Source organism: Rhodococcus sp. MurmanLake-1 (assembly GCF_056945715.1).
Genome location: NZ_JBWZNF010000007.1, coordinates 276,936 through 376,252 on the forward strand (window position 1 = coordinate 276,936; position 99,317 = coordinate 376,252).

Below are 99,317 nucleotides of genomic sequence, written 5' to 3' on the forward strand. Positions count from 1 at the left end.
CCATGAGCGGCGTCAATGTCGTCTTCGTCGTTCTGAACAACGGTGGCTGGGAAGCAATCAAGGACCTTCAGATCAATCTCTTCGGCGCGGAACGGGAAATCATCTCAGGGTGGAAGTTGCCGGATGGATCCCCGTACTTCGCCGATATCACTGCGTTCGCCCAGTCCCTCGGATGCAAGTCCGAGCGTGTCGAGGATCCGGCAAAGCTCGGCGCCGCTGTTCAGCGCGCATTCGAGACCGAGGGCCCCGTAGTCATCGAGGCGATCAGTGCTCGCGAGCTGCCCTGGACCGAGATGCATGCAATGGGTTGGTGGGATATCACCGTACCGGCGTACCACGGCGAAGTTCGAGACGACTACGTGAACCAGCGCGGCTTCTGACCCACCCCTCACCGGAAAGTAGTTGTAAGTCATGGGCAACATCAAACTCGGACTTAATCTGGAGTTCGCGCGATACGAGAACGGCTCTTTCGATTGGGCCATGGACCAAGCTGCTGAGATCGGCTACAAGTACGTCGAGCCGATGGTGCACTGGGGTCGTGAACTGCTTAGTGCAGCAGGATATTTCCACAGTCGTTCCATGCTCGACGATCCGTTGATCCTACGGAATGCGGCCGAAGATCGCGGTCTCAGCATCTCGTCGCTGTCGAGCCACGCGCCACTCGCCAAGCCGGAGGTGGCAGTGGAGTACTTCCGCCAGGCCATCCGTTACGCCGCGGAGGCAGGTTCTCCGATGATCATGGTCGACGATGGACCCACCCCGTCTTGGACCACGGAGGAAGAGAACTACACGCTCATGCGGTACACCCTGAAGGAGGCAGCGCTGGTCGCGGAACCCCGGGGTATCAAGATCGCAATCGAGACCCACGGGCCGTACACCGCGACTCCGGAGCGCCTCGACAAGATCATGAATTTGGTCGACAGTCCTGCCCTGACGATCAACCTCGATACCGGAAACAGCTACCTGAGTGAGAACGATCCACACGAGTGGCTCGAAGCCATCATCGGTCAGGTCACGCACCTGCACGCCAAGGACATCGCGTTAGACGACGCGAAACGTCTACGCGGAAAAGTGCGAGGCATGCTGGGATGCGCATGCGGTGAAGGCGTCATCGACTGGAAGCGCATCGTCGACACACTCGCCGCGGCCGACCACGACGTCGTTTTGTCGGTGGAGTGCGGCACGCTCGACGCCGCGAAGAAGAGCTACACCCACCTCAGCGCATTGATCGAAGCAGTCGGTCAGTAGCCGTGTTCGGTTTGGAGACGCATCCGGGAAACATGAATACAGTCGTGATCATGAACCCGTCCGTGATGAAGCCGAGGATTCCGAACGGTGAAGTGCCGACCGTCGAGGAGTTCGTGACAGCCCCGCCTGCCGTACGCGCACTGCCGATCCCGCGGATCGAAGCCGTCGACGGCCGAATACAGATCAACTAACCGAACACCGAAAGTGCTCGGGCCCAACCTCATCAGGTTGGGCCCGAGCACTTTTCGTCTCGGCGGCTGTAGTGCTGCCTCGTCTGGGGCGGTGGGGGCCAGGTGGGTGATGGAAAGGGTCTCGGATGTCCGACGCCGACGGTGACGGTGAGACAGTGAGTCTCGGATCCGCGACACGAACAGGCCCGTCGACAGTCGTGGTGACTTCAGACGGGCCTGTACGTCGATCTGCTTGCAGCTACAGCTGCTTACGCGACGGCTTCTGCTGGTCGGGCGCCGGTGATCATCGAGACGATCTCGTCGGCGGTGGTTTCCTTGGTGTTTCGGCACCCGACGACCTGGCCTCGCCGGAAAACGTACACCCGGTCGGTCAGTTCCAGCACCTGTTGCATGTTGTGGCTGACGATGATGACCGCGACTCCGCGTTGTTTGAGGCGTTTGATGATGTCGTGGACGTGGGCGGTCTCCTGCAGGCCCAATGCCGCTGTGGGTTCGTCCATGATGATGAGCTTCGATCCCCAACCGGATGCGCGGGCGATGGCGATACCCTGGCGCTGGCCACCGGAGAGACCCCGAACGGTCCGGTGTACCTCGGGCACGTTCACTCCGATCTCCGTGAGCAATTCGGTTGCACGCTTGGCCATCTTGTGTCTGTTGAGCACGCTCAAGCCGCCCAGGTTGATCAGCTTCTCTTCACGCCCGAGGAACAGGTTGGTCAGGACGTCGAGGTCGTCTGCGAGTGAAAGATCCTGATAGACGGTTTCGATCCCGGCTTCGCGTGTATCGATTGGGCTTTGGAACTCACAGTCCGCACCGTCGAATCGGATGGTGCCATCACTCGACGGTTGCGCGCCGGAAAGGATCTTGACGAAGGTGGACTTGCCTGCGCCGTTGTCGCCCATGATGGCGATGTGCTCACCGTGTCCGACGCTGATGGAGGCGCCTTGCAAAGCTTTGACGCCGCCGTAGAACTTGGAGAGGTTCGTAGTCTGGAGAAGAGGCTCGGTGGTGTTGGTGATAGTACTCATTGAGGTGGTTCCGATCTGGGGGGGTCGTCTCGAATCAGTACGCTGCGGGAGAGTCGGCGACATTGGCGGATGTTACGGGCGGGATCGGGACGAAGATCTTGGGTTGCACCGTGCCACCGTCCAGCAGGGTCAGCATGGCGGCGACAGCTTCTCGCGCCATCTCCTTGGGATCGCCGTTGATGGTTCCGTACGTGTCTCCCGCGAGGATGCTCTCGCGCATCTCTTCCGGATAGTCGTTGCCGACGAAGACGATTTCGCTTCGGCCCATCGACTTGGCCAGGCGGGCGCCCGCAGCCAATTCGGGTCCTTGCGCGACGACGGCGTTGATCTGCCCTGCCGGATACTTCGCGAGCCAGTCCTGGGTCAGGCTGATGGTCTTGTCGTTCGCCCAGTTGTTCGGCTGCTCTTCGACGAGTTTGACGTCGGGGAAGTTCTCCTGCAGTTCGGCACGGAACCCTTCCGACCGACCGATCTGCGGCCCACTGCCGAGGATGCCGGTCATCAAGGCGACGTTGCCCCGATTGCCAATTGCTCCTGCGACCATCTTCGCCTGCTCGCGTCCGACCTGAACGTCGTCGGTCCCGACGAACGAGGAGACCGGGGCGTCTTCTGACAGCGCCAGGGAGAATGCGATGACCGGGATTCCTGCTGCTTCGGCTCGTTTGATTGACGGAGTCATGCTGTCCTGGTCGCTGGGGGCGAGGAGAATTGCGTCGACCTTCTGCGTGACCAGCTGGTCCATTCCGCTACTCATCTGAGCGATGTCGTTGTGCCCGTTGACAACACTGAGCTTGTATCCCGCAGCTTCAGCTTCTTCTTGCACAGTCGAGATGGCTACGTTCATCCACGGGTCGACTCCGACGTCGTACACCACGAAGCCCAGCGTCTTGTTCGCACCCGAGGAAGGTGCGGTTCCGCAGGCCGTGAGTGCGACGGCGACGAACGCGGCCAGGCAAAGGGCAAATGCGGTTTTGATTGTTCGGGACGTTCTTCTTGCGGTCATATGTTGTCACTCCTGGAATGTGGTTGGCTGCGACTGGAATCGGACGTATCAGCGTTTGCGGGCGCTGCGGAACGCTTCGAAGCCGACTGCGAGCAGAACGGCCGTACCCGTCAGCGCCGGCTGCCAGTAAGCGGAAACGCTGTACAGGTTCAGTGCGTTTGTGAGGACGGTGAGCGACAGGATGCCGATCACCGCGGAGCTGATGCCGCCGACTCCGCCAGTGAGTGGTGTGCCGCCGATGATGACGGCGGCGATGGCGAGAAGTGCCCACTGTGTACCTGTTGCCGGACTCCCGATTCCCGAGATCGAGACGAGAAGAATTCCTGCGATGGCAGCGCACAGTCCGCCGATCGCATAGACGGCAATCAGAACCCGATCGACATGGATTCCGGCACGACGCGAGCCTTCCTTGTTGCTCCCGACGGCGTAGATGTGCTGGCCGAAGAGCGTGCATCGTAAGACGAACAACAGAATCAGGATGACCACGACGAATGTGAGACTGGCAAAGGAGATTCCAGCGATGTTCCTCAAGCCAAGATCGGTCCATCCGGAAGGAAGAGGAGCGATCGGGGTGGCGCCGGTTGCGGCGTACAGCAGTCCGGTGACGACGGCTTGTGTACCGAACGTGGCCACAAATGGGTTGATGCCGATCTTGGCTACGAGGATGCCGTTCACGAAGCCGGCGAGTAGACCGGCGACCAATCCGACGAGAATTCCGATGGCTATACCGTGCTGGAGACTGACGTACGCTGCCGCGCATCCGGCTGCCGCTGCCACGATTCCGACCGAGAGATCGAAGCCACCTGAGATAATCATCAGCTGCATACCGCCGGCAATGATTCCGACCATCGCCGCCTGTTGCAGCACGTTCAGCAGGTTGTCCGACTGCCGAAAGATCGGGTTGGCGATGCACAGAATCACCACCGATGCGGCCAGTACAGTCAGCATCACCCGCTGAACGACCTGCGACGGTGTGCTTGGCAGAATGCGTTTGAGCAGAGCAGGTAGCCATTCCTGCGAGGATGCGTGGGGCGGCTGGGGTGCCGCGGAACGAGTGGAACGGCCGACGTCATCGACAGAGATTCGCGCGCTTGGCGGCCGTTTCTGCTGGTCTTCGGTCAGGGGCATTGAGGACTCCTCGAAAGGGTGTGTCGGTGTTCGGTCGAAAGAGCGAAATCAGGTCACCCGGCGGCACGGCGTTGTGCGTGTCGAGATTTGGATCGGTGCCATGCAGTTCGCGTTCGGTTCGTGAACCGGTAGCGATTACTCGGACGGTGGGCCGGGTCTATATGGGCGCTGAAACAAATCTTCGGACAGGTAGGAAGCGGGTTCGCCATGTGTCTCAACTCTGTTTGGCGCCCCCCGGTGAAGCCCTGGGGTTGTAGAAATACTGTCCTGTGACTGCATTCACAGCTAGACGCAAGGCGGGAAAGATGTCTCGGCTGAGCGACACGTTTTGTGTAGTGTCTTTGACATGTCTTTCACGGTTGCGGACGCTCTGGAACTCTCACTGATCCGCGCGGCCGGTCCTCACGTACTCACCAACGGAACGGATCTGGATCAACGCGAAGTCCGATGGGTTCACTCGTCCGAGATCCCCGATATCGCACGATTTCTCAGCGGCGGCGAATTGTTGCTGACGGCGGGCCTCGGTATAGGGGAAACAGAAGCCGAGCAGCGTGCTTACGTGAAGGCGATTTCTCGAGCGGGTGCGGCAGCTCTGGTGATCGAAGAATCCGGTCGCATGTTCGATCGAGTTCCTGAAGCTGTTGTACAGGAAGCCCAACAAATGCTGCTTCCGGTGATCGCGTTGACCCACGAAGTGTCGTTCGCCGGAGTCTCCGCCCAGGTGCACGAAATTCTGACCGAAATGCGACTTCGGAGCCTGACTCGTGAGCGTGAGGTCGAAGCAACATTCTCGGGATTGCTGCTTGACGGCGCAGACCATCTCGGAATAGTGGAGACTCTGGCGGCGCTCACCGACAGCACGGTGGTTCTGGAAAACATCGCGCACCGGGTGACGGTCTATTTTTCAGTGGACGGTGTCGAATTCGATGACGACGAGTGGAATCGTCACGCCAGAGTATCGCACGACAATGAAACTGATTGTGTCCGAAGGCCCGTCGTCATGCGTGGTCAACCGTGGGGGTGGATCCACGTGCTCCAGGGACAATCGCCGACCGCGCCGTTCTCGGCTGAATTCGCGGCGGAGCGGGCAGCAGCAGCGATCGCGATCTCGCTTCTCACCGATCGTAGCCGCGAGGCGCGTGACGATCAGCGCAGTACCGCTTTGATGACACACTTGCTGCTGGGAGAAATTTCCGGCGATGAGTTCGTGAAGCAGGCCAGTCGTCTGGGGTATCGGCTCGGATCTGGCCTGATGCGAGTGTTCGTGGCCAACAAGAATACTCGTGACGATTCTGGTGGAATCCGGCCCAAGCGCAGGAGCAGTCCCAATGCGATCAGTGCCGACATGGGTGATTACATCGTCACGGTGGCGCCGGAAGTGAGTGGCCGTCCGCCGGAGATCGAGGATCTTGTCGGTTTCGTCGGAGCGGGTGTCGGTGTGAGCCGCGCTATTTCACGTGACATGGTTGCTGTCGCGCTCACTCAAGCGCGCAGTGCTGCAGCGGTCGCCCGAGCTTCTGGTGGTGTCCTCCACTTCGACGAACTGGGGGTCGAGCGGATTTTGGTGACCCTGGCGCAGGGCCCGGAACTGGCGAGCTTCGTCGAAGACGAATTGGGTCCGTTGTTGACGAAGGATGCGCACTCGGCCAGTCCGCTGCTGCCGACACTGCGTGCGTTTCTCAGCGTCGACGGGCGCAAGACTGAAGCGGCGGACAAACTCTACGTGCAGCGCAGAACTCTGTACAACAGGTTGGAGCGGATCTCCACGATTCTCGGAAAATCCCTTGATGCCCCGGAAACACGGCAGCGCTTGCTGTTGGCAGTCAAAGGTCTTGAGCTGCTGGAGGGTTCGGCGATCAGTTCGTCGCGACGTTCCGGAAGGAACTAGCGTTCCGACTTCGATGAGGGGGACGGCGGTTCCTGCCGTGGCTAAACCTATACTGATCGCCCTGCGAGCTCCGCGCGCGGCAATGAGACGGCCTGTTGCCAGCAATCCGCACAGGGAACCACCGGGCAGTCCCAAGATGACTAAACCGAGTCCGCTGGTGGTGAGCTCGAGTGCATTCTTGACGTCGGGTGTCACTGTCACCCAAGAGGCTTGGCAAGCTCCGAGAAGTGCGAAGATGACAAGCTGTGCCCATTTCGTGCGGCCGAGCACGAAGGGCAACTTCGGGTAGAGCATTTCGTTGATTCGCTTCGTGGAGAGTTAAGTGAATCGTATCACCCGGTGATACGATTCACTCGTGTCTGTGGTGGTGAAACAAGGTGAGGTTGAGATGTGGCGCGACAGGCGGAAGTATCGCAAACCACGGTGTCGCGCCTACCGTCTCCCGAAGTGTTCGGTCGGGGTAATCGCCGCTGCCGACAGTACCTCTCACGGACGTCATCGTTCGTACATTCGCGGGACCTTCAGTGCAGAAACATCTTTGAAACTATCGAGGCAACGGCAGGAGTGGGGCGACGAACATGGCTAGTCACCGTATGGAGGAAGAAGTGGGGTACGTCTGTGTCACGTGTCGCCATATCGGTTCGTCGTTGCCTATGCCCAAGCCGTCTGTGCCGCTGGCCGTGCGAGCTCGATGCAACCTCTGTGGCGAGATCGACACGGCGATGTCGGGGCGGAAAGACGATGTGCCATACCGTGTCGAGCTCTTCGGGGGCTTTCGTAGAGCTTGGACGCATGCAGTCCGGTGTGGGCGAATGTGTGAACACCATCTACTGTGACGACAGGTCAACCGAAGCCAGCACTCGGTTGAAACGAGACCACGATAGAATTCGTGAGATCGTCAAGGGTTACGGCGGATGATTCGTCCGGAGCAAGGGGAGTCGCTTCAGTGGTTACGATGAAGGACGTGGCGCGGGCAGCAGGCGTCTCCCAAGCCGCTGTCTCATACGCGTTCAGTAACTCTCCGAAAGTTTCTGCATCGCAGCGCGATCACATCTACGCAGTCGCTCAGTCTCTGTCCTACGCCGGGCCGAACATCGTCGGCAGTAGCCTGCGCTCCGGCCGAGTTGGAGCGGTAGGCATCATGGTGATGGAGTCGTTGGGGCACGCACTGGAAGACCCGTCGACCATGCTGTTGATGAAGGGGGTAGTCGAAGTCAACGAACTCGCCGACGTTGCCCTCACTTTGTTGCCGTTGGTCTCCAGTAGGGAAGAAGGATTCAATTCTCCCGCGGTCAGAGGTTTGGTCGACGGAGTAGTCCTGCACAATGTAACTCCTACCCACCCGATCATTGCGGCCCTGATTCACTCAGGAACGCCGGCAGTTGCGATCGATTCACCCGCGGACTGCGGCTTGCCGTTCATCGGAATCGATGATCGCGCTGCGGGATTCAAGCAGATGGCCCATCTCTTGGATCTCGGGCACCGAAGAATCGGTGTGGTCTGCGAACGTTTGAACATCGGTGGCACCGACGGGCCGATCTCCAAGGCAGTTGTCGAACACTCTTCCGAGCGGGTCCAGCGAGATCGGATCCTCGGGTACTTCGATGCTGCAACTGCACGGGGAGATGCCGGTATCTCGATTGAGGTTTACGAGGCTTCAGGTATCGATCGTGACAGCGGCGTCCGTGCTGTTCGCTCGATGGTCGAGAAACTGAATCCGACCGCAATAGCCACGACATCAGATGTCTTTGCCGTCGCTGCCTTGAGCGTGCTTCGTAGCATGAATATCTCAGTACCTGAGGTTGTTTCGGTTGTCGGATTCGACGATGCGCCAATCGCCGAACTCATGGATCTGACCACTGTGCGTCAACCGCTGGTGGAGAAGGGGCGCGCCGCAGCCTCCATGCTGCTCGACAATATCGACGGCGCCAAGCGGAGGCAGAAAATCTTCAAAACCAAGCTGATCGTCCGAAACTCGACAGGCCCGGTCAGCACAGTCTGAACGAGACCATGCTGACCGGGCCGAAGTGGTCAGGATCGATAGACTTTCCGGTACAGTTCGGCGATTTCCTGTGCGCTGGGCACCACCGGGTTGTTCGACGGAGAACCCGACGCCAAGGCCTGTTCCGCCATCAGTGGAATGAGCTCCTCCCAGCGGGACTCGTCGATGCCGAATGTGCGCGGACTGGGTACCTCTACGTCGACGCACAAAGCATCGATGAAGTCGACCAGCTTGTGCGAGGCCGCCTCGTCTGAATCGCCGCGATCGGCCGCGCCCAGCTGCCTGGCGCAATCGGCGTATCGATCACGCGCCCCGGGTATGGAGAACGCGGTGATCGCCGGAAGTAGCATTGCATTGGAAAGTCCATGCGCCACATGGAAATGTGCGCCGATCGGACGACTCATCCCGTGTACCAGGCACACGCTCGCATTGGAGAATGCCATACCCGCCTGAGTGGAAGCATGCATCATCTGTTCACGTGCTTCTCGATCTGAGCCGTCACGGTACGCGCGCAAGAGGTACGCCCCGATTGTCTTCATCGCAGACAGTGCGAGCCCGTCCGAGATGGGGTTTGCCTTCTTACTGACGTAGGCCTCGATCGCGTGTGTGAGTGCGTCGACACCTGTGTCGGCCGTCAGTCTCGGCGGCATCGACATCGTGAGGTCGGAATCGACGATCGAGGCGATCGGAAGAAAAGAAAGCCCAGGGCATAGCATCTTCTCGTCGGTGGCAACATCCGTGATGATCGTGAATTGTGTTGCTTCCGAGCCACTTCCTGCCGTCGTCGGGATGGCGATGATCGGAAGCGCCGGCCCCGCGTACACCCGAGGGGCTTTGAAATCGCGCATGACGCCGTCCTGCTTGAACAAGACGGCAAGTGCTTTTGCCGTGTCCATCGGGCTGCCGCCGCCGAAGCCGATGATCGAGTCGGCATCGTGGGCGGTCAGAGCGTCGAGACCAGCCTGTAGAGAATCGGTAGTGGGGTCGGGAACCGTCTCGGAGAAGAGTGCGGCCTTCTTTCCTGCTGCTGCAACGATCTTCAGCAATCGATCGGCAGAACCATTGCTGACCATGAACGCGTCGGTGACAAGAAGCGGACGCTCGATGTTCAGATCCGTCAGCACTTCGCCGAGACTCTCGACGGACCCAGGACCAAGTTTCAAGAACCGGGGAAATGAAATGTTGGCAACCATGCCGATCCCTTCGAATGTTGTGAATGTATTTCCCGGCCCGTCGTATTCGGACGGGACAAGAACTCAGTTGTTTTCGGGGAAGCCGAGGTTGATGCCGCCGTGGCTGGGATCGAGCCAGCGGGTAGTGACGACCTTCCCACGGGTGAAGAAGTGGACTCCTTCGGTACCGTGAGCGTGCGTGTCGCCGAACAGGCTGTTCTTCCAACCGCCAAAGCTGTAGTAGGCCATGGGGACGGGAATGGGGACGTTGATCCCGACCATGCCGACCTCGATCTCGTTCTGGAAGCGACGTGCTGCGCCACCGTCATTGGTGAAGATCGCGGTGCCATTCCCGAATGCACTCGAATTCACCAGGTCGAGTGCTTCGTCGTAGGAGTTCACTCGCACGACCGAGAGCACAGGGCCGAAGATTTCGTCTGTGTAGATGCTCATGTCGGTGGTGACGTGGTCGATCAGGGTCGGGCCGAGCCAGAATCCGCCCTCACCACCGTTCGCCTGCACGTGCCTGCCATCGACGACGAGCGTCGCGCCGGCCGCCTCACCGGCGTCGACGTAGGAGGCGACCTTGTCGCGGTGGGCCTTGGTCACCAGAGGACCCATGTCTGAGTTCTTCGTGCCGTCACCGGTTTTCAGGGTGCGGGTTCGCTCGGCGATCTTGCCAACGAGTTCATCGGCGATGTCGCCGACGGCGACCAGTGCCGAGATCGCCATGCAGCGCTCGCCGGCCGAGCCGAATCCGGCGTTGACCATTGCGTCGGCGGCCAGATCGAGGTCTGCGTCAGGCAAGACGATCGCGTGGTTCTTCGCTCCTCCGAGAGCCTGAACGCGCTTTCCGTGGCTGGTGCCGGTGCTGTACACGTACTGGGCGATGGGGGTTGAACCGACAAACGAAACGGCCTTGATCGCAGGGTTGGTCAGAAGTTCGTCGACAGCTGTCTTGTCGCCTTGCAGGACGTTGAACACGCCCGCTGGAAGTCCTGCCTCGGCCCAGAGCGCCGCGATCCACAGCGAAGCAGATGGAACTTTTTCGGACGGCTTGAGTACTACCGTGTTTCCGGTGGCGATCGCGATGGGGAAGAACCACATCGGGACCATCGCGGGGAAATTGAACGGCGAGATTATCGCGACCGGGCCGAGCGGTTGACGGATCGAGGTGACGTCGACGTTCGTCGAGGCATTCTCGGTCATACCGCCCTTGAGCAGGTGCGCGATGCCACAAGCGAATTCGACGACCTCCTGGCCTCTTGACACCTCGCCGAGTGCGTCGGAGAGGACTTTGCCGTGCTCGGCGGTGATTATCTCTGCGAGTTCGTGCTTGCGGTCATTGAGCAGTTCGCGGAACGCGAAGAGGATTGCGGTGCGCTTGGCGAGCGAACTGTCGCGCCAATCGGGAAACGCAGCAGCAGCTGCGTCGATAACGGCGCGTGCGTCTTGCACGCTGGCGAGCGCGACACTGCCAGTGACGGCGCCGGTCGCAGGGTTCGTGACCGGAGCGGAGTTTCCGCTCGAACCGGGGGCGATCTTGTTGTCGATCCAATGTGCGATGACAGTCATGACTATTCACTCCTGAGGCTGGGGTTGATTCGAGTCTGTGCCGCAGAATTGCCGTCGTCAACAAGTAAGATCGCAGTACTCAATGCAAAATTGCAGCCAAGGACGGGAATGGCGATGTTCACTTCTGACAACCTGCGCTTTCTGCTGGAACTGTCACGCACGGGGCGTATTTCGGATACGTCGAAGCGACTGGGGGTCGATCAGACCACGGTCTCCAGGAGAATCTCTAGGCTTGAAAAAGACATGGGAGCAAGGCTTTTCGATCGCGGCGTCTCGGGCTGGCAGCTGACCGAGGCGGGCAGGCGATTGGTTCCCTACGCGGAGAGTATCGAGTCGACGCTACTTTCTGCGCTCGGTGAGACGACCGCCTCGGCGTCGCCGAGCCTCAACGGGACGGTCCGGATCCTGACCCCAGACGGCTTCGGTGCCTTCGTATTGGTTCCGGGCCTGCGCTCTGTACGTGCCCGGCACCCGGATTTGTACACCGAAGTGCTGACTTCGACTACCCACGATGTGTTGACCGGGCGTGACTTCGACGTCGCCGTCACATTGGAGCGTCCCTCTCCCCGATCTGTGGTCGTCAGCAAACTTGCGGACTACAACTTGCGGCTTTACGCCTCGCGTCGGTATCTGGAGACGCACGAGTCGATCTCGTCGGTGGACGACCTACGTCATCACACGCTCGTCTGGTATGTGGACGCGTTCTTGGATGTCGAACCTCTGCGTATCCTCGACCGGATACTGCCCACCGGGCGAGCGCAGATCCAGACCAATAACATCGCTGGTCACTACGAGGCAGTCAGGCACGGTGTGGGAATCGCGCCCTTGCCGACGTACATCGGCGCGACCGACGATGACCTCGTGCCGGTGCTGCGTGACGAGTTCGTAATTCGGAGGTCGTATTGGCTCGTTGTCCCGCGCGAGCTGATCAGATTGGCCCGCGTGCGGGCGATAACCGATGCCTTGCATGAGATTGTCGACAGGAACCCCGACCTCCGTGCGCGGTGATGTGCGGGTTTCCTGTATTCGTCGGGCGAGGCGATGGTTGACGGTCAGTTTGTGGCGCCTATGAGGAATGATCTCGATTTCAGGTGTGGACTCTGTCGAAGGGTCTTCTGGAATGTGTGGAGAGGGGTGGATCACCCGGAATGCTTCAGCATTTCGAGGGCCACATCCCGGCCGACGTCGAAGGGGTCGGTGCCGATACCGATACCGTCTGCGACGAGGGCGCCTTCGTGAAGCAGCATGATTGCCTCGACGAGACGTTCGTCGGCTTGCCCGTCCGTCGCCAGAATGCGCCGAAAGACGTCCAACATTTCCTGCTTCTGTTCGGCGATGACAGCGAACACCGGATGTGACCGATCGCTGAACTCGGCGTGAGCGTTGACCATGCTGCAACCCTTGCCTCCGCTCGCCTTGGACCAGGAGGCGGAAGCGTCGAATGCCGCACTCAACTGCTCGGCGCGGCTGTGCCCGGCTGATGCGAGCTTCTTGTCGCGAAAGGCTCGCCACCGCCGATCTCGATCCTTCAAATATTCCACGACGAGGCCGTCTTTCGAGCCGAACCGCTCGTACAGAGTCTTCTTCGTGACCCCGGCGTCCAGTGCGACGGTATCCACGCCTACGGCGTGAATTCCCTTTTCGTAGAACAGCTTCGATGCCGACTCCAGAATGCGACGTGCTTTCGGAGTCAATTCGGGTACGGATTCGTCTGCCATGGACAAAAGTATACCGATCTGTATAGTCGACTCCATGAGTAAACAGATCGGTATACCTCGGATCGTGACCTCGAGATCTGCCGTGACGACGACCTTGTCGATCCTGTTCGTCGCGTGCTGGAGTTCGGGATTCATCGGAGCCAAACTCGGCGCCGGCAGTGCCGAGGTCCCCACGCTGCTGATGTGGCGTTTTCTCCCGCTTGCGGCGGTACTGGTCCCGATTGTCTGGCTGTCCGCCCGGCGCCGGAAAACGATGCCGACACCGCGGGCTCTCGGCAGGCAGGTGGTGATCGGAATACTCTCCCAGAGCGGCTATCTGTTGTCCGTGTACTGGGCAGTCGATCTCGGCGTGAACACCGGAACCACAGCGCTGATCGACGGTATTCAGCCGCTGGTGGCAGCCGCGCTGCTCGGTCCGGTCCTCGGCGTCGCGGTCCCGCGGATGCAGTGGATCGGATTGGCGATCGGACTGGCCGGCGTCGCGATGGTCACGGCAGCCGACGCCGGGGCGGGTACATCGGCCCCGTGGTGGGCGTACGCGATTCCGTTCCTGGGAATGCTCAGCCTCGTTGCATCCACCTTCGTCCAGCAACGCGCTCCCGCGTCCACACCGCCACTGCAGGCCTTGGCCATCCACTGCTCAACCAGCGCAATAGTTTTCACAACTCTGGCGATCGCCTCGGGTGCTGCCGTACCGCCGAGTGTCAGCATATTCTGGATCGCATTGCTCTGGTTGATCGTGTTGTCGACCTTTGGCGGATACGGGCTGTACTGGTTGTTGCTCCGTCGCATCGGCATCACGTCCGTCAACACCTTGATGTTCTTGATCGCCCCCGTCACCGCAGTCTGGGGCGCACTGATGTTCGGAGAATCCTTCACTCCGTTCACCGCTCTCGGCTTGGCGGTGGGCATCGTCGCCGTCGTCGTGGTCACCCGGGTGGACAATCGACCGAAGAAGCAGGACGAGAGCACGGATTCCTGCCCGGTAAGAGCTCCGATCATGTCGCGCTGACGAAGCCCGATCGTGATGTGAACCGCTCGCGGAGCGCGGTGATTTGTTCTGCGGTGAGCTTGAGTCCGTTGATTGCGTAGTCCTCGACTGCGCCGAATTGCGTGCGCATTTCGTCGAGCGCGGCGTCGAAGTAGCTGTCGCGGACTCCGAGGAGCGGCCGGAGCAGTTCTCCGTCAACGCCTTTGCTTGCGGCGAAGTCGAGGATCGGTTCCGTCATAGGTGCCAGATCGGTGTTCGTCTCCAGGTAGTCGGCGCGTACATCGGCTTCGTCGGCGCCGAGGAGGAGCAAGAAAGAGGTCGCGGCCCACCCGGTGCGATCCTTGCCGGTGGTGCAGTGGAAAAGTGCTGCACCGGTGCGTTTTTCGTCGATGAGGTCGAGATAGAACGCGCGGTAGGCGTCGAGGGCGGACGGCAGGCTGACGAAGTTGCGGTTCGCTTCCTCCATCTGTGCGATCCCACGTCCATCGCTGATGGTCTCGGCGTACGCGACCGGGTCCGTCATGAGTAGTCCGGTGGCCGCGGCGTTTTGGGCATTGTCGGCGAGAACGTCGAGCCAGACCGTCCGCGTCGAGTCAGGGAGATTGTCGAGCGCGCCGTCGCGCTCGGCAGCGGTCCTCAGGTCGTAGACCGTCCGGACGTCCAAGTCGGCGACCGCGGCAACGTCGTCGCCGTCGAGTTTCGCGAGCGTCGCCGAACGGTAGAGCGCGCCGGCGCGGACGGTGCCATCAGCAACGGGAATGCCACCGAGATCCCGGAAGTTCGGAGCGGTCTTCAGGAGAACGCGACGATCGAGCGGGTGAGTTGGCATGGCTGACTCCTTGTGGGTTCCGTTTCCGAACTGATCATTCATGCCTTCTGCACACTGCGCACGAGCTTTTCGGCATTGCGTCTCTTGATCCACTTGTCGATGACGAGAGCCATGAAGATCCATCCTCCCAACGCGGTGATCACCCACACGATGATCGGGGCGAGGATCCAGGACCCGACGCCGCTGATCGCAATGCCGTCGGGGACCAGGGTCGCAACCCAGAGCGCGAGCAGCGTGGCGACCAAGCCGACACCGCCCGCGAGCGGAGCCGCATAGTGCAGTGCCACGCTGAGCACGAATGGGCCGAGAATCATGTGGGCGAGGGTGAATACACCGATAGCGGCCAAGAAACCGTTGACGCTCAGGCTGACCCCGGGCAGCGCAAAATGCACGACGATCAGCGCGATCGCGCCGAGTACACATTGCGAAACGAGCTGAAATAACAGACGCATGGCTTGTACCTCCGTGATCAGGTCGAGTCACCCGAGAGTGGTGTGTGCGTGGGGAACGCTTTGCTGGAGGGCCTCGGGACGAGGCGCCGTCCAGGTGCCGTCGAGCACGCAGGGGCGGGGGCGGTACAGGCGCAGTACGTAGTTCCAGCCCGGCATGATGGGCAGTGCGTTCGCGACGCCGTCGAGATTGACGCCGAACCGGATGGTGGTGCTGCCGTCGGAGTCGGGGGTGGCTGTGAGGCTGTTGATGCTGTTGACGCCCAAGGCGTTCTCTTCGAAGTATCCGGCTGCGTTGTACAGCGAGACCGACCAGAACGCATCCACGGGAACATCGTTCAGGCGGAGACGGTATTCCCCGATCGGGAGACGTTCGTCGAAGTTGACGTAGGTGGCCTCGTACTCGGGAAGGCCACCCCAGCCGGATGCGGTACCGAGCAGGTGCCTGATCGGGTCGACTTCCGCCGCGGTGCCGAATGAATGGTCGTAGGTGGTGATGCCACGCGCGAGTGCGAGGAGCGCGTCGCGGGTCTCGGTCTGCAACTGTTCGTCGTAGTCGGGCAACGGGAACTCGCCCGTCCCGCCGCCGTCGATGGTGAGGGCGTCTTGCAACCGGTTCACCTCGGCGACGTCTTCGGGGCTGTTCGGATCGACGAGGATACGCACGATCAGTGCGGCGTAGTCGGTCCCGACCAATTCGCGTGTGAGCAGGTGCTCTCCCGGATCGCGCAGGATGACGGGACCGAAATGATCTTGACTGACCACCCAGACGGAGATGTAGCGCTTGCCGGTATCGGGCACCGTGATCGTGACGTTTTCGCGCACGTCGATGATCGCGCTGCTGTACAGGGTGTCGCGGTTCTGGCGGATGATCGGCTGGTTGTCGAGTGACCCGAGCTCGCGAGTGTGGTTCCACGTGCCCAGGCCGACGCCCGCGGCCAGGCGAGCGAACATGAGATCGGATTCTGCCCGATTGAAGTTCAGGACGTTGACGGCGATCGTGGACATAGCGGATTCCAATCGGTGTCGGGGTACGGAAGCGGGCGCGGTAATCCATGGCCCGTCGGGGTGAATCAGCCCAGCAGTCGTGCTTTCGCGGCTTGGAACTCGGCGTCGCTCAGTAGGCCTTGTGATTTGAGATCGCCGAGTTTCTGCAACTCGGCGACGAGATCGACCGGGGGTGCGGGTGTGGGTGTGGGTATCGGGAGTACGGCCTGCTGCTGGGCGAATTCGTACTGCGCCTGCTCGTAGTCGGCCTGAGCTCTCCTTTGCCGGCGGGTGGCCATACCGTCGCTGACGGCGGTCGCGGTACCGGTCACGACCGCGGTGCGGGCGGCGAGGCCCAGCAGTCCAGGGCGTCCTCGTCTCGGGATGTACGGCATGTCAGACCTCCAATTTCGGGATGATCGTGTCCATGAGGGCATTGACGACGGGTGCGGGTATCCGCTCGTAACCCAGTAACACCGCGCCGGACTCGGCGGTCCGGGCGGCGAGTTCGCGCTGATAGACCAGCTCGAGAGCGACCAGCAGCGCTGAAGCGCCGGCGGGAATCGCCTCCGCGAGTTCGGTGATGTCTTCATGCCCGAGCAGACCGGACGCGCCGAGCATTTCGACGTTGATCTCGAAGCCGTTCGGCAATTCCTCGACCTCGACGAGGATGAGTTCACCGTCGTCGGACTTGGAGATGACGATCAGATCGAGTAGTCGTACCAGGCCGGTATCCGTGAGGTCGGTGAGCGCGCAGAACGCGGCGGGGTCGAGGCTCTGCCCCGGCAGACCGAGAAGGTAGAAGTCGACGGGGCCGAAACGCGCGTCACTCACGAGAGCACCTTCAGCTTGAGTGCGGCGAACTCTTCCTCGCTGATCGATTCGGCTTCGAGGAGTGCTGCAGCTGTGGCGATTTCCTCGCTGGGACTCTTTCCTGCGACTTCGCGGATATACGATTCGGCCGCGCTCTCGGCCTCGCGTGCGGCCTTGTTGCCGCGTTCCGTCATCCCATCGCCGCGGGCGACGAGATAGACGAGCGCGGTGAGGATGGGTAGGAAGAGCAGGAAAAATATCCAAACAGCTTTCAACCAGCCGCTCAGCTTGTGGTCGCGGAACAGGTCGGCGACGATCGCGAACAGCGCGAAAAGATATCCGACGAAGACGGTCGCCCACAGCATCCAGCCGAGGCTTTCCCAGAAACTCATGTGTCTTGTCCGTTCGTGTCAGGCCTGCGCGTCGGCATTCCGCCGACTCGCGCTTTTCAGTTGATTCCGGCAATTCTCACCGGTTTCCGCATGCTTCGGTCGCTGTCTCATCCGAAGCGGATGAGACGGGATTTCCACGGCCGTCGAACGTCTCGAGTATCTTCGACACATGATCGAAGCCGTGCGTGACGCACTTGCCTCCGGTGAGGCGGAGCAGGCTCGACGCGTCCTGCGGAAGAACTGGCTCCGTCTGATTCTCGAATCTCATACCAGGGAACTCGAGCAACTCTGCCTTGCGCATCCCGATCCACACGATCCACACATCCTGCTGATACGGGCGTGCTGCCGCGACCTCAGCGGCGATCCGTACGGCGCGGAGTTTCTCCGCGGGCAGGGTCTACGGGTCGCGTCCGACGATTTTGTCGTCTGTTTCACTGACCTACTGCTCGCTCCGGACACCTCGACCAAGGCCGTCATTGCCGATCGCGCGCGTCACGCGCTCGCCCAGTGCGAGGCCGAGGACGATTACCCGTCCGCGCTTTTCCTCCTCGGGTGGACCGAGATCAGGCTTCGTCGTGATCTACCTCGCGCCATCGCGCTACTTCGCTCCGCCGGCGATGAAGCGCGGTTGCAGTCGCGCGCGGAGACGTTGCGTCTCGCGCAATCCAATTTGGCTTTTGCACTCACCCACGCGGGAGTGTTCACCGAAGCCGAACAGATCCTCGACGGCCTTCCTGCCCGAGAGGTTGCATCCGACTGGGAACGCTTCGAAGGTGGACTCCCACAGTCGAATCGAGGTTGCATCGCCTATTGGCGTGGGGACTTCGAGGAAGCGATCGCTCAGTTCGACTCGATCATCGTCGAGGGCAGTCCCGGAACCAACTTCGAGGCGCTCGCCCGGCTGTACCTGGTGATGAGCCTGATCGCTCTGAACCGGAAAGACCGGTACCACAACGCCGCTCGGCTGCTGCGAGGCGTGAGCACTGCGGACAAGCACGGCATTCCTTGGGATACGCTGCGGCGCGTCACCACGGCCTGGCTCGCCCACGCTCAGGGGCAGGACGAGCAAGCGCGCCGCATCGCGAAGCCCACGCTGACCAGAACAGGTGCTGCGGTCGCTCACGCGCTGCTCGCCGAGCTCTATCGAGTCTTGGGGGATCCGGAACCATCGGCGCAGGCGCTTCGGTTGGCAAGCTCGGCCGCGCTGCCGCGATATGCGCTGGTGAGCACACTTGTCACCTCTGCAGCGCTGAGCTCCGTCGCAGGGCGTGGGCCGCAGGCGCACGAGCAGCTGGATCGTGCGCTGGCTGAGGCAATCCCGGAGCAGATCCTCGCCCCCTTTCTCAGCGGCGATCCGGTAATTGTCGATCTCTTGAACGCGCACGCAATACAGGGGTCGAGACACCAGGACCTCCTGCGCACGATTCTGGAAAAACGGAGCCGGCTCTCTGCCCAGCTCGCCGGAGTCCTGACCGAACGCGAGAACGAGATTCTCACTTTTCTGCGCACCACGATGACTGCAGACGAGATCGCTGCGCACCTCGGCATCGCCTATCCCACTGTGAAGACTCACATTCGCTCGATTTACCGCAAATTAGGTGTGGCCAAGCGGCGTGCCGCTGTTCAAGCAGCCGACAACCTAGACCGCGGGATCGGGGGCGATTCCGCGACGGAGGCTGCGAACCGTCAGATCCAAGGCTTGTAGTCGAGTCCCGGAACCGCGGTTCACGTAGTCCATCGACGTGTAAAGCAGTGACCACAGTAGGTTCTGCACCCAGTCCGAACCCATGTCGGGGTCGATGGACCCGTCGGAGTGTCCGCGTTCGATGGCGTCGGTGACTCCGTCGTCGTTCGACGCGGACTCGGCAAACGAATCTTCTTGATAGACGCCGGGAGTGAAGAACAGGACCGTCAAAAGGTCGGCCAGTTCGAAGTATTCGTGGCAGAGGCGAACCAGTGCCTCGGCTCCGGTGCCCTCACCGAGTCGCGCCGCTGCTGCGGCCTCACCGACGGCGCGAGTGGCCTCGGCCGCGACTGCGTCGACCAGGTCGGATCGTTCGGGAAAGTAGCGGTGCAAAGTGGTCCGGCCGACCTTCGCGGCCGAAGCGATCTCGCTGAGGGTCGCAGCAGGCTTGGATGCGAACACCGAAACGGCAGCATCGAGGATGGCCTTCCGTGTGCGCTCGCGGGTCGCGCTTTGTTCTGGTGCGCTGTGGATCGTTGTCACGAATTCGAAGCGTAGCCGTGTCCGGTTTCGGTATCCAGTGTTTCCGAATCGGAATTTCTCTTGCCCTTTATGGAACATTCGTGTTCCATAAATTCATGCTTGAATCCGACGCTTCTCAGCCCGCACCGAAATGGAGCAATCTCCGCGTCCTCTCGGAGTTCGCTCGACCGCATCTGCCGTCGCTCCTCCTCGGATTGGTACTGGCGCTGTGCGGCTCGGCGGCGACGCTGGCAACGCCGATGGTCACCAAGTGGGTTCTCGACACCCTCGATACCGGTGCGTCGCTGAAGGGACCGATCCTCACGCTCGTCGTCCTTCTGATCGTCGGTGCTGTGCTCGGTTGTGCTCAGTGGATCGTTCTCGGAACCGCCGCCGAGAAGGTTGTCTTCGACGCCAGGTCTTCGCTGGTGAGGCGATTCCTGGCGGCGACCGTACCTTCGCTGCAATCGCGATCCGTGGGTGAATTGGTCACCCGGGTCACGTCGGACACCTTGCTGCTGCGGGAGGCGGCGTCGTCGGCCGCAGTGAATATTCTGAACGCAGCCGCGTTGACCATCGGAACGATTGTTCTGATGGGCGTTCTGGATCTGCCGTTGTTGGGGGTCACCATGGTGGCAATCGTGTTCGCCTCCATACTCTTTGCCGTTCTGATGCCTCGGATTTCCGCAGCCGAAGCGCGAACCCAGGAATCGCTCGGTCAGCTCGGCGGCGTACTCGAGGGTGGCTTGCGTGCGATCCGGACGGTCAAGGTTTCCCTCGCCGAGGATCGCGTCGGCGCTCTGGTGACGACCAATGCGTCCGATGCGAAAAAGCATGCGATCACGGCGGTTCGAGTGTCGGCAACCGCGTGGACTGTCGCGTGGACCGCCATTCAGGGATCGATCATTGCCATCCTGGGCTTCGGCGCCTGGCGAGTCGCCGACGGCGAAATGGCAGTCTCGACGCTCATCGCGTTTCTGCTCTACGCCTTCACCCTGATGGGGCCGGTGTCGGAGCTTGCGCAGAACGTGACTTCCGTGCAGTCGGGAATCGCGGCAGCTATCCGGATTCGCGAGATGCAGTCGTTGCCCACCGAGCAGTACGACGAGGTCGTGGACGTGGTCGCGAAAACAAGCGCTGCCGCGCCGCTGATCGAGTTGCGCGACGTCACCGTGAGTTATCACGGATCGAACCAGCCGGCGTTGCGCGATGTCTCGCTGGTCATTCCGACGCGTGGGCACATGGCCATCGTCGGCCCGTCGGGTGCCGGAAAGACGACCTTGCTCTCGACTGTGCTGCGATTTGTCGAACCGCGATCGGGTGAGGTTCTCCTGCATGGAGTCGGTTACGACGCGCTCGATCACCGCGCTGTGCGCGAGAGTCTCGCGTACGTGGAGCAAGAGACGCCGGTGGTGCCCGGAACGATTCGGGAGAACGTCGTCTTCAGCCATCCCGACGCGACGGACGAAGAAGTCCAGGCCGTTCTGCGCTTGCTCCGACTCGACGACGCGATCGAGGCCCTGCCGAATGGACTCGACACCGCTCTGACGGCCACCTCGCTGTCGGGCGGCCAACGTCAGCGGATCGCGATGGCACGCGCAGTTCTGCGACCGAGTGCTTTGCTTCTGCTCGACGAAGCCACTGCCCAGGTCGACACACTCACCGAAGCCGCGATTGTCGACGCGATCAACGAACGTGCACGTACCGGGGCCGTGGTGACCATCGCTCACCGGCTCTCAACGGTGCGTGACGCCGACTGGATCGTGGTCATGGAAGACGGTCGGATCCGCAACATCGGCAACCATGACGAGCTCATGGACAAGGACGATCTGTACCGCGACATGGTGGTTGCCGGCCGGCTTGATCAGGGCGAGGCGATGCTCGAAGATTGTTGACCCGGCGCATCGGCATGTGCGAGAGTGCTGTTACCGAGCGATCGCTCGGTCGGGATGTTCTTTCGGAGGTGGCTGGTGGCAATCGATCTGACGTACGCGCCCGAGGTGGTGGCGCTGATCGAGAAGACGCGCGACTTCACGCGCAACGTAGTGCTCCCCATCGAAGACGAACACGCCGGTGACATCGCCGTCGCGGGTGGCGATGCCATCCGCATCGAGATGCAGGCGGCAGCAAAAGAAGCCGGTGTCTTCGCACCGCATGCACCGATCGAGTACGGCGGCCACGGACTCAACATGAGTGATCGCGCGCCTGTTTTCGAGGAAGCCGGCTACTCGCTCTTCGGGCCGACGGCGCTCAACATCGCTGCGCCGGACGAGGGCAATGTTCACATGCTGGCCCACGTCGCGAACGAAGCACAGAAGCAGCAGTTCCTCGCGCCGCTCGCAAGCGGGGACATGCGGTCGGCATTCGCCATGACCGAACCCGCGCCCGGAGCGGGATCCGATCCCTCGGCTTTGAACACCCGCGCCGAGAAAGTCCCCGGTGGCTGGAAGATCAACGGTAAGAAATGGTTCATCACCGGCGCCGACGGCGCCGGATTCTTCATCATCATGGCGCGCACCTCCGGCGAGCCCGGGCAGCGCGGCGGAGCGACCATGTTCCTGACGCCGACGGACACAGCGGGTCTCATCGTGGGTCGACACATCGACACTCTCGACAAGTCCATGATCGGCGGGCACTGCGAGGTCACGTTCGAGGATCTCTTCGTTCCCGACGAGGCCGTTCTCGGTGAGGTCGATCAGGGATTCGCCTACGCGCAGGTTCGTCTCGGTCCCGCCCGCACGACGCACGTGATGCGCTGGCTCGGTGCAGCACGCCGCGGCCACGACGTCGCCGTGGCCAGGGTTGCCGAACGAGAAGGCTTCGGCTCGAAACTCGGTGATCTCGGAATGATCCAGAAGATGGTCGCCGACAACGAGATCGACATCGCAGCCAGTCGCGCACTTCTGGTGCAGGCCTGCTTCGAACTCGATCAGGGCGGGCACGCGAGCAACGCGACGTCCATCGCCAAGACCTACGCGGCCGAGGCGATCTTCCGGATCGTCGACCGCTCCATTCAGATGTGTGGCGGAATGGGCGTGTCCGGCGATCTGCCGCTGGCACGGTTGTCCCGCGAAGTGCGTCCCTTCCGCGTCTACGACGGTCCGTCCGAGGTTCATCGCTGGGCAATTGCGAAACGTGTTGTCGGCGCTGCAAAGCGCGCTGCTCGGGAGGAGTCGAAGTGACGGACTTCCCAGGACTCGATCTCGCGGCGCTCCACAAGTATCTGCAAGCCGCAGGCGTCGAGGTGAGCGGTGAGTTGCGAGCCGAACTGATTTCAGGCGGCAAATCCAATCTCACCTACGGAATCTTCGACGACAACTCGAAGTGGATTCTGCGTCGTCCACCCACGGCCGGCCTGACGCCTTCGGCGCACGACGTTGCGCGCGAGTTCCGAATCACCTCGGCGTTGCAGAACACTGCCGTGCCGGTCGCGCCGACCGTCGTGCTGTGCGAGGACGCCTCGGTGATGGGTGCGTCGTTCACGGTGGTCGAGTTCGTCACCGGTCAAGTGATCCGGACCAAAACCGAATTGGAAGCTGTTCCGGCAGAGCTGGTCACGCAGTGCACCGACGAGTTGGTGCGTGTTCTCGCTGCCCTGCACGACGTCGACTACAACGCAGTGGGTCTCGGCGAACTCGGCCGACCCGACGGTTACGTAGCCCGTCAGGTGAAGTTGTGGGCCGGTCAATGGTCACGCGTCAAGACCGAGGACTCGGCCGATGTGGACAGGTTGGCGTCGAGCCTCGCGGAATTGATTCCGGCTGAATCGGCTTCGTCGATCGTGCACGGCGACTACCGGATCGACAACACGATTCTCGCGGCGAACGACGTCACCAAGGTTGCCGCAGTGGTGGACTGGGAACTGTCGACGCTGGGTGATCCGCTGGCGGACATCGCGATGATGTGCGTCTATCGGCATCCCGCGCTGGATCTGGTTCTGGGTGAGCCTGCTGCGTGGACGAGCCCGTCGCTACCGTCCGTTGTCGATCTGGCGCAACGGTATTCGTCCGTTTCGGGTCGTGAATTGGCGCATTGGAACTTCTACATGGCGCTCGGGTTCTTCAAACTCGCCGTCGTGGCGCAGGGCATCGATCACCGATTCCGAGCAGGAGCCACCGTCGGCGGGGGATTCGACAAGGCTGGATCTTCTGTGCCGGAACTGATCTCGGCCGGACTCAATGCACTGCAAGGGAAATTCGAATGACTCGATCAGCACTGGTCACCGGCGCCTCCAAGGGAATCGGGCTCGGCATCGCAACACGCTTGGCTTCGCAAGGGTACGGGCTGACCATCACGGCGCGTGATGCCGAACGGCTCGCCGTTGTCGCCGAAGAACTTACGCGCGCCGGATCGCCGGACGTCGTCGTCTCGGCCGGCGACATGGCGGACGAGAACTTCGCCGCAGCACTCGTAACCACGCACGGCGAGCGGTTCGGCTCCATGCGAGCCCTCGTCCTCAACGCCGGAGTGGGAACCAGTGGGCGAGTGGCTGACTACCCCATGCGACGTTTCGACAAGACCGTTGCCGTCAATCTCCGGACACCGTTCGCACTATTGCAAGCGTCGCTGCCGCTCCTGCGTACAGCGGCGGACGCGGACCTCGCCGGCGGAGCAAAGGTGATCGCTCTCGCCTCGATGGCCGGCGTCTACGCCGAGAGCGGTCTGGCCGTCTACGGAGCCACCAAAGCTGCACTCATTTCGATGGTCGAAGCACTCAACGCCGAGGAATCCGGAAACGGAGTGAGCGCGACGGCCATTGCTCCCGGTTACGTCGACACGGACATGTCGGCGTGGACGCACGATCGGATCACACCCGAGACCATGATCAAGGTCGACGACATCGTGGAGTTGGTGGACGGACTGCTCAAGCTCTCGTCTCGAGCAGTGGTTCCGAAGGTCGTCATGACGCGTGCTGGGACCAACGGCTACTCCGCCTGAAATTTCAATCCAGCTTGGCTTCGCCCCGCTTGCGGAAAAAGTGGAAGCCGGGCACTCCGACGATCGCCTGACGCAGGTCCTTCACCACTCCGAGGAGTTCGTGGATCTCGGGCGAGACGGAGTCCAAGGTTCCGAGGATGGGCAGCACCGCGGTCACGCGGTCGGTGAGCTCCGGCAGTTGGTCGATCAGTTTGATCGCGGCGCTGACCTCCGCCTCGGACAGGTCGTCGGCGAATCTGGCCGCCAGCGGCGCGAGCTGCAACGCAATGGGCTCGTAGATCTCGAGGAGTTGTCCCGCGATGTCCGAGGTCTGTTCGACGGCCTCGACCAGCGTCTCAGCTCGAACGGTCACGGCGGCGGCTCCGATCACGACGCGGTCGGCGTTGTCGGCGATCTGGTTGATGCGCGCCACCAACCTCTCGACCGAGAAGAGGAGCGCCTCGAGTCGAGCGGGCAGGGTGACCGCAAAAGCGACCGTGGACAGGGACCAGTGCACCACGTCGCCGACGGAGCGGACGACGGTGGAGCTGCCGGGCAAAACTAGAGCCATCCCTCGATACTGCCTGATGTGACGTCAAAGTACAGGTAAATCTCACATTCACGAGGCCAGCGGCGTCTTCGAGGTGTCGGTGCCGGCGCGGACAATCAATTCACCCGCTGCCTGCTGCACCGCGCAACCTGGAAGGATCGAGACATGACGGCTATCCGTACGCACACCGTGATCGACTCGCCGATCGGGGCGTTGACGCTGGTAGCAGCAGGTGACGACCTCTGCGGGCTGTACATGGCGGAGCATCGCCACAAGCCGGACGAGTCCACGTTCGGTGATCGTTCCGCGGCGGTCTTCGGTGAAGTCGAATCGCAGCTCACCGAGTACTTCGAGGGTGATCGCACGGAGTTCTCCGTGCCGCTGGCGCCCGTGGGTACCGAGTTCCAGAAGCGGGTGTGGGATACCTTGCGAACGATCCCGTACGGCGAAACCTGGACATACATGGAGCTCGCGCAAACTTTGGGTAACCCGCTTGCGATCCGTGCTGCCGCCGCGGCAAACGGCAAGAATCCGATCAGCATCATCGTTCCCTGCCATCGTGTGGTCGGTAGCGACGGAAGTCTGACCGGTTTCGCCGGCGGCCTCGAACGCAAGCGGTTCCTGCTCGACCGCGAGCACGGCGGCGAATCGGATGTCCTCTTCTGATGCGCTCGGCTCACAATTCGGTGATCGGGAACGTCTACCGATCGTGAGACTCAAACCGTTCGAAGACGTCGTGACCGAATACGGTGCAGTGGTCCTCCGTGTCTGCCGCGCGGTGGTCGGTCCCGTCGACGCCGAGGACGCGTGGTCCGAGACGTTCATCGCAGCGATGCGGGCATATCCGGATCTGAATCCGGACGCGAACATCGAAGCCTGGCTGGTGACCATCGCGCACCGCAAGGCAATCGACATCACCCGAGTGCGCGCCCGCGTGGCCGTGCCGACAGACGAGGTTCCGGAGTTGCCGACGCGAATCGGCGTACCCGGAACGTGGGATCACGAACTCTGGGACGCACTCGAACAGCTACCGCTCAAACAACGTGCGGCAGTCGCCTATCACTTTCTGGGTGGGCTGCCGTACGCAGAGATCGCGGACATCCTCGGCAACACCCCGGCGGCCGCCAGACGCGCGGGTGCCGACGGTATCGCCACACTACGAAGAACCTACTTGTCCGCTACCGCTGCGGAAGGGAGTCACTCATGAGTAACGATGTGTTCGAGGCGCTTCCAGCCGTTGACGCTGACGCCATGATCCGCCTACGGGCGCGCCTGGCTGCTCAGGCGTCCGAAGCTGAATTGATCGACGTGGCATATCGAACCGTCGATTCGCCGGTCGGAAAGCTACTGCTGGCGGCGACCGATGCCGGCCTGGTGCGGGTTGCCTTTGCCGTCGAAGGGCACGACCTCGTTCTGGAACGTTTGGCGGACACCGTCAGCCCCCGTGTGCTTCATTACCCGCGCAGGCTGGACACTGTCGCTCGCGAGTTGGACGAGTACTTTGCCGGTGCGCGTCGAGAATTCGATCTGCGCTTGGACTTCCAACTCGCGAAGGGGTTCCGACGCGAAGTGTTGCGTCATCTCCCCGAGATCGAATACGGCCACACTGCAAGCTATTCGGTGGTCGCAGCAGCGTCGGGAAGCCCGCGTGCGGTGCGTGCCGTCGGGACCGCATGCGCAAAGAATCCGCTGCCGTTGGTGGTCCCGTGTCACCGGGTGGTGCGCAGCGACGGCAGCCTCGGGCAGTACGCCGGCGGCCCCGAACTGAAAGCGATTCTGCTGGATCTGGAGGCCGGCCGGTGAGCGCAGTGACGCTGCGCTTTCAGGCGCCCTATGCAGTCGAACCGCTCACCGGTGCCTTGCGGGCTCACTGCGTCGCAGGCCTCGAGCGTCACGACGACGGTGTTCACACCAGAGTCATACCGTTGCCTTCCGGCCCGGTAGTTGTGTCGGTGTCGTGGACAGACGACGGTGTCGTCATGGATTCCGATGTGCCGGCGGAGGATTCCGCAGTGCTGGAGGTGATCGTGCGTCGTTGGCTCGACCTCGACGCCGATCACACTGCTGTCGAAGCAGCGTTCGGTAGCGATGAGTTGTTGGCCCCACTCGTTGCCGCCCGTCCAGGATTGCGGGTGCTCGGCTCGGTGGACGGTTTCGAGACCGCAGTGCTCACCGTTCTGGGGCAACAGGTTTCGCTCGCCGCAGCGAGGACGTTCGGTGGTCGTTTTGTCAGCGCATTCGGAGCGCCGGTGGAAGGGGAGTTTCTTGCCTTCCCTGATCCGGAGGCGGTTGCAGCGCAATCGCCGGAGGACATACAGAAAGCCGTCGGATTGACCACAGTGCGCGCAAGAACAGTGCACACGTTGGCAACTGCGGCAGCGAACGGTCTCGATCTCTCCTGGGATGCGGATCCTGTCCAATTTCGACAAGAGTTGTTGGTGCTACCGGGAATCGGACCGTGGACCGCTGACTATCTCACTGTTCGAATTCTCGGTGATCGCGACGCCTTCGTACCCGACGATCTGGTGTTGAAGCGAGCGTTGGGGGTCTCGTCGGGCAAAGAAGCCGCAGCGTTGTCCGAGCGCTGGCGACCCTGGCGAGCGTACGCACTCTTTCATCTGTGGACCAAGGAAGCGTTTCTGTAGTGGTCAATCTTTCGCGCGGGCCAGTTCGGACGGCCACCATATACGTTTCCCGATGTCGTGAGAGAGCGCAGGCACCAGGACACTGCGCACGATGATCGTATCGAGCAGCACACCGAAGGCCACGGCAAATCCGATCTCGGCGAGGAAGACCAGCGGCAGGATGCCCAGTACGGCAAATGTTGCGGCCAAGACGATTCCGGCTGAGGTGATCACACCCCCGGTGACCGCAAGACCGCGCAGGACACCTGCGCGGGTGCCGAATTCTCCGGTCTCCTCTCGCACACGGGTCATCAGGAAGATGTTGTAGTCGATACCCAGAGCGACCAGAAACACGAAGGCGAACAGTGGGAACGATTGATCCGCCCCGGCGAACCCGAATACGTGTGTGAAGAAGAATCCGCTCACACCGAGCGTCGCCGCGAAGGAAAGCACCACGGTGACAATGAGAATCACCGGGATCAGCAGAGCACGGAGCAAAGCGGCCAAGACCAGGAAGATCACCACCAACACGATCGGGATGATCAGGTTTCTGTCGCGGACCGAGGCCGCCTGGACATCGAGGGTGGTGGCCGTGCTGCCGCCGACGAGCGCGTCGGCGCCGGGCACGTCGTGGACGGCAGTCCGCAGTCGCTTGACAGTTTCGAGTGCCTGCGGCGAATCGTAAGAGTCGGCGAGGGTTGCATTGATCATGGTTCGGCCGTCGATCGGTGCAACGGTGAAAGCCGCAGGGGCGCAACCCGCAGCGGCGGCTTGTGCGACGGCAGCGGGGTTGGTCTTGATCAGCTCGCTGACCTTTGCGACGTCCACCTGGGTGCAGACGGCGCCGGGATCCTGCGAGATACCTTCGACGCCGCTGGCTGCTTTGATGACGGCGTCGGCCTGGTCGGCGTTTGCGGTGATCACGGCCGGTGCGCCGGCTCCGGGATCGAACTTCGAGTCGTAGAGTTCCTGTCCGACAACAGCGTCCGGACGATTGGTGAAGCTTTCGGTGGATGTCAGGCCATCGGTTTTGAGACTGCCGATCCCGGCCGCGAACAGGATGATCAACAAGACAGTGGCGCCGATCCACAGTGGGCGGTCCTTGCTGCCGACGGCCTCGGCGATCTTGCCCCACATCCCGTGCGTCGTAAGGTCTGCGGCGTGATCGACCTTGGGCTTGCGCGGCCAGAAGACCCACCGTCCGGTGGCGGCCAGAGCGACCGGCATGAACGTCATCATCACCAGATAGGTGCAGGCGATCCCGATGGCGGCGACGGGTCCGAGGCTCTTGTTGGAGTTGAGTTGAGAGAACGTCAGGCAGAGCAGACCGAGAATGACGGTGACAGCCGAAGCGGTGATGGCCGGCGCAGACTCGCGCCAGGCCTTGATCATCGCGTCGAAGCGGTTGGGATACGTGTGTAGTTCTTCGCGATAGCGAGAGATCAAGAGTAGGGCGTAGTCGGTACCGGCACCGATCACCAACACGAAAAGGATGCCTTGAGATTGTCCGGTCAGAGTGAGTAATTCGGCTTTCGCGAGGAAATAGATCACCATCGACGACAAGCCGATGGCGAGGAGCGCGGAGAACAGCGGGAAGAACCACAACACCGGCGATCGGTACACGACAAGCAGGATGAGGATCACGACCAGGAGTGCCGCGCCAAGGAGCGCTCCGTCCAGACCGGCAAAGGCGTCGATGAACGCAACGAGTAGCCCACCTGGCCCGGCTGGGAGTACCTCGACATCACCAGCTGCTTGTTTTGCTGCGTCGATGACGTTCTGCTCGGTGGTCGCCAGGACATCGCCTGCCACGGATGTGTCTCCGTCCTTGGCGACGAGTGGCACGAAGATCGACGCAGTTGTGCCGTCGGCGGAGTACTGAGTGGGTTGCATTCCGTCGGCGTCTACTCCGGAGATGCCGGCAATAGCGCCGTACGCCGAGTTGATTGCAGATTTGTCCGCCTCGGTGAGGGCCGAATCTCGATGGAACAGAACAAAACCAGGGATCGTCTCGACCGCGAGGAAGTTCGCGGATTGATTGCTGACGATCGTCGATTCTGCGGAACTCGGCAGGTACGAGGCGTTGTCGTTCTTCTGAACCTCGGCGAGTTTGCCTTGGAACGAACCGCCGAATCCGCCTGCGACGAAGGCAAAGATTGCAAGCGCGATCACGGTGAAGATCGGCAGTCGACGGCGTTTGACCGTTCCGCGCTCGTTCCGTTCTGCATCAGTTGTATCCAGCTTGGTCATGGTTCTCCTCGAACGCAGTCGACCAGCACCAACAAAGCAACGTTTTCCAGTAGAACACGCAATACGGGCGCGGTGGAACCACTTGGAGTGGAATTGACGACGCTACGAAGTGCCTTTGCCGTAAGTCTCGCGGGCTGCGACGTCCATGGGAAAACGAACGACTGTGTCGCCGAACAACAATCGAGTTGCCGAAGCCGCAGCGGCCAGCACGTGGGCGGCACCTGACTCGGGGTTTCGGGTATGCACGACCACTTCGTCGTGCTGGAAGAAGACCAACTCGCCGTCCGGATCTTCGGCGAGGCGTCGCCTGAGGTCGGCGAGCAGGCACAACGCCCACTCGGACGCAGTGGCCTGAACGACGAAGTTTCGCGTGAAACGACCGCGGGCATGAGCGTCGCCGTGGGAGTAGAAGTCGGGAGACGGTGGGGGACAGGCCCGGCCGAGCAGTGACTTCACCACCTCGCCGCGCTCACCTGCCTTGGCAGCTTGCTCGACGTACTCGACGGCGACCGGGAATCGCTTCCGCAACAAGATGAGCAGTGCTTTGGCTTCACCCGCCGTCGCCCCGTACAGGACTCCGAGGATTGCGACCTTGGCTTTTGCGCGATCACCGCCGAAGGCTTCGGCACCGACAAGTGCGTACAAATCGTCGTCGCCGGCGGCGGCCATCATGCGGCGGTCGCCGGACATGGCGGCCAGAATTCGGGGCTCGAGCTGACCGGCGTCGGCGACGACGAACACGTGGCCCGGATCTGCGACGACGCTCGAGCGCATGGTCTTAGGAATCTGGAGGGCCCCGCCGCCCCGGCTCGCCCACCTGCCGGACACGACACCACCGGGAACGTAGATCGGGCGGAATCGATCGCCCCGCACCCAACTGTCCATCCACTGCCAACCGTTGGTGCTGTACAGCTTGGCGAGTTCGCGGTGACGTAGGAGCAGCGGCACAGCCGGATGATCGACTTCCTGCAGAAACCACTTGCGCGTCGACGGCAGTTCGATGCCCTGACGCCCGAACGCCTCGGTGATCTCCACCGAAGACGAAGGATTGACGGTGCGCCCGAAGACCTCGCTGATCTGGGCGGCAAGTTCCTGCATGCGTGCGGGGAGGTCGTATCCCGTCGGCCGCGGCCCCAGTCGTTCTTCGAGGAGTTCGCGGTGCTTCTGCGTCGAGAACGGCAGGCCCGTGTGCGTCATCTCGGCGGCGCTGAGAGCGCCGGCCGATTCTGCTGCGATCAACAAGTCCAGTCGAGCGTCCGTGCCGATGGTTGCGCGCTGCTCGGCGAATTCGGTGGCGACGGCGAGAGGATCGAGAACGGGTGCAGTGTCGAAGAGTCCGAGTCGATCGTCGTCGAACTCCTCGGCAGGCGGTGACGGTTTGCCGACGCGCATTCCGAGTATCGCGCGGGTCAGGGAGATGTCGTGGCACCGCTGAACCCGTACGCCTGCCCGCAGTAGCGGTGGGTACACGGTCGCCGTACTCGGCCACACCCACCGCGGGTGCTCGGCTTCCTCGATGGTGCGCACCGCTGCGATCAGGTCGGGGTATTCGACGGGATCGGCGAGCGGCGTTCCACCGGGATCGGTCCGTAGGACAGTTGCCGTCACAGCTCCCGTGGACGTCGTACTACCGGGGACCAGGACAACTCGCACGACATCAGTGTGACGGCAGGGTCCGACACGCCATCGCTCGGCGCTGCTCAGGCCCCGACGAACCGGATGTGCTGACCCGGGCGGGCTTGGCCGAGTCGGTCGATATCTGCGTCCGCGACCACTCCGACCACCGGATACCCGCCGGTGATCGGGTGATCGGTGAGGAACACGACAGGTTGGCCGCTGGGTGGGACCTGGATCGATCCGAGCGCTACGCCTTCGGTGGGGAGTTCGGCGTCATTCGTTCGTTGCAGCAGTTCGTCGGTGCCGACACGATCGAGTCGCGCCCCGATTCGGTCCGAGTCGGTCGAGACCACCCACTGCCCCCGCAGGAGCGATTCGGGGTTGGTGAATCGATCTGCGCGCGGCCCGAATACGACTCGAATGTCGAGAGTCTCGTTTGTCATCGGTGGAACTGGTGCAAGGTCGACGAGCGAGAACGCGGTCGGCGAAGGCCCGATCGGGAGAACAACCTTGGGCTCGAGAGGCGCCGGACCTATCCCGGACATGGTGTCGGTGCTGCGCGATCCCAGGATCTCGGGAACCACAATGCCGCCTCGGACGGTCAGATACGTCCGCAGGCCACTCGGTGCGTAGTCGAGGCGGACGGTCTGACCGACGTCGAGAGCGATCACGCTCGAATGCCCGACCGGAACGCCGTCGCGGTAGGCCTGTGCGGGCGCCCCGGTGAACGCGATCGTTGCCTGTTGCTGCGCCCGAATGCTCAGCCCGCCCAGGAGGACCTCGACGCCTGCCGCGCCCTCGTCGTTGCCGACGAGCCGGTTGCCGAGTTTGAGCGATCGCCTGTCCGCAGCACCGGAAACCCCGACGCCCGAGCGAAGGTGTCCGGTCCGTCCGAGGTCCTGGATCAAACTCAGCGGCCCGGTGTCGAGTATCTCCAGACCGCTCATCGGTCGTCCTCGTTGACGAAGCGCACGCGGCCCCCGGGCTGAACGGCGGCCGGTGGCGTTGAGTTCAGGTCCCACATCACGGCGTCGGTGCTCCCGATGATCTGCCAGCCACCCGGCGATGCCCGCGGGTAGATCGCGCTGTATCCAGCGGCCAGGGCGACGGAACCGGCTGGCACTGCGGTTCGCGACTGAGTTCGACGCGGAACGTCGAGCCGAGTGTCGACTGAAGTCAGGTAGGCGAAGCCGGGTGCGAATCCGATGAAGGCGCAACGCCACATCGCCCCGGTATGGGCCGCAACCACCTCGGAACGGCTCATTCCGAGTGACTGGGCGACGTCGTCGAGGTCGGGCCCGTCGTACCTGACGGCGATGGTGAGTGCATCCGTCTCGGAATGCTCGTCTGTGGTCGCGGCAGAATTGGTTTGCTCGAGATCGTTCAAGCACTTCCGGACGTACGTGAGATCTGCCGCCGGGGTGCACGTGACCAGGACCGTGCGAGCTGCGGGGAGGAAGTCTTCGACCCCGACCGGGGTGTTACGCGTCAGTGCTTCGGTGAACGCGAGAACGTCAGCTTCGGAATCGAGGTCTACGAGCAATGCGCGTTCTCCCGCGGGAAGTATGCGAGTCACAGGGAGGGCTCCCGATCGATTCCAGCCCGCTCCACGTCCGCTCGCATCGCCACGATGAAACTCGCGATGGTGGCTCGCTCGGCCGCGGTGTAATTCCCGACGGTGCTCGCAGCCCGTGAAATGAGTGGGCCGAAGAAGCTCTCGCCCAGAGTGACCGCCGATGGTGTGACCTGCAAGATCACTCGCCGGCGGTCCTCCGAGTCCCGCTCCCGAGCTACGTGGCCCGCTTTGACCATCCGGTCGACCAGTGCAGTCACCGACGCCGAGTTGATCCCGAGCTGTGAGCCCAACCAACCAGGCGTCGCCGGTGTGTCCGAGCGCTCGGCATCGAGAAGGCAGATCAGTGCGCGGACGTCGGTCGAGTGCATTTTGTACTTGTTCGCAAAGCCGGAAACCGCCACGTTCAAGTCGACGGTCAGTGCGCGAAGCGAGTGGACGATCGCCATCGCTTCGTCTTCTGCATCGCCGACGCTCATGGATGCCTCCAGCCCTGGTGTGTTGTCTCTCGATTGTCTACTATCTCGATAGTCGAGAGAAAATGGGGGTGGGGAATGGACTTCAATCGCGCATACGACGCCGTACTGACCAAATGGCCGCAAAAACCGCTGGGTGTGGATCTCTCAGGCCGGTTCGGCCGAACGCATGTGAACGTCTGTGGACCTGAAGACTCGCGGCCGTTGATCCTTCTGCCCGGGGGAGGTGCCACTTCGACGGTGTGGTTCGACAACGTTGCGGCGCTGTCGAAATCCCGGCGTGTTTTTGCCGTCGACACCCTGGGCGATGCCGGACTCAGCATTCCCGATGGTGATCCGATGAAGTCCGTCGACGATCTGATCGAGTGGATGGACTCGATAGTCGATTGCACCGGCGCCGACACCGTCGATGTGATCGGACATTCCTACGGCGCAATGATTGCGTTGGCCTTTGCGCTGCATCGACCGGATCGTGTCGGGAAACTTGTTCTGCTCGATCCTAATTCGAGTTTCTCCGGCATGAAGGCGGGCTACCTTCTGCGTGCGCTTCCGCTGTTGATATCCCCGTCGCGAGCACGCCGACGACGACTGTTGGAGTGGGAGGCAGGTGAGTTGAGTATCGACTCCGACTGGCTGTCTCTTGTGGAAGTGGGCACTTCGGATCTACCGCGACCCGATCTCGTAGTGCCTCAACGTCCTTCGAAAGAGGACTTGAGCGCACTGGATGTCGAGTTGCTGGTGGTCCTCGCACAGGACGGACGGGTGCATGATGCGGAAACGGTGTCGAGGTCGGTGCGGGAGAGGATTCCCGCAGCACGTGTCGAGGTGCTGAAAGATGCTTCACATCACAGTATTCCGATGGTTCCCGCCGATGAACTCAACCGAGTGCTCGTCGACTTCTTGGAGGGCTAGCGGATCAGGGTGCGACGACGCACCCCGGACCGATCGGGGTGGCCGGATTGACATCGACCGTTGTGACCGGCCCGCCCGCTGACGTCTGGTAGGCCATCAGAGAATGTTCGCCGGGTGCGGTCGGAGTCCACAGCGTGACGGCGTGGCCGAGTACAACCGGCAAGGTGAAATAGGGATTGACGGTGTCCCAGATCAATTCCTGCGGGAACATGGTCGACGCCCGGTTCAGGTCGACAATCGAGACGTTCGACTCGTCCAACGCTGCTGTCCTGGCAACCACCAGATACGTGCAGCCCGCCCCGTACGGCGTTGTCGGCCCGCTACTGAGACCCGGAAGGACCGTGACGTCTACTACGTCCGCGGAAGCTGACGTCGCGGAACAGATAGCGGCGCTCGCGCTGATGGCGGCGGCGATCACGGTAGTGCGAGCGATTCGTGAAAGTGTCATACCAGCAGGTCGGTTTTATCTGGATGGGTGTTACAGGCAGACTGATCGGATGCGTGCACTTCATCTTCTTCTGGCCGGCTTCGGTTTCCTGCTGGGGTTCCTGATTATTGTTGTCTCCGGCCTGATCGAGTTGGCGTCCGTCGCCTCCCGAACCGATTTCGCCTTTGTCGGTGACTCCGCCGTGTCGGTTGGTGTTTCCAACGAGGCGATCTACACCGCGATCGCTGCTCCACTGGTGGGTGCGCTGTTGGGCTGGCTGTCAGCTGTGATCGCGACGAGGTTCGGGTGGAGCCTCACTCGTGGGAGTGTCACTCCGGCAAGCGAGTGACCAGGGCATTGCTCTTGCTGGTCCGTGGGATATGAGGAAAGGCCCCGACCTCAACAGAGATCAGGGCCTTCCTTTGTATTGCGCTACTTTTGCACCGAGCTACTTCTTGGAGACGCGGAGCAGCTTCTTGTTCACGAACTCGTCCATTCCCCACGGACCGAGCTCGCGGCCGACTCCGGAGCGCTTGACTCCGCCGAAGGGCAGACCGGGCAACGTCGTTCCGTGCTCGTTGACAAACGCCATTCCCACGTCGAGATCGGCAGCGACCGACCGGGCGGAATCGAGATCGCTGCTCCAGACGGACCCGCTCAGACCGTAGACCGACGAATTGGCAAGTTCCACAGCCTCGCTGGCCGACTTGACCTTGTAGACGACGCCGGCAGGTCCGAACAGTTCTTCGCTGTAAGCCCGCATGTCCGGGGTCACGTCTGCGAGCAACGTCGGCTGAACGTAGGCGCCCGGGCCGTCGATCTTCCTTCCGCCGGTGAGCAGCGTCGCTCCCTTGGACACAGCGTCGTCGATCTGCTCGATCAGAGTGTCTGCCGCGCTCTGTGAGGACAGCGGGCCCAGGACGGTGGTTTCGTCCAACGGGTCACCGGCAGAAACGGATTCGAAGGACGTCGCCAATTTGCGGGTGAAGTCGTCGTAGAAATCTTCGGTGACGATGAAACGTTTGGCCGCATTGCAGGCCTGACCGGCATTGGACAGACGCGCCTTGGTTGCGGACTTGACGGTGGCATCCATGTCGTCGGAATCGAGGACGATGAACACGTCCGATCCGCCGAGTTCGAGGACGACCTTCTTGAGATTGCGTCCCGCAGTTTCGGCGACGCTGGTGCCGGCGCGTTCGCTGCCAGTCAGTGACACACCTTGAACTCGGGGATCGGCGATCATGTCCGCGATCTGCTCGTTGGTCGCGAAGACGTTGACGTAGGCGTCGTCCGGCAATCCGGCTTGTCGCAAGATCTCTTCCATCAGCAACGCTGACTGCGGACAGTTGGACGCGTGCTTGAGAATGATCGTGTTGCCCAGCATGAGATTTGGTGCCGCGAAGCGGGCGACCTGGTAGTACGGGAAGTTCCACGGCATGACGCCGATCAGGGCACCGATCGGTCGCCGGTACACAACCGACTCCTCGGCCCCGGGAACGTCGAGCCGTTCTTCCTCGAGCAACGCCGGACCGTGGTCTGCGTACCACTGATAGATCGCGGCCGAGAGTTGTACTTCGCCCTTGGCCTCGCGGACCGGCTTACCCATCTCCAACGAGATCATTCGGGCCAGTTCGTCCGCCCGCTCTGTGTACAGTTCGGCGGTCTTGCTCAGGACTGCCGCACGTTGCTGTGGCGCACTGTTGCGCCAGGTCAAGTAGCCGCGATGCGTGTTCGCGAGTGCGGCTTCAACTCCGGCGTCATCCAAAGTATCGAATTCCCTGACGGTTTCACCTGTCGCGGGATTGACTGTTTTGTAATTAGCCATAGTCGTACAACGTGCGGAAGGGGGTCGAAGATTCCCGAAACGCGCAATCACATTGAATCGGCCCAACAGGTTTCGATCAAATCCCGGCTGGGTACCATTTCACGCCACCTTGGGGCGATGGGTGCGTTCGTAGCCTTTGCGGTCGTAGAAACGGGTGGTCACGATGCCGAGTACGACGCCGATCAGTAGACCCACCAACGTCATCCAGACGGCATGCAGCAGCCCTGCCTCACCGCGTGCGCCGAAGAACAGGATCGATCGCGTACCCATGTAGATCTGGTGCATCGGCTCGAATTGCGCCAGCCAGGCATACAACCTGGGGCTGGCTTCGAGGGGGATGGTGCCACCGGAAGAGGGCAGCGCGAGAATGACGAACACGAACAGGTTGATCAACATGCCCAACGAGCCGAATGCGGCCATCACCGACATCGCCGTGATGCCGACTGCAGTGATGACCAGCGCGCCGTACTCCCACAATGCAAGCCCGTGAGTGACCGGCATTCCGAGGGCGCGACTGATCCACTGGAACAACGCGGAGACTATGCCGGACAACACGATCATGAACGCCCATTTGACGAGCAGCGTCCGAAACCTGTTGATACCCACAACGTCGTTCTGAACGAAGAGCGGACCGAATTCGGTAGGCGCATATCCGAGCATGCCGTCCACCAAGGAATTGACCACGGTTGCTCCGGTGAATCCCGCAAGGACCAACAGCAGCGCGAAATAGAATGCAACCAAACCGAATCCGGTGCCGTCGGGAAGCGGATCGTGGGCCACCGTGAGTACGTTCACCGGATTTTCGAGCAGCAGGCGGCTCGCTCCTGAGATCTGGGTTCCGGTGCCTCCCGCTTCCAACTGCTGGGTGACCAGGGTGGTGAGTTGCTCGCCCATGTTCTTGTTGACCGAGGCGAGGGCTGTAGTTCCGATCGACTGGACCAGAGATGCGGATACGGAACCTGCACGTGGATTGGTGTAGATCGTGATGATCGGTTGCTCTACGTCACCGGCGACGACGCTGGCCTCCGCCAGGATGATCGTCCTCTTCGTGAAATCACTGGGAATCACGATCGCGCCGTACAGCGTGCCGGCGTTCAACCGAGATTGGGCTTCGGCGATACCGATCTGCTGCAGGTCGATCTTCTGGTGGTCGATTCCGTTTTCGAGGCCGGCGACGATGTCGTTTCCGAAATTCTTGCGGTCGGCGGGGTCGCCGCCGGGGAGGGTGTCGCCTTCGTCCTGGTTGACCAGGGCGATCGGGAACTGGTCCAGGTGTTTCTTGGGGTCGAGTATTCCGCCCATGTACAGCGCTGCCAGCGCCGACATCAAGAGGGTGACCACTATCAACGGCGTCAACCAGAATCGTGGTGTGTGCATGACGGTGCGGGCAGACGGCTCCGTGTTCTTGCTCATCGTCAGTCGACCGGCTTTCTTTCGCGCGGAGTTCCTCGGGCTGAGCGTAAACGCAAAGGTGCGCCGGGGCAGTCTTTCGATCTGCCCGCGGCGCTGGAGACCTGCCCGGCCGGCGGTCGGTCAGCTTGCCGGCAGTCTCATCCGAAAAGGCTGAGAACGGATCGGTAGGGTATGGCCCGCGGCAACCCTGCCGAGACGATTTCGGAGAAACCGTTGACCAACGTGCTGATAGTTGTCCTGATACTCGTAGTGATCGCTGCCGTCGCGTTTGTGGTCCTGCGTGGACGCCAGGGCAAGCCGAATGCTCGCGTGGACCCGCTCGCCGACTATCCCGAGGTGTACGACCCCCACAAGATCGGGGTCGGCGACATCATCACGTACGCGGGTATCGACCACGTTGTTCGAGGGACCATCACGCTCGACGAAGAGGGGTACATCTGGCGTGAGCACCTTCTCGACGGGTCGACCGGTCGTCGTTGGCTGACAGTGGAGGACGACGAGGGCGAACTGGAGATGACTCTCTGGATGCGTCGAGAAGGAACCAACCTGGTCCCGAACGGCGACGTCATTCTCGACGACAAGGTTCACCGCAAGATCGAAAGTGGAACGGCGAAGTTCACGGCCGAGGGTACGACGGGTACGGCCCCTTCCGGCTCGATGGAATACGCGGACTACGCGACCGCCGACAAGACCGGGCTGATCGCATTCGAGAAGTGGGCGCGCGGACAGTCGTGGGAGGTTTCCACGGGACGGGCGGTCACCCGCAGCGAACTCACCGTCATCCACTCGGGCCCACCGGAATGAGTCTGTATCGACTCGATGTGGAACCGACCGACGTGAATGCCTCGGCACTGGGGTTGGTGCTGGGAGCTCCCTCGCCGCCGACCCTCGCCGAGTTGGTGATCGAAACTTCCGATGCGACGTTGACACTCGGAGTGCTCGGGGCATCTCACGTGGTGACGGCCCGGGCGTCGGGAAAGGAACTGACCGAGCAGGTTTCGTGCGATGCTCTTGCCGCCGGCGGTGAACCCTTGCCGGCAGTGGAGTCCACGGAAAACTACCGGTTCGAGTCTTCGTCGCTGATCCTGGACCGAGTCGAATTCGATTCGGAAGCTGCATCGTTGAGAGAATCCGCCGGCCAGGACGGTTGGATCTGCGGATCCTTTCCCGGCGACGACACAGCGTTGACCGCGTTGTGTGGCGTGCGAGACCGCCAGGGGTGGAGTTGGCAGAGTTGGCATTTGTACCCGGGGGAGGGGACAGGAGTGATCGTGAAGACGCGCAGTAGGTGGCGACCGTGAGGGGGCGGACATGGTTGGCTCCGGTGATGGTGGCAGCCGCAATTATGTTGTCGGCGTGCGGTGGTGGAGCCAAAGACTTCATCGCGGACAACTATTCCAAGACGTCCCAGGATGGCGACGTCGTGTTGTACTCGTCGAAAGATCCAGTGGGCACGACCGTCTCACGGATTGTCGACGCGGACGAACCAGCGGCGCGAAGTGCTGACGGCGGCAACGAATACCTGCGCTACGACGATGACATCGTCACTGTCAGTTCGGCTTCGGGCGGTGGCAGCACCATCAAGGTAGAGGACATCGACGGCACGTATCGCAGCGGCGGATACGCGTACCTGGGACCGGGCTTCAACCCGGGATCCCCGGCGGGTGGAAGTAGTGGCAGCGGCGGCTCGGGTAGTGCCAAATGACGGTAGTGCTCAATGAGAAGGAGAACGGCGTGACGAACATCTTTGCATCCACTTCCGTCGAGATCGGAACGGTGGATCCGGCATTGCTCGTCGGGGGCGTTCTCGGCACCCTCGCCTACTTCGTCGTCGGCGTAGCGGTTCTGGCGACGGGATTCCTGGTCCTCGACCTCATGACACCCGGAAATCTCCGCCACCAGGTTTACGTCGACAAGAACCCGAACGCTGCGATTCTGTTGGCTTCCAACCATCTTGCGCTGGCGATCATCGTGGTGACGGCAATCCTGACCAGTTCGGACGGCTTTGCCCAGGGACTCGCCGACTCCGCGGTGTACGGACTGTTCGCGATCGTGTTGCAAGCGATCGCGCTGCGTTTGATGAACGCATTCCTTCCCGGCAAGTTGGTTGCACTGGTGCAGGATCCGAAGATGTGCGGCGCCGCGTGGGCGGTGGGTGTGAGCTTGCTGTCCATCGGTTTGGTGAACGCCGCAGCGCTCACCTGATGGTTGCCGCTGATCGCGATGTGAAAGTTGCCGAGCGTTCGACGATGCTCGGCTCACGCGCACGCGTGCTTCTCCTTGCGGCTGTTGCCGCGTGCGCGGCGTGCGGCCTGATCTACGAGCTGGCCCTGTTGACGCTCAGCGTGAGTCTGACCGGCGGCGGCATCACCCAGACGTCGTTGATCGTCGCGGGATTTGTTGCGGCGCTGGGTATCGGAGCGCTGGCCGCCAAACCGCTGTTGGGGCATGCGGCCATCTCGTTTGTGACCGTCGAAATCCTGCTCGGGCTGATCGGCGGATTCAGTGCCGTCACGCTGTACGTGACCTTCACGTTCTTCGGTTCCAGCGCAGCAGTTCTGGTGGCTGCGACCGCGCTGATCGGTATCCTCGTGGGTGCCGAAGTGCCTCTGCTGATGACGCTGTTGCAGTCCGGTCGCAGCGACAACGACGCACAGAGCACCGGAAAGGTATTGGCCAACCTCAATGCAGCCGACTATCTCGGCGCGCTGATCGGCGGCCTCCTGTGGCCGTTCGTATTGTTGCCGTGGGCGGGCATGATTCGCGGTGCCGCACTCACCGGCATGATCAATCTCGTGGCTGCGGCAGTTGTCGCGCTGATACTTCTTCGGTGGCAGCTCAGCCTGCGTGCACGATTGATCGCCGTCGTCGCAATGCTGTTGGCGGCGAGCTTGATCGGGTGGCTGCTGATCGCGGCCTCGGACATCGAGACCACGTCGAGGCAGCGGCTCTACACCGATCCCGTGGTGGCCGCCGAGCGATCGGTGTACCAGGAAATCGTCGTCACCGAGCGGGGAAACGACGTGCGACTGTTCCTCGACGGAGACCTGCAGTTCTCCAGTGTCGACGAGCATCGGTATACCGAGTCGCTGGTGTATCCGGCCCTGGTCAACGACCCGCGGCGCGTGCTGATTCTGGGCGGAGGTGACGGCCTCGCTGCACGAGAAGTGCTGCGAATGAACAGCGTCGAGCAGATAGTTCAGGTGGAACTCGACCCGGCAGTCATCGAGTTGGCCAACACGCGTCTTCGTGATCTGAACGCGGGAGCACTCGAGGATCCACGGGTGGACGTCGTACTCGACGACGCGTTTCGGTGGTTGCGCGAGCGTCCGGATCCAGGCTTCGATGCGGTCATCGTCGACCTCCCGGATCCTGACACCCCCGCACTTGGCCGCTTGTATTCGATGGAGTTCTACGGACTTGCAGCTGCCGCGATGAATCCGGGCGGGCTGATGGTCGTCCAGTCCGGCAGTCCGTACTCGACACCGGATGCGTACTGGAGAACGGTGTCGACGGTATCGGCTGTCGGACTGAGCGTCTCGCCCTATCACGTTTTCGTGCCGAGCTTCGGTGACTGGGGATACGTGCTCGCGCAAAGAGGTTCCACGCCGCCCGAGCTTCGTCTGCCCGCTGATGTGCCGAACCTGCGGTTCCTCGACGAGCCCACCCTGGCGTCGGCCTCGGTGTTTCCTCGCGATCGCCCGAGGCGGGAGTTGGAGCCGTCAACACTCGACCGGCCGCGCATCGTCGACGATATGCGCAAGGGCTATGAACGCTGAACTCCCGACCGAGTAGCTTGAATCGAGACTCTCGGCCACGACGGAGGTACGGATGACTGTTCGGATCGAGGAGCACGCACCGGGAGTCCGGTTGCTCACGATGGATCGCCAGGAGAGGCGCAACGCGCTCGACCCCAAGACTTACCGCGAACTGACGAACGCGATCCGGGAGTCTGACGACGATGACGCAGTGCGGGTTTCGGTGCTGACGGGCGCCGGTGGTGTCTTCACCAGCGGCAACGACATCGGAAGTTTCCAGGACACTGCCGGGAGAGACGGCGGCGAGGCCAAAGACCTGCTGATCGCACTCGTCACCGCACGCAAACCGATTGTCGCAGCGGTCGAGGGGTTTGCAGTCGGAATCGGCACCACGATGTTGTTGCACTGCGACTTGGCATTCGCGGGGCGAGGTACACGATTCCGATTGCCGTTCGTTCCGCTCGGGCTCTCGCCCGAGGGCGGATCGAGTTACCTGTTGCCGCAGATCGCGGGGCTCAAGCGGGCAACGGAACTACTGATGCTCGGAGAAATGTTCGGGGCGGAGGAAGCTGCCGAAGCCGGCCTGATCAATCGCGTTGTGGAGGCCGAGACCGCGCTCGACGTGGCATTGGAGCGCGCGGTGCGCATTGCAGACTCCCCGGCTGAATCGGTGACGCTGACGAAGATGCTCCTCCGCCGCCCACATCTCGATGCCCTGCTGGAAACCATCGACGTGGAGTCGGATCATTTCGCGAGACGGCGGCGATCCGACGAAGCGCAAGAAGCCTTCGCAGCTTTCATGAAGAAGAGGTGACCGAAATGAATGGTGCACAATCGCTTATCCAGAGCTTGGTCGACTCGGGTGTCGAGGTGTGCTTCGGCAATCCCGGAACGTCCGAGATGCATTTTGTTGCCGCACTCGATTCCGTTCCCCAGATGCGTGCGGTACTCGGCTTGTTCGAGGGCGCCGTCACCGGTGCCGCGGACGGGTACGCGCGTATCGCCGGAAAGCCTGCCGCGACGCTGCTTCATCTCGGCCCCGGAATGGCGAACGGACTGGCGAACCTTCACAACGCGCGCCGCGCCCACACCCCCATCGTGAACATCGTCGGGGACCACGCGACCTACCACCACGGTTTCGACGCTCCACTCGAATCGAATATCGACGCGCTGACCGAGTGGCTGGAGGGATGGAGTCGACGTTCCGACTCCACCGCGACCGTCGGTAGCGATGCGGCCGACGCCGTTGCCGCCTCCATGGATCCGCCCGGACGCATTGCCACACTTGTCCTCCCCGCCGACGTCTCGTGGAGCGAAGGTGGAGTTCTTGCGGGTCCTCGAGACATACCGGGGCGGGCGGAAGTAACTGCAGCACAGATCGACTCGGTGGTAGGCGCGCTCAATGCCGAGGGGCGCGCCACGCTACTGCTGGGCGGCGTAGCGTGTTCCGAAGCCGGACTGCGCGCCGCTTCCCGAATTGCAGTCGCGACCGGTGCACAGATTCTGGTCGAGACCTTTCCGGCCAGGCTTCAACGCGGTGCGGGACTACCGTCATTCGAGCGCTTGGGATACTTCGCCGAGCACGCCACCGAACAACTTCGCGGAACAACTCAGCTGGTCCTGGCCGGCGCGGTTTCGCCGGTCTCGTTCTTTGCGTATCCCGGAAAACCGAGCGATCTGGTCCCGGACGGCGCCGCGGTGACAACGCTGGCGAATGTCAGCGACGATGTTGTCGGCGCATTGGAAGCAGTGGCGGAACTCGTGGCACCCGGAGTGGAACCCGTTCTGCAGGAGGCAAATCGGCCGTCGCTGCCGAGCGGGCCTCTCGACGTGCGAAATTGGGCCGACGTGATCGGGGCCCTGCTGCCGGACGACTCCATCATCTCCGACGAGGCGGCCACTTCCGGTTGGGCGATCCCGATTGCCCTTGCCGGAGCGCCGCGCCACGACGTGCTCACGCTCACCGGAGGTGCCATCGGCCAGGGCATCCCGGTGGCGACGGGCGCCGCTGTGGCAGCGCCGGAGCGGCCGGTGATCAATCTCGAAGCCGACGGAAGCGCGATGTACACCATCACGGCGTTGTGGACGCAGGCGCGAGAACAGTTGAACGTCACGACGATTCTGCTCAACAATCGCGCATACGCCATCCTGCGTGGCGAACTGCAACGAGTCGGCGCAGAAGGTGGCGGCGTCGTCGCACAGTCGATGTTGGATCTGTCGTCTCCGAACATGGACTACGTCAAGATCTCCGAGGGGTTGGGAGTGCCCGCGTCGCGGGCGAACACAGCGGAGGAGTTGGCCGAACAGTTTGCCGCAGCGCTGGCGGAACCCGGCCCGCATCTCATCGAGGTCATGCTGCCTCCGCCGTCGTGATTTCGACCTCGAATCGATCGTCGATTTTGCATTCAACTGGAGGTTTTGGTGCTAGCTGCGATCGGTCTGTCTCTTCCGATTGCCCTCGGCCTGCTTTTCGTCTCGATGCCCATGGCGGTGATCGTGCTCGTCATGATCACCGCTGGAGCACATCGAGGGGCGGCATCTTTTCTACTCGGGTGGGTCCTCGGAATCTCGGCAGTCGTTGCGGTGACGATCGTGATCGCGGACTATTCGTTTGCGGAGTCGGAGTCGTCGCAGACTTCGGTGTGGTCGAGCGTCGTACGAATCGTGTTGGGGCTCGTTCTGTTCGGATTGGCGTACAAGCAGTGGCGAGCGCGTCCGAGGGACGGAAGTGATCCGACAGTTCCGAAGTGGATGAAGAGCATCGACGGCTTGACTCCGCGGAAGGCGTTCGGGTTGGCGTTCTTGTCCGCGGCGGTCAATCCCAAAAATGCAGCGCTGGCGGTATCCGGTGCGGCCACTATCGCGGTCGCCACGAATGTTGTTGCCCAACAGATTGTTGCCGCGGTGATCTTCACGGTCATCGCGAGCGTCGGCATCGCGTCGCCGATCCTGGTCAAGGTGTTCTCCGGCAAGCGAGCCGACGAGATCCTCGCATCAGCGAAGTCATGGATGACCGCGAACAACGCAGTGATGATGACGGTCATCCTGGCAATCCTCGGTGCGACCGTGCTGGGCGAGGGGCTCAGTGGACTGCAATAAGTCGCCTACCATTGGCGGGTGACTGATTTCGACGACGAAACCGCTGGTTCCGACGCTGCTGGTTCCATTGCCTCCGCTGCTTTGGCTGTTCTGCGCGAGCAAGGCCCGCTGAGTCTCGAAGAGTGGGCGACCCATCTCGAGGAGTACGGAGCTGCGACCGAGTTGGCCGACGTGCTCGAGTATCTGTCCGAACCGATGCTCGGGTACCTGCCCAACGGAAAGTACGTCGCCCTCGACACGGTCCTCGAAGGGCTCGTGTTCACTCACCGGCTAAGCGAGCTCGAGATTGCGTCCGACATCCTCGACGCGAGCCCCGATCTGGAACCGATCTTGGCATTCGGCGACGGCGAGGACGGGGCGATCCGGGTGGCCCTGGCGGAAGAAGCGGCCGTGGAACGTGGAGCTGCTCCCTTCCGGAGTCGACGAGTTGTGGTTCTTCCAGCCGGAACCCTCGGCGAGTGCGCCGACGGTGATCTCATCGGCCTGGCAGTCGAAGACGGAAGACTTGCGTTTCGTCTGGTCGAGATCGAGGACGAACCCGATCTTGCTCCGGCGCTCGGCGAACTCTTCGAGGAGGACGGAGTCGAGGCCCTGGATTCGGTGTGCTGGCAACTCCTGCTCGAGGATCCGTCTCTCTTCACGGTTCCTGTTGCGCCGCTGGGTGAGATCTTCGAGGCGGCAGGATACGAGCACGAGCGTGAACTACTGGCTCGGCGGGGATTCGACTTCGATGCCTACGACCTGCAGATTCGGACAGCATTGGTCGCCAGTACCTACGACCTGACCCACGACGAGGCCGTCGCTGCCGTTGCATTTGTCGATCTGGCGGACCGCGGATACACCGATGCCGTCATCGCCGACTTCGACATCGTGGACTGGGCTCGCCGTCACGTCAGCGCCGCCCCGGACTTCTTTGTCTCACTGGCAGATCCGGGTGCTGCAGTGGCCGTGTTCGATCTCGGATTTCGGAATCAGGACCCGGTGACCGACGCAATCCTCGAAGCGCTTGCGTCCGAACTGGCCGAGCGAGGGCCACGGTCGGTCAGGGCGGCGGCTCATTGGCTCGCCGGTAAGGCCGTCGATCGGCTGGGGCGCGTCCTCGAAGCGGAGGCGCACTACGAGAAAGCGCTCCTTGCCGAATCCGGTTGGGGTCCGGCCTTGTTCGAGCTGGCTCAGTTCGCGTCGGACCGCGGCGACGCGACCCGGGCGCTGTCACTACTCGGGCGGATCGACGGCGGAAGTGAAGAGAATCTCTACGCCGTACTGCAGGACTTCGTCCCAGCCGATCACCCGGAGCTCGGGCGAAACGACAAGTGTTGGTGCGGTTCCGGCCGTAAGTACAAGGTTTGCCACCTCGGAAAGGCCGATGAATCGGTCAAGGCAGATGGTCGCTGGTTGTACAAGAAGGCGTGCCTGTTTGCGTTTGCCTCCGAATTCGTCGACGTCGTGACCGGGCTCGACGATCTCGAAAACGCGAATCTCTCCGAGGACGAACTGATCGCCGCCACGATCTTCGACGGCTCGGCACTGGACGTGGCTCTGTTCGAGGGTGGGATCTTTGCCGACTTCCTGGCCAGACGCAGCGAACTACTTCCCGAGGCGGAAGTAGTGACAGCCGCACAGTGGCTCGGGGTCCGGAGGTCGGTGTACGAGGTGATCGAAACTTCCGACACCGGCGTCGTGCTGCTCGATCGTGTGTCCGAGGAAACCGTCACCGTTGGTCACCCGGTCGAAGGAAAGCCCGGCGACCTGATCAGTGCCAGGCTCCTGACGGCCCCCACTGGTGCGCTTGCGGTGGGCGTTGTCGTCATGTCCTCGGAATCGCAGGCTGCGAGGGTACTCGAGGTTCTCGCTTCCGAGGAACTCGACGCCGAAGAACTGGTCCGCGAGTCGCGTGGAGGCGCCGATCACTCGACCGATGACCGGTGACGATGTATCGAGTCGACCCCGTTAAAGTTGGATAGGTGAACGAACCGATGGATGCCAATGACTTGATCGCCGAAGCCGCGATGGAGTTGTTGCGTGAGCACGGCCCGCAGACAGCGGCGGACTGGGGCACCCTGTTGGCCGATGCCGGCCACGGTACAGCCGACGACATGGCCGAATTCGTCGAGTACGTCGAGGACCCACTGCTCGGCTACTTGAGTGAGGAGCGGTACGCCGCACTCGACACGTTGTTCGAGCATCGAGTGCTGACCCATCGGCTCACCGAAGCCGAAATAAAGTCCGGCGTTCTCGACGCGAACCCTGATCTGATGATGCTGCGGGTGTTCCTCGATCGTGACGACGACGAGATTCATGGCATCAGCGTCGTGCACCGCGGGATCGACGACGACCTGTTGGCTGATCGTGGGATCGAAGATCCGGAGTTCCCGCACGACGAGGGTTTTCTCCTCGACACCGATACTCTCGCCGAATGTTCTGCGGGCGATTTGATCGGATTGTTCGTCGCTGACCGTGAGCTGACGCTCTGCACCATCCCCGAGGTACTGGATCCCGCACCCGGATTCGGCGAGAGCCTGGGGACGGTCCTCGCAGACATCGGTGCTGACACCCTCGATGCCATTGTCTGGCAATTGATGCTCGACGAGCCGTCGCTGTTCCGTCAGCCCACCGCACCGCTGGGCGAAATGCTCGAGGCGGCAGGTTACGTCCGCGACGGTGATTACGTTGCGGTCGACGGATTCGATTTCGAGGCATACCACCTGGCGAACCGAGCCCGCATGCTCGAGGTTCGGGAGAACCTGCACCCGGAAGAAGCCGCCTCGGTGATTGCCTTTGTCGATGTGGTCATGGCCGCGAAAGCCGAAGCCGTCGAAGATGTCTCGGACTGGGCGCGCAAGCAGATCAAGGAGGATCCGCAGACCTTCGCCGGCATCGCCGAGCCGCCCGCGGCTGCGGCAGCGTTGGAGCTGTTGTCCGAACTCGACGATCATGATTCCGTATTGCATTCTGTTGCAACTGCTCTTGCCGAGAAAGGGTCGCGTCGTGTCAAGCCGGCCGCGCATTGGCTGGCAGGCAAGGCTTCGGATCGTCTCGGCAAGATCCTTGTCGCTGAGGCGTCGTACGAAACGGCGCACGATCTCGATCCCGACTGGACTCCCGCGATCTTCGATCTGGCACTGCTGGCGGCCGATCGCAGCGACGTGACCCGCGCGCTGGCACTTCTCGGCCGAATCGAGGGTGGCGAGTCCGAGGTTCTGCACGAGGTTCTTCAGCGCTATGCCCCGGCCGAGCACCCCGAACTCGGCCGAAATGACAAGTGCTGGTGCGGTTCCGGTCGGAAGTTCAAGGTCTGCCATCTGGGCAAGTCCGAGGTGACGTTCGATGATCGGGCCAACTGGCTCTACGTCAAGGCTCAGTTGTTCTCGCGCACACCGGAGTACTTCGACGCCGTGTTCGATCTTGCGCTCATCCGTGCCGAGCAGTTCAACAGCGAAGAAGCACTGACGTTGGCCGTCGAAGGCGGATTGGCCGTCGACGCTGCCTTGTTCGATGCGGGTATTTTCGCGGCATTTGTCGAGCGGCGCGGAGAACTGTTGCCTGCCGACGAACGCGAACTGGCCGATCAGTGGTTGTCGATTCCGCGCTCGGTGTACAAGGTCGCCTCGACGGAGCCGGGACAGTTGGTGACCCTCAGCGACGTCCGCAACGGGCATCTGGTGAAGGTCACGGACGAGTGGGGCTCAGTCAATCTCGAGCCGGGCACGCTCGTCTGTGCACGCGTTCTCCCCGCCGGCTCCACGATGCGCACCTTCGGTGGCATCGAACCGCTTGCAGCAGAGGACAAGAGGGAACTGATCCAACTGATCGAGTCGGTGGATACCGAACCCGGTCAGCTGGTGGAGTTCCTCAGCCGCGGCCTTGCCGGTGCGCCTTTCCGGTAGCGTGCACTACCAAAAAGGCGCACGGGGCCGGAGGCCTCAGGGCGTGACCTGAGCCAACATCATCTGCTCGAATCCCTCACCGTACGGCGGGAGCATTCCCCACTCGCCGCGTGGGTCATGCTGCGCTGCTTCGAATACCGTTCGGGCGTGACTGAACTCGAGGAAACCCTCGCGGCCGTGGTAGTGCCCGATACCCGAAGCTCCGACGCCGCCGAAGGGTGCGTCGCTCAGCCCTGGGTGTGACATCGCGTCGTTGACGGTGACGCCGCCCGAGACGGTGCGTTCGAGTACGGATTCCTTCTCGTCCAGGTCGGTTCCGAAGTAATACAGCGCCAACGGTTTCGGCCGTGAATTGATGTCGGCGACGACGCTGTCGAGTTGGTCGTACGGCAGGATCACGACGGCCGGTCCGAAGATCTCCTCCTTCATGATCTGCGCGTCGGTCGGAGGGTCGACCACGATTCGCAGTGGGCGGCGACGAGTGTCTGCGGAGAGTTCTTCGTCGGGAACGGTGATGATTCGTGCCCCACGCTCTTCCGCGTCCGCGATGTACCCCTCGATGCGTGCGAGGTGACGATCGCTGACTATCGAGACCATGTCTTTGTTGTCGGCGATCGTGGGGAACAGTCCGGTGAAGTGATCGGTGAATGCGTCGATGAACGCTTCTGTGTTCTCGCGCGGGACGTAGATCAGGTCGGGAGAGACGCAGAGTTGGCCGGCATTGGTCGACTTCGCGATGGCCAAACGTGAAGCAGCAGAGTCGATATCGGCACTGCGGCTCAAGACGCTCGGTGACTTGCCGCCGAGTTCGAGGGTGACCGGCACCAGGTTCTTCGCAGCATTGGCCATGACCAGCTTTCCGACGGTCGTGCTGCCGGTGAAGACGAGGTGGTCGAAAGGCAGAGACGTCAGCAGATCAGCGACCTCCGGTCCACCTGTCACCACCGCGACCTCCACGGGGTCGAGCGTTCGACGCGCCGCCTCGGCCAGGACGGCCGCAGTGTTCGGCACGATCTCCGACGGTTTGAGAACGGCGCGATTTCCCGCTCCGAGGGCGCAGGCGAGCGGGCTCAGGAGAGTGAAAAGGGGAGCATTCCAGGTTCCGATGATGCCGATCGAACCCTTCGGCTGGTACGACACGTACGCCGTGGCACCCAGCTGATCCTGCATCGCTCCGGTGGCTCTCGGTGAGCGAATCATCCACTCTTCGAGCGAATCACGAACGTGCTTGAGTGAAACCATGGATCCCAGAACATCATTCATCACCGAGTAGGCCGGGATTCGGCCGCCGAAGTCTTCGTTGATCGCTTCGGTCAGATCCTTGTGGTTTGCCACCAGGAGATCGACGACGCGTTGGATGCGCTCGCGTCGTGTCTGCGCGGACGGAAGACCAGCGGCGCGAGTTGCTTCCTGCTGGGCCCGCAGAATCTCTTCGAGATCGGTGGTGACGGCGGCATCGGTGCTCATGGGCACTCCTCGTAGTGGCGAAGTATTGACCGGACCGTATCGACGCGGCGCGAACAGATGCCCCTTTCGTCTCGTTGACCGGGACGGATTCGATTGGTAGAGAGAACACATGTCGCAGACACAGGTAGAAGACACTGCAGTGAAGATTTCCGTCGAGGAGTCGGTGGGACTCGGATTCCTGACGCTCGATCGGCCGGCGCGGCGCAATCCGCTCTCGGCGGAGACCATGCGCGAGGTGACGGCTGCCCTTCTCGAATTGTCTGCAGACGAGCGCGTGCGGGTCGTGATCGTGCGCGCCGAAGGCCCGGTGTTCTCCGCCGGCCACGATCTGACGGAGATGATCGGGAGAACCCTCGAAGGCGAGCGGGCGATCTTCGACGGCTGTACCGAGATGATGGAGACCGTACAGCGGATTCCGCAGCCGGTGATTGCCGCAGTACAGGGCCCGGCTATCGCGGCGGGCTGCCAACTGGCCGCGTCGTGTGATCTGGTTGTTGCTGCGTCGAACGCTGTCTTCGGTACTCCCGGCGTCAAGATCGGACTGTTCTGCTCGACGCCCATGGTGGCCCTGAGCAGGGCAGTAGGGCGCAAGCGCTCGATGCAGATGTTGCTCACCGGGCAGACGATCGACGCCGACACCGCTGCGGACTGGGGTCTGGTGAACTTCGTCGTCGCGCCCGAAGACCTGGACCGAGAGGTGCGCGAACTGGCCGGCAAGATCACGACGGCCAGCCCCCTGACGGTGAAGATCGGTAAGCAAGCGTTTTATCACCAGATCGATCTGCCGCAAGCCCAGGCGTACGAGGCGATGGCGGAAACGATGGCAACCAATGCCGTGACCTGCGACGCTCAAGAAGGTATGCAAGCTTTTGTGGACAAGCGAAAGCCTGAATGGCGCAATAAGTAACGATCGCTCTTCCGGTTTAGTTGGACGTCCTATAACCTGAGCGAATGAGCCTGGATCCACGCACCAACACCGTCGACGGAGTGCTTCGGCGCTCGGCAGCCAAGTACCCCGACCGCGTAGCCGTCGTCTTCGAAGATCGCACTCGCACCTACCGCGAACTCGACGACGCGGTGACGCGGGTCGCGGCCCACTTGCTCGGTCTGGGCCTCGATCACGGCGACCGCGTCGCGGCATACGGAACCAACTCCGACGCCTATGCAATCGGATTCCTTGCCTGTGCGCGAGCAGGTTTGGTGCATGTTCCGGTCAATTACGCACTGAAGGGGGAGGAACTCCGGTACCTCGTGGCGCAATCAGGCGCCCGCGCGGTGTTGGTGGATCCGGCATTGGCGTCGACGCTCGACTCGGTTCGCTCCGACCTCGATCTCGACCACGTGATCGCACTGCGGGACGCGGAACTGTCGGTGGTCACGATCAGCGAGGCCGGCGAGGTGCCTGTTTTCGAACCGCGTGCGACGTCGACGGATCTGGCGCAACTGCTGTACACCTCGGGCACCACCTCGAAGCCCAAGGGCGCCATGATGTCTCATGGCGCACTGGTTCACGAGTACGTGTCCTCGGTGATCGCGCTCGGGCTCGACAAGAACGACAACCCGCTGATCTGCATGCCGATGTACCACTCCGCAGGGATGCACGTCTTCATGCTGCCGTACCTGTCCGTCGGTGCGACGGTCAGTCTGATGCAGGCGCCGGACATCCCGGAGATCCTGCGCCGCGTCGAAGCAGAAAAGATCGGGTCGCTGTTCCTGGCCCCGACCGTGTGGGTACCGTTGGCCAACCATTCGGACCTCGAGACCCGCGATCTGTCCTCGCTCAAGAAGGCGCAGTACGGCGCCTCGATCATGCCGGTCACGGTGCTCAATCGTCTGCGTGAGCGTTACCCGGACATCGGCTTCTACAACTGCTTCGGCCAGTCCGAAATCGGTCCGCTGGCAACAGTTCTCCAGCCCGGCGAGCATGCTGATCGTCCGTCTTCTTGCGGGCGAGCGGTGTTCTTCGTCGAAACCCGTGTCGTCGACGCCGACGGAAACGACGTTGCCGACGGTGAGTCCGGTGAGGTTCTCTACCGCTCACCGCAGCTGTGCAACGGCTACTGGGAAAATCCGGAAGCCACCGCCGAGGCCTTCCGTGACGGCTGGTTCCATTCGGGCGATCTTGTCGTGCGGGACGAAGAAGGGTTCATCACGGTCGTCGACCGAATCAAGGACGTCATCAACACCGGCGGCATCCTGGTGGCGTCCCGCGAGGTCGAAGATGCGGTCTACACACACCCGGCTGTGGCAGAAGTTGCCGTGATCGGTACGCCCGACGAGAAGTGGATCGAGGCCGTCACCGCGATTGTCGTGCTCAAGGACGGCAACGACGAGTTGACGCCTGAGGCGTTGATTGCCCACGTCAAGGAGCGAATTGCCCCGTTCAAGGTCCCCAAGCACGTGCGTTTCGTGGCCGAACTCCCGCGAAATCAGAGCGGAAAGCTGCTCAAGCGGGAACTGCGCACCGTCTGACACCTGCTATAGGTTCTGCCTTACCTTCGGTTCGTTTTCAGGTCTTTGACTCCGATTGCCTCACGGTATTGACTTCGGAGGACGGCATGGACTTCGGAAACAGCAAGGTGAGTGGTGGGAATGCAGGTCGATGCAGATGACTTCGCAGATATCTTGGCGACTGCGCGGGAGTTCATCCGTAAGGAAGTAGTTCCGCGTGAGCGGGAGATTGCCGACACCGACGCCATTCCTGAGGACATACGCAAGAAGGCCGCAGCCATCGGGCTGTTCGGCTACGCGATTCCTCAGGAATGGGGTGGGCTCGGACTCGACCTCACCCAAGACGTCGAACTGGCAATGGAATTCGGCTACACGTCCCTGGCGCTGCGTTCGATGTTCGGTACCAACAACGGAATTGCCGGGCAGGTGCTGGTCGGCTTCGGTACCGACGAGCAGAAGGCTCAGTGGCTCGAGCGCATCGCCTCCGGCGACGTCGTGGCTTCCTTTGCTCTCACCGAACCCGGCGCGGGCTCAAACCCGGCCGGCCTTCGGACCAAGGCCGTTCTGGACGGATCCGAATGGGTGATCGACGGCAACAAGCGGTTCATCACCAATGCTCCACTGGCACAGCTGTTCGTGGTGTTCGCGCGCACTCGCCCGGCGGATTCCGATGGTCCGGGAATTGCAGTCTTCCTGGTTCCGGCTGACACGCCAGGAGTCACAGTTGGTCCCAAGGACAAGAAGATGGGTCAGGAAGGTGCCTGGACCTCCGAGGTCACCTTCGACAACGTCCGGGTTCCCGAGTCGGCCCTCGTCGGTGGCGACCAGGACACCGGATACCGCGCAGCGATGACGTCTCTCGCGCGCGGACGAGTCCATATCGCGGCGCTCTCGGTGGGAGCAGCACAGCGAGCGCTCGACGAATCTGTCGCGTTCTCCGTGGTCACGGAACAGGGCGGCACCGCTATCGGTGACTTCCAGCTGGTTCAAGCGATGCTGGCTGACCAGCAGGCCGGTGTCATGGCCGGGCGTGCGATGGTGCGTGAGGTGGCTGCGCGGTACGTCAGCGGTGAGGATCGACGTCTCGGCCCCTCGGCGGCAAAGCTTTTCTGCACCGAGATGGTGGGCAAGGTCGCGGATCTCGCCGTGCAGATCCACGGTGGCAACGGGTACATGCGCGGTGTGCCGGTCGAACGCATCTACCGTGAAGTTCGCCTGTTGCGCCTGTACGAGGGAACCAGCGAGATCCAGCGACTGATTCTCGGCGGTGGGCTCGTGGCGCAAGCGAAAAAGCAAAACCAGCGCTGACACCTTTACCTGACGAGCTTTAACCTCACGAACGGAGTGGACATGGGATTGTTGGACGGCAAGGTTGCGGTAGTGACCGGCGGAGCGCAGGGCATCGGGCTCGAAATTGCGCGCACCTTCATCAAGGAAGGCGCGACCGTCGTTCTCGGCGACATCAACGAAACCGTCGGAACGGCTGCGGTCGCCGAACTCGGTGGAGAGTCGGTCGCCCGTTTCGCTTCCTGCGACGTGCGTGATTCCGGACAGGTCGAGGCTATGCTCGATCTGGCCGAAAGTGCTTTCGGCCCAGTCGATGTCATGGTCAACAACGCCGGCATGACGCGCGACGCCACGATGCGGAAGATGACCGAGCAGGACTTCGACGACGTGATCGCCGTTCACCTCAAGGGCGCCTGGAACGGAACACGCGCTGCCGCCGCCCGCATGCGCGAGCGTGAGACGGGCGCAATCGTGAACATCTCGTCGATCTCCGGCAAGGTGGGCATGCTCGGGCAGACCAACTACTCGGCCGCCAAGGCCGGCATCGTCGGTCTGACGAAGGCCGCGGCAAAGGAGGTCGCGTTCAAGAACGTTCGCGTCAACGCCGTTCAGCCCGGACTTGTCCGCACGGCGATGACCGAGGCAATGCCCGAACGGATCTGGAACGAGAAGCTTGCCGAGATCCCGATGGGGCGTGCGGCCGAGCCCTCGGAGGTTGCTTCGGTTGTACTGTTCCTCGCGAGCGAACTCTCGAGCTACATGACGGGCACGGTTCTCGAGATCACCGGCGGCCGCCACATCTGACCCGTCCTGTTCGAGTGCAAGAATTCAGAGTGTAAAACTTCTGGGTGTAAAACTTCTGGGGTGACTACTGACATGGGACAGCCGAACTCGGATCTTCCGCTCGACGGAATCACCGTGGTTGCACTCGAACAGGCGGTGGCGGCACCGCTCGCCACCAGGCATCTCGCGGACATGGGTGCGCGGGTGATCAAGATAGAACGCGTCGGCGAGGGCGATTTTGCGCGTCACTACGACCGGGCGGTTCATGGTCAGGCGTCACACTTCGTGTGGCTCAACCGTTCCAAGGAATCGATCGCTGTCGACGTGAAGTCGGAATCCGGCCGGCAAATCGTTCTCGATCTTGTCGCGCGAGCCGATGTGTTCCTACAGAATCTGGCACCTGACGCAGCTGCGCGACTGGGGTTCGGCGCGGAGGAACTGCGCGAGAAATTCCCACAGCTCATCGTGATCGACATGTCCGGATACGGCAGTGCCGGCCCACGGCGTGAGCGCAAGGCGTACGACATGCTGGTCCAAGCCGAGACCGGAATGATCTCCGTGACAGGCACACCGGAGACGGCCACCAAGACGGGTATCCCGGTCTCGGACATCGCCGCTGGAATGTACGCGCTGACTTCGATTCTGAGCGCCCTGTTCCGTAGAGAGCGAACGGGTAAGGGAGCGCTCGTCGAGGTCTCGATGTTCGATTCCACCGTCGAGTGGCTCGGGCATCCGATGTACATGAAAATGTATGCAGGAAAGCAGATTCCGCGGGTCGGGCTCGGCCATGCGGCGATCGTTCCCTACGATTCGTATCCCACGGCCGACTGCGAGATCCTGATCGGCGTCCAGAACGATCGTGGATGGCGAGCGCTGATGGTGGACGTGTTCGAGCGAGAGGATCTGGTCGACCATCCGCGCTTTTCCACCAACATCGTGCGCGTCGAAAATCGTGGCGAGGTAGACGAATTGGTGGGTTCTCTGACTCGTCTGTATTTGACGGCAGATCTGGATCAACGCCTTGCCGCCGCCGGTGTCCCGGCCGCTGCACTCAACGACATGGCAGGTCTACTGGAACATCCGCAGTTGGAGAAGCGTGCCAGGTGGAGGTCCGTGGGCACCGAAAACGGACCGATCGATGCCGTGCTGCCTCCGATGACGTACTCGGACGTCGAAATGCGCATGGGTGACGTTCCGGCCCTCGGCCAGCAGACGGATTCTCTACTGGCCGAGTTGGGGCGTACGGGTGACCAGATCGCGGACCTTCGCCGCGACGGATCGATCGGTTAACGCTTCTAGCGTCGCAGGTTCTCGAACACCGCTGCAATCCCTTGTCCGCCACCGATACACATGGTCTCGATCCCGTACCGTCCCTGGCGCCGGTCGAGTTCGCGCAGCAGATTGGCGAGGATCCGCCCACCGGTGGCACCGACAGGATGTCCGAGCGAGATCCCGGAACCGTTGACGTTGAAGCGCTCCTCGATGTCCTGCGCGCTCAATCCCCAGGCCTTGGCGCACGCGAGAACCTGTGCGGCGAATGCCTCGTTGACTTCGATGAGGTCGATGTCGTCGAGCGACAGATCGACACGGGAGAGAGCTTTCGCCACGGCAGGCACCGGTCCGATACCCATTCGGTTCGGCTCCACACCCGCCACACCCCAGCTGACCAGTTTCGCGAACGGTCGCAGGCCAAGGCGTTCGGCGTTGGCCGCAGTGGTGACGATGGCCGCGGCTCCGGCGTCGTTCTGGCCGCAGGCGTTTCCGGCGGTGACTGTGGCTTCGGGGTCGACTCGACCTCGAATGGGGCGCAGTGCAGCAAGATCGGACAGCTGAATCCCTCGGCGTGGATGCTCGTCGCGAGTGACGACTGTCTGCTCACCACGGCGCCCGCGCACCGAAACGGGAATGGTCTCGTCGTCGAAATACCCGCTGTCCTGGGCATGAACGGCCCGTTCGTGCGATCGCACCGCGTATCGGTCCTGCTCGTCGCGGGTGATCGAGTACTCCCGGCGCAAGTTCTCGGCGGTCTCGATCATGCCGCCTTCGACCGGGAAGTTGACTCCGCCGGAGTTCGTGCGCGGTTTGGCCAATCGGTCGTGGAACTCGACCGAAGGGCGCTTTGTGCCCCAACGCATATCGGTGGAGTAGAACTCGGTTCCGCTCATGCTCTCGGCGCCGCCGGCGATGACCAGATCACTCATCCCGGTCTGTACCTGCATCGCGGCGTAGATGATCGCCTGCAATCCCGAACCGCAACGGCGATCGAGTTGTATTCCGGGAACGGACACGTCCAGACCGGCGTCGAGTGCCGCGATTCGCCCGATGGCCGCGGCCTCTCCGTTGGCGTAACCCTGACCGAAGATGACGTCGTCGACATCGGTGGACGCAATGCCGGTTCGTTCGACGAGGCCACGCACAACAGTGCTGGCGAGAGTGGTGACGGGAACGTCCTTGAAGACTCCGCCGAATCCGCCCACCGGGGTGCGAACGGGTTCACAGATGACTGCGTCGTGCATGGAATGCGCCTGTCTCGAGGAGAGGTGGGGAATGCGTCGCGTGAACGGGCCGATCGAAGGGCCCCATCGCGACCTGGCCACTCGAATATCCAGCACGCGTGGCGCGGTTGTCAACAGCAGGAACGACCTGTTCGGACATAGTTTCCGCCATACGGTTCGTATGCGAAATCGACTTTGACACATATACCGTTCGGGGATTGAATGGATGCAGCGTCTCTGCCGCACACATGTCGCGGTGGGGTGAAAGTTCCTGGAGTCGAATCAGTTTCGTCGACAGGAGAGCACGAAGTACCGACAGACAGGTGGAACAGTGACTCGTTTGGCGCAGACGGCGGGATTGACCGAGACCCAGAGCGACATCGTCGGGGCGGTACGCGAGTTCGTCGATCGTGTGGTCATCCCCGCGGCGCAGGAGCTCGAACACTCAGATACGTACCCGACCGACATCGTCAAGCAGATGAAGGACATGGGTCTGTTCGGACTGACCATCGACCCCGAGTACGGGGGTATCGGCGAATCATTGCTCACCTACGCGCTGTGCGTCGAAGAGCTGGCCCGTGGATGGATGAGCGTGTCCGGCGTCATCAACACGCATTTCATCGTGGCTCACATGATCTCCGCGCACGGGACGCCGGAACAGAAGGCGAAGTACCTGCCACGTCTGGCGTCCGGGGAACTCACCGGCGCATTTTCCATGTCGGAACCGGCCCTGGGTTCCGATGTTGCTGCCATATCGACCAAGGCGAAGCGTACGGAGTCCGGCGATTACGTGATCACCGGCCAGAAGATGTGGCTGACCAACGGTGGTTCGTCGACGTTGGTGGCAGTCCTCGTCAAGTCGGACGAGGGCGCGGAGAAGCCGCACAACAATCTGACGACGATATTGATCGAGAAGCCCGCAGGTTTCGGCGAGGTACTCCCGGGCCTGACCATTCCGGGCAAGCTCGAGAAGATGGGCTACAAGGGAATCGACACCACGGAGATGATTTTCGACGGCTTCGAGATCGGAGCCGAAGAGGTTCTCGGTGGCACTCCCGGCTTGGGATTTCGGCACATGATGGACGGCGTCGAGGTCGGCCGGGTCAACGTCGCCGCGCGTGCGTGCGGAATCGCCCAGCGCGCTTTCGAACTGGCTGTCACCTACGCCAAGCAGCGCGAGACGTTCGGCAAGCCGATCGCCGAGCATCAGGCCATCGCGTTCCGGATCGCCGAAATGGGCACCAAAGTCGAAGCGGCACATCTGATGATGGTCAACGCTGCCAGGCTCAAGGACTCGGGTGAGCGCAACGACGTCGCCGCGGGTATGGCGAAGTATCTGGCGAGTGAATTCTGCTCGGAGGTCACGCAGGACAGCTTCCGTATCCATGGTGGATACGGCTACTCCAAGGAATACGAGATCGAGCGGTTGATGCGTGAGGCGCCGTTCCTTCTGATCGGTGAAGGCACCAGCGACATCCAGAAGCAGATCATCAGCAAGGGCTTGTTGCGCACCTACAACTGAGCCGAGAAGCGGCACCGCGAACATGCGCGGTGCCGCTTTGTCGTGTCTGGTCAGCGGGTGAAGGCCAGGGTTGTCACCGGTGACCGGTTGCCGTATGCGTCAACGGCTTCGACGCGGGCTTCGTATGCGGTGCCCGCTGCGGCATCGGGAATCGGAATGTCGAGGCTGTTCGGCCGCGGCATGAAGTAGAAGTCCGAGAGCACCTTCGACGAGACCACCTTCGCTCCGGTGGCTGTGTCCGTGACCTCGACGGCGTAGTGGTGCACCATCTGATCGTCCTTGGCCTGCGCGATCCTCAGTGCGGTCGCACCGTTTTCGCCGGTCGTCACCGAGAGCGGAGTGCTCGAGGTGAACTCCGGCGCGTGCGTGTTCCGTGCGCCCGAGGTGTAGCGGAAGTTGTCCTTGATCTGCTGGTTGGTCGACCCGTCGAGCTCGACCGTCCACCCCGAACCGCTCAGCGTGCCCGCGCTCGAGTACGGCGGCTGCCAGTTGGCTGACCACGCGCCTCCGGTGTAGATGTCGTGCTTGTCTGCCGCCATGTTGATGCGGTTGATTTCCGTGCGGTCCTGGTAGACCTCCACGAAGAGCGCTTGGGCAGTGGGTGATTCGAAACGGTTCGCGAGACCGGACTCGGTCACCATCTGGTAGCCGTGATCGATTTCGATGTACGACATCGAGCCGTCGTTGACCGACGTGAAGTCGCGCTGATGGATCGACCGGTCGTCGTTGTTGTTCAGATGTGAGTGCCCGGAGAAGAAGATTGCCTGAGGGAAGGCGCTCAAGTCTTCGGTCAGTCGAGGGTTCGACGCCTGCTGGCCGTCCATGGCTGTGTTGCTTGCCGGCCGGTGTCCCTGGACCAGGATCGGCTTGGTCAGGTTCCCGGACTCCGCGGTGATTTCGGTCAGGCGGGACTTCAGCCAATTACGTTGCGCTGAATCATTGTTGTATGTCTCGGTGTTGACCGTGAAGAGATGGACACCGCTGACATCGGATTCGTAGTATCCGCCACCGGAATCCGGGAACCACTCCGCCGGATATCCGGCTCTGATTGCCGCGAGACTTGCATCGTGATTGCCGTTGGAGATCAGGAGTTGTGTGTCGTTCATGCCCTTCCTGGCGAGGTTTGCCTGGAAGATTTCTGCGACGATCTTGTGGTCAGGCCCCTTGCCGTCTCCGTTGTCGTTGATCATGTCGCCGTTGGAGAGGATCGCGTCGGGTTTCGGGAAGATGGAACCGATTGTGTCGAAAAAGCTTTCGTACTTCTTGTCGTTGTTCGCGTGGTCGCCGACGTGGACGTCGGACATTACGACGACCTGAGCCAGCGGCTTCTCCGAGGTCTTGATCAGGTAGCCGAACGAGACGGCCGCGCTCGCGTGATCGCCGCGGAAAGCGGCGACAGTGACGTTGGTGTCCTGTGCGATCTGCAGCGGACGTCCCGGTGTGGCAGCTTGGCTGTCGGTGGTGGGTGTCGTTCCGTCCAAGGTGTAGCGGACAGTGGCGCCGCGCTCGGCGGTGAAGGTCAGATCGACAGGGTGCTCGTACCGTCCGCCGGGGACGCTGACGCCGGGCGCTGCGGGCGGCGTGTTGTTCTCGCCCGAAGAGCTACCCCATTCGAAGGACGAACTGCCCCAGCTGGGTTCGGCTTGGGATTCGGCGGGGGCGATGCCGGGAAGGGCGAGAGCCGCGGTCACGGCTGCTATCGCGATGGTCGTACGTCTCACGAGGATTCCTTGTCTTCGACGCGGTGGTTCAGACCCATCCGTAATTGGTCTGGACCAATTACGCTAGGTGGCGCCGGGTAGAAAAAGGTGTGTCCTGTATGTCCGACTAGTGAAGCGTGCGTGAACACCGTCTGCGCTTGCCGGCGGTACTGTCGGCTGCGCTTATGGCAAAGTCGATGGCGTGGACCTACGTCAGATCGAGTACTTCCTTGCCGTTGCCGGTGGGGAGTCCTTGTCAACGGCTGCGCAGAATCTGTCGGTCACCAAGCCGTCGTTGTCGCAGGGTATTCGTGGTCTCGAGCGTGAACTCGGAGTCGAACTGTTTCACCGTGTCGGTCGCGGTTTGGTTCTGACGGCGGCAGGTCGGGCGTTGGTAGGGCCGGCGCGGCAGATGATGCGCAGCAGTGCGGCCGCATTCAATGTCGCGACCGGGACGGCCGACGAGCCTCGTGGGCGGCTCGACATCTGCTCCGCGGCACATGGTCTCGAAGGTCCGATCGCACGCATCGTGGCGGACTTTCGTGAGCGGTGGCCTGCTGTGACCGTTCGGGTCGGTGAACTGCCGCAGGGCGCAACGTCTGAGCAGGTGTTGGCAGACGGCGCATGCGAGGTGGTCTTCAGCTATTGGCCACCCGACATGTCGGCGCTGTCCACGAAAGTGATCGGGGTGAACGAATACTGGCTGGCAGTGCCGTCGGGGGTTCATCCTGACGTCTGGCCGAATGGTGTGAAACCCGCTGCGGGAGAGCCGGTGTCATTGACGGCATTGCCCGATCTCCCCGTGGTGGGTGTGCTCAAACACTCGCGGGCTCGGCTTGCCATCGAGTCGTCTCTGCAGGCCGCCGGGGCCCGGACTCGGATGTCGACGGAGTTGGCGCAGCGGGAGACCGTCGGCGCGTTCGTCTTTGCGGGTTTGGGTATGGCATTCATGGAGCGTTCGTTGGCCGAGAGATCGGTCGCGTCCGGCGCGGAGATATTTCCGGTGGAGCCCGCAATCTCACTGAATTACGGCATCGAGTTCGATCCGGAGACGCTCTCGCCGTTGGGCAGGCTGTTCGTGGACGGCTTGTGACGTGTGGAGACGTTCTCGATGTACGCAGACCCGGCCGGCGAGAGCGGGCCGTCGCGGTAGACCAAGATCGTCTGCCGCGTGATCGGCGGGAAAAGCGAGCGAACCTCAGATGCTGGGGAGTCTTGTTCGGCGATCGATCTGGGCAGCAGCGCGGCGCCTACACCTTGCCCGACCATTTCCCGGACGGCAAGGCGATCAGGTACTTCCACGACGACGTTGGTGAGCTCCAGATCGCCGTCGATCGAATGCCCGCGCCGAAATGTCGATGCCTCGACCACCATCGGCAGGCGCGCAACCACGGCGCGCGGAACCGGATCGGGTAGGTCTGTGGCCAGGCGAACGGGGATCGACAAGACCGTTTCCTGGGTACTCACGGCAATTTCTCGAAGCCCGTCGGAGACATCGGTACTCGGGTGGGTCTCGAGAAACCCGAGTTCACACGTACCTGCTCTGACCAGCGCGCGCACGTCCTGTGCGTTCGGGACGGCGTTCGTGGAGAACCGAATTCCGGGCGCCGTCAGATGGAGGCGTCCGGCGACCTCTGCAACAGGGTCGATGGCAAGATCGGACTGAACAGCTATGGCGAGTTCGCCGGCGCGCAAAGCGGTTACTGCGGCCACCGCGGCTTCGGCCCGAGCAACGTCGGCGAGCAGCGCACGTGCAGAATCGGTAATTGCCAGTCCGACTGTGGTGGGAGCCAGACCGCGAGTGGTGCGCTCGAAGAGTGTGGCTCCGAGTGCTCGTTCGAGGTTGCGTACGGCCTGCGAGAGTGACGGTTGCGAGATACGCAGGACGTCCGCGGCGGCGGTGACGCTGCCGTGATCGACGACGGCGACGAGATACTGCGCGCTGCGTATGTCCATCCCGGGTGCCTGCATCTGGCAAATTCTCCCAGATGACCGGACCTTGGCGGCGGTGACTTGCTGCGACCTGCAGACATAGGTCTCAGCTATGGCTCTGTGCGCCTTCTCGTCTTTGTGGCGCAGGCCATAGCGATGGTCGACTGTTCCAGTACCACCGACCGCGGTTCGTGCTCGGTGAGTACCTGGAACACAGGAGCGTGATGTGAGCGAGCTTCACCTACCCAACCGGATACGCCACTCGGCGTCGACACGGCCGTCCGAACCGGCGATCACGTGCGGCGACCGAACTTTGACATGGGCTGAGCTGGATGGCGAAACCAGTACCTTGGCGAGCGCGCTGGCAGAAGTGACCGCAGCCGGTGCTCGCGTCGGTGCGCTACTGCGGATGGGGCTCGAAGGTGCGGAAACCTTCATCGCGTGTGCGAAGGCAGGCGCTGTGTTCATCCCGTTGAACTGGCGGCTCAACCCACTCGAACTCGTCGACATCGCCGAGGACGCGGAGCTCGACGTCTTGATCGTCGATGACGAGTTCGCCGCGGGGGCGGCGGCGATGTCCGCAGCGTTGCCGGAGATCGAGGTCATAACCGTGGGAGCTGCAGGGGGCCTGCCGGATTCGCGAACCTGGGCGGAGTTCGTGGCCTCCGGGAACGGCGTCGACCCCGGACAGGGGCACGATCCGGACGCAGCAGTTCTGCAGCTGTACACCTCCGGGACAACCGGCCGGCCCAAGGGCGTCGTGGCCACGCACTGGAATCTGTACAACGAGCCCGAGGGGTTCGATGTCTACGAATTCGGTTCGAATGCAGTCGCACTCGACGCACTTCCCCTCTTTCACATCGCCGGCGCCGGCTGGATGAGTACGTGCTTGTCGGCCGGAGTGCCATTGGTGCTGCTCGGAGACATGGCGCCGACTCGGGTCGCTGATGCCATCGCGACTCACCACGTCACCCACGCATTTCTGGTGCCTGCCGTCATTCAGACGCTGGTAGATCTGCCCACTCTCGACAGTTTCGATCTGACCAGCCTGGAGGTGGTCGCCTATGGGGCGTCGCCGATCACTCCGGCACTCCTCGCTCATGCGATGACTGTCTTGAACTGCAAATTCGTCCAGCGATACGGGATGACCGAGACAACTGGTTCGGTATCCGTCCTTCGTGCCTTCGACCATCATGTGAGCGGTCCGCGTTCGGAGTTGCTCCGCTCTGCGGGAAAACCGATGATCGGCGTCGAGATCTCCATTCGAGACGTCACAACTGGTGAGGTATTGCCGCCCAACAAATCCGGTGAGATCGTTGCACGCAGCAGAAACAACACTCGCGGGTACTGGCGACGTGACCGAGAGACCGCGGAATTGTTCACTCAGGACGGCTTTCTCCGAACGGGGGACGCCGGCCATCTGGACGACGAGGGGTATCTGTTCGTCACCGACCGCCTCAAGGACATGATCATCACCGGCGGTGAGAACGTCTATCCGATCGAGGTGGAATCCATTCTGGCCGAACACCCCTCGGTTGCCGAGGTCGCGGTGGTCGGGGTTCCGGACAAGCGCTGGGGTGAATCCGTCACCGCGGTGGTCAAACTGGTCGACGGTGCCGACGTGCCGAGCGTCGACGAGTTGATCGCGTTCAGCACAGCGAAGTTGGCGTCGTACAAGAAACCTCGCCAGATCCATTTCGTGGACTCCTTGCCTCGCAACGCGAGCGGGAAACTGCTCAAGTCGAGCCTGCGGACCATGCTGAACGCGAGCGGAGAAGCATCATGATCGTGACCGAAGACGTCGGTGTCGCACAACGTGAGGCGTGGGCGAACAAAGTCCTTCCACCGGTCGAACAGGTGCGGGACGGACTGTGGTCGATCCCTGTTCCCATGCCGGACAACCCTTTGCGTTACGTGCTCGTCTACGCACTCGCGCTCGACGACGGACTTGCCCTCATCGACGTCGGTTGGGATCACGAACAGTCGTGGCAGGCTCTCGTCGACGGCATAGCATCGATCGGATACCACGTTTCCGAAGTGCGCTATGCGGCAATCACGCACCTGCATCCCGATCACTTCGGTCTGGCGCCGCGTCTTCGGCAGGTCAGCGGCGCAACGCTTGCGATGCACGTGGCCGACGCGACGCTCCTCGGATACCACGGTCCCGAGCAGACCCGCGACGACATCAGTGGCTGGAACCTGCAATTGTCCGAACTCGGCGCACCGGCCGAAGTGCTCGACGCGTCTCGGGTCGACCTGGTGCGGTTCGCCGAGCACGAAACCATCGACATTGTTCTGGGAGATGGTGATTCACTCGATCTTCCCGGGTGGAATCTCCGGGCCCAGTGGACACCGGGGCACACTCCCGGACATCTCTGCTTCGTGGAAGAGGACAGAGGCTTGTTGTTCAGCGGCGATCACATGCTGCCGAGGATCAGCCCGAACATCTCCACGATTCCCGGTGAACTCGAGAACCCGCTTCATCGTTATCTTCTCTCGCTCGAGGCGACGACAACACTGGGCGAATGCGAAGTGCTTCCGGCACATGAATATCGATTCCGTGGGATCGCCGATCGTGCACGTCAATTGATGGGGCACCACGAGGAGCGATTGGCGGAGATCGTGGCTGCGGTGCAGGATGAGCCCGAATCCACGGCCTGGGAACTCTCACGCACGATCTCCTGGTCTCGCCCGTTCGAACAGATGTCGCCGCGACTACTTCGCTTGGCAGTCCGCGAAACCCATGCTCATCTCGTTGTTTTGGCCAAGCGGGAGATCGTGACACCGTCCGGCGGCACACCCGTGCGCTGGAGCATTCGCGCGCAGTGACCTTTCAAGAATCTCATCACGGAAGTAGGAACCGAACATGAGCGTCGTGCTCACCGACTTCGCCGACGGCGTTGCCGTCATCACCCTCAATCGTCCCGAGGCCAAGAATGCGGTCAACCTGGAACTCGCAAAGGCACTCGCAGCCGCGATCGACGAGTTCGAGGAACGGTCCGATCTCACCATCGGCATTCTGACCGGAGCTGGTGGAACCTTCTGCGCCGGTATGGATCTCAAGGGATTTGCGCGCGGGGAACGGCCATCGCTGCCGGGTCGTGGGTTCGCCGGCCTGACTGAAGCGCCGCCGTCGAAGCCGCTGATCGCAGCCGTCGAGGGGTGGGCCCTCGCCGGCGGGTGCGAACTGGCGTTGGCAGCCGATCTGATCGTGGCGTCCACCGACGCGAAATTCGGCTTGCCCGAAGTGAAGCGGGGACTTGCCGCGGCCGCCGGTGGCCTTCTGCGTCTGCCCAAGATCCTCCCGTACCAGTTGGCCATGGAAATCGCGATCACCGGGGATCCGCTCAGTGCCACCGTGGCGCATCATCACGGCTTGGTCAATCGGCTCGCCGAACCTGGACAGGCGCTGACCGTCGCACGCGAGCTTGCGGCCCGAGTAGCGGCAAACGGTCCACTGGCTGTTCGCGCGACCAAGCAGGTACTGGCAATGTCCGCCAAGTACACCGATCCGGATGCCTTTGTCGCGCAACGCGAATTCATCGATCCGGTCTTCACCTCACGTGACGCCAAGGAAGGTGCAACGGCGTTTGCCGAGAAGCGCTCTCCCGTGTGGAGTGGCTCATGAGTGCCGAGACGATCGAGCGCGCGGCCGTAAGCATCGAACGTGACGGTGCTGTCGCGACGATTGTTCTCTGTCGGCCGCACCGCCGCAACGCTCTCGATCTCGACGCCTGGATCGCACTACGTGAAGCAGTCCTCGAACTTCAAGAGGATTCGCAGATTCGCTCTGTGATCCTGACCGGCGCGGACGGGACCTTCTGTGCGGGCTCCGATCTGGACAAACGCGGCTCGTCGCACCCTCTCGATCGCATGCGTGTCATCAACGCAACGGCCATCGCACTGGGTGAGTTTCCCAAGCCTCTGGTGGCGAAGGTCGACGGGTTTGCCGTCGGAGCCGGATGGAACATGGCGTTGCTCTGCGACTTCGTCGTGGCAGCCAAGGGCGCGAAGTTCAGCCAGATCTTTGCCAAACGGGGGTTGTCTGTCGACTTCGGTGGTTCGTGGATCCTGCCGAGACTGGTCGGCCTCCAGCAAGCGAAGCGACTGGTGATGCTCGCCGAGACGATCGACGCACAGGAAGCCTACGAGCTCGGGCTGGTGACCTATCTGGTCGAGCCGGGTGAACTGGACGAACACACGTCGAAGCTTGCGCAGCGGCTCGCTGACGGTCCGCCAGCCGCACTGAGTCAGTCTGCCGCCATGCTCGAACGTCACACCTCACTCTCGTTGCGGGAAGCCTTGGACAACGAGGCGAGGGCGCAAGCGGTCAATTTTGCGACGGATGCTACCGACGCGGTTCGTGCCTTCGTGGAAAAGCGGGAGCCGGTCTTCACCGGAGAGTGGGCCGTACCAGGGCTAACTCGATTGGAGTGAGCGTCGGATCGCTGGTCGTATGATGGATGAGTGGATCTGCACTTCGTTACCTACTTCGTCGCTGTTGTCGACCACGGTGGGATAACGAAGGCCGCTCAGGCTCTCTACATTTCGCAGCCCTCGCTGTCACAGGCAATTCGCACGCTCGAGCGTCGACTCGGCGCCACGCTGTTCGATCGGACCGGTAGGCGGTTGGTTCTTACCGACGCGGGCCGCACCTTCGATCTCGCGGCCAGGAGAATCCTTGCCGACGTCGAGCGCGCGAAGGCTAAAGTGACCGCCGTTCGCGAACTCGAGTTCGGCCGGGTGGACGTCGTCTCGTACTCGGCGTTCTCCATCGATCCGATGGTCGAGTTGGTTCGTCGATTCCGGGCCAACTTTCCGAAGATCGTCGTGCGCGTCCTCGACACGTACGGCCCGGCCGGGGTCGACAATGCGTTACGGCGAGGGTCGGCCGAGGTCGGCGTCACCGATCTGAGTATCGGGTACGAAGGTTTGGTCACGGCTCCGATTGCCGCCCAGGAGTTGGTACTCGCCACCCATGCGTCGTTGTCCGGCCGGCTTGCAACGCCGTTGGCGGATCCGGTTCCGCGAACGCTCTTGCACAGTTTGCCGTTGGTGGTCGATCTCGGTGATCAATCGAATCAGTTCCGGGGTCTACTCAGCGAAGGCGCCGAGAACGTAGTCGTGGACTGTGTCCACCCTGTGACCACGTGGGAACTCGTGCGTCGAGGGATCGGCGCCACCGTCGTGCCGAGAAGGGTTGCACAGCAGCAGATGACAGACGTCTGCGCCTTCTCCTTCGATCCGCCGCTGACACGCGACGTCGGCATCGTCTATCGCTCGGGCGAGCAATCCCCGGCCGCCGCCGCATTCATCGCGACGGCTGCGGAAATGGCCACCTCCGCCGTTCCGTCCAAGGAAGAGGAGTGAACTGTGGAGTTCCGGCAGATGGAGTACTTCCTCGCGGTTGTCGAAAACAAGGGGATCAACGGCGCCGCAGCTGCTTTGGGAGTTGCTCAGCCGACCGTGTCACAAGCGTTGCGCGGGCTCGAACGTGAACTGGGAGTGCGGCTTTTCCATCGCATCGGGCGCGGCATGGTGCTCAGTGCGGCCGGTCGCAGCCTGGTCGGCCCGAGTCGACAGGTTTTGCGAGACGTAGCTGCGGCGGCTGAACAGTTGACGGCATCCGATGGCGCCATCGTCGGTCGCCTCGACATCATGGCTTTCCCTGCACTGACCTCGGGGACGATCGTCGATCTGATTGCGGAGTTCTGTCGACGGTATCCGCAAGCACGAGTCAGATTCTCGGAACTCGAGCGTGAGGACAATCTGGAAAGTCTCATCAGGGACGGCCACTGTGAATTCGCGGTGGCTCATCTGCCTCTCGAAGCGGGCGAAGGGCTCGAGATCGTCGAATTGGGGGAGCAGGAGTACCGCCTGGTCTACCCGGCGGGAACCGAACTACCCGAGGGGCCGGTACGCCTCTCGGAAATGCCGGACATTCCCATGGTATTCGTTCCTCGCGGGGCAGCGATGGGTGACGCGATCGAAGATTCGATCCGAAAGGCCGGTACCAGAACGGAACTCGCGGTGGTGACCGAGCAACGGGAGTCGCGGCTCCCGATGGTCATCGCCGGGCTCGGCGGTTCGTTGGTCGAGCGCTCGGTGGCGAAATCGATGCCTGGTCAGGTCGTGGAACGGGCCTGCGAGCCGAGATTCCTGCGTGCGTACGGTCTCGCCTTCGACCCCTCGACGTTGTCGCCGGTGGGACAGGTATTCGTGAACCTGATCCACGAGTACCTGTCCGACGAATCCCTGTCCGACGAACACCGGTCACAGCACTAGAGTCGGCAGATGCGTTCTCGAGCGGCAGCGTACTCGGCGGCGAGACGCTCTACTACTGCATGCGTCGGAAGTACGGCGTCGATCGCTCCGATGCCCTGTCCGGCGCCCCAGATGTCACGCCACGCCTTGGTATCGGTGTCGGTGGTCGCGAAACTCATTGCGGAAGGATCGGATTCGGCTAGGTTGTCGGGATCCAAGCCGGCGGCAACGATGCTGCCCCGCAGGTAGTTTCCGTGTACTCCGGTGAACAGGTTGGAATAGACGATGTCGGAGGCCCCTGAACCCACGATCATCTCCTTGTACGCAGGATCCGCGTTAGCCTCTTCGGTTGCGATGAAAGCTGATCCGACGTATGCCAAATCGGCTCCGGCCGCGAGCGCAGCGAGAATCGAATCACCATGAGCGATGGCACCTGACAACAGCAGTGGACCGGCGAACCACTCACGAATTTCCCGAATCAGGGCAAACGGCGACTGCCTACCGGCATGACCACCGGCCCCGGCAGCTACCGCGATCAGTCCGTCGGCGCCCTTCTCGATCGCCTTGCGTGCAAAGCGATTGTCGATGACGTCGTGAAGAACGATTCCACCGTATGCGTGGACGGCGTCGTTGATGTCGGTGCGAGCGCCGAGGGACGTGATGACGATCGGAACCTCGAACTCGGCGATGGTCGCCAGGTCCTCTTCCAGGCGGTTGTTGGACCGGTGGACGATGAGGTTGACGGCAAATGGCGCCGACGGATTCTCCGGGTGCTCACGATCATGTTCCTCACGAGCCACGGTGATCAGTTTGAGCCAATCCCGAAGTGCCGACTGCGGACGAGCATTCAGTGCCGGGAAGGACCCGATGATCCCAGCGGTGCACTGCGCGATGACGAGGTCAGGAGTCGAGATGATGAACATCGGTGAAGCGAGAACCGGGACACGCAGTTGCGACGTCAGGTCTGCGAAGGTCGTCACCTGGAACCGCCTTTCTGATCGACGGATTCGAGAAGTCTCGAGCGGAGGTCGGTCTTGAGGACCTTACCGGCAGCCGATGTCGGAAGGAGTTCTACCTCGACAACTTCGCGAATCTTCTTGTACGGCAGCACCTGCTCGGCGACAAACGCCTTGATCTGCTCGGCGTCGAACTCGGCGCCCGGAATCATCACCACGAAGGCTACGGGCTCCTGGCCGTTGCTCCCCACTTCGCGGCCGACAACCGCGGCAGTCGAGATCGCCGGGTGCGAAACCAGAATCTCTTCGAGTTCACGCGGATAGACGTTGTACCCCTTGTAGATGAGCATGTCCTTCGCCCGGTCACAGATGAAGAGGTATCCGTCCGAGTCCAGGTACGCGATGTCACCCGTGTCCAACCAGCCGTCGACGAACTGTTCTGCGGTGGTTTCCGGGTGTCCGAGATAGCCGTCGGTGACCTGAGGCCCACGCACCCACAGTTCGCCGCGTTCGTTCTCGCCCAGAACGGTCTTCCGGTCCAGCTGATCGCGAATCTGGATTTCGGTGTCGAAGATCGGGAGGCCGACGCTGCTCTGCCGGTATTCCGAGCCGTTGATCAGCGGAGCTGCCGTGACCACACAGGTGGCCTCGGTCAGCCCGTACCCCTCGACGACGAGCGCTTTGGGAAATGCCCGGCGGAGTGCGGCGAGCGTGACGCTGTCGATCGGGGCAGCGCCCGAAGACACGACGCACACGCTGTCGGTGTTGCGCACCGTAGCGTCGGGATGAACCGACAGTGCATGCCACATGGCAGGAGACCCCGTGAGATAGGTGGCCTCGTGCTTTTCGATCAGCTCGAGCATCCGGCCGGGTTCGAACCGACCGGCAAATACCTGGGTGAGACCGGAAATCAACAGGAACGACGTGTTGAGCAACGAATGTGCGTGGAAGAGAGGTGAGACCACGATGGTCGCCCCTGTTCCCGGCGTCGGACCGAGCACGTCGAGGCCGTCGATGCGTCGAGGCGTGACGAGACCGTCAGGACCTGCCTCCAACTCGTGCCCGGTTCTCCACCCACACATCTGCGTGATGTTGCCGACGACGTTGCGGTGAAGAACACGAACACCTTTGGATACTCCGGTGGTTCCGCCGGTGAACGCGATGTGTGCGATGTCGTCGCTTCGGACGGAGGCAGGGGTGAATTCGGTGGGTAGATCGGCGATGAAGGCGTCGAACGCGACGACCGACTCCGGTGTGTCGAGCGCACCCTCGGTGTCCTGGACCATCACGATCGTACGTACGGAGGTTCCGGAAGAGGCCGCGAGCAGTGTGTGCAGCTGCGAACTCTGAGTGACCGCAGCAACGGCGGACGTCTCCTCGATCTGCTTGCGCAGTCCAAGTTCTGGCTGCAGCGGATTGACCAATGTAACGGTCGTCCCGGCCTGCAGGCAGCCGTAGTAGGCCTGGAGGAACTCGACGCAGTTGCCGAGGTGTAGCAACACGACGTCGCCGACGCCGACCCCGGCCTGCCGCAGTGCGCCGGCGAATTGTGCACTGCGCTGACCGAGTTCGCCGAACGTGCACGTGCGCTCGCCGTCCACGACGGCGAGGCGATCACCGTAGAGCGCCGCCATGCTGGGTGCCCAGTAGGCCATGGTGGTGTCCGGGTAGTGCATGTTGTGGCGCAGTTGTGGATTGGCGATCACGCTGATGCCCGTCACCGGGGAGCCATTCGGATCGCGCCGTCGAGTCTGATGGTTTCGCCGTTGAGATAGCCGTTCTCGAGCATCGAGACGGCCAGCTGGCCGAACTCGTCCGGGCGACCCAGCCGGGAGGGGTTGGGAACCGAGGCTTCGAGGGCCGTGCGCACGTCTTCGCGCAGGCGCGCCAGCAGGGGAGTGTCCATGATGCCGGGAGCAATGGTGTTGACGCGGATTCCGCGGCTGGCGAGATCGCGCGCAGCAGTGACCGTCATACCGACGATGCCGGCTTTGGACGCCGTGTAGTTGATCTGACCGATCTGACCTTCGAATGCTGCGACCGACGCCGTCATGATGATGGCACCCCGCTCACCGTCCACGGCATCGAGTTCTGCCATCCGCTCGGCGCCGAGACGGAGTGCGTTGAACGAACCGACAAGATTCAGTTTGACGACGAACTCGAAATCTTCGACCGATCCGGCTTTTCCGTCCTTGTCGAGAATGCGCATGCGACGCCCGGCACCCGCGCAGTGGACGACGCCGCGAAGGCCGCCGCGCTCGTGCGCCGCGTCGAGTGCTTCGGCGAATTGTTCGCTGTCGGTGACGTCGGCCGGGGCGAATTGCGCGGCAGCTCCGAGATCGGCCGCCACCTGCTTACCGTCGGACGAAGGCAGATCGATCAACGTGACCTGCGCTCCGGCGTCGAGCAGCCGTCGAGCGGTTGCCAGGCCGAGACCTGAAGCGCCGCCGGTGATCGCGGTGGAAAGTCCCTCGAGTTTCATGGATCAATTCTTCTTTCCTGCTGGATGACGTGTCAGCCCGAAAGCGTTGTCGGGTCAGATCAATTCGAGAATGGTCGCATTGGCCATGCCGCCGGCCTCACACATCGACTGGAGACCGTATCGAATTCCGTTGTCGCGCATGTGATGTGCCAGGCGAGTCATCAAGATCGCACCTGATCCGCCGAGTGGGTGGCCGACCGCGATAGCGCCGCCGAGCGGATTCACACGATCGATGGCTGCGCCGGTTTCAGCCTGCCAGGCAAGCGGGACGGGGGCAAATGCCTCGTTGATCTCGAAGGCGCCGATGTCGTCGATGGACAACCCGGAGCGGTCCAGTGCCTTTGCGGTGGCGGCAATCGGACCGGTGAGCATGATGACCGGGTCGTCGGCTGCGACCACTGCGGTGTGAATACGAACGAGCGGCTTCCAACCGCGTGCCCGGGCGTACTCGCTGGTCGTGACGAGTGTGGCGCCCGCCCCGTCGGAGATCTGAGAAGAGTTGCCGGCGTGGATGACACCGTCGGCGTCGAAGGCCGGGGGCAACTTCGCGAGCGACTCCAAACTTCCGCCTCGCCGAATGCCTTCGTCCTGGGACAACCCGGCGATCGGAGTGATTTGCCCGGTGAATGCTCCTGCATCGGTGGCGCTGGCCGCGAACTCGTGTGAGCGGAGGGAATATTCGTCCAGGGCCGTTCGGGTGAGTGCCCATTTCCGGGCCATCATCTCGGCGCCGGTCCCCTGGCTGAAACTGTCCACACCGTAGCGTTCGAGTACCGAAGCCGGGAAATGCTCACCGTTCTTGCTGGCGGTTCCCATCGGAACTCGCGACATCGATTCGACGCCTCCGGCTACGACCACGTCGTTCTGACCGGAGATGACGGTGGCCGCAGCAAAGGAAACAGCCTGCTGGCTCGATCCGCAGGCCCGGGTCAATGTGACGCCGGGAACGCTGTCGGGCCAGCCGGCGGCGAGTGCCGCTGTGCGGGCGATGCTTCCGGCCTGTTCGCCGACCTGACTGACGCATCCCCAGATCACGTCGTCGACCGTGGCCGCGTCGAGTCCGGTCCGTTCAGCGAGTGCACGCAGTACATGTGCGGACAGTTCGGCCGGATGGATCTCCGAGAGGGCGCGTCCTCGACGGCCGATCGGTGTACGTACTGCGTCGACGATGACGGCATCTCGCATGTATCTCTCCTGCTGTTCGTGCCCGGTGTTGCGATTGTGCGGTCGGGGCGTACCTCGAGTCGATCACGAGCGGGTCGACCCGGCAATGTCTTTCGGTGAATGGCTTTGTTAGCGAATGGCTATACGTGGAGCATTCAGCCGCGGATGAGCTTGCGATCGCGCTCGGGATTGGCGAAGACGAGGACCAGAACCGCGGCGACGACTCCGATGATGCCGATTGCCTGGAAGGACTGGGCGTAACCGTCGGCCGGGGTTGCTGCGTTGTCCACGATGACTCCCGTTGCGTAGGGAGCAATCAGGCCACCGATCGACATGATGGCGAGGAAGAATCCCATGGTGCCTGCAGTCTGCTGCGGCGGGCACAGTTCGGAGATCGCAGCATTGATGAGCGGGAAGGTGATTGCCGAGAATCCGTAGCCGATCGAGACCATGGCGACAGCGACGATGGGAGTGGAGATCTGTGGCAGGAACAAGAGAATCGATCCGCAGATCAGAACGCCGACACAGGGGACGATGACGCGAACCGTGCGAGAGGTGAAGCCGCGGCCGATCAACTTGTCCGTGACGGAACCGGAGGTGATCATGAGGACGAGACCGACGATCGAGGGCAGTGCGAACATCGAACCGGCTTGCATCGCACTGTATCCGAGGCCGACCTCGAAGTACGACGGCAACCAGGTGAGAACGACGGTGGTCAGTGCGTAGATGGTGGCGATGAGGAAGCAGCAGCTGACGAAGGTGCGGGAGAGCAGGATCTTGCGCCACGGAACGTTGGGCTCGGTGACTGCCTTCGTTGCCGTCCCGGTCGCCTCGGTTGCTTCTGTATCTGCAGTCTTGGTCGCCTTGACGGCCTTGCTCGTGTACGGGCCTTCGGACCAACCGGCCAGCCAGCAACCCATCCACACGAGTCCGAGGACAGAGAGCGAGAGAACCGCTGCGCGCCAGCCGTAGTGAACGGCGATGAAGGTCAGTACGGGCGCGAGGGCGATCTTCGCGACGGAGGCGGATCCGGCGAGCATTGCACCGGGAAGGCCGCGCTTGGCCGGCGGGTGCCACGAGTACGCGGCGGTGTGCATCAGCGCCGAGCTGGGGCCTTCGGCGAATCCGAGGAGCATGCGCGAGACGATCAACATCGCGAGGCTGGCACCGAGAACGAGGGGGAGCATGACCACGGACCAGATTGCGGCCAGGATCAACAGCGCCCAACGTAGGGTCAGGTACTTGTTGAGCGGTCCGGCGAGAAATCCGCCGATGCAGAACATCAGGAAGAACAGCGAGCCGACCATGCCGATTTGCGAAGACTTCAGTCCGAGCTCGCGAGCGAGGGGCTGAGCGATGATTCCGAGGACTGCTTTGTCCGCGTAGTTGACGATGTAGAGGAAGACGACGAGCCCGGTCATCGTCCACGCACGCTTGCGGGTACCGAAGACGGGGACTGCTGACGAATCTGGCGTTGCTGTTGCTTCGGGCTGGACGTCGTTACGCTGTGGCGCGATGGGGGTCACGTGGCGTCCCTTCGAGACTGGTGGGCGGATGCGATCGTGCTCGAAGCGCGGCCTCGAAGCGATCGATGGTGTTGTGTTTGCCGGCTGACCCATTCAACGTGTTCTGGATCACTTTGAGCAATGTCGCGTCGATGATCGGAACGATAGCGGTTGCCTATGTATCGCAGGTCAGGCCATATTGGTACGCCCTATCGGACGCATAGCCGATGAGTGTTGGATCGAATACGGGACGTTGAGGCAAGGTGAGATCAGGATCACCCTGTTCCCTTGACCGACTGGAGTTCATACATGCAGCGCACCGTGTTCAACGAGGATCACGAGGCATTCCGGGCTACCGTCCGCGATTTCATCGCGAAGGAAGTAACCCCGGTCCACGAGAAGTGGGAAGAGGACGGTCACCCGCCTCGTGACTTCTACCGACGACTCGGAGAGCTGGGCGTACTCGGAATTCAGGTGCCGGAGGAATACGGCGGAGGCGGCGAGAAGTCGCTCAAGTTCAACGTCGTCGTCGCCGAGGAAGTTGCTGCCGCCGGGGCGTCTTTCGGCTCGCAGTCGGTGCATACGAACCTGATCCTGCCCTACCTGCTCGAGTACGCGAACGACGAGCAGAAGAGCCGCTGGTTGCCGGGCTTCGCTTCCGGCGATCTGATGTTCGCGATTGCGATGACCGAACCGGGAACAGGGTCGGATCTGGCGAACATCGCGACGACGGCCAAGCTGTCGGAGGACGGTACGCACTACGTGGTCAATGGTTCCAAGACGTTCATCACCGGCGGGGTACTTGCCGATCGTGTCCTGGTAGTGTGCCGCACCGCGCCCAGCACAGCGGAGAACCGACGCACCGGGTTGTCGATCCTGGTGGTCGACACGTCGTCGCCCGGATACTCGGTGGGGCGCAAGATCAACAAGATCGGTCTCAAGACCTCCGACACTGCGGAGCTTTCGTTTGTCGACGTACAGGTGCCCGTCGAGGACCGGCTCGGAGAAGAGGGCGACGGATTCAGCTATCTGACCCACAACCTGGCTCAGGAGCGGTTGACCATCGCTTTCGGAGCGGCCGCCACTGCCAGTGCAGCGCTTCGCTTTGCCATCGACTACGTCAAAGACCGCAAGGTGTTCGGTAAGCCCGTCGCGGCATTCCAGAACACCAAATTCGTTCTGGCCGAATGTGCTACCGAGGTCGATGCCATCCAGCTGGTGTCCGACAACGCACTCGAATGTCATGACCGCGGCACTCTGACGATTCCCGACGCCGCGAAGGCGAAACTGTTCTGCACCGAGGCGGCAGGTCGAGTGATCGACAAGTGCCTCCAATTGCACGGCGGGTACGGCTACATCACCGAGTATCCCATCGCGCGTCTTTACGCAGACACGCGTGTCACACGAATCTACGGTGGCACAAGTGAAGTCATGAAGACCATCATCGCGAAGGATCTTGGTCTCTGACGCACTCTCGATATGTTTTCGGCCTCGGAACATTTGTTCCGAGGCCGAAAACATGCTCCAGGTAGATCAGTTCGCCGGAACGCCGACGATGCCGTCCGCGATCAGTGCCGAGGCGCGATCGGCAGTGGTTCCGAGGACATCCGCGAGCACCGCAATCGAATCGCCGCCGACCTCGGAGGCCGGTCCGGCGCTCAGGTGGGCGCCGTCGAACGAGGCTGGGTTCGCGGCAGCCAGATAACTTCCGATTCGAGGCTGATCGAGTGCAGAGAACATCGGGTTGTTCTCCAGTTCACCGGAATTCACCACTTCCTCGAAACTGCGGTACCTCTCGAACAGAACCGACGATGTGTCCAGCGCTGCAGCGATCTCGGCGCCGCTGTGTTCCCGGAACCAATGTGAGAACAGAGCAGTGAGTACCTCTCGATGACGGTAGCGATCCGCTTCGGTGGAGAAGTCGGCTCCGAGTGCAGCTTCGACGGCGTCGACAGCCGCCGCGGTGCCGGTGACCGACGCAAGGTCACGGAAATGGCGAGTAGTGAGTGCAACGATCATGAACCGTTCGTTGTCGCTGGAGACGAAATCGATTCCGTACGTGCCGTAGACGGCGTTTCCGCCGGACTCGCGACTGCGACCGTTCACTTGGACTTCGGTGAGGTAGCCGAGGGTTCCCGCGGTGGCCAATGCGACGTCTTCGAGTGGCAGCGTGATCTGCGTGCCGTGTCCGGTCGAGTCACGTTGGCGCACTGCGGCAGTTATCGACAGGGCGGCGTAGAGCCCGCAGGCGACGTCCCAGGCGGGCAGTGCGTGGTTGACAACTCCGGCGTAGTCGGCGGGGCCGGTGATCTGTGGAAATCCCAACGCGGCGTTGACCGTGTAATCGACCCCGGGGCTGCCGTCGCGGCGTCCGAGAACCTCGAGGGTGATGACGTCGCTACGCAACTGGGCCAGGGAGTCGTGGCTCATCCAGGTGCGACCGCCGGCATTGGTGACCAGGATTCCGCCGCCAGGTCCCGGAGCCGTGACCAGTTGGCGAATCAGTTCTTGGCCGCGCTCGGCGCGCATGTCCACTGACAGTGACCGTTTGCCTTTGTTGAGTCCGGTCCAGTAGATGCTTTCACCCGTGTCGGTGACGGGCCAGCGTTTGTAATCGGAGGCACCTCCGATCGGGTCGATCCGGATCACCTCGGCGCCGAGCTGGGAGAGAGTCAGTCCGCACAGGGGTGCGGCGACAAAGCTCGAGACCTCGACGATGCGAAGCCCGGACAGCGGGCCTTGGGTCTGAGTCATCTGTGATCCTTCGTGGTAGAAGAGTGTGCGATCATGCCATCAACACGGTGAAACGCCAGTCGAGAACCGGAGTCTGTGTTGCAGAAGCATTGTGGGAGAACACGAGCGAACGCAGTTGCACTGCGGTTCCGTGTTCGAGGGGCGACGAACTTTCGACGTGCAGTTCGCTCGTGAGGGTGTCGCCCTCGTGAACGGGCCCGGTGTGATCGCACGAGTGCCATCCGAGAACCGTCACCACATTGGGCAGAGCGCGAGTTGCCTGGGCAAGTGCAATTCCGATGGTGTGGCCGCCGTAGACGAGGCGACCGTGGGTGCCGACGCGATCGTCGTGGTGCGTCGCTGCGATGTTCAAGCTCAGCCGGGCAAGTTCGGGTGCACTGGAGACGACGTCGCCGCTACTGTGGAAGACGGAGCCCACCAAGTCGGAATCGAAGTGCCTGCCGGGTACCCGGTCTCGATATGTGTCGAGGTCCCAACCGTCAGGTGATACGTACGGCGCAGGTTCGGACGGACCGATCACGGAGAGGTCGTCGGCGTGGCGAGGTCTCGTCTCGATCGGGTCGGGGCTCAGGGGGAGCATGGCGCAGCGGTAGAAGTCGAGGACCGTGTTGCCATTCTGATCAGCGGACGTCATCCGTAGCGCGGCAAGTCCGGTGGCGCCGCGTCCCGGCTTGGCCGAGTTCTCGCGCAGACCGACAACCTCGGTGCGCGTGTACAGGGTGTCACCGAGTACCGGGAAACGGTGGAATCGCAGTCCACGGTAGAAGAGGTTTGCCTTGACGTGGTGTGTGACTACGGTTGACTGGCCGATGGCGACGTCGGTGACCAGTCCTGGATTCGCCACTGGTGCAGCGGAACCTGTGACGCTCGACGACAGGTGTGCGTCGAGAGGCAAGCGCATGCGGTCACCGAGGATCGCCTGATGGGAGGCGGCGAGTCCACTGGTCAACGTCACCGCTGGTGCTTCGTCGAAGATCTGACCGTGGGTGAGTTCGTCGAAGTACGGTCCTCCCACGTAGTGCTCGCTCATACGGTGACTCCTTCGGCTCGGGCAAGCGTACGACGCGCTGCCACGGCCACGGCTTCGTCGAGCATTTGGCCGTCGAGCTGGGCGGCGCCGGAACCCAGGGTTTCGGCTTCTTCGAGTGCGGTCAACACCTGTCTGGCGTCATTGACGGCGTCGTCCGAAGGAGTGAATGCGGTAGTGGCCGAGTCGATCTGCGCCGGGTGGATGACCCATTTACCGTCGAACCCGAGAGCGCTGGTCCAGTGCGCAGCGCGGCGGAAGGCGTCGTCGTCGGTGATGCCGAGAAAGGGTCCGTCGATGGCGGCGACGCCGGCTGCGCGGCAGGCGATCAGGATTCTGTCCTGGACGGCAAGCCAGTGTTCCGGCAGTGCCGAGCGTGAGCGACCCAGCGCTGCACCGAGATCGGCGTATCCGATGATCGCGGCCTGCAGACGAGGAGTCGCGCGGGCGATGGAGTCGGCATTCTGGACGCCGAGCGGAGTTTCGATCAGGGCTTGCAGGGTGGTGTGGTGCCCACCGGCAGCGAAGAGGATGCGCTCGGCCTCGAGGAGTTCGTCGGCGGACTCGACCTTAGGGACGATCACGCTCGTCAGCGATTCTCCGAGGGTGCCGCAGGCGATCAGGTCGTCGCGGGCCCATGGCGTGGTCAGGCCGTTGATTCGGACCGAGATGGTGCGCGCTCTACCGAACTCGTGCACCAAGGAACTCACGAGGGTTCGCGCAAGGTCCTTGTTCGCCGAAGTGACGGCATCTTCGAGGTCGAGAATCACCTCGTCTGCGTTCGAAGAGAGTGCCTTGCGGGCCTTGCGCTCGTCTGAACCCGGAGCGACCAGGGACGCACGGCGTCTGGTCGCGCGGTAGTGGTTCTCGTCCATAGTGTGTCGATTACCTCGATCTGGTGATCAAATGTACGGCCAGTTGCGAAATAGATGTGCTGCCGTGAACGGCGTTGATGTGCAGCGAACTGCCTCGATGCTGGCAGTTGCTGCGTATCGATGTCAAGGCGCGGTATTGACATTGCGCGAACAATATCGAAATATGGCCGTACAAACTTATTTCAAGTCGAGGCGGATTCATGCTCAAGCTCAACGACGAAGAGACATTCCTGATCGAAACCGTGCGCCGGTTCGTCGACCGAGAGGTCAAACCCACGGTCCAGGAGGTGGAGCACGCGAACGAGTATCCCGAGAAGTGGATCGATCAGATGAAGCAGATCGGGATCTACGGCCTCGCGATTCCCGAGGAGTACGGCGGATCGCCGGTGTCCATGCCCTGTTATGCGCAGGTGACGCAGGAACTGTCGCGCGGATGGATGTCCCTGGCAGGAGCGATGGGCGGACACACAGTGGTTGCCAAGCTCATCTCGCTGTTCGGTACCGAAGAGCAGAAGGTGAAGTACCTGCCGCGAATGGCAACCGGCGAGATCCGGGCAACGATGGCCCTCACCGAGCCCGGCGGTGGCTCCGATCTGCAGGCCATGACGACCAACGCCAAGAGCGACGGCACTGATCTGGTCGTCAACGGCGCCAAGACATGGATCACCAATGCCCGCCGATCCGGCGTGATCGCATTGCTGTGCAAGACCGATCCAAGCGCAAGCCCTCGTCATGCGGGCATCTCGATTGTTCTCGTCGAGCACGGCGAAGGGCTGACCGTGTCCCGCGACCTCCCGAAGCTCGGATACAAGGGCGTCGAGAGCTGTGAACTGTCCTTCGACAATTACCGCATCGCCGAGTCGGCCATTCTGGGCGGCACTCCCGGAAAGGGTTTCGGGCAGATGATGAAGGGGCTCGAGACCGGCCGTATCCAGGTGGCTTGCCGTGCACTGGGCGTCGCCACGGCTGCACTCGAGGATTCACTTGCGTACGCGCAGCAGCGCGAGAGCTTCGGCCAGCCGATCTGGAAGCACCAGTCGATCGGCAACTACCTCGCCGACATGGCAACGAAGCTGACGGCCGCACGGCAGCTGACGTGGCACGCGGCACAGATGTACGACAGCGGCGAGCGGTGCGACATGGAGGCAGGCATGGCCAAGCTGTACGCCTCCGAAGTGGCGATGGAAATCGCGTTGTCCGCCGTCCGCATCCACGGCGGTTACGGCTACTCGACGGAGTACGACGTCGAGCGGTATTTCCGTGATGCGCCACTGATGATCGTCGGGGAGGGAACCAACGAAATTCAGCGCAACGTGATCGTTTCGCAGCTGGTTGCCCGCGGCGGTCTGTGACGGACCGGTGAGCAAGTAGGATCATGTCGCTATGAGCGGTAAGGAAAGAGAGACGGAGCCGGCGTACCAACGCCTCTCTCGTGAGCTTCGTCAGCAGATCTCTGCCGGTACCTACCGCGACGGCATTCAACTGCCCACCGAATCCGAACTGGCGCAGCATCACGGCGTGAGTCGGCAGACGGTCCGCCGAGCCTTTCACGATCTTGTTGCCGAGGGCATCGTGTACCGAGTACCCGGGCGCGGGACTTTCGTGACCGAGAACAGCGGCCGCTATCTCCGTCATCTCGGATCCATCGAAGATCTCATGAACCTTTCGCGGGACACGACGATGGAAGTGGTGTCACCGCTGCAACGGCGCGTGGACATCGAGGCGGCCAGTCGGCTTCGGCTCGACACCGACGTCGTGTACACCGTGGTCTTCCGACGGATACACGAGGGAGTTCCGTTCGTGCAGACGACGGCGCATCTGCCGGAGGCGATCGCGCGGCAGATCATCGACCTGCCCGCCATGGCGGCCGGTGCGGTGAGCGCCAATACGGTGATCGGCCTGCTGGAACCGCTGATCGACAGTCCGATTGTCGAAGCAGCACAATCGATCACGGTGTCCCCGGCAACGGCAGACGTTGCCAGGGACGTCGATTGCGAGATCGGCCACGCCATGTTGCGGGTGGACCGTTTGTACTCCAACGCGCAGGGCGTTGCCAACGAGTTGTCGGTGAGCTATTTCTTGCCGGAGCAGTACACGTATCGGGTCACGCTGCGCCGCGGCGCACATTAGGGCTGCACTTTTCTTTGCTGTTCAACACCTTTCAGGAGAGAACTATGCGAATTTTCAACGGAATCGACGAAGTTGAGACGGCTGTCGGTGAGCACTTGGGCTACAGCGCGTGGTTCCCGGTCACACAGGATCGGATCGACAAGTTCGCCGACGCCACCGAGGATCACCAGTGGATTCACGTGGATCCCGAGCGCGCAGCGCAGGGTCCGTACGGCGGCACCATCGCCCACGGCTATCTGACTCTTTCGTTGTTGCCGGTGCTCGGCGCTCAGGTGATGCGTGTCGACGGAATCTCCATGATCGTGAACTACGGCAGCAACAAGGTGCGATTCCCCGAACCGGTCAAGGTCGGTTCTTCGGTGCGGGCAGGTGCGGAGATTCTTTCCTTCGAGCGCACCGCGAAGGGCGCGACGATTGTCGTGCGGTACACGATCGAAATCGAAGGAGCAGGTAAACCTGCGCTGGTGGCGGATACCGTGCGCCTGTTGGTCTCCTGAATCCTTTTCCATTCTTCCAGAACGAAATTCGAGGTCAGTTGTGAAACGAGCAGCATTGGTCGCGCCGGTCAGAACCGCGGTGGGCCGTTTCGGAGGGGCACTTCGTGACGTGCCTGCGGAAAGTTTGGCTGCCACTGTCGTCAAGGAGACCGTGCGTCGTAGCGGAATCGATCCGTCCCGCATCGACGACGTCGCGATGGGGCAGTCGTATGCCAATTCGGAAGCACCGTGCATCGGAAGGTGGGCGGCGCTCGAGGCCGGGTTGCCGATTTCGGTAGCCGGCTTCCAGACGGATCGCCGATGCGGAACGGGTCTGCAGGCCATCGTTACCGCGGCCATGATGGTCCAGACGGGTGCTGCCGACGTGGTTCTCGCGGGCGGCGTCGAATCGATGAGCGGGATCGAGCATTACACCACCGGAGCGCGGTGGGGCACCAAATCCGGTGGGCTGCAACTGTTCGACCGCCTCGATCGTGGTCGAGAGCGCTCGCAACCCGAGTGGCGTTTCGGCCGGATCAGCGGAATGATCGAAACGGCCGAGAACGTCGCGACACGCTGCGGGATCACGCGGGAAGAGTCGGACGCCTTCGCCGTCGAGAGTCACCGAAAAGCTACACTGGCAAGAGAATCCGGCCGATTCGATGCCGAAATCGTCGCCGTCGAACTGACGGATCGAAAAGGGAACGTCACACAGTTTCGTGCTGACGAGGGGATCCGTCCGGATACCTCACTCGAAACCCTGGCACGGCTGCGTGCGGTGTCCGAGGGAGGCGTCGTGACCGCCGGTAACGCCAGCCAACAGAATGACGCTGCGGCAGCGATGTTGGTGGTCGCCGAGGATCGCCTGGACGAGCTGGGGCTGGAACCCATCGGGTTCCTCGACAGTTGGGCCGCGGCCGGTTGTGAACCGGCGCTGATGGGCCTCGGACCGGTTGCCGCCGTCTCGAAACTGTTTGCTCGCACAGGGGCAGGCTTTGCCGACTTCGATCTGGTCGAGCTGAACGAGGCGTTTGCGTGCCAGGTTCTCGGCGTAGTGAAGGAATGGGGCTTCGAGGACCTCGATCGACTGAACGTCAACGGTTCCGGCATCTCGCTCGGGCACCCCGTGGGAGCGACGGGTGCGCGTATGGCAACAACCGCGCTTCACGAACTCGGCCGTCGCGGCGGCGGAAAAGCGCTGTTGACCATGTGTATCGGCGGTGGCCAGGGCATGGCAGCCGTGGTGGAGTCTGCCTGACGAGGTTCGCTTCTGGGTACACTTGCGGCGGGGGATCGGAAGTTCTACGGAGGCAGTCGGTTGACGAATGCAGGCGCAGCAGACACCAGTGGCGCGCTGAGCGTCGAGGATGTTCGTCGCGCCAGGGCTGCACTCGAGGGTCTCGATGTCACCAGTTGGTCCGGTCGCTTCGAGCTTCTCTCCGACGCCAACCGTCTGCGTCTGTTGCTCTGCCTTCACCACGCACCGGGTATCTGCGTCACGGATCTGTCCGTGGCGCTGGGGATGAGCGGCACAGCCGTCTCACATGCGCTGCGGCTACTGCGTAGCCAGGGGTGGGTGAGCGCGACGCGCGACGGCCGATCGATGCGATACCAACTGGCAGACGACACCGTTCACCAGCTGTTGCATTCGATCGGCGCCACACATTTTCACGACGAGACACCCACCCCCGGGCACACGCACAGCTGAGCGTCTCTCAAGGAGTCGCGAAGAACTTCTCGACGGCCGGCGCAGCGTTCGGGTTTCCGTTGGTGATTCCCGCGCCGACTCCGGCAACCGTGCCGATGACTCCACCGACGATGCAGCCGGCGATGAAGTTCGGGAAGATCGACAGGCAGCCGATTCCGACGCCGAGGTTGGCTCCGATGAGCGTCGACTGCACGCCGCCGTTGTTCCAGCCGATATTGACCTCGTTGGCCATCGTGTCGAACGCGGCTTGCTTCGGATCGTTACCGGGGAAGAGCATCAACGCCGCCTGGCTGTTCGACTCGGCGGTCGGGGTCAATAGGGGTTGGGACGGATCGAAGCCCGCATTCGGGGGCGCTGCGACCGCGGTGCCGGCTCCGGCGCCGACAGCGGCGACGACGAGAACGGACATGGTGAGAGTTCGGGACAGTTTCATGGGGACGGCCAATCTGTCTGTGTGGAACCAGTCGTGAATGGTGGCGGTGCAGTTCGTCAGCCTGAACTCCACCGTCTGGATCGATCGTGCGGACCTCCTCGGGCACAACGGGACCCGTCGTCTCCGCGCGACGGGCCGTGTTTGGTGGCTACCCGACTCCGGGGGCCCTGAAACCGCCCAGTCTCATTCGTTTTTCGACAACCGCGCGCGCAATTCTTCGACCTCGGCAGTAAGCCGATCGACCTCGGCTTGCAGGGGTTGGCGTGCCAGAGCGAGGGATTCGTCCATGCGCTCCTTGTCGAAGCGAGGTGTGATGTTTCGACTGCAGTTCCAGTCGAACGCTTCGACCTCGACGACGATGGAGCGCTGCGCTTTTGCTGTCATGGTGCCGCCGGGGACCTGCAAGAGTTGTTGCAGCAGTTCAGGGTCCTCGTCCGCTTCGATCACGTGTGCACGCCCGTAGATCTTCAATCTCGTTCGCGTCGGGTAATCGATGACGAACAGCGAGATGCGATTGTTCTCTTCCAGATTGCCGAGCGTCACGAATTGCTGATTGCCGGGGAGATCGGCGAATCCGATTCGATTCGGGCCCAACACATGCAGGAATCCGCGCGGTCCGCCGCGATGTTGGACATACGGCCAACCGTCGGGCGTCACCGTGGACATGAAGAAGGAATCCACGGATTTCACGAATCCCTGAGCGCGGAAATCGAATTCCATCGGACCTTCGTCGGGCTGATCGAGCTTTGAACCGTAGACGGTGAAACTCCCGGTCGACCGCTGACGCTCCACCGCAGCGGGGGAGAAGGCGATGTGTGCGTATCGGGTCGACATTCTTTATCTCCTGGTGCTCAGTGCCAGCGGTGGTCGGCAACGGCAGTTCGCGGACCGAACTTGGGTTTGACGGCTTGGCCGCTGACCTGCAGAAGCCGCACCGCGCGGTATCGATGCGGTTGGAGGGGAGCGAGGTACTGCACCATCTGGGCGTCGTCGATCGGTTCACCCAGGAGCGACCAGCCGACGACCGCAGCGAGGTGGTAGTCGCCGACCGAGAGTGCGTCGGAATCGCCGAAGGCGCGCTGAGCCACTTCCGCGGCAGTCCAGATCCCGACGCCGGGCACCGCTCGCAATCGTTTGGTCGCTTCGGCCCGGGGGAACGATGACGCCTGCTCGAGGCGGTCGGCGACCCGAGCGCACTGAACGATCGTCTTGGATCTCGCGGGATCGACATTTGCGCGATGAAACTCCCACGACGGCATTCGTCGCCATTGGTCCGCGGTGAGTGGAACTCGCATTCCGTCGGGCGCGGGGCCGGGTGGGCGCTCCCCGAATTTGGTCAGCAGCCGGCGCCATGCGGCAAACGCGTCGATGCCGTGGACGCGTTGCTCGAGGATCGCGGGAACGAGGGCTTCCATGACGCGTCCGGTGCGGCCGATGCGCAGATGAGGGAAGCGTCGATGAGCTTCGGCGAGCTTGGGATGCTCGGGCGCAAAATCTTCGGCCTCGTCGTCGAGACCGAGCAGAGCTTCGGCGCCGGTCAGAAATTCCGTGGCGCCGGGACCCCAGGCCTGTACCCGGACCGTATGGCGATCCGACTGCGTGATGCGGTAGGTCACAGGACCCGAAAGTTGGCGGGAAACTCGCCAGATCGCTCCGTCGGCTGACCGTCGATGTGCGGGGTCGCCGGGTCCGCGCTGATGCGGGCTGAGCGTCAGCGCGGCATCGAGCGGTCGCTGAGAAGTCACCGTGACTTCGTCGACCGGAGATAGCGGCGTCATCGAGGTCAGCGTATCGCCACCGTCCATCCTCCGTTAAGGCGTGTGTCGGTGGCGCAACGTATTGTCCGAGCCATGATCATCGTGAGCACCGACGGATCCTGTCTGCGAAACCCCGGCGGGGCTATCGGCTGGGCGTGGGTCAATCACGAGGGTCCGAGCATGTCCGGCGGAGAAGCGTCCGGCACCAATCAGATTGCCGAGTTGCGTGCGCTCTTCGAGGCCGTCGTCGCCCATCCCGGTGCTGATCCTCTGCTCATCGAATCCGACTCGCAGTACGCCATCAAGTGCGCGTCGGAATGGCTGCCGAGTTGGAAGCGCAAGGGCTGGAAGACCGCGAGCGGTGGGGCGGTCAAGAACCTGGAACTGGTCCAGAGCATCGACCGAGCCATCACCGATCGAGTCGGTCCGGTGCGCTTTCGTTGGGTGCGCGGGCACGTCGGCAACCACTACAACGAAATGGCAGACAAGCTGGCCGGCGAAGCCGCACGCGCCATCGTCTCGGGGGACATCGCATCGGTCCCGCTTGCTGCCCCGGTGAAGAAGGAACCGACCGCCGTGAACTCCCCTTACAAGGAGAAGTCCACGACGGCCGAAGAACCGGCAGATCTGTTCACACTTTTCTGAGCGGTTCAGAAACCGTCGGCAACCTGAACCAGCGCCCGGCCGGTGTACTTGCCTTCGCGTACCTGATCGATCACCGAGACGACGTCGCGGACGGCAACGAGGTTCGTGATCTCCTTCAGATGACGTGGGGCCAAGTCGGAGCCCAGACGGGCCCACAGCGCGCGACGGGGTTCGATCGGCATCAATACCGAGTCCATGCCAAGCAGTGAGACTCCGCGGAGAATGAACGGCAGCACGGTCGTAGGCAGCGCGGCGCCGCCGGTCAATCCGCTGGCGGCCACAACACCGCCGTAGTTGATCGTGCTCAGAACGTGAGCGAGAGTCTTCCCACCGACGCAGTCGACGGCCGCCGCCCACTGAGATTTTCCGAGCGGGCGAGGCTTGGCGTCGGGATCTTCGGGGAGCCGGCCGATCACCGAAGACGCACCGAGTGACGTCAGAAGGTCTGCCGCGCCTGGCTTACCGCTGGAGGCGACCACGTCGAAGCCTGCGCTTGCCAGAAGGTCGACGCTGACGGTGCCGACTCCGCCGCTCGCGCCCGTCACCAGGACGGGACCGTCGGCGGGCTTCACTCCGCTGGCCAGAATGGCTTGGACGCTCATGGCTGCGGTGAATCCTGCCGTGCCGATTGCAGCAGCGTCGGCGGTGGAAATGCCGTCGAGCTTCACGACCCACTCGGCAGGCAAACGGGCGATCTCGGCGTAGCCGCCGTTGCGGGCGGTCCCGATCTCGTAGCCATGTGCGACGACCTTGTCGCCCGGGGCGAATGCGTCGGACTCGGAGGAAATGACCTCGCCGGCGACGTCGATGCCGGGGACGATCGGGTACTCGCGAACCACCCCGCCTTTCGGCGTGACCGCGAGCGCGTCCTTGTAGTTGACGCTCGAATACTCGACGCGAATGGTGACCTCACCTGCCGGGAGGAAGGATTCGTCGACGGTTTCGGGGGCGAAGTCGATGGTGCCGTCGCTTTCGCGGGCGACCCAGGCGTTGAAAGTAGTCATGGGTCGAACATAAAGGCCTTCGGCCCTGTGCGCCTTTTTGGTAGTGCGAACTACCGGAAAGGCGCACAGGGGCGGAGCCCCTAGATCAAGCTGCCCTCATGCACCGCTCGATCGAAGGCCGGCAGCGGACTACCGTCGCGCAGGGTTGTCGCCAATGCCGGATCGGCGAGGTGGAGACGGCCGATCGCGATCAGATCGAACTCTCCACTGCCGATGCGCTCCTCGAGCTGTGGGATGTTGTCGACGACAGGGGCGACGCCTTCGATGCGGCTGTCCCGCAGCGACTTTCCGATACCGACGCTGCCGACGGCCATCGTGACGGCGCCGGTCAATTTTTTCGCCCAACCGGCCAGCGAGAGATCGCTGCCTTCGAAGGCGGGGACGTCGAAGCGCCTGATGCTGGCATCGAGAACGTCGACTCCGGCGTCGACCAGCGCGCCCAGGATGACGCCCAACTCCTCGGGGGTCTCCGCGATCTTCGCGGTGAAATCCTGCTGCTTGTGCTGCGAGAAACGGTAGATGATCGGCAGATCCGGTCCGATGGCCGCGCGGATCGCAGCGACGACGGCGGCCGGGAACTTGGTACGACGCTCCAAGTCGCCGCCCCACGCGTCGTCGCGCTGGTTGGTGCCCTCCCAGAAGAAGGAATCGAGGAGGTAGCCGTGACCGCCGTGGATCGCGATACCGTCGAAGCCGAGTTCGACGGCGTGCTTCGCGCTACGGACATACGCGTCGATGACGTCCTGGATGTCCTGCTCGGTCATCGCTTCGGTGCTCGCCTGCGCACGTTCGACGTAGGCCGCGGAGTACGAGGTGACGCCCAGCGGACCCCACTCACCCGAGGGACGCATCGGCTTGAGCGAAGGGTCCATCTGCGTCATCGCGCCCCACAGAGGCCCGACGTGCCAGAGCTGAGGCACGATCTTGCCGCCAGCAGCGTGCACGTCGTCGACTACCTTGCGCCATCCGGCCTGAGCAGCGGGAGTGTGGAGGTTGGGGACGTTGGCGTGGTCGACAGCAGTCTCGTGATCGATCGCGACGCCTTCGGTGACGATCAGTCCGGTACCGCCCTCGGCGCGTCGGCGGTAATAGTCGGCGACGTCGCGGCCAGGCACGCCCTCGATGGAGTACGTGCGCGTCATCGGCGACATGACTATGCGGTTGGACAATTCGAGCGAACGGATGCGGAGCGGTTGAAACAGCGGGTTGGTCACTTCGTCACAGCGCTTTCATGAATCGGAAGAATCCGGGGTCCTGGTCGACACGGAGCCGGGTGAGGGTTCGGTAGCTGATCAGCCACTTGCCGTCTTCTTTGCGGTATTCCTCGTGGTAGTGGCCGTAGCCGTGCAGGTGTAGTTCTTTCTCGCCGTCGTTCCACCACAGCATGTCTTCCATCGCCCAGATACCGGTTGCGGTGGTGGGTGAGGTCAGCACGATTTCGGGAGTGTGTGCGTGGTGCGCCGTGGTGAGGGGGATGTCGCCGTCGAGCATGTTCCGAATTGCCGCGGTGAGTTTGTCGATGCCCACTACCTGGTTCGAGGTGTCACCGGTCTTGGGTTGCTTGTCTGTCGGGAGTCCGCCCCACGTCTCGCTGACGACGTCTGCGGTGTGCAGGGTTGGGTAGACGTGCCACTGCTTGGTGTCCATGCAGCGTAGGCGCGCGGCGAAGACACGTTTGATTTCCTCGATTGCGAGCAGTTCCTCGACGGCACTGATCGATCCCACTTCGGACTCGGCCTGAGACATTCAACCTCCAACGGTGATCGGCAAGATGGGTTCACATTCGGGTGCTCAGCGCGGGCCGTCAACGACCTGTCCCGGTGAGCGCGACGGCACTCGGTATGGTCGAGCGAACGAAAGGGGTGTCAGACGTGTGTACCGAAGAGGTCCCATCGACCGGACCGGAGGAGATCGCCGAGGTTCGGGCTTTCTGGCGCGAGTTGGGTGTTCCTGGCGTGATCGACGTCCATACCCATTTCATGCCGAAGAGCGTCATGGACAAGGTGTGGGGCTACTTCGATTCAGCGGGACCGATGATCGGTCGACCATGGCCGATCGCGTACCGACTTGCCGAGGAGGAGCGGGTACACCGTCTCCGCGAGTTCGGTGTCCGGGCTTTCACGTCGATGATCTACCCGCACAAGCACGCGATGGCCGAGTGGCTCAATCAGTGGGCCGTCGAATTTGCCGCGCAAACACCTGATTGCCTGCACACGGCCACGTTCTACCCCGAGGAGTCGGCGGCGTCGTACGTCGGAAAGGCTCTGGAGTCGGGCGCGCGAATCTTCAAGTCCCACATCCAGGTCGGAAACTACGACCCGAACGACCCTCTGCTCGACAAGGTCTGGGGTCAGCTCGAGGACTCCGAGACGCCCATCGTGATTCACTGTGGATCGGGACCGGCGCCGGGGGAGTACACGGGACCCGATCGCATTGCTTCGCTGCTCGCACGGTACCCGCGCCTGTCGTTGATCGTCGCCCACATGGGGATGCCCGAGTACAGCGAATTCCTCGATCTGGCAGAGGCTTACGGCAACGTCCGCCTGGATACGACCATGGCGTTCACCGATTTCACGGAAGAGCAGTGCGCCTTCCCGAAGGCAGACGTTTCACGGCTCGTCGACATGCAGGACCGGATTCTGTTCGGTAGCGACTTCCCGAACATTCCGTACCCGTATCTCACAGCCTTGCAAGCGGTTACGCGCTTCGATCTCGGAGACGAATGGCTGCGAGCCGTCGTGCACGACAACGCTGCGAAACTCTTCTCGGTGAGCTGAGCCCACCGAGAAGTATTTCGCTCATCGCAATTTGATGCTGCCGCCGTCGGCCATCAACGTCTGTCCGGTCATGTACTTGGAATCCTCGCTCGCCAGGAATACCACGACGGGAGCGATGTCGGTTTCGGGATCACCGATGCGTCCGAGAGGTACCTTGGCAACCGATGCGGCTGCGCGCTCGGGGAAGGCTTCCTGCCACTTGACGACGCCTTCGGTGGCGGCGAACGGGCAGACCACGTTGACCCGAATGCCTTCCGGCGCCCACTCGTTGGCGACGACGCGCGTCAGGCCTCGCACAGCTTCCTTGGCCGCAGCGTAGGACGTCTGGGTGGGCATTCCGTCCAAACCTGAACCCGATGCGAAGTTGACGACCGAACCCTTGGTCTTCGCGAGTTCGTCGTGGCATGCCTGCATCAGGTGGACAACGGGGTAGAAACCGGTGTTGAAGGACAGGTCGAACATGTCCTGCGTGGTTTCGAGCAACGGAGCCTGACGGGATGCGTGAGCGTTGTTCACCAGGATGTCGAGCTTGCCGAAAGCCTCGAGCGCGGCGTCACGGATCTGCTCGGCCGAACCGGCGGCAGCAAGGTCGACGTTCAGGAACTTGCCGGAGCCGGCCAGTTCTTGTTCGAGGGCCTGGCCCTGCTCGTCGTTGATGTCGACGAACAGGACCTTCGCGCCTTCACGGGCGAAGACTCGGGTGATGGCACGACCGATTCCACCGGCGCCGCCGGTGACGATCGCTACCTTGCCGTTCAACCTCATGAAAACGCTCCTCTTCGTAAGTGCTGCTTAAACTGTTGCGGTCTCGTCGACTGCAAGTGCGATCTTTTCGAGGCCGGCGATGCTGTAGGCAGCGTAGGTTTCGTACGGCCCACGGCCGGAGAAGTAAGACGAGAGCTGACCACCGAGTTCTTCGACGGTGAACGCGGATCCGGCTGCGTCGAAACGGTTCTCGACCTTGGGTGCTTCCATCAACGCCACCATCTTGCCGTAGACGACGAAGACCTGTCCGTTGATCTCGTCGGAATCGGGGGATGCGAGGTAACTGACCAGGGTCGCGACGCGCTCGGGTGCAAGCGGATCGAGGCCGACGACGCCGGTGTTGTTCTCGCCGAAGGCTTCTGCCGTCATGGCGGTGCGGGCACGGGGGCAGATCGCGTTCGTGCGGACGCCGTAGCGGGAGAGACCTGCTGCGCTCGAGAGCGTCAGAGCGGTGATGCCGGCCTTGGCTGCCGAGTAGTTGGGCTGTCCGGCGCTGCCGAAGAGGAAGGCCTCGGAAGAGGTGTTGATGATGCGGCCGTAGACCGGTGCGTCGGCTGCCTTGCTGGCTGCGCGCCAGTGGACTGCGGCTGCGTGCGAGGTGGCGGCGTGGCCCTTGAGGTGCACGCGGATGACGTCGTCCCAATCGGATTCGGTCAGGTTGAAGATCATCTTGTCGCGCAGGATGCCTGCATTGTTGACGAGGATGTCGAAGGATCCGAAGTTCTTGACAGCCTCTTCGATGATGCGCCCGCCGAGCGACCAGTCGGAGACGTCGCCGGTGATGGCGAGTGCCTGTCCACCTGCGGCCTTGATCTCGTCGACCACGTCGTTGGCCGCTGCACCCATGTCGTTGACGATGACGGCTGCACCGGCAGCCGCGAGTCCGAGTGCTTCGGCGCGACCCAGGCCGGCGCCGGCGCCGGTGACGGCGGCAACTTTGCCTTCCAAGCTCAGTGATTGCGTCATGTCGTGCTCCTTCGATCCGGTCTGGCGGGTAGGTACAGCAAAATTAGTATTCATTCTAATTTGAAGTCGAGAGTTCGGCAGTCTTTCCGAAAAAATCATTCGAGCGAAATCAGAATTAGTTCTAGTTTTGAGCAGAAGTTTGACCAACTGAGGAGCAGTCTCACTCAGCGGGAGCGGTGATCTGGGTCACGAGCGCTGCATGCCACCTTGGGTCGACGCGGCGATCCCACCGCGTACGCGTTTGCGTCACCACCGATCCGCTCAGTTCTCGGCCGCATTCGTCGGCTCCAGGGTCGGATAGTTCTCACCGAAAACGCAGTACGGTCGGCCCCGAATTCACCGGGCCGGACATCAAGGAAGGCACCAGCAGTGTCACTGAATTTGGCAGATCTGTACGAGGGCATTTCGGATCTGATTCCGGACCGCACGGCGCTCGTGTGCGATGGCCGTCGTCGCACCTACGTCGAACTGGACGAGGGATCGAACCGCATTGCCCGCCACTTGGCGAGTGTCGGTGTCGGGCCGGGCGATCACGTCGCTCTGCACATGCGCAACAGCGTCGAGTTCGTCGAGAGTTTGCTCGGCTGCCTCAAGATTCGTGCGGTCCCGATCAACGTCAACTATCGCTACGTCGACGCCGAACTGACCTACCTGTACAACGATTCGCAGTCGGTGGCACTGATCGTGGACGAGGAGTTCGTTTCCGTCGTGGAGACGGTTCTCCCGGCCGCGCCCGGCATCAAGCACGTCGTTGTCGTCGGCGAGTCAGCCGTCCGCGATATCGAAGGCGTTGACGTCGTTCGATTTGCCGACGCTGCCGCGGAGCATCCCGCCACTCGTGACTTCGCGCCCCGCAGCAACGACGACCTCTTTGTCATCTATACCGGCGGCACGACGGGTATGCCCAAGGGTGTCATGTGGCGTCATGAAGACTTCTACTTCGCGGCGCTCACCGGCGGAAATCCGTTCGGTCCGCCGCACACGACCGCAGAGGCTCTGTTCGCCGCGGTGCCGAACGTCCCCGCGATGAACATGCTCAGTACCGCACCCCTGATGCATGGTGCGGCGTCGTACTCGCTGTTCACCGGATTCTTCATGGGCGCCAACGCAATTCTCATGGCGCGGTTCGACGCGAAGACGACCCTGCAGCTCGCCGGGAGTGAGAAGGCCGTCTCCATCACCGTCGTCGGAGACGCGATGGCCCGTCCGCTCGCAGACGAATTGGCAGCAAACGCAGCAGATTACGACCTCAGTACGGTCGGCATGGTCTCGTCCGGCGGGGCCTTGTTCTCGCTCTCACTGCGGGAGCAGCTCAAGTCGATACTTCCGAACCTGGTGATCCGCGACGGATTCGGCTCCTCGGAGTCGGGCGTCGACGGCAATCTCGAAATCGGCGAAGACGGCCTGATGCGCATCGCCGCTCGCGACGAGACCCGCGTCGTGGACGAAAGGATGCGGCCGCTGGAGCCGGGATCGCCCGAGACCGGTTACATCGCTCGCAGTGGTCACGTGCCGGTCGGTTACTTCAACGATCCGGTCAAGACCGCGGCTACGTTCCCGGTGATCGACGGGGTGCGGATGTCGGTGCTCGGCGACGTCGGGCGCGTGGAAGCCGACGGCTCGATCGTCCTGCTGGGGCGTGGTTCTCAGTGCATCAACACCGGCGGGGAGAAGGTGTACCCCGAAGAGGTCGAGCAGGCACTCAAGAGTCACCCGGCGGTGCTCGACGCTCTGGTCGCGGGAATTCCGGATGCGAAGTTCGGTGAGCGCGTCGCTGCGGTCATCACGACCCGCGAAGGCTTCGACGTCCCGGACGCTGCCGAGATCGGTGAGCATTGCGCGTCGCAGGTCGCTCGGTACAAAGTGCCGCGCACCGTCATGAACGTTCCGTCGATCAGGCGTTCTCCCAGCGGAAAGGCCGACTATCGCTGGGCCAAGGCCACTCTCGCCGAGCAAGTTTCCTAGTCCGGCCGGAGCCATCCAGCGCGTTTGTGAGGGACGCGTTGGGTGGCTCCGGTGCTCTAGCCTGTCACCGTCAGAACCAGCAGAGCGACGTTGAGTGCAACGATCAAGCCGGCCGCAATCCATGCCGCGACGGTCGTGAACGGGGCATTGCGCGCGTCGCCCATGAGTTCGGAGTCCGAGGTCATTCGCACCAGCGGGATGATCGCGAAGGGGATACACAGGCTCAAGACCACTTGGCTGAGCACGAGTGCCAGCGTCGGGTCGACGCCGAGTCCGAGCACGATCAGTGCCGGGATGAGAGTGACGATTCGGCGTGTGATCACCGGAATGCGAATGGCCAGAAGACCATGCATGATCTCGGCGCCGGCCGCGCACCCCACGGAGGTCGACGCGAGTCCGGAGGCGAGGAGTCCGATCGCAAACACCACGGCTACGCCCGGACCGAGTGAATTCTCGATCGCGGCATGCGCGCCGTCGATGGTGTCGGTGCCGGGTACTCCGCGCAGCGCCGAAGCGGCCAGAAGCAGCATGCCGATGTTCACGCCACCGGCAATGATCAACGCGACGACGACATCCCAACGGGTGACTTTGAGTAGTCGCTGCAACCGTGGCCCGGGTTTGATGTGGCCGTGGCGATCACGTGCCAATGCGGAGTGAAGGTAGATCGCGTGCGGCATGACCGTTGCTCCGAGCATGCTGGCGGCGAGCAGTACGGTCTCGGTTCCTTCGAAGCGGGGGACCAACCCGGCGACGGCTTCGCTGCCGGAGACGTCGGTGAAGGCGAGCCCGGTCAGGAAGCCGATGGTGATGATGGCCAGCAATCCCATGACCACGAACTCGAAAGTGCGCTGTCCGCGCCGACTTTGGATCGTCAGGATCACCATCGACACGCATCCGGTGATCAGCCCGCCGAGGAAGAGCGGGATGTTGAAGAGCAGGTTGAGTGCGATGGCGCCGCCGATGACTTCGGCGACGTCGGTTGCGATCGCCATCATCTCGGCCTGGAGCCAGAAGGCGCGGCGGTTGTTCTTACGCAGGCGCTGACCCAGCATTTCGGGCAAGGATCTGCCGGAGACCAGCCCGAGTTTCGCGGACAGGTACTGCACCAGCACGGCCATTGCATTGGCGAGTACCAGTACCCAGATGAGGAGGTAGCCGTACTTCGCGCCGGCGGTCAGGTTGGCGGCGACGTTACCCGGATCGACGTACGCGATTGCCGCGACGAACGCCGGACCGAGCAGGGCGATGGATCTTCCCGTGGGTCGTCGGCGCGGAGTCGTCGGCTCTTGCGTACTGGTGCTCATCGGTCTCCTGGTCACACGTGCTCGGACCTGTTGGTTCGAATATGTGAACTATAGAGTTCGGGGAGCCGAACTTTCAACAGCTGTGCGCGGTCAGCGACCCCAGAGGGTCCCTAACCGCGCACAGGGGGTTAGGCCGTCACCCCGGCGGCCAGGAGAGCGCGGGCCTCGGGTCGGCCGTCGAGGAGGGCGTTGGTACGCAGTTCGACTTTCCACTCGCCGTCGGTCTTGATCAGTTCCCAGCGGTTCGCGGTGATGCGGAGGACCTTGAACCCCGTCGGGTTCTCGGGGTCCTTGATGACCAACTGCGAATGGCAGGTCGCGACGGCCTTGTTGCCGTCGATGCGGATGTGCGCGGGCGTCATCATGTGAGCCGCGCCGTTCATGATCCAGTTCTGGTGAGAGGCGCTGTGAACCATCGCGCGCAGTTCGCCGCGGCCGTGCATCGCGCCGGTGTCGACGTCGTAGACACCGTCCTCGAGCCACAGGTTCGCGACCTCGTCGGCTGATCCACTGTCGACGGCAGGGCTGTACGTGGTCAGCAGTTCGGTGATCGCGAGTTTGTCCTCGAGCAATTCCACTCGGGCGAGCAGAGATTCGATCAGGGCGGTCGAGTCGGTCATCGGTACGTCCTTTGTATAGGAAGGTTGACGAATCATGGGGTGGTGAAAGCGAAGCCCTCGGCGAGGGCGATTCGGTGAAGTTCTTCGAGTTGTTCGCAGTAGTGCTGGACGCTTCGAGCGCCGACCGAGCAACTGGCTATGGTCGCCCCGGCGTCACGGACGCGTGTCAAGGCGCGAAGGGCGGATTCGCGATTGCCGAGGGGGTCGAGCGGAGCACCGGCGGGAAGCACTACGTCGAATCCGTCGGGGAGCGTCGTGGCGTCGAGCATTTCCTTCAGTTCGGAGAATCGCAGCCCGAACGGCACCCACCCGTCGCCGTGTGTGGTGGCCCGGCGCAACGATCTCTTGGTCCGGCCGCCGATCCAGAGGGGCACACGTTTCTGGACGGCATGGGGTTCGACGACAAATCCGGAGTAGTCGTAGAACTCGCCGTGATACTCCGGAGTCGGAGTCGACAGTGATGCTCGAAGTGCTGCCAGAGCGTCGTCGGCACGTGCTCCTCGGTCGACGAACGGAGCATTTATGAGATCGAATTCTTGTTTCAGAGTCCCCACTCCGAGACCGAGTATCAGGCGTCCGTTGCTGACGCGATCAAGCGTTCCGTAGCGCTTGGCGATCTCGAGGGGGTGGTGATAACCCAGTACCAGCACCTGCGTCGCCAGGAGGATCCGCGACGTGCGTGCGGCCAGGTAACCCAGCGTGGCGAGCGGATCCCAATAGGTTCCGCCGCGTTCGGTGGCAATTTCTTCGGGAACCGCCACGTGTTCACTGCAGGTCAGATGATGGAAACCGAGTCGATCCGCCGTGGCAGCCACTGTGGCGATCTCGCCGATGTCAGCACTCGCCTCCCACTCCGAACGCGTGCTCGGGTGCTGAATCAGGACCGGCGTGACGATTCCCAGGTGCATCGGGCGTTTATAGCGCTCCCACCGACGCGGCGGCGGGTGAATTACCGCTGATCGGGATCGAAACGACCGATTCACTTTCCAGAAACTGTGACCTGGGTTATAGTCGGTAGAATCAATTCCAGTTTTCGGGAGGCGTCCATGACCATCGTTGACATGAACGACACACTGTCCACCGTCCAGAACGCCGCCGGGCACCCCAAGAAGGATCTGCCGCCGTCGATGGTCGAGCGGATGACATTGATTCTCGACGCCTTCGACGGCCGCGCCGCGCGGCTGACGCTGGAAGAAGTCGCGTGCCGCACTCAGTTGCCGCGGTCCACCGTCCACCGCATTCTCGATCAGCTCGTCAAGCTGGACTGGGTCGATCACGCATCGTTCGGCTACTGCCTCGGGCGCCGCGCGCTCGGCCTCGGTGGTGGCGACGGCGGCCACAGCCAGATCCGCGAAGCCGCAGCACCGCTTCTGCACGAACTGCACCTGCAGACCGGCATGGTCGTTCACCTGTCGGTGCTCGACGGACGCGAGAGCGTCTACCTCGACAAGGTCGGCGGACGATTCGCCGCGGCGCTGCCGTCCCGCGTCGGCGGCAGAGTGCTCGCTCATTCGACGGCCGGCGGCAAGGCGATGCTGGCATGGATCGACCCCGAGCGCGTCGACGCTCTGTTCGGGTCGGCTCTTCCCCGCTGCACCGAGAACACCATCACCGACGTCGCCGTGCTCCATCAGGAACTGAACCGCATCCGTCAGCGTCGGGGACTGGCCTTCGAACGCGGGGAGTCGGCGCGTGGAGTCGCATGTGTGGCTTCGGCAATTCGCGGACACGAGGGTCCAGTCGGCAGCATCGCGTTGTGTGGTGACATGCGGACCGCTCAGCTCGAGCGAGTTGCTCCGCTGGTCGTCGACGCGGCTCGCGAGGTCTCGCGGACGTTGTACCCCGAACTGGGTGCTCCTCGACGCGGCCGCAAGACGCCTCCCGTTCCGACCAATACGTTCTCGGCGGAGACGATGGATCGCCTGCTGGCAGCGTCGTCCGACCACTGGATCTGACGTATTTTGATCGACTTGTCTCGCTGATCGGGACGAGTCATAGCAGCTCAGCGGTACTGATGGCACCGTTCGGACCATGACGACTGAACTGAGCTACGAGGGAACCCTGAAGGAACTGCAGACCGATCTCGGTGTGCTCCGGTACCACGAAGCCGGCGACGGCCCGCCGCTCCTGCTGCTGCACGGTTCGGGCCCCGGTGTCACCGGTTGGCGCAATTACCGCGGCGTTCTCGCCGACTTCGCGGAGCACTTCCACTGCTACGTTCTCGAGTTCCCCGGATTCGGCGTCAGCGATCCCGGCCCCGACCACCCGATGATGATGGCGCAGGCATCGGTGGGGATGTTCCTCGACGGCCTCGGCCTCGGACCTGTCCACATGATCGGTAACTCCATGGGCGGCATCGTCGCCACCAAGGTCGCGATCGACGAACCGCACCGGGTGAGCAAGCTCGTCACCATCGGCGGCATGGGCAAGAACACCTTCTCTCCCGGCCCTGGTGAAGGCATCAAACTTCTCATGGAGTTCACCGACAACCCCACCCGCGAAGCTCTGGTGCGGTGGCTGCACTCGATGGTCTTCGACCGCGCGGTCGTCACCGAGCAGTTGATCGAAGAGCGCTGGGCTCTGGCCACCGAGCCGATGACGCTCGAGATCGCCCGACGGATGTACAGCAGCAAGGCCATGGCCGCCATGGGCGCGGCTGCCGCTGCGTCGACCGCCGTGCCGTACTGGGCGCAGCTGAACAAGATCAAGGCGCCGACGCTGTTGACCTGGGGACGCGACGACCGCGTCAGCCCCGTGGACATGGCGATACTGCCGATGCGCGACATCCCCAACGGCGAAGTTCACATCTTCCCCAACTGCGGACACTGGACGATGATCGAAGCCCGTGACGCCTGGGTCGCGTCCGTTCTGGCATTCCTGACGCGTCCAGAAGGCAAGTAGGGGCTTCGCCCCCGTGCGCCTTTTTGGTAGCTCCCACTACCAAAAAGGCGCACAGGGGGTGCTCCCACTCACCGGGAAGCGTTTCTGCACTTCGGCGGGCTACCTGCCACCGTTTCACCAACAGATTTTCATTCTGCCCAGGCACTCGCCGGGTAGCGAAACCAGAAAGCCGGAAAAATCATGGGTCAGGTTCTGGACAACATCTCACAGTTCGCCGACGAGATCCGCGCCGACGGAGTCGAGGGCGACAAGCT

General features: G+C 62.4%; 97 protein-coding genes (1 of these 97 only partly in view). 52 read left to right on the forward strand and 45 right to left on the reverse strand.

Annotation, left to right across the window (positions count from 1 at the left end; genetic code table 11):
* The 3 genes in view from AC2ETI_RS21080 to AC2ETI_RS21090 are tightly spaced (at most 50 nt apart) and all read left to right on the forward strand, a layout consistent with a single transcriptional unit that may run on beyond the window.
* Positions 1-380 carry the 3' end of a thiamine pyrophosphate-binding protein gene (locus AC2ETI_RS21080; protein WP_438472477.1) on the forward strand. Its footprint begins 1,420 nt before the window's first position, so the window shows 380 of its 1,800 coding nt (coding positions 1,421-1,800); the start codon falls outside the window, past its left edge; the stop codon is at positions 378-380.
* Positions 381-411: 31 nt separating this feature from the next.
* On the forward strand, positions 412-1,248 hold the full coding sequence (locus tag AC2ETI_RS21085) for a sugar phosphate isomerase/epimerase family protein (protein WP_070795628.1): 837 nt from the start codon (positions 412-414) through the stop codon (positions 1,246-1,248).
* A 50-nt stretch (positions 1,249-1,298) separates the two neighbouring features.
* A complete protein-coding gene (locus AC2ETI_RS21090) occupies positions 1,299-1,439 on the forward strand; it encodes a hypothetical protein (RefSeq protein ID WP_195790808.1) in 141 nt (46 codons plus the stop codon).
* 248 nt (positions 1,440-1,687) lie between these two features.
* Here AC2ETI_RS21090 and AC2ETI_RS21095 read toward each other — a convergent pair whose 3' ends face one another.
* Genes AC2ETI_RS21095 through AC2ETI_RS21105 form a run of 3 tightly spaced genes read right to left on the reverse strand, consistent with a single transcriptional unit; the run spans position 1,688 to position 4,598 of the window.
* Positions 1,688-2,467, reverse strand: a complete 780-nt coding sequence (locus AC2ETI_RS21095) for an ATP-binding cassette domain-containing protein (protein ID WP_483634348.1) — start codon at positions 2,465-2,467, stop codon at positions 1,688-1,690.
* Positions 2,468-2,501: 34 nt separating this feature from the next.
* The gene (locus AC2ETI_RS21100; RefSeq protein ID WP_097386818.1) at positions 2,502-3,470 is read right to left on the reverse strand and encodes a sugar ABC transporter substrate-binding protein; all 969 of its coding nucleotides are present in this window, start codon (positions 3,468-3,470) and stop codon (positions 2,502-2,504) included.
* A gap of 48 nt (positions 3,471-3,518) precedes the next feature.
* Positions 3,519-4,598, reverse strand: a complete 1,080-nt coding sequence (locus AC2ETI_RS21105) for an ABC transporter permease (RefSeq protein ID WP_019745464.1) — start codon at positions 4,596-4,598, stop codon at positions 3,519-3,521.
* 346 nt (positions 4,599-4,944) lie between these two features.
* Between AC2ETI_RS21105 and AC2ETI_RS21110 the strand changes: the two genes are divergently transcribed.
* Positions 4,945-6,486: a PucR family transcriptional regulator gene (locus AC2ETI_RS21110; protein WP_097386819.1), complete on the forward strand. Its 1,542-nt coding sequence runs from the start codon at positions 4,945-4,947 to the stop codon at positions 6,484-6,486.
* Between the two features lie 955 nt (positions 6,487-7,441).
* Entirely contained in the window at positions 7,442-8,488 is a 1,047-nt protein-coding gene (locus tag AC2ETI_RS21115) for a LacI family DNA-binding transcriptional regulator (RefSeq protein ID WP_097386820.1), read from the forward strand.
* Positions 8,489-8,517: 29 nt separating this feature from the next.
* Here the strand turns inward: AC2ETI_RS21115 and AC2ETI_RS21120 are convergent, their stop codons facing one another.
* Both AC2ETI_RS21120 and AC2ETI_RS21125 read right to left on the reverse strand, forming a co-directional pair.
* Positions 8,518-9,681, reverse strand: coding sequence for an iron-containing alcohol dehydrogenase (locus tag AC2ETI_RS21120; RefSeq protein ID WP_097386821.1), 1,164 nt, complete (start codon positions 9,679-9,681; stop codon positions 8,518-8,520).
* A 63-nt stretch (positions 9,682-9,744) separates the two neighbouring features.
* Positions 9,745-11,235 (reverse strand): CoA-acylating methylmalonate-semialdehyde dehydrogenase, encoded by a 1,491-nt coding sequence (locus tag AC2ETI_RS21125; RefSeq protein ID WP_021331897.1) that lies wholly within the window; start codon positions 11,233-11,235, stop codon positions 9,745-9,747.
* 114 nt (positions 11,236-11,349) lie between these two features.
* Here AC2ETI_RS21125 and AC2ETI_RS21130 point away from each other — a divergent pair, with 114 nt between their 5' ends.
* Positions 11,350-12,243, forward strand: a complete 894-nt coding sequence (locus tag AC2ETI_RS21130) for a LysR family transcriptional regulator (RefSeq protein ID WP_058037608.1) — start codon at positions 11,350-11,352, stop codon at positions 12,241-12,243.
* 131 nt (positions 12,244-12,374) lie between these two features.
* Here AC2ETI_RS21130 and AC2ETI_RS21135 read toward each other — a convergent pair whose 3' ends face one another.
* Positions 12,375-12,953 carry a TetR/AcrR family transcriptional regulator gene (locus AC2ETI_RS21135; protein WP_483634349.1) on the reverse strand — a complete coding sequence of 193 codons (579 nt, stop codon included), beginning with the start codon at positions 12,951-12,953 and terminating at the stop codon, positions 12,375-12,377.
* A gap of 82 nt (positions 12,954-13,035) precedes the next feature.
* Here AC2ETI_RS21135 and AC2ETI_RS21140 point away from each other — a divergent pair, with 82 nt between their 5' ends.
* Positions 13,036-13,965 carry a DMT family transporter gene (locus tag AC2ETI_RS21140; RefSeq protein WP_483634376.1) on the forward strand — a complete coding sequence of 310 codons (930 nt, stop codon included), beginning with the start codon at positions 13,036-13,038 and terminating at the stop codon, positions 13,963-13,965.
* Here AC2ETI_RS21140 and AC2ETI_RS21145 read toward each other — a convergent pair.
* From AC2ETI_RS21145 to AC2ETI_RS21170, 6 genes are all read right to left on the reverse strand, one after another.
* Positions 13,952-14,773: a tyrosine-protein phosphatase gene (locus tag AC2ETI_RS21145; protein ID WP_070796057.1), complete on the reverse strand. Its 822-nt coding sequence runs from the start codon at positions 14,771-14,773 to the stop codon at positions 13,952-13,954. The genes AC2ETI_RS21140 and AC2ETI_RS21145 overlap by 14 nt on opposite strands.
* Positions 14,774-14,811: 38 nt before the next feature.
* Positions 14,812-15,225, reverse strand: a complete 414-nt coding sequence (locus AC2ETI_RS21150; protein WP_070385180.1) for a phage holin family protein — start codon at positions 15,223-15,225, stop codon at positions 14,812-14,814.
* 27 nt (positions 15,226-15,252) lie between these two features.
* Positions 15,253-16,230, reverse strand: coding sequence for a DUF1214 domain-containing protein (locus tag AC2ETI_RS21155; RefSeq protein WP_483634350.1), 978 nt, complete (start codon positions 16,228-16,230; stop codon positions 15,253-15,255).
* A gap of 65 nt (positions 16,231-16,295) precedes the next feature.
* A complete protein-coding gene (locus AC2ETI_RS21160; protein ID WP_483634351.1) occupies positions 16,296-16,604 on the reverse strand; it encodes an SHOCT domain-containing protein in 309 nt (102 codons plus the stop codon).
* Position 16,605: 1 nt separating this feature from the next.
* A complete protein-coding gene (locus AC2ETI_RS21165) occupies positions 16,606-17,043 on the reverse strand; it encodes a DUF6325 family protein (protein WP_483634352.1) in 438 nt (145 codons plus the stop codon).
* Positions 17,040-17,414, reverse strand: a complete 375-nt coding sequence (locus tag AC2ETI_RS21170; RefSeq protein ID WP_483634353.1) for a PLDc N-terminal domain-containing protein — start codon at positions 17,412-17,414, stop codon at positions 17,040-17,042. The genes AC2ETI_RS21165 and AC2ETI_RS21170 overlap by 4 nt, the downstream gene beginning before the upstream one ends.
* A 169-nt stretch (positions 17,415-17,583) precedes the next feature.
* Here AC2ETI_RS21170 and AC2ETI_RS21175 point away from each other — a divergent pair, with 169 nt between their 5' ends.
* On the forward strand, positions 17,584-19,119 hold the full coding sequence (locus AC2ETI_RS21175; protein ID WP_080909901.1) for a LuxR C-terminal-related transcriptional regulator: 1,536 nt from the start codon (positions 17,584-17,586) through the stop codon (positions 19,117-19,119).
* Here AC2ETI_RS21175 and AC2ETI_RS21180 read toward each other — a convergent pair.
* Entirely contained in the window at positions 19,054-19,641 is a 588-nt protein-coding gene (locus AC2ETI_RS21180; protein ID WP_019745447.1) for a TetR/AcrR family transcriptional regulator, read from the reverse strand. The genes AC2ETI_RS21175 and AC2ETI_RS21180 overlap by 66 nt on opposite strands.
* Positions 19,642-19,736: 95 nt before the next feature.
* Here AC2ETI_RS21180 and AC2ETI_RS21185 point away from each other — a divergent pair, with 95 nt between their 5' ends.
* The 4 genes from AC2ETI_RS21185 (at position 19,737) to AC2ETI_RS21200 (ending at position 24,558) form a co-directional block, all read left to right on the forward strand.
* The gene (locus AC2ETI_RS21185; RefSeq protein WP_069145780.1) at positions 19,737-21,515 is read left to right on the forward strand and encodes an ABC transporter ATP-binding protein; all 1,779 of its coding nucleotides are present in this window, start codon (positions 19,737-19,739) and stop codon (positions 21,513-21,515) included.
* A 75-nt stretch (positions 21,516-21,590) separates the two neighbouring features.
* Positions 21,591-22,802: an acyl-CoA dehydrogenase family protein gene (locus AC2ETI_RS21190; RefSeq protein WP_483634354.1), complete on the forward strand. Its 1,212-nt coding sequence runs from the start codon at positions 21,591-21,593 to the stop codon at positions 22,800-22,802.
* Positions 22,799-23,824, forward strand: coding sequence for a phosphotransferase family protein (locus tag AC2ETI_RS21195; RefSeq protein ID WP_021345641.1), 1,026 nt, complete (start codon positions 22,799-22,801; stop codon positions 23,822-23,824). The genes AC2ETI_RS21190 and AC2ETI_RS21195 overlap by 4 nt, the downstream gene beginning before the upstream one ends.
* Positions 23,821-24,558, forward strand: coding sequence for an SDR family NAD(P)-dependent oxidoreductase (locus AC2ETI_RS21200; protein WP_483634355.1), 738 nt, complete (start codon positions 23,821-23,823; stop codon positions 24,556-24,558). The genes AC2ETI_RS21195 and AC2ETI_RS21200 overlap by 4 nt, the downstream gene beginning before the upstream one ends.
* Before the next feature lie 4 nt (positions 24,559-24,562).
* Here AC2ETI_RS21200 and AC2ETI_RS21205 read toward each other — a convergent pair whose 3' ends face one another.
* On the reverse strand, positions 24,563-25,108 hold the full coding sequence (locus AC2ETI_RS21205) for a ribulose 1,5-bisphosphate carboxylase large subunit (RefSeq protein WP_095973117.1): 546 nt from the start codon (positions 25,106-25,108) through the stop codon (positions 24,563-24,565).
* 144 nt (positions 25,109-25,252) lie between these two features.
* Here AC2ETI_RS21205 and AC2ETI_RS21210 point away from each other — a divergent pair, with 144 nt between their 5' ends.
* The 4 genes from AC2ETI_RS21210 to AC2ETI_RS21225 are packed head-to-tail and all read left to right on the forward strand — an operon-like array spanning position 25,253 to position 27,732.
* Positions 25,253-25,753 (forward strand): methylated-DNA--[protein]-cysteine S-methyltransferase, encoded by a 501-nt coding sequence (locus AC2ETI_RS21210; RefSeq protein WP_019745441.1) that lies wholly within the window; start codon positions 25,253-25,255, stop codon positions 25,751-25,753.
* Complete coding sequence (locus tag AC2ETI_RS21215; protein ID WP_020909250.1) at positions 25,740-26,294, forward strand: RNA polymerase sigma factor; 555 nt, start codon at positions 25,740-25,742, stop codon at positions 26,292-26,294. Before AC2ETI_RS21210 ends, AC2ETI_RS21215 begins: the two co-directional genes overlap by 14 nt.
* On the forward strand, positions 26,291-26,890 hold the full coding sequence (locus AC2ETI_RS21220) for a methylated-DNA--[protein]-cysteine S-methyltransferase (RefSeq protein ID WP_046379350.1): 600 nt from the start codon (positions 26,291-26,293) through the stop codon (positions 26,888-26,890). The genes AC2ETI_RS21215 and AC2ETI_RS21220 overlap by 4 nt, the downstream gene beginning before the upstream one ends.
* Positions 26,887-27,732: a DNA-3-methyladenine glycosylase family protein gene (locus tag AC2ETI_RS21225; RefSeq protein WP_483634356.1), complete on the forward strand. Its 846-nt coding sequence runs from the start codon at positions 26,887-26,889 to the stop codon at positions 27,730-27,732. The genes AC2ETI_RS21220 and AC2ETI_RS21225 overlap by 4 nt, the downstream gene beginning before the upstream one ends.
* A 3-nt stretch (positions 27,733-27,735) precedes the next feature.
* Here AC2ETI_RS21225 and AC2ETI_RS21230 read toward each other — a convergent pair whose 3' ends face one another.
* The 5 genes from AC2ETI_RS21230 to AC2ETI_RS21250 all read right to left on the reverse strand — a co-directional run bounded on the left by AC2ETI_RS21230 (position 27,736) and on the right by AC2ETI_RS21250 (position 33,630).
* Positions 27,736-29,961: an MMPL family transporter gene (locus AC2ETI_RS21230; RefSeq protein ID WP_046379348.1), complete on the reverse strand. Its 2,226-nt coding sequence runs from the start codon at positions 29,959-29,961 to the stop codon at positions 27,736-27,738.
* Between the two features lie 102 nt (positions 29,962-30,063).
* Positions 30,064-31,614 (reverse strand): bifunctional 3'-5' exonuclease/DNA polymerase, encoded by a 1,551-nt coding sequence (locus AC2ETI_RS21235; RefSeq protein WP_483634357.1) that lies wholly within the window; start codon positions 31,612-31,614, stop codon positions 30,064-30,066.
* A gap of 47 nt (positions 31,615-31,661) precedes the next feature.
* On the reverse strand, positions 31,662-32,525 hold the full coding sequence (locus AC2ETI_RS21240) for a 5-oxoprolinase subunit C family protein (protein WP_483634358.1): 864 nt from the start codon (positions 32,523-32,525) through the stop codon (positions 31,662-31,664).
* Positions 32,522-33,154, reverse strand: coding sequence for a 5-oxoprolinase subunit B family protein (locus AC2ETI_RS21245; protein ID WP_483634359.1), 633 nt, complete (start codon positions 33,152-33,154; stop codon positions 32,522-32,524). The genes AC2ETI_RS21240 and AC2ETI_RS21245 overlap by 4 nt, the downstream gene beginning before the upstream one ends.
* Entirely contained in the window at positions 33,151-33,630 is a 480-nt protein-coding gene (locus AC2ETI_RS21250; RefSeq protein ID WP_070385170.1) for a MarR family winged helix-turn-helix transcriptional regulator, read from the reverse strand. The genes AC2ETI_RS21245 and AC2ETI_RS21250 overlap by 4 nt, the downstream gene beginning before the upstream one ends.
* Positions 33,631-33,705: 75 nt before the next feature.
* Here AC2ETI_RS21250 and AC2ETI_RS21255 point away from each other — a divergent pair, with 75 nt between their 5' ends.
* Entirely contained in the window at positions 33,706-34,539 is an 834-nt protein-coding gene (locus AC2ETI_RS21255) for an alpha/beta fold hydrolase (RefSeq protein ID WP_483634360.1), read from the forward strand.
* Positions 34,540-34,543: 4 nt separating this feature from the next.
* On the opposite strand, the gene AC2ETI_RS21260 is transcribed toward AC2ETI_RS21255, so the two are convergent.
* Positions 34,544-34,987, reverse strand: a complete 444-nt coding sequence (locus tag AC2ETI_RS21260; RefSeq protein ID WP_020970887.1) for a hypothetical protein — start codon at positions 34,985-34,987, stop codon at positions 34,544-34,546.
* Positions 34,988-35,036: 49 nt separating this feature from the next.
* On the opposite strand from AC2ETI_RS21260, the gene AC2ETI_RS21265 reads away from it, so the two are divergent.
* Positions 35,037-35,315 carry a hypothetical protein gene (locus tag AC2ETI_RS21265; protein WP_020970886.1) on the forward strand — a complete coding sequence of 93 codons (279 nt, stop codon included), beginning with the start codon at positions 35,037-35,039 and terminating at the stop codon, positions 35,313-35,315.
* Between the two features lie 99 nt (positions 35,316-35,414).
* Here the strand turns inward: AC2ETI_RS21265 and AC2ETI_RS21270 are convergent, their stop codons facing one another.
* On the reverse strand, positions 35,415-36,791 hold the full coding sequence (locus AC2ETI_RS21270) for an NAD-dependent succinate-semialdehyde dehydrogenase (protein WP_483634361.1): 1,377 nt from the start codon (positions 36,789-36,791) through the stop codon (positions 35,415-35,417).
* A gap of 99 nt (positions 36,792-36,890) precedes the next feature.
* Positions 36,891-38,204 (reverse strand): YhgE/Pip domain-containing protein, encoded by a 1,314-nt coding sequence (locus tag AC2ETI_RS21275; RefSeq protein ID WP_279217823.1) that lies wholly within the window; start codon positions 38,202-38,204, stop codon positions 36,891-36,893.
* A 171-nt stretch (positions 38,205-38,375) separates the two neighbouring features.
* Here AC2ETI_RS21275 and AC2ETI_RS21280 point away from each other — a divergent pair, with 171 nt between their 5' ends.
* Genes AC2ETI_RS21280 through AC2ETI_RS21325 form a run of 10 tightly spaced genes read left to right on the forward strand, consistent with a single transcriptional unit; the run spans position 38,376 to position 48,948 of the window.
* A complete protein-coding gene (locus tag AC2ETI_RS21280) occupies positions 38,376-39,008 on the forward strand; it encodes a DUF4178 domain-containing protein (RefSeq protein WP_019745427.1) in 633 nt (210 codons plus the stop codon).
* Positions 39,005-39,505 carry a DUF2617 family protein gene (locus tag AC2ETI_RS21285; protein WP_020970882.1) on the forward strand — a complete coding sequence of 167 codons (501 nt, stop codon included), beginning with the start codon at positions 39,005-39,007 and terminating at the stop codon, positions 39,503-39,505. Before AC2ETI_RS21280 ends, AC2ETI_RS21285 begins: the two co-directional genes overlap by 4 nt.
* Before the next feature lie 26 nt (positions 39,506-39,531).
* Entirely contained in the window at positions 39,532-39,909 is a 378-nt protein-coding gene (locus AC2ETI_RS21290; protein WP_044480673.1) for a DUF4247 domain-containing protein, read from the forward strand.
* Positions 39,906-40,409 (forward strand): DUF350 domain-containing protein, encoded by a 504-nt coding sequence (locus AC2ETI_RS21295; RefSeq protein WP_019745424.1) that lies wholly within the window; start codon positions 39,906-39,908, stop codon positions 40,407-40,409. Before AC2ETI_RS21290 ends, AC2ETI_RS21295 begins: the two co-directional genes overlap by 4 nt.
* The gene (locus AC2ETI_RS21300; RefSeq protein WP_020970881.1) at positions 40,409-41,983 is read left to right on the forward strand and encodes a polyamine aminopropyltransferase; all 1,575 of its coding nucleotides are present in this window, start codon (positions 40,409-40,411) and stop codon (positions 41,981-41,983) included. Before AC2ETI_RS21295 ends, AC2ETI_RS21300 begins: the two co-directional genes overlap by 1 nt.
* A gap of 52 nt (positions 41,984-42,035) precedes the next feature.
* The gene (locus AC2ETI_RS21305) at positions 42,036-42,776 is read left to right on the forward strand and encodes an enoyl-CoA hydratase/isomerase family protein (protein WP_021331919.1); all 741 of its coding nucleotides are present in this window, start codon (positions 42,036-42,038) and stop codon (positions 42,774-42,776) included.
* 5 nt (positions 42,777-42,781) lie between these two features.
* A complete protein-coding gene (locus tag AC2ETI_RS21310) occupies positions 42,782-44,335 on the forward strand; it encodes an acetolactate synthase large subunit (protein WP_170320384.1) in 1,554 nt (517 codons plus the stop codon).
* A 48-nt stretch (positions 44,336-44,383) separates the two neighbouring features.
* Positions 44,384-45,061 (forward strand): GAP family protein, encoded by a 678-nt coding sequence (locus AC2ETI_RS21315; protein WP_019745421.1) that lies wholly within the window; start codon positions 44,384-44,386, stop codon positions 45,059-45,061.
* An 18-nt stretch (positions 45,062-45,079) separates the two neighbouring features.
* Positions 45,080-46,990, forward strand: coding sequence for an SEC-C domain-containing protein (locus tag AC2ETI_RS21320; RefSeq protein ID WP_483634362.1), 1,911 nt, complete (start codon positions 45,080-45,082; stop codon positions 46,988-46,990).
* Between the two features lie 35 nt (positions 46,991-47,025).
* Positions 47,026-48,948: an SEC-C domain-containing protein gene (locus AC2ETI_RS21325; RefSeq protein WP_230091006.1), complete on the forward strand. Its 1,923-nt coding sequence runs from the start codon at positions 47,026-47,028 to the stop codon at positions 48,946-48,948.
* A 36-nt stretch (positions 48,949-48,984) separates the two neighbouring features.
* On the opposite strand, the gene AC2ETI_RS21330 is transcribed toward AC2ETI_RS21325, so the two are convergent.
* Entirely contained in the window at positions 48,985-50,415 is a 1,431-nt protein-coding gene (locus tag AC2ETI_RS21330) for a coniferyl aldehyde dehydrogenase (RefSeq protein WP_483634363.1), read from the reverse strand.
* A 109-nt stretch (positions 50,416-50,524) separates the two neighbouring features.
* Here AC2ETI_RS21330 and AC2ETI_RS21335 point away from each other — a divergent pair, with 109 nt between their 5' ends.
* From AC2ETI_RS21335 to AC2ETI_RS21355, 5 genes are all read left to right on the forward strand, one after another.
* Positions 50,525-51,322, forward strand: coding sequence for an enoyl-CoA hydratase (locus tag AC2ETI_RS21335; RefSeq protein WP_283308182.1), 798 nt, complete (start codon positions 50,525-50,527; stop codon positions 51,320-51,322).
* A 44-nt stretch (positions 51,323-51,366) separates the two neighbouring features.
* Entirely contained in the window at positions 51,367-52,887 is a 1,521-nt protein-coding gene (locus AC2ETI_RS21340) for an acyl-CoA synthetase (protein ID WP_133727141.1), read from the forward strand.
* 120 nt (positions 52,888-53,007) lie between these two features.
* The gene (locus AC2ETI_RS21345) at positions 53,008-54,174 is read left to right on the forward strand and encodes an acyl-CoA dehydrogenase family protein (RefSeq protein ID WP_483634364.1); all 1,167 of its coding nucleotides are present in this window, start codon (positions 53,008-53,010) and stop codon (positions 54,172-54,174) included.
* Positions 54,175-54,216: 42 nt separating this feature from the next.
* Entirely contained in the window at positions 54,217-54,957 is a 741-nt protein-coding gene (gene fabG / locus AC2ETI_RS21350; RefSeq protein WP_029256327.1) for a 3-oxoacyl-ACP reductase FabG, read from the forward strand.
* Between the two features lie 72 nt (positions 54,958-55,029).
* Positions 55,030-56,226 carry a CaiB/BaiF CoA transferase family protein gene (locus AC2ETI_RS21355; RefSeq protein WP_483634377.1) on the forward strand — a complete coding sequence of 399 codons (1,197 nt, stop codon included), beginning with the start codon at positions 55,030-55,032 and terminating at the stop codon, positions 56,224-56,226.
* Between the two features lie 5 nt (positions 56,227-56,231).
* On the opposite strand, the gene AC2ETI_RS21360 is transcribed toward AC2ETI_RS21355, so the two are convergent.
* A complete protein-coding gene (locus AC2ETI_RS21360; RefSeq protein WP_020909227.1) occupies positions 56,232-57,452 on the reverse strand; it encodes an acetyl-CoA C-acetyltransferase in 1,221 nt (406 codons plus the stop codon).
* A gap of 310 nt (positions 57,453-57,762) precedes the next feature.
* Here AC2ETI_RS21360 and AC2ETI_RS21365 point away from each other — a divergent pair, with 310 nt between their 5' ends.
* Entirely contained in the window at positions 57,763-58,953 is a 1,191-nt protein-coding gene (locus AC2ETI_RS21365; protein WP_279217819.1) for an acyl-CoA dehydrogenase family protein, read from the forward strand.
* 50 nt (positions 58,954-59,003) lie between these two features.
* On the opposite strand, the gene AC2ETI_RS21370 is transcribed toward AC2ETI_RS21365, so the two are convergent.
* Positions 59,004-60,674: a chitobiase/beta-hexosaminidase C-terminal domain-containing protein gene (locus AC2ETI_RS21370; RefSeq protein WP_483634365.1), complete on the reverse strand. Its 1,671-nt coding sequence runs from the start codon at positions 60,672-60,674 to the stop codon at positions 59,004-59,006.
* A gap of 181 nt (positions 60,675-60,855) precedes the next feature.
* Between AC2ETI_RS21370 and AC2ETI_RS21375 the strand changes: the two genes are divergently transcribed.
* Positions 60,856-61,746 (forward strand): LysR family transcriptional regulator, encoded by an 891-nt coding sequence (locus AC2ETI_RS21375; protein WP_020970870.1) that lies wholly within the window; start codon positions 60,856-60,858, stop codon positions 61,744-61,746.
* On the opposite strand, the gene AC2ETI_RS21380 is transcribed toward AC2ETI_RS21375, so the two are convergent.
* The gene (locus AC2ETI_RS21380; protein WP_020970869.1) at positions 61,680-62,624 is read right to left on the reverse strand and encodes a LysR family transcriptional regulator; all 945 of its coding nucleotides are present in this window, start codon (positions 62,622-62,624) and stop codon (positions 61,680-61,682) included. The two genes, AC2ETI_RS21375 and AC2ETI_RS21380, sit on opposite strands and share 67 nt — an antisense overlap.
* A 187-nt stretch (positions 62,625-62,811) precedes the next feature.
* Between AC2ETI_RS21380 and AC2ETI_RS21385 the strand changes: the two genes are divergently transcribed.
* The 6 genes from AC2ETI_RS21385 to AC2ETI_RS21410 are packed head-to-tail and all read left to right on the forward strand — an operon-like array spanning position 62,812 to position 68,870.
* Positions 62,812-64,371, forward strand: a complete 1,560-nt coding sequence (locus tag AC2ETI_RS21385; protein WP_483634366.1) for an AMP-binding protein — start codon at positions 62,812-62,814, stop codon at positions 64,369-64,371.
* Positions 64,368-65,414 carry an MBL fold metallo-hydrolase gene (locus tag AC2ETI_RS21390; RefSeq protein WP_003940131.1) on the forward strand — a complete coding sequence of 349 codons (1,047 nt, stop codon included), beginning with the start codon at positions 64,368-64,370 and terminating at the stop codon, positions 65,412-65,414. Before AC2ETI_RS21385 ends, AC2ETI_RS21390 begins: the two co-directional genes overlap by 4 nt.
* Before the next feature lie 37 nt (positions 65,415-65,451).
* Positions 65,452-66,213, forward strand: coding sequence for a crotonase/enoyl-CoA hydratase family protein (locus AC2ETI_RS21395; protein ID WP_020970867.1), 762 nt, complete (start codon positions 65,452-65,454; stop codon positions 66,211-66,213).
* Positions 66,210-67,022: an enoyl-CoA hydratase/isomerase family protein gene (locus AC2ETI_RS21400; RefSeq protein ID WP_047888317.1), complete on the forward strand. Its 813-nt coding sequence runs from the start codon at positions 66,210-66,212 to the stop codon at positions 67,020-67,022. Before AC2ETI_RS21395 ends, AC2ETI_RS21400 begins: the two co-directional genes overlap by 4 nt.
* A 30-nt stretch (positions 67,023-67,052) precedes the next feature.
* Positions 67,053-67,955: a LysR family transcriptional regulator gene (locus AC2ETI_RS21405; RefSeq protein ID WP_019745405.1), complete on the forward strand. Its 903-nt coding sequence runs from the start codon at positions 67,053-67,055 to the stop codon at positions 67,953-67,955.
* A 3-nt stretch (positions 67,956-67,958) separates the two neighbouring features.
* Positions 67,959-68,870: a LysR family transcriptional regulator gene (locus AC2ETI_RS21410; RefSeq protein WP_021331933.1), complete on the forward strand. Its 912-nt coding sequence runs from the start codon at positions 67,959-67,961 to the stop codon at positions 68,868-68,870.
* Here the strand turns inward: AC2ETI_RS21410 and AC2ETI_RS21415 are convergent.
* The 5 genes from AC2ETI_RS21415 to AC2ETI_RS21435 all read right to left on the reverse strand — a co-directional run bounded on the left by AC2ETI_RS21415 (position 68,867) and on the right by AC2ETI_RS21435 (position 75,070).
* Positions 68,867-69,772 (reverse strand): NAD(P)H-dependent flavin oxidoreductase, encoded by a 906-nt coding sequence (locus tag AC2ETI_RS21415; protein WP_153211945.1) that lies wholly within the window; start codon positions 69,770-69,772, stop codon positions 68,867-68,869. The two genes, AC2ETI_RS21410 and AC2ETI_RS21415, sit on opposite strands and share 4 nt — an antisense overlap.
* Before the next feature lie 53 nt (positions 69,773-69,825).
* Positions 69,826-71,481 carry a class I adenylate-forming enzyme family protein gene (locus AC2ETI_RS21420; protein ID WP_269577148.1) on the reverse strand — a complete coding sequence of 552 codons (1,656 nt, stop codon included), beginning with the start codon at positions 71,479-71,481 and terminating at the stop codon, positions 69,826-69,828.
* A 41-nt stretch (positions 71,482-71,522) separates the two neighbouring features.
* On the reverse strand, positions 71,523-72,287 hold the full coding sequence (locus AC2ETI_RS21425) for an SDR family NAD(P)-dependent oxidoreductase (protein ID WP_007729494.1): 765 nt from the start codon (positions 72,285-72,287) through the stop codon (positions 71,523-71,525).
* A 54-nt stretch (positions 72,288-72,341) separates the two neighbouring features.
* Positions 72,342-73,472, reverse strand: coding sequence for a thiolase family protein (locus tag AC2ETI_RS21430; protein ID WP_021345610.1), 1,131 nt, complete (start codon positions 73,470-73,472; stop codon positions 72,342-72,344).
* A 134-nt stretch (positions 73,473-73,606) separates the two neighbouring features.
* Positions 73,607-75,070 carry an MFS transporter gene (locus AC2ETI_RS21435; protein WP_019745400.1) on the reverse strand — a complete coding sequence of 488 codons (1,464 nt, stop codon included), beginning with the start codon at positions 75,068-75,070 and terminating at the stop codon, positions 73,607-73,609.
* Positions 75,071-75,265: 195 nt separating this feature from the next.
* On the opposite strand from AC2ETI_RS21435, the gene AC2ETI_RS21440 reads away from it, so the two are divergent.
* Complete coding sequence (locus AC2ETI_RS21440) at positions 75,266-76,423, forward strand: acyl-CoA dehydrogenase family protein (RefSeq protein WP_020970861.1); 1,158 nt, start codon at positions 75,266-75,268, stop codon at positions 76,421-76,423.
* Positions 76,424-76,489: 66 nt separating this feature from the next.
* Here AC2ETI_RS21440 and AC2ETI_RS21445 read toward each other — a convergent pair whose 3' ends face one another.
* The 3 genes from AC2ETI_RS21445 to AC2ETI_RS21455 are packed head-to-tail and all read right to left on the reverse strand — an operon-like array spanning position 76,490 to position 79,612.
* Complete coding sequence (locus tag AC2ETI_RS21445; RefSeq protein ID WP_483634367.1) at positions 76,490-77,710, reverse strand: CoA transferase; 1,221 nt, start codon at positions 77,708-77,710, stop codon at positions 76,490-76,492.
* A gap of 31 nt (positions 77,711-77,741) precedes the next feature.
* Positions 77,742-78,740: a MaoC family dehydratase gene (locus AC2ETI_RS21450; RefSeq protein ID WP_279217813.1), complete on the reverse strand. Its 999-nt coding sequence runs from the start codon at positions 78,738-78,740 to the stop codon at positions 77,742-77,744.
* Positions 78,737-79,612: an HpcH/HpaI aldolase/citrate lyase family protein gene (locus AC2ETI_RS21455; protein ID WP_483634368.1), complete on the reverse strand. Its 876-nt coding sequence runs from the start codon at positions 79,610-79,612 to the stop codon at positions 78,737-78,739. The genes AC2ETI_RS21450 and AC2ETI_RS21455 overlap by 4 nt, the downstream gene beginning before the upstream one ends.
* A gap of 200 nt (positions 79,613-79,812) precedes the next feature.
* On the opposite strand from AC2ETI_RS21455, the gene AC2ETI_RS21460 reads away from it, so the two are divergent.
* Genes AC2ETI_RS21460 through AC2ETI_RS21480 form a run of 5 tightly spaced genes read left to right on the forward strand, consistent with a single transcriptional unit; the run spans position 79,813 to position 83,926 of the window.
* Positions 79,813-80,964, forward strand: a complete 1,152-nt coding sequence (locus tag AC2ETI_RS21460) for an acyl-CoA dehydrogenase family protein (RefSeq protein WP_019745395.1) — start codon at positions 79,813-79,815, stop codon at positions 80,962-80,964.
* A gap of 31 nt (positions 80,965-80,995) precedes the next feature.
* Complete coding sequence (locus AC2ETI_RS21465) at positions 80,996-81,742, forward strand: GntR family transcriptional regulator (RefSeq protein ID WP_003940169.1); 747 nt, start codon at positions 80,996-80,998, stop codon at positions 81,740-81,742.
* Positions 81,743-81,786: 44 nt separating this feature from the next.
* Positions 81,787-82,239 (forward strand): MaoC family dehydratase, encoded by a 453-nt coding sequence (locus tag AC2ETI_RS21470; RefSeq protein ID WP_483634369.1) that lies wholly within the window; start codon positions 81,787-81,789, stop codon positions 82,237-82,239.
* Between the two features lie 40 nt (positions 82,240-82,279).
* A complete protein-coding gene (locus AC2ETI_RS21475) occupies positions 82,280-83,476 on the forward strand; it encodes an acetyl-CoA C-acetyltransferase (RefSeq protein ID WP_069145568.1) in 1,197 nt (398 codons plus the stop codon).
* A 60-nt stretch (positions 83,477-83,536) separates the two neighbouring features.
* Complete coding sequence (locus AC2ETI_RS21480; RefSeq protein WP_019745393.1) at positions 83,537-83,926, forward strand: ArsR/SmtB family transcription factor; 390 nt, start codon at positions 83,537-83,539, stop codon at positions 83,924-83,926.
* A 7-nt stretch (positions 83,927-83,933) separates the two neighbouring features.
* Here AC2ETI_RS21480 and AC2ETI_RS21485 read toward each other — a convergent pair whose 3' ends face one another.
* The 3 genes from AC2ETI_RS21485 to AC2ETI_RS21495 all read right to left on the reverse strand — a co-directional run bounded on the left by AC2ETI_RS21485 (position 83,934) and on the right by AC2ETI_RS21495 (position 86,164).
* On the reverse strand, positions 83,934-84,431 hold the full coding sequence (locus AC2ETI_RS21485) for a hypothetical protein (RefSeq protein WP_020970854.1): 498 nt from the start codon (positions 84,429-84,431) through the stop codon (positions 83,934-83,936).
* 111 nt (positions 84,432-84,542) lie between these two features.
* The gene (locus AC2ETI_RS21490; RefSeq protein ID WP_019745391.1) at positions 84,543-85,193 is read right to left on the reverse strand and encodes a pyridoxamine 5'-phosphate oxidase family protein; all 651 of its coding nucleotides are present in this window, start codon (positions 85,191-85,193) and stop codon (positions 84,543-84,545) included.
* A gap of 17 nt (positions 85,194-85,210) precedes the next feature.
* Positions 85,211-86,164, reverse strand: coding sequence for a DNA-3-methyladenine glycosylase family protein (locus tag AC2ETI_RS21495; protein WP_019745390.1), 954 nt, complete (start codon positions 86,162-86,164; stop codon positions 85,211-85,213).
* Between the two features lie 45 nt (positions 86,165-86,209).
* Here AC2ETI_RS21495 and AC2ETI_RS21500 point away from each other — a divergent pair, with 45 nt between their 5' ends.
* The gene (locus AC2ETI_RS21500; RefSeq protein ID WP_007729467.1) at positions 86,210-86,761 is read left to right on the forward strand and encodes a ribonuclease H family protein; all 552 of its coding nucleotides are present in this window, start codon (positions 86,210-86,212) and stop codon (positions 86,759-86,761) included.
* A gap of 5 nt (positions 86,762-86,766) precedes the next feature.
* On the opposite strand, the gene AC2ETI_RS21505 is transcribed toward AC2ETI_RS21500, so the two are convergent.
* The 3 genes from AC2ETI_RS21505 to AC2ETI_RS21515 form a co-directional block, all read right to left on the reverse strand.
* The gene (locus AC2ETI_RS21505; protein ID WP_092764131.1) at positions 86,767-87,765 is read right to left on the reverse strand and encodes an MDR family oxidoreductase; all 999 of its coding nucleotides are present in this window, start codon (positions 87,763-87,765) and stop codon (positions 86,767-86,769) included.
* A gap of 80 nt (positions 87,766-87,845) precedes the next feature.
* A complete protein-coding gene (locus tag AC2ETI_RS21510) occupies positions 87,846-88,979 on the reverse strand; it encodes an oxidoreductase (protein ID WP_019745388.1) in 1,134 nt (377 codons plus the stop codon).
* 4 nt (positions 88,980-88,983) lie between these two features.
* Complete coding sequence (locus tag AC2ETI_RS21515) at positions 88,984-89,511, reverse strand: nuclear transport factor 2 family protein (protein ID WP_019745387.1); 528 nt, start codon at positions 89,509-89,511, stop codon at positions 88,984-88,986.
* 125 nt (positions 89,512-89,636) lie between these two features.
* Between AC2ETI_RS21515 and AC2ETI_RS21520 the strand changes: the two genes are divergently transcribed.
* On the forward strand, positions 89,637-90,542 hold the full coding sequence (locus tag AC2ETI_RS21520) for an amidohydrolase family protein (protein ID WP_003940342.1): 906 nt from the start codon (positions 89,637-89,639) through the stop codon (positions 90,540-90,542).
* A gap of 21 nt (positions 90,543-90,563) precedes the next feature.
* Here AC2ETI_RS21520 and AC2ETI_RS21525 read toward each other — a convergent pair whose 3' ends face one another.
* Positions 90,564-91,307, reverse strand: a complete 744-nt coding sequence (locus AC2ETI_RS21525; protein WP_019745385.1) for an SDR family NAD(P)-dependent oxidoreductase — start codon at positions 91,305-91,307, stop codon at positions 90,564-90,566.
* A 27-nt stretch (positions 91,308-91,334) separates the two neighbouring features.
* Entirely contained in the window at positions 91,335-92,273 is a 939-nt protein-coding gene (locus AC2ETI_RS21530) for a 3-oxoacyl-ACP reductase (RefSeq protein WP_007729451.1), read from the reverse strand.
* 369 nt (positions 92,274-92,642) lie between these two features.
* On the opposite strand from AC2ETI_RS21530, the gene AC2ETI_RS21535 reads away from it, so the two are divergent.
* Complete coding sequence (locus AC2ETI_RS21535; protein WP_483634370.1) at positions 92,643-94,238, forward strand: acyl-CoA synthetase; 1,596 nt, start codon at positions 92,643-92,645, stop codon at positions 94,236-94,238.
* Between the two features lie 56 nt (positions 94,239-94,294).
* On the opposite strand, the gene AC2ETI_RS21540 is transcribed toward AC2ETI_RS21535, so the two are convergent.
* From AC2ETI_RS21540 to AC2ETI_RS21550, 3 genes are all read right to left on the reverse strand, one after another.
* The gene (locus AC2ETI_RS21540) at positions 94,295-95,542 is read right to left on the reverse strand and encodes an Nramp family divalent metal transporter (protein WP_019745383.1); all 1,248 of its coding nucleotides are present in this window, start codon (positions 95,540-95,542) and stop codon (positions 94,295-94,297) included.
* A gap of 128 nt (positions 95,543-95,670) precedes the next feature.
* Entirely contained in the window at positions 95,671-96,162 is a 492-nt protein-coding gene (locus AC2ETI_RS21545) for a nuclear transport factor 2 family protein (RefSeq protein ID WP_003939809.1), read from the reverse strand.
* Between the two features lie 32 nt (positions 96,163-96,194).
* On the reverse strand, positions 96,195-97,070 hold the full coding sequence (locus AC2ETI_RS21550; RefSeq protein WP_046379321.1) for a TIGR03619 family F420-dependent LLM class oxidoreductase: 876 nt from the start codon (positions 97,068-97,070) through the stop codon (positions 96,195-96,197).
* Between the two features lie 138 nt (positions 97,071-97,208).
* Here AC2ETI_RS21550 and AC2ETI_RS21555 point away from each other — a divergent pair, with 138 nt between their 5' ends.
* A complete protein-coding gene (locus AC2ETI_RS21555) occupies positions 97,209-98,117 on the forward strand; it encodes an IclR family transcriptional regulator (protein ID WP_195790777.1) in 909 nt (302 codons plus the stop codon).
* A gap of 76 nt (positions 98,118-98,193) precedes the next feature.
* Entirely contained in the window at positions 98,194-99,063 is an 870-nt protein-coding gene (locus AC2ETI_RS21560) for an alpha/beta fold hydrolase (protein ID WP_477846496.1), read from the forward strand.
* The last annotated feature ends 254 nt before the right edge of the window (positions 99,064-99,317 follow it).

Bases quoted from the DNA above. Each gene is read 5' to 3' on its own strand.
- AC2ETI_RS21085 (WP_070795628.1), top strand. From the start codon at position 412: ATGGGCAACATCAAACTCGGACTTAATCTGGAGTTCGCGCGATACGAG.
- AC2ETI_RS21090 (WP_195790808.1), top strand. From the start codon at position 1,299: ATGAACCCGTCCGTGATGAAGCCGAGGATTCCGAACGGTGAAGTGCCG.
- AC2ETI_RS21095 (WP_483634348.1), bottom strand. From the start codon at position 2,467: ATGAGTACTATCACCAACACCACCGAGCCTCTTCTCCAGACTACGAAC.
- AC2ETI_RS21100 (WP_097386818.1), bottom strand. From the start codon at position 3,470: ATGACCGCAAGAAGAACGTCCCGAACAATCAAAACCGCATTTGCCCTT.
- AC2ETI_RS21105 (WP_019745464.1), bottom strand. From the start codon at position 4,598: ATGCCCCTGACCGAAGACCAGCAGAAACGGCCGCCAAGCGCGCGAATC.
- AC2ETI_RS21110 (WP_097386819.1), top strand. From the start codon at position 4,945: ATGTCTTTCACGGTTGCGGACGCTCTGGAACTCTCACTGATCCGCGCG.
- AC2ETI_RS21115 (WP_097386820.1), top strand. From the start codon at position 7,442: ATGAAGGACGTGGCGCGGGCAGCAGGCGTCTCCCAAGCCGCTGTCTCA.
- AC2ETI_RS21120 (WP_097386821.1), bottom strand. From the start codon at position 9,681: ATGGTTGCCAACATTTCATTTCCCCGGTTCTTGAAACTTGGTCCTGGG.
- AC2ETI_RS21125 (WP_021331897.1), bottom strand. From the start codon at position 11,235: ATGACTGTCATCGCACATTGGATCGACAACAAGATCGCCCCCGGTTCG.
- AC2ETI_RS21130 (WP_058037608.1), top strand. From the start codon at position 11,350: ATGTTCACTTCTGACAACCTGCGCTTTCTGCTGGAACTGTCACGCACG.
- AC2ETI_RS21135 (WP_483634349.1), bottom strand. From the start codon at position 12,953: ATGGCAGACGAATCCGTACCCGAATTGACTCCGAAAGCACGTCGCATT.
- AC2ETI_RS21145 (WP_070796057.1), bottom strand. From the start codon at position 14,773: ATGCCAACTCACCCGCTCGATCGTCGCGTTCTCCTGAAGACCGCTCCG.
- AC2ETI_RS21150 (WP_070385180.1), bottom strand. From the start codon at position 15,225: ATGCGTCTGTTATTTCAGCTCGTTTCGCAATGTGTACTCGGCGCGATC.
- AC2ETI_RS21155 (WP_483634350.1), bottom strand. From the start codon at position 16,230: ATGTCCACGATCGCCGTCAACGTCCTGAACTTCAATCGGGCAGAATCC.
- AC2ETI_RS21160 (WP_483634351.1), bottom strand. From the start codon at position 16,604: ATGCCGTACATCCCGAGACGAGGACGCCCTGGACTGCTGGGCCTCGCC.
- AC2ETI_RS21170 (WP_483634353.1), bottom strand. From the start codon at position 17,414: ATGAGTTTCTGGGAAAGCCTCGGCTGGATGCTGTGGGCGACCGTCTTC.
- AC2ETI_RS21175 (WP_080909901.1), top strand. From the start codon at position 17,584: ATGATCGAAGCCGTGCGTGACGCACTTGCCTCCGGTGAGGCGGAGCAG.
- AC2ETI_RS21185 (WP_069145780.1), top strand. From the start codon at position 19,737: ATGCTTGAATCCGACGCTTCTCAGCCCGCACCGAAATGGAGCAATCTC.
- AC2ETI_RS21200 (WP_483634355.1), top strand. From the start codon at position 23,821: ATGACTCGATCAGCACTGGTCACCGGCGCCTCCAAGGGAATCGGGCTC.
- AC2ETI_RS21205 (WP_095973117.1), bottom strand. From the start codon at position 25,108: ATGGCTCTAGTTTTGCCCGGCAGCTCCACCGTCGTCCGCTCCGTCGGC.
- AC2ETI_RS21210 (WP_019745441.1), top strand. From the start codon at position 25,253: ATGACGGCTATCCGTACGCACACCGTGATCGACTCGCCGATCGGGGCG.
- AC2ETI_RS21215 (WP_020909250.1), top strand. From the start codon at position 25,740: ATGTCCTCTTCTGATGCGCTCGGCTCACAATTCGGTGATCGGGAACGT.
- AC2ETI_RS21220 (WP_046379350.1), top strand. From the start codon at position 26,291: ATGAGTAACGATGTGTTCGAGGCGCTTCCAGCCGTTGACGCTGACGCC.
- AC2ETI_RS21230 (WP_046379348.1), bottom strand. From the start codon at position 29,961: ATGACCAAGCTGGATACAACTGATGCAGAACGGAACGAGCGCGGAACG.
- AC2ETI_RS21240 (WP_483634358.1), bottom strand. From the start codon at position 32,525: ATGAGCGGTCTGGAGATACTCGACACCGGGCCGCTGAGTTTGATCCAG.
- AC2ETI_RS21250 (WP_070385170.1), bottom strand. From the start codon at position 33,630: ATGAGCGTCGGCGATGCAGAAGACGAAGCGATGGCGATCGTCCACTCG.
- AC2ETI_RS21255 (WP_483634360.1), top strand. From the start codon at position 33,706: ATGGACTTCAATCGCGCATACGACGCCGTACTGACCAAATGGCCGCAA.
- AC2ETI_RS21260 (WP_020970887.1), bottom strand. From the start codon at position 34,987: ATGACACTTTCACGAATCGCTCGCACTACCGTGATCGCCGCCGCCATC.
- AC2ETI_RS21265 (WP_020970886.1), top strand. From the start codon at position 35,037: ATGCGTGCACTTCATCTTCTTCTGGCCGGCTTCGGTTTCCTGCTGGGG.
- AC2ETI_RS21270 (WP_483634361.1), bottom strand. From the start codon at position 36,791: ATGGCTAATTACAAAACAGTCAATCCCGCGACAGGTGAAACCGTCAGG.
- AC2ETI_RS21275 (WP_279217823.1), bottom strand. From the start codon at position 38,204: ATGAGCAAGAACACGGAGCCGTCTGCCCGCACCGTCATGCACACACCA.
- AC2ETI_RS21280 (WP_019745427.1), top strand. From the start codon at position 38,376: ATGGCCCGCGGCAACCCTGCCGAGACGATTTCGGAGAAACCGTTGACC.
- AC2ETI_RS21285 (WP_020970882.1), top strand. From the start codon at position 39,005: ATGAGTCTGTATCGACTCGATGTGGAACCGACCGACGTGAATGCCTCG.
- AC2ETI_RS21290 (WP_044480673.1), top strand. From the start codon at position 39,532: ATGGTGGCAGCCGCAATTATGTTGTCGGCGTGCGGTGGTGGAGCCAAA.
- AC2ETI_RS21295 (WP_019745424.1), top strand. From the start codon at position 39,906: ATGACGGTAGTGCTCAATGAGAAGGAGAACGGCGTGACGAACATCTTT.
- AC2ETI_RS21300 (WP_020970881.1), top strand. From the start codon at position 40,409: ATGGTTGCCGCTGATCGCGATGTGAAAGTTGCCGAGCGTTCGACGATG.
- AC2ETI_RS21305 (WP_021331919.1), top strand. From the start codon at position 42,036: ATGACTGTTCGGATCGAGGAGCACGCACCGGGAGTCCGGTTGCTCACG.
- AC2ETI_RS21310 (WP_170320384.1), top strand. From the start codon at position 42,782: ATGAATGGTGCACAATCGCTTATCCAGAGCTTGGTCGACTCGGGTGTC.
- AC2ETI_RS21330 (WP_483634363.1), bottom strand. From the start codon at position 50,415: ATGAGCACCGATGCCGCCGTCACCACCGATCTCGAAGAGATTCTGCGG.
- AC2ETI_RS21335 (WP_283308182.1), top strand. From the start codon at position 50,525: ATGTCGCAGACACAGGTAGAAGACACTGCAGTGAAGATTTCCGTCGAG.
- AC2ETI_RS21340 (WP_133727141.1), top strand. From the start codon at position 51,367: ATGAGCCTGGATCCACGCACCAACACCGTCGACGGAGTGCTTCGGCGC.
- AC2ETI_RS21345 (WP_483634364.1), top strand. From the start codon at position 53,008: ATGCAGGTCGATGCAGATGACTTCGCAGATATCTTGGCGACTGCGCGG.
- fabG (WP_029256327.1), top strand. From the start codon at position 54,217: ATGGGATTGTTGGACGGCAAGGTTGCGGTAGTGACCGGCGGAGCGCAG.
- AC2ETI_RS21355 (WP_483634377.1), top strand. From the start codon at position 55,030: ATGGGACAGCCGAACTCGGATCTTCCGCTCGACGGAATCACCGTGGTT.
- AC2ETI_RS21360 (WP_020909227.1), bottom strand. From the start codon at position 57,452: ATGCACGACGCAGTCATCTGTGAACCCGTTCGCACCCCGGTGGGCGGA.
- AC2ETI_RS21380 (WP_020970869.1), bottom strand. From the start codon at position 62,624: ATGCAGGCACCCGGGATGGACATACGCAGCGCGCAGTATCTCGTCGCC.
- AC2ETI_RS21390 (WP_003940131.1), top strand. From the start codon at position 64,368: ATGATCGTGACCGAAGACGTCGGTGTCGCACAACGTGAGGCGTGGGCG.
- AC2ETI_RS21395 (WP_020970867.1), top strand. From the start codon at position 65,452: ATGAGCGTCGTGCTCACCGACTTCGCCGACGGCGTTGCCGTCATCACC.
- AC2ETI_RS21400 (WP_047888317.1), top strand. From the start codon at position 66,210: ATGAGTGCCGAGACGATCGAGCGCGCGGCCGTAAGCATCGAACGTGAC.
- AC2ETI_RS21415 (WP_153211945.1), bottom strand. From the start codon at position 69,772: ATGTTCATCATCTCGACTCCTGACCTCGTCATCGCGCAGTGCACCGCT.
- AC2ETI_RS21420 (WP_269577148.1), bottom strand. From the start codon at position 71,481: ATGCACTACCCGGACACCACCATGGCCTACTGGGCACCCAGCATGGCG.
- AC2ETI_RS21425 (WP_007729494.1), bottom strand. From the start codon at position 72,287: ATGAAACTCGAGGGACTTTCCACCGCGATCACCGGCGGCGCTTCAGGT.
- AC2ETI_RS21430 (WP_021345610.1), bottom strand. From the start codon at position 73,472: ATGCGAGATGCCGTCATCGTCGACGCAGTACGTACACCGATCGGCCGT.
- AC2ETI_RS21435 (WP_019745400.1), bottom strand. From the start codon at position 75,070: ATGGGTCAGCCGGCAAACACAACACCATCGATCGCTTCGAGGCCGCGC.
- AC2ETI_RS21440 (WP_020970861.1), top strand. From the start codon at position 75,266: ATGCAGCGCACCGTGTTCAACGAGGATCACGAGGCATTCCGGGCTACC.
- AC2ETI_RS21445 (WP_483634367.1), bottom strand. From the start codon at position 77,710: ATGACTCAGACCCAAGGCCCGCTGTCCGGGCTTCGCATCGTCGAGGTC.
- AC2ETI_RS21450 (WP_279217813.1), bottom strand. From the start codon at position 78,740: ATGAGCGAGCACTACGTGGGAGGACCGTACTTCGACGAACTCACCCAC.
- AC2ETI_RS21455 (WP_483634368.1), bottom strand. From the start codon at position 79,612: ATGGACGAGAACCACTACCGCGCGACCAGACGCCGTGCGTCCCTGGTC.
- AC2ETI_RS21460 (WP_019745395.1), top strand. From the start codon at position 79,813: ATGCTCAAGCTCAACGACGAAGAGACATTCCTGATCGAAACCGTGCGC.
- AC2ETI_RS21465 (WP_003940169.1), top strand. From the start codon at position 80,996: ATGAGCGGTAAGGAAAGAGAGACGGAGCCGGCGTACCAACGCCTCTCT.
- AC2ETI_RS21470 (WP_483634369.1), top strand. From the start codon at position 81,787: ATGCGAATTTTCAACGGAATCGACGAAGTTGAGACGGCTGTCGGTGAG.
- AC2ETI_RS21490 (WP_019745391.1), bottom strand. From the start codon at position 85,193: ATGTCGACCCGATACGCACACATCGCCTTCTCCCCCGCTGCGGTGGAG.
- AC2ETI_RS21495 (WP_019745390.1), bottom strand. From the start codon at position 86,164: ATGGACGGTGGCGATACGCTGACCTCGATGACGCCGCTATCTCCGGTC.
- AC2ETI_RS21500 (WP_007729467.1), top strand. From the start codon at position 86,210: ATGATCATCGTGAGCACCGACGGATCCTGTCTGCGAAACCCCGGCGGG.
- AC2ETI_RS21505 (WP_092764131.1), bottom strand. From the start codon at position 87,765: ATGACTACTTTCAACGCCTGGGTCGCCCGCGAAAGCGACGGCACCATC.
- AC2ETI_RS21515 (WP_019745387.1), bottom strand. From the start codon at position 89,511: ATGTCTCAGGCCGAGTCCGAAGTGGGATCGATCAGTGCCGTCGAGGAA.
- AC2ETI_RS21525 (WP_019745385.1), bottom strand. From the start codon at position 91,307: ATGAGGTTGAACGGCAAGGTAGCGATCGTCACCGGCGGCGCCGGTGGA.
- AC2ETI_RS21530 (WP_007729451.1), bottom strand. From the start codon at position 92,273: ATGACGCAATCACTGAGCTTGGAAGGCAAAGTTGCCGCCGTCACCGGC.
- AC2ETI_RS21540 (WP_019745383.1), bottom strand. From the start codon at position 95,542: ATGAGCACCAGTACGCAAGAGCCGACGACTCCGCGCCGACGACCCACG.
- AC2ETI_RS21545 (WP_003939809.1), bottom strand. From the start codon at position 96,162: ATGACCGACTCGACCGCCCTGATCGAATCTCTGCTCGCCCGAGTGGAA.
- AC2ETI_RS21550 (WP_046379321.1), bottom strand. From the start codon at position 97,070: ATGCACCTGGGAATCGTCACGCCGGTCCTGATTCAGCACCCGAGCACG.
- AC2ETI_RS21555 (WP_195790777.1), top strand. From the start codon at position 97,209: ATGACCATCGTTGACATGAACGACACACTGTCCACCGTCCAGAACGCC.
- AC2ETI_RS21560 (WP_477846496.1), top strand. From the start codon at position 98,194: ATGACGACTGAACTGAGCTACGAGGGAACCCTGAAGGAACTGCAGACC.